At 39.1% G+C, this 115,343-nt stretch carries 101 protein-coding genes, 1 other RNA gene, 2 pseudogenes and 4 other annotated features (2 of these 108 cut by a window edge); of the genes and pseudogenes, 84 read left to right on the top strand and 20 right to left on the bottom strand.

What is annotated here, in order from left to right; translation table 11 throughout:
• The 13 genes from clpX to hemL all read left to right on the top strand — a co-directional run.
• Positions 1-1,175, top strand: the 3' portion of a protein-coding gene (gene clpX, locus ADM90_RS18275; protein WP_053996345.1) for an ATP-dependent protease ATP-binding subunit ClpX. The gene continues 97 nt to the left of window position 1, outside the view; only the last 1,175 of its 1,272 coding nucleotides appear in the window; the start codon falls outside the window, past its left edge; its stop codon occupies positions 1,173-1,175.
• A 230-nt stretch (positions 1,176-1,405) separates the two neighbouring features.
• The gene (lon, locus tag ADM90_RS18270; protein ID WP_053996344.1) at positions 1,406-3,730 is read left to right on the top strand and encodes an endopeptidase La; all 2,325 of its coding nucleotides are present in this window, start codon (positions 1,406-1,408) and stop codon (positions 3,728-3,730) included.
• A gap of 4 nt (positions 3,731-3,734) precedes the next feature.
• Entirely contained in the window at positions 3,735-4,316 is a 582-nt protein-coding gene (yihA, locus tag ADM90_RS18265; protein WP_053996343.1) for a ribosome biogenesis GTP-binding protein YihA/YsxC, read from the top strand.
• Between the two features lie 140 nt (positions 4,317-4,456).
• Complete coding sequence (locus tag ADM90_RS24040) at positions 4,457-4,630, top strand: YjfB family protein (RefSeq protein WP_083448605.1); 174 nt, start codon at positions 4,457-4,459, stop codon at positions 4,628-4,630.
• A 240-nt stretch (positions 4,631-4,870) separates the two neighbouring features.
• Entirely contained in the window at positions 4,871-6,529 is a 1,659-nt protein-coding gene (locus tag ADM90_RS18260; RefSeq protein WP_053996342.1) for a hypothetical protein, read from the top strand.
• Between the two features lie 188 nt (positions 6,530-6,717).
• A complete protein-coding gene (locus ADM90_RS18255) occupies positions 6,718-8,172 on the top strand; it encodes an S-layer homology domain-containing protein (protein ID WP_053996341.1) in 1,455 nt (484 codons plus the stop codon).
• Positions 8,173-8,189: 17 nt separating this feature from the next.
• The gene (locus ADM90_RS18250; RefSeq protein WP_053996340.1) at positions 8,190-11,114 is read left to right on the top strand and encodes a VWA domain-containing protein; all 2,925 of its coding nucleotides are present in this window, start codon (positions 8,190-8,192) and stop codon (positions 11,112-11,114) included.
• A gap of 434 nt (positions 11,115-11,548) precedes the next feature.
• Complete coding sequence (gene hemA / locus ADM90_RS18245) at positions 11,549-12,916, top strand: glutamyl-tRNA reductase (protein WP_053996339.1); 1,368 nt, start codon at positions 11,549-11,551, stop codon at positions 12,914-12,916.
• Positions 12,917-13,084: 168 nt separating this feature from the next.
• Positions 13,085-13,912 carry a cytochrome c biogenesis protein CcsA gene (gene ccsA, locus ADM90_RS18240; protein WP_053996338.1) on the top strand — a complete coding sequence of 276 codons (828 nt, stop codon included), beginning with the start codon at positions 13,085-13,087 and terminating at the stop codon, positions 13,910-13,912.
• 18 nt (positions 13,913-13,930) lie between these two features.
• Entirely contained in the window at positions 13,931-14,863 is a 933-nt protein-coding gene (gene hemC, locus ADM90_RS18235; protein WP_053996337.1) for a hydroxymethylbilane synthase, read from the top strand.
• On the top strand, positions 14,853-15,614 hold the full coding sequence (locus ADM90_RS18230) for a uroporphyrinogen-III synthase (protein WP_053996336.1): 762 nt from the start codon (positions 14,853-14,855) through the stop codon (positions 15,612-15,614). Before hemC ends, ADM90_RS18230 begins: the two co-directional genes overlap by 11 nt.
• Positions 15,611-16,591: a porphobilinogen synthase gene (hemB, locus tag ADM90_RS18225; RefSeq protein ID WP_053996335.1), complete on the top strand. Its 981-nt coding sequence runs from the start codon at positions 15,611-15,613 to the stop codon at positions 16,589-16,591. The genes ADM90_RS18230 and hemB overlap by 4 nt, the downstream gene beginning before the upstream one ends.
• Positions 16,592-17,884 carry a glutamate-1-semialdehyde 2,1-aminomutase gene (hemL, locus tag ADM90_RS18220; RefSeq protein ID WP_053996334.1) on the top strand — a complete coding sequence of 431 codons (1,293 nt, stop codon included), beginning with the start codon at positions 16,592-16,594 and terminating at the stop codon, positions 17,882-17,884.
• 257 nt (positions 17,885-18,141) lie between these two features.
• Here the strand turns inward: hemL and ADM90_RS18215 are convergent, their stop codons facing one another.
• The 8 genes from ADM90_RS18215 to purB form a co-directional block, all read right to left on the bottom strand.
• Complete coding sequence (locus ADM90_RS18215) at positions 18,142-19,644, bottom strand: copper amine oxidase N-terminal domain-containing protein (RefSeq protein WP_053996333.1); 1,503 nt, start codon at positions 19,642-19,644, stop codon at positions 18,142-18,144.
• Between the two features lie 366 nt (positions 19,645-20,010).
• Positions 20,011-21,306 (bottom strand): MmgE/PrpD family protein, encoded by a 1,296-nt coding sequence (locus tag ADM90_RS18210; RefSeq protein ID WP_053996332.1) that lies wholly within the window; start codon positions 21,304-21,306, stop codon positions 20,011-20,013.
• Positions 21,297-22,448 carry an amidohydrolase gene (locus tag ADM90_RS18205; protein WP_053996331.1) on the bottom strand — a complete coding sequence of 384 codons (1,152 nt, stop codon included), beginning with the start codon at positions 22,446-22,448 and terminating at the stop codon, positions 21,297-21,299. The genes ADM90_RS18210 and ADM90_RS18205 overlap by 10 nt, the downstream gene beginning before the upstream one ends.
• On the bottom strand, positions 22,445-23,200 hold the full coding sequence (locus tag ADM90_RS18200; protein WP_053996330.1) for an amino acid ABC transporter ATP-binding protein: 756 nt from the start codon (positions 23,198-23,200) through the stop codon (positions 22,445-22,447). Before ADM90_RS18200 ends, ADM90_RS18205 begins: the two co-directional genes overlap by 4 nt.
• A 12-nt stretch (positions 23,201-23,212) precedes the next feature.
• Positions 23,213-23,884, bottom strand: coding sequence for an amino acid ABC transporter permease (locus tag ADM90_RS18195; RefSeq protein WP_053996727.1), 672 nt, complete (start codon positions 23,882-23,884; stop codon positions 23,213-23,215).
• 33 nt (positions 23,885-23,917) lie between these two features.
• A complete protein-coding gene (locus ADM90_RS18190; protein ID WP_053996329.1) occupies positions 23,918-24,727 on the bottom strand; it encodes an amino acid ABC transporter substrate-binding protein in 810 nt (269 codons plus the stop codon).
• Positions 24,728-24,730: 3 nt separating this feature from the next.
• A complete protein-coding gene (locus ADM90_RS18185) occupies positions 24,731-25,225 on the bottom strand; it encodes a GNAT family N-acetyltransferase (RefSeq protein WP_053996328.1) in 495 nt (164 codons plus the stop codon).
• Positions 25,225-26,589, bottom strand: a complete 1,365-nt coding sequence (gene purB / locus ADM90_RS18180; protein ID WP_053996327.1) for an adenylosuccinate lyase — start codon at positions 26,587-26,589, stop codon at positions 25,225-25,227. The genes ADM90_RS18185 and purB overlap by 1 nt, the downstream gene beginning before the upstream one ends.
• 550 nt (positions 26,590-27,139) lie before the next feature.
• Here purB and ADM90_RS18175 point away from each other — a divergent pair.
• The 6 genes from ADM90_RS18175 to ADM90_RS18150 all read left to right on the top strand — a co-directional run bounded on the left by ADM90_RS18175 (position 27,140) and on the right by ADM90_RS18150 (position 34,934).
• Positions 27,140-27,586: a CoxG family protein gene (locus tag ADM90_RS18175; protein ID WP_053996326.1), complete on the top strand. Its 447-nt coding sequence runs from the start codon at positions 27,140-27,142 to the stop codon at positions 27,584-27,586.
• A 161-nt stretch (positions 27,587-27,747) separates the two neighbouring features.
• Entirely contained in the window at positions 27,748-28,371 is a 624-nt protein-coding gene (locus ADM90_RS18170; protein WP_053996325.1) for a hypothetical protein, read from the top strand.
• A 261-nt stretch (positions 28,372-28,632) separates the two neighbouring features.
• Positions 28,633-28,877: a binding site (T-box leader), on the top strand.
• An 81-nt stretch (positions 28,878-28,958) separates the two neighbouring features.
• On the top strand, positions 28,959-31,604 hold the full coding sequence (locus ADM90_RS18165; RefSeq protein ID WP_053996324.1) for a valine--tRNA ligase: 2,646 nt from the start codon (positions 28,959-28,961) through the stop codon (positions 31,602-31,604).
• Between the two features lie 248 nt (positions 31,605-31,852).
• Positions 31,853-32,254: a hypothetical protein gene (locus ADM90_RS18160; RefSeq protein WP_053996323.1), complete on the top strand. Its 402-nt coding sequence runs from the start codon at positions 31,853-31,855 to the stop codon at positions 32,252-32,254.
• Between the two features lie 131 nt (positions 32,255-32,385).
• Complete coding sequence (locus ADM90_RS18155) at positions 32,386-33,678, top strand: bifunctional folylpolyglutamate synthase/dihydrofolate synthase (protein WP_053996322.1); 1,293 nt, start codon at positions 32,386-32,388, stop codon at positions 33,676-33,678.
• The gene (locus ADM90_RS18150) at positions 33,675-34,934 is read left to right on the top strand and encodes a bifunctional folylpolyglutamate synthase/dihydrofolate synthase (protein WP_053996321.1); all 1,260 of its coding nucleotides are present in this window, start codon (positions 33,675-33,677) and stop codon (positions 34,932-34,934) included. The genes ADM90_RS18155 and ADM90_RS18150 overlap by 4 nt, the downstream gene beginning before the upstream one ends.
• 645 nt (positions 34,935-35,579) lie before the next feature.
• Here the strand turns inward: ADM90_RS18150 and ADM90_RS18140 are convergent.
• A complete protein-coding gene (locus ADM90_RS18140) occupies positions 35,580-36,437 on the bottom strand; it encodes a hypothetical protein (RefSeq protein WP_053996319.1) in 858 nt (285 codons plus the stop codon).
• 427 nt (positions 36,438-36,864) lie between these two features.
• Between ADM90_RS18140 and ADM90_RS18135 the strand changes: the two genes are divergently transcribed.
• From ADM90_RS18135 to ADM90_RS18070, 14 genes are all read left to right on the top strand, one after another.
• Positions 36,865-37,509: a hypothetical protein gene (locus ADM90_RS18135; protein ID WP_053996318.1), complete on the top strand. Its 645-nt coding sequence runs from the start codon at positions 36,865-36,867 to the stop codon at positions 37,507-37,509.
• An 87-nt stretch (positions 37,510-37,596) separates the two neighbouring features.
• Positions 37,597-38,190 (top strand): Maf family protein, encoded by a 594-nt coding sequence (locus tag ADM90_RS18130; RefSeq protein ID WP_053996317.1) that lies wholly within the window; start codon positions 37,597-37,599, stop codon positions 38,188-38,190.
• Positions 38,191-38,223: 33 nt separating this feature from the next.
• Positions 38,224-38,895, top strand: a complete 672-nt coding sequence (gene radC, locus ADM90_RS18125) for a RadC family protein (protein ID WP_053996726.1) — start codon at positions 38,224-38,226, stop codon at positions 38,893-38,895.
• Between the two features lie 488 nt (positions 38,896-39,383).
• A complete protein-coding gene (locus ADM90_RS18120) occupies positions 39,384-40,403 on the top strand; it encodes a rod shape-determining protein (RefSeq protein ID WP_053996316.1) in 1,020 nt (339 codons plus the stop codon).
• A gap of 13 nt (positions 40,404-40,416) precedes the next feature.
• Positions 40,417-41,334 (top strand): rod shape-determining protein MreC, encoded by a 918-nt coding sequence (gene mreC, locus ADM90_RS18115; protein ID WP_053996315.1) that lies wholly within the window; start codon positions 40,417-40,419, stop codon positions 41,332-41,334.
• Positions 41,334-41,858, top strand: a complete 525-nt coding sequence (mreD, locus tag ADM90_RS18110; RefSeq protein ID WP_053996314.1) for a rod shape-determining protein MreD — start codon at positions 41,334-41,336, stop codon at positions 41,856-41,858. Before mreC ends, mreD begins: the two co-directional genes overlap by 1 nt.
• Before the next feature lie 27 nt (positions 41,859-41,885).
• Positions 41,886-42,554, top strand: a complete 669-nt coding sequence (minC, locus tag ADM90_RS18105) for a septum site-determining protein MinC (protein WP_053996313.1) — start codon at positions 41,886-41,888, stop codon at positions 42,552-42,554.
• Between the two features lies 1 nt (position 42,555).
• A complete protein-coding gene (minD, locus tag ADM90_RS18100) occupies positions 42,556-43,353 on the top strand; it encodes a septum site-determining protein MinD (RefSeq protein ID WP_053996312.1) in 798 nt (265 codons plus the stop codon).
• A gap of 123 nt (positions 43,354-43,476) precedes the next feature.
• On the top strand, positions 43,477-44,031 hold the full coding sequence (locus tag ADM90_RS18095; protein ID WP_053996311.1) for a peptidoglycan DD-metalloendopeptidase family protein: 555 nt from the start codon (positions 43,477-43,479) through the stop codon (positions 44,029-44,031).
• Positions 44,021-44,632: a zinc metalloprotease gene (locus ADM90_RS18090; RefSeq protein WP_053996310.1), complete on the top strand. Its 612-nt coding sequence runs from the start codon at positions 44,021-44,023 to the stop codon at positions 44,630-44,632. The genes ADM90_RS18095 and ADM90_RS18090 overlap by 11 nt, the downstream gene beginning before the upstream one ends.
• A 45-nt stretch (positions 44,633-44,677) precedes the next feature.
• Positions 44,678-44,755: a sequence feature (ribosomal protein L21 leader region), on the top strand.
• Positions 44,756-44,769: 14 nt separating this feature from the next.
• Complete coding sequence (gene rplU / locus ADM90_RS18085; RefSeq protein WP_053996309.1) at positions 44,770-45,078, top strand: 50S ribosomal protein L21; 309 nt, start codon at positions 44,770-44,772, stop codon at positions 45,076-45,078.
• A gap of 16 nt (positions 45,079-45,094) precedes the next feature.
• Entirely contained in the window at positions 45,095-45,433 is a 339-nt protein-coding gene (locus tag ADM90_RS18080; protein WP_053996308.1) for a ribosomal-processing cysteine protease Prp, read from the top strand.
• A gap of 13 nt (positions 45,434-45,446) precedes the next feature.
• On the top strand, positions 45,447-45,746 hold the full coding sequence (rpmA, locus tag ADM90_RS18075; protein ID WP_053996307.1) for a 50S ribosomal protein L27: 300 nt from the start codon (positions 45,447-45,449) through the stop codon (positions 45,744-45,746).
• A gap of 93 nt (positions 45,747-45,839) precedes the next feature.
• Positions 45,840-46,160 (top strand): DUF4303 domain-containing protein, encoded by a 321-nt coding sequence (locus ADM90_RS18070; RefSeq protein WP_161804088.1) that lies wholly within the window; start codon positions 45,840-45,842, stop codon positions 46,158-46,160.
• Between the two features lie 239 nt (positions 46,161-46,399).
• Here the strand turns inward: ADM90_RS18070 and ADM90_RS18065 are convergent, their stop codons facing one another.
• Positions 46,400-47,701: an MATE family efflux transporter gene (locus tag ADM90_RS18065; protein ID WP_053996305.1), complete on the bottom strand. Its 1,302-nt coding sequence runs from the start codon at positions 47,699-47,701 to the stop codon at positions 46,400-46,402.
• 450 nt (positions 47,702-48,151) lie between these two features.
• Between ADM90_RS18065 and ADM90_RS18060 the strand changes: the two genes are divergently transcribed.
• From ADM90_RS18060 to ADM90_RS18040, 5 genes are all read left to right on the top strand, one after another.
• Positions 48,152-48,679 (top strand): Spo0B domain-containing protein, encoded by a 528-nt coding sequence (locus ADM90_RS18060; RefSeq protein ID WP_053996304.1) that lies wholly within the window; start codon positions 48,152-48,154, stop codon positions 48,677-48,679.
• 5 nt (positions 48,680-48,684) lie between these two features.
• A complete protein-coding gene (gene obgE / locus ADM90_RS18055) occupies positions 48,685-49,974 on the top strand; it encodes a GTPase ObgE (RefSeq protein WP_053996303.1) in 1,290 nt (429 codons plus the stop codon).
• Positions 49,975-49,998: 24 nt separating this feature from the next.
• Entirely contained in the window at positions 49,999-50,454 is a 456-nt protein-coding gene (locus ADM90_RS18050) for an ACT domain-containing protein (RefSeq protein WP_053996302.1), read from the top strand.
• Positions 50,455-50,638: 184 nt separating this feature from the next.
• Positions 50,639-51,517 carry a prephenate dehydratase gene (gene pheA, locus ADM90_RS18045; protein ID WP_053996301.1) on the top strand — a complete coding sequence of 293 codons (879 nt, stop codon included), beginning with the start codon at positions 50,639-50,641 and terminating at the stop codon, positions 51,515-51,517.
• Positions 51,518-51,538: 21 nt separating this feature from the next.
• Complete coding sequence (locus ADM90_RS18040) at positions 51,539-51,931, top strand: thiol-disulfide oxidoreductase DCC family protein (RefSeq protein WP_053996300.1); 393 nt, start codon at positions 51,539-51,541, stop codon at positions 51,929-51,931.
• Between the two features lie 98 nt (positions 51,932-52,029).
• On the opposite strand, the gene ADM90_RS18035 is transcribed toward ADM90_RS18040, so the two are convergent.
• Positions 52,030-52,569 carry a transcription repressor NadR gene (locus ADM90_RS18035; RefSeq protein WP_053996299.1) on the bottom strand — a complete coding sequence of 180 codons (540 nt, stop codon included), beginning with the start codon at positions 52,567-52,569 and terminating at the stop codon, positions 52,030-52,032.
• A 141-nt stretch (positions 52,570-52,710) separates the two neighbouring features.
• Between ADM90_RS18035 and ADM90_RS18030 the strand changes: the two genes are divergently transcribed.
• The 8 genes from ADM90_RS18030 (at position 52,711) to ADM90_RS17995 (ending at position 60,140) form a co-directional block, all read left to right on the top strand.
• Positions 52,711-53,793 (top strand): LysM peptidoglycan-binding domain-containing protein, encoded by a 1,083-nt coding sequence (locus tag ADM90_RS18030; RefSeq protein WP_053996298.1) that lies wholly within the window; start codon positions 52,711-52,713, stop codon positions 53,791-53,793.
• The gene (locus tag ADM90_RS18025) at positions 53,783-54,661 is read left to right on the top strand and encodes a phosphotransferase (RefSeq protein ID WP_327037044.1); all 879 of its coding nucleotides are present in this window, start codon (positions 53,783-53,785) and stop codon (positions 54,659-54,661) included. Before ADM90_RS18030 ends, ADM90_RS18025 begins: the two co-directional genes overlap by 11 nt.
• Positions 54,662-54,768: 107 nt before the next feature.
• Positions 54,769-55,389, top strand: a complete 621-nt coding sequence (ruvA, locus tag ADM90_RS18020; RefSeq protein ID WP_053996296.1) for a Holliday junction branch migration protein RuvA — start codon at positions 54,769-54,771, stop codon at positions 55,387-55,389.
• Positions 55,390-55,407: 18 nt separating this feature from the next.
• Positions 55,408-56,412 (top strand): Holliday junction branch migration DNA helicase RuvB, encoded by a 1,005-nt coding sequence (gene ruvB, locus ADM90_RS18015; RefSeq protein WP_053996295.1) that lies wholly within the window; start codon positions 55,408-55,410, stop codon positions 56,410-56,412.
• Positions 56,413-56,429: 17 nt separating this feature from the next.
• On the top strand, positions 56,430-57,470 hold the full coding sequence (queA, locus tag ADM90_RS18010) for a tRNA preQ1(34) S-adenosylmethionine ribosyltransferase-isomerase QueA (RefSeq protein WP_053996294.1): 1,041 nt from the start codon (positions 56,430-56,432) through the stop codon (positions 57,468-57,470).
• Positions 57,471-57,596: 126 nt separating this feature from the next.
• Positions 57,597-58,742 (top strand): tRNA guanosine(34) transglycosylase Tgt, encoded by a 1,146-nt coding sequence (gene tgt, locus ADM90_RS18005; protein ID WP_053996293.1) that lies wholly within the window; start codon positions 57,597-57,599, stop codon positions 58,740-58,742.
• Positions 58,743-59,055: 313 nt separating this feature from the next.
• Complete coding sequence (gene yajC / locus ADM90_RS18000) at positions 59,056-59,328, top strand: preprotein translocase subunit YajC (RefSeq protein WP_053996292.1); 273 nt, start codon at positions 59,056-59,058, stop codon at positions 59,326-59,328.
• A gap of 176 nt (positions 59,329-59,504) precedes the next feature.
• Complete coding sequence (locus ADM90_RS17995; RefSeq protein WP_053996291.1) at positions 59,505-60,140, top strand: DUF421 domain-containing protein; 636 nt, start codon at positions 59,505-59,507, stop codon at positions 60,138-60,140.
• On the opposite strand, the gene ADM90_RS17990 is transcribed toward ADM90_RS17995, so the two are convergent.
• Positions 60,137-61,654 (bottom strand): putative polysaccharide biosynthesis protein, encoded by a 1,518-nt coding sequence (locus ADM90_RS17990; RefSeq protein WP_053996290.1) that lies wholly within the window; start codon positions 61,652-61,654, stop codon positions 60,137-60,139. The genes ADM90_RS17995 and ADM90_RS17990 overlap by 4 nt on opposite strands.
• A 93-nt stretch (positions 61,655-61,747) precedes the next feature.
• Here ADM90_RS17990 and ADM90_RS17985 point away from each other — a divergent pair, with 93 nt between their 5' ends.
• The 3 genes from ADM90_RS17985 (at position 61,748) to ADM90_RS17975 (ending at position 65,456) form a co-directional block, all read left to right on the top strand.
• Positions 61,748-62,059: a post-transcriptional regulator gene (locus ADM90_RS17985; protein WP_053996289.1), complete on the top strand. Its 312-nt coding sequence runs from the start codon at positions 61,748-61,750 to the stop codon at positions 62,057-62,059.
• Positions 62,060-62,541: 482 nt separating this feature from the next.
• Positions 62,542-64,809: a protein translocase subunit SecDF gene (secDF, locus tag ADM90_RS17980; RefSeq protein ID WP_053996288.1), complete on the top strand. Its 2,268-nt coding sequence runs from the start codon at positions 62,542-62,544 to the stop codon at positions 64,807-64,809.
• 257 nt (positions 64,810-65,066) lie between these two features.
• Positions 65,067-65,456 (top strand): DMT family transporter, encoded by a 390-nt coding sequence (locus ADM90_RS17975; RefSeq protein WP_053996287.1) that lies wholly within the window; start codon positions 65,067-65,069, stop codon positions 65,454-65,456.
• 35 nt (positions 65,457-65,491) lie between these two features.
• Here ADM90_RS17975 and ADM90_RS24030 read toward each other — a convergent pair.
• Positions 65,492-66,822 (bottom strand): IS3 family transposase gene (locus ADM90_RS24030; RefSeq protein WP_235473289.1). Its coding sequence is split into 2 segments (ribosomal slippage): positions 65,492-66,438 and positions 66,438-66,822, totalling 1,332 coding nucleotides; the frame shifts between segments, so codons are not numbered across the junction.
• Positions 66,823-66,945: 123 nt separating this feature from the next.
• Here ADM90_RS24030 and ADM90_RS17960 point away from each other — a divergent pair.
• Positions 66,946-67,452, top strand: coding sequence for a DMT family transporter (locus tag ADM90_RS17960; RefSeq protein WP_053996286.1), 507 nt, complete (start codon positions 66,946-66,948; stop codon positions 67,450-67,452).
• Between the two features lie 57 nt (positions 67,453-67,509).
• On the opposite strand, the gene ADM90_RS17955 is transcribed toward ADM90_RS17960, so the two are convergent.
• Entirely contained in the window at positions 67,510-69,198 is a 1,689-nt protein-coding gene (locus ADM90_RS17955) for a methyl-accepting chemotaxis protein (protein ID WP_053996285.1), read from the bottom strand.
• A 351-nt stretch (positions 69,199-69,549) separates the two neighbouring features.
• Positions 69,550-69,790, top strand: a binding site (T-box leader).
• A 265-nt stretch (positions 69,791-70,055) separates the two neighbouring features.
• Between ADM90_RS17955 and ADM90_RS17950 the strand changes: the two genes are divergently transcribed.
• From ADM90_RS17950 to ADM90_RS17910, 9 genes are all read left to right on the top strand, one after another.
• Positions 70,056-71,426, top strand: a complete 1,371-nt coding sequence (locus ADM90_RS17950) for a chorismate-binding protein (protein WP_053996284.1) — start codon at positions 70,056-70,058, stop codon at positions 71,424-71,426.
• Complete coding sequence (trpD, locus tag ADM90_RS17945) at positions 71,423-72,454, top strand: anthranilate phosphoribosyltransferase (RefSeq protein WP_053996283.1); 1,032 nt, start codon at positions 71,423-71,425, stop codon at positions 72,452-72,454. The genes ADM90_RS17950 and trpD overlap by 4 nt, the downstream gene beginning before the upstream one ends.
• Entirely contained in the window at positions 72,451-73,242 is a 792-nt protein-coding gene (gene trpC / locus ADM90_RS17940) for an indole-3-glycerol phosphate synthase TrpC (RefSeq protein WP_053996282.1), read from the top strand. Before trpD ends, trpC begins: the two co-directional genes overlap by 4 nt.
• Entirely contained in the window at positions 73,239-73,868 is a 630-nt protein-coding gene (locus ADM90_RS17935; RefSeq protein ID WP_053996281.1) for a phosphoribosylanthranilate isomerase, read from the top strand. The genes trpC and ADM90_RS17935 overlap by 4 nt, the downstream gene beginning before the upstream one ends.
• Entirely contained in the window at positions 73,852-75,057 is a 1,206-nt protein-coding gene (gene trpB, locus ADM90_RS17930) for a tryptophan synthase subunit beta (protein ID WP_053996280.1), read from the top strand. The genes ADM90_RS17935 and trpB overlap by 17 nt, the downstream gene beginning before the upstream one ends.
• Entirely contained in the window at positions 75,054-75,845 is a 792-nt protein-coding gene (gene trpA, locus ADM90_RS17925) for a tryptophan synthase subunit alpha (protein ID WP_053996279.1), read from the top strand. Before trpB ends, trpA begins: the two co-directional genes overlap by 4 nt.
• Before the next feature lie 216 nt (positions 75,846-76,061).
• On the top strand, positions 76,062-76,352 hold the full coding sequence (locus ADM90_RS17920; protein WP_053996278.1) for a DHH family phosphoesterase: 291 nt from the start codon (positions 76,062-76,064) through the stop codon (positions 76,350-76,352).
• Between the two features lie 756 nt (positions 76,353-77,108).
• Positions 77,109-79,184, top strand: a complete 2,076-nt coding sequence (gene recJ, locus ADM90_RS17915) for a single-stranded-DNA-specific exonuclease RecJ (RefSeq protein ID WP_053996277.1) — start codon at positions 77,109-77,111, stop codon at positions 79,182-79,184.
• Positions 79,185-79,215: 31 nt separating this feature from the next.
• On the top strand, positions 79,216-79,728 hold the full coding sequence (locus ADM90_RS17910; RefSeq protein WP_053996276.1) for an adenine phosphoribosyltransferase: 513 nt from the start codon (positions 79,216-79,218) through the stop codon (positions 79,726-79,728).
• Positions 79,729-79,786: 58 nt separating this feature from the next.
• Here the strand turns inward: ADM90_RS17910 and ADM90_RS17905 are convergent, their stop codons facing one another.
• Positions 79,787-80,242: a MarR family winged helix-turn-helix transcriptional regulator gene (locus ADM90_RS17905; RefSeq protein WP_053996275.1), complete on the bottom strand. Its 456-nt coding sequence runs from the start codon at positions 80,240-80,242 to the stop codon at positions 79,787-79,789.
• A gap of 146 nt (positions 80,243-80,388) precedes the next feature.
• Between ADM90_RS17905 and ADM90_RS17900 the strand changes: the two genes are divergently transcribed.
• The 7 genes and pseudogenes from ADM90_RS17900 (at position 80,389) to ADM90_RS17870 (ending at position 88,547) form a co-directional block, all read left to right on the top strand.
• Positions 80,389-81,636 carry an MFS transporter gene (locus ADM90_RS17900; RefSeq protein ID WP_053996274.1) on the top strand — a complete coding sequence of 416 codons (1,248 nt, stop codon included), beginning with the start codon at positions 80,389-80,391 and terminating at the stop codon, positions 81,634-81,636.
• 98 nt (positions 81,637-81,734) lie between these two features.
• Positions 81,735-82,826 carry a carbohydrate kinase gene (locus ADM90_RS17895; RefSeq protein ID WP_053996273.1) on the top strand — a complete coding sequence of 364 codons (1,092 nt, stop codon included), beginning with the start codon at positions 81,735-81,737 and terminating at the stop codon, positions 82,824-82,826.
• Between the two features lie 4 nt (positions 82,827-82,830).
• On the top strand, positions 82,831-83,745 hold the full coding sequence (locus ADM90_RS17890) for a pseudouridine-5'-phosphate glycosidase (RefSeq protein WP_053996272.1): 915 nt from the start codon (positions 82,831-82,833) through the stop codon (positions 83,743-83,745).
• A 205-nt stretch (positions 83,746-83,950) separates the two neighbouring features.
• A complete protein-coding gene (locus ADM90_RS17885) occupies positions 83,951-86,146 on the top strand; it encodes a RelA/SpoT family protein (RefSeq protein WP_053996271.1) in 2,196 nt (731 codons plus the stop codon).
• 36 nt (positions 86,147-86,182) lie between these two features.
• Positions 86,183-86,623 (top strand): D-aminoacyl-tRNA deacylase, encoded by a 441-nt coding sequence (gene dtd / locus ADM90_RS17880; RefSeq protein ID WP_053996270.1) that lies wholly within the window; start codon positions 86,183-86,185, stop codon positions 86,621-86,623.
• A gap of 71 nt (positions 86,624-86,694) precedes the next feature.
• The gene (locus ADM90_RS17875) at positions 86,695-86,910 is read left to right on the top strand and encodes a DUF2642 domain-containing protein (RefSeq protein ID WP_053996269.1); all 216 of its coding nucleotides are present in this window, start codon (positions 86,695-86,697) and stop codon (positions 86,908-86,910) included.
• A gap of 231 nt (positions 86,911-87,141) precedes the next feature.
• A pseudogene (locus ADM90_RS17870) lies at positions 87,142-88,547 on the top strand (YfcC family protein).
• Positions 88,548-89,073: 526 nt separating this feature from the next.
• On the opposite strand, the gene ADM90_RS17865 reads toward ADM90_RS17870, so the two are convergent.
• Entirely contained in the window at positions 89,074-90,651 is a 1,578-nt protein-coding gene (locus tag ADM90_RS17865; protein ID WP_053996268.1) for an SH3 domain-containing protein, read from the bottom strand.
• A 164-nt stretch (positions 90,652-90,815) separates the two neighbouring features.
• Positions 90,816-91,057 (top strand) — a binding site (T-box leader).
• 215 nt (positions 91,058-91,272) lie between these two features.
• On the opposite strand from ADM90_RS17865, the gene hisS reads away from it, so the two are divergent.
• The 10 genes and pseudogenes from hisS to ADM90_RS17815 all read left to right on the top strand — a co-directional run bounded on the left by hisS (position 91,273) and on the right by ADM90_RS17815 (position 99,810).
• Positions 91,273-92,541 carry a histidine--tRNA ligase gene (gene hisS, locus ADM90_RS17855; protein ID WP_053996266.1) on the top strand — a complete coding sequence of 423 codons (1,269 nt, stop codon included), beginning with the start codon at positions 91,273-91,275 and terminating at the stop codon, positions 92,539-92,541.
• Positions 92,542-92,577: 36 nt separating this feature from the next.
• Entirely contained in the window at positions 92,578-94,347 is a 1,770-nt protein-coding gene (gene aspS, locus ADM90_RS17850) for an aspartate--tRNA ligase (protein WP_053996265.1), read from the top strand.
• Between the two features lie 138 nt (positions 94,348-94,485).
• A non-coding RNA gene (ssrS, locus tag ADM90_RS24025) (6S RNA) lies at positions 94,486-94,684 on the top strand.
• Between the two features lie 286 nt (positions 94,685-94,970).
• A complete protein-coding gene (locus ADM90_RS17845) occupies positions 94,971-95,693 on the top strand; it encodes a GntR family transcriptional regulator (RefSeq protein WP_053996264.1) in 723 nt (240 codons plus the stop codon).
• A gap of 4 nt (positions 95,694-95,697) precedes the next feature.
• Positions 95,698-96,417 carry a sugar isomerase domain-containing protein gene (locus tag ADM90_RS17840; RefSeq protein ID WP_053996263.1) on the top strand — a complete coding sequence of 240 codons (720 nt, stop codon included), beginning with the start codon at positions 95,698-95,700 and terminating at the stop codon, positions 96,415-96,417.
• 17 nt (positions 96,418-96,434) lie between these two features.
• Positions 96,435-96,704, top strand: a pseudogene (locus ADM90_RS17835) (HPr family phosphocarrier protein).
• 188 nt (positions 96,705-96,892) lie between these two features.
• Positions 96,893-97,654: a tRNA threonylcarbamoyladenosine dehydratase gene (locus ADM90_RS17830; RefSeq protein ID WP_053996262.1), complete on the top strand. Its 762-nt coding sequence runs from the start codon at positions 96,893-96,895 to the stop codon at positions 97,652-97,654.
• Between the two features lie 91 nt (positions 97,655-97,745).
• Positions 97,746-98,132 carry a hypothetical protein gene (locus ADM90_RS17825; protein WP_053996261.1) on the top strand — a complete coding sequence of 129 codons (387 nt, stop codon included), beginning with the start codon at positions 97,746-97,748 and terminating at the stop codon, positions 98,130-98,132.
• 210 nt (positions 98,133-98,342) lie between these two features.
• Entirely contained in the window at positions 98,343-98,864 is a 522-nt protein-coding gene (locus ADM90_RS17820; RefSeq protein ID WP_053996260.1) for a hypothetical protein, read from the top strand.
• Positions 98,865-99,093: 229 nt separating this feature from the next.
• Positions 99,094-99,810 carry a hypothetical protein gene (locus ADM90_RS17815; protein ID WP_053996259.1) on the top strand — a complete coding sequence of 239 codons (717 nt, stop codon included), beginning with the start codon at positions 99,094-99,096 and terminating at the stop codon, positions 99,808-99,810.
• A gap of 44 nt (positions 99,811-99,854) precedes the next feature.
• Here the strand turns inward: ADM90_RS17815 and ADM90_RS17810 are convergent, their stop codons facing one another.
• The gene (locus tag ADM90_RS17810) at positions 99,855-101,144 is read right to left on the bottom strand and encodes a replication-associated recombination protein A (RefSeq protein ID WP_053996258.1); all 1,290 of its coding nucleotides are present in this window, start codon (positions 101,142-101,144) and stop codon (positions 99,855-99,857) included.
• Positions 101,145-101,326: 182 nt separating this feature from the next.
• On the opposite strand from ADM90_RS17810, the gene cymR reads away from it, so the two are divergent.
• The 5 genes from cymR to ADM90_RS17785 all read left to right on the top strand — a co-directional run bounded on the left by cymR (position 101,327) and on the right by ADM90_RS17785 (position 106,523).
• On the top strand, positions 101,327-101,746 hold the full coding sequence (gene cymR, locus ADM90_RS17805; protein WP_053996725.1) for a cysteine metabolism transcriptional regulator CymR: 420 nt from the start codon (positions 101,327-101,329) through the stop codon (positions 101,744-101,746).
• Between the two features lie 94 nt (positions 101,747-101,840).
• Positions 101,841-102,989 (top strand): cysteine desulfurase family protein, encoded by a 1,149-nt coding sequence (locus ADM90_RS17800; protein WP_053996257.1) that lies wholly within the window; start codon positions 101,841-101,843, stop codon positions 102,987-102,989.
• Between the two features lie 44 nt (positions 102,990-103,033).
• Positions 103,034-104,158: a tRNA 2-thiouridine(34) synthase MnmA gene (gene mnmA / locus ADM90_RS17795; RefSeq protein ID WP_053996256.1), complete on the top strand. Its 1,125-nt coding sequence runs from the start codon at positions 103,034-103,036 to the stop codon at positions 104,156-104,158.
• A gap of 73 nt (positions 104,159-104,231) precedes the next feature.
• Positions 104,232-104,891 (top strand): tetratricopeptide repeat protein, encoded by a 660-nt coding sequence (locus tag ADM90_RS17790; RefSeq protein ID WP_053996255.1) that lies wholly within the window; start codon positions 104,232-104,234, stop codon positions 104,889-104,891.
• Positions 104,892-105,080: 189 nt separating this feature from the next.
• A complete protein-coding gene (locus tag ADM90_RS17785; protein WP_053996254.1) occupies positions 105,081-106,523 on the top strand; it encodes a DHA2 family efflux MFS transporter permease subunit in 1,443 nt (480 codons plus the stop codon).
• 94 nt (positions 106,524-106,617) lie between these two features.
• Here the strand turns inward: ADM90_RS17785 and ADM90_RS17780 are convergent, their stop codons facing one another.
• From ADM90_RS17780 to hisA, 3 genes are all read right to left on the bottom strand, one after another.
• Complete coding sequence (locus tag ADM90_RS17780) at positions 106,618-107,337, bottom strand: GTP pyrophosphokinase (RefSeq protein ID WP_053996253.1); 720 nt, start codon at positions 107,335-107,337, stop codon at positions 106,618-106,620.
• Between the two features lie 192 nt (positions 107,338-107,529).
• The gene (locus ADM90_RS17775; RefSeq protein ID WP_053996252.1) at positions 107,530-107,817 is read right to left on the bottom strand and encodes a hypothetical protein; all 288 of its coding nucleotides are present in this window, start codon (positions 107,815-107,817) and stop codon (positions 107,530-107,532) included.
• Positions 107,814-108,581 carry a phosphoribosylformimino-5-aminoimidazole carboxamide ribotide isomerase gene (hisA, locus tag ADM90_RS17770; protein WP_053996251.1) on the bottom strand — a complete coding sequence of 256 codons (768 nt, stop codon included), beginning with the start codon at positions 108,579-108,581 and terminating at the stop codon, positions 107,814-107,816. The genes ADM90_RS17775 and hisA overlap by 4 nt, the downstream gene beginning before the upstream one ends.
• 268 nt (positions 108,582-108,849) lie before the next feature.
• Between hisA and recD2 the strand changes: the two genes are divergently transcribed.
• The 3 genes from recD2 to alaS form a co-directional block, all read left to right on the top strand.
• Positions 108,850-111,282: an SF1B family DNA helicase RecD2 gene (gene recD2 / locus ADM90_RS17765; RefSeq protein WP_053996250.1), complete on the top strand. Its 2,433-nt coding sequence runs from the start codon at positions 108,850-108,852 to the stop codon at positions 111,280-111,282.
• A 130-nt stretch (positions 111,283-111,412) separates the two neighbouring features.
• Positions 111,413-112,846, top strand: a complete 1,434-nt coding sequence (hpaB, locus tag ADM90_RS17760; protein ID WP_053996249.1) for a 4-hydroxyphenylacetate 3-monooxygenase, oxygenase component — start codon at positions 111,413-111,415, stop codon at positions 112,844-112,846.
• A 364-nt stretch (positions 112,847-113,210) separates the two neighbouring features.
• Positions 113,211-115,343, top strand: partial view of an alanine--tRNA ligase gene (gene alaS, locus ADM90_RS17755; RefSeq protein ID WP_053996248.1) — the 5' portion only. Its footprint extends 528 nt past the window's final position; only the first 2,133 of its 2,661 coding nucleotides appear in the window; the start codon lies at positions 113,211-113,213; its stop codon lies beyond the right edge, outside the window.

Below are 115,343 nucleotides of genomic sequence, written 5' to 3'. Positions count from 1 at the left end.
ATATTTGTGATGAATGTATCGAGCTTTGTTCAGAAATCGTTGTAGAGGAACTAGGTGTGGAGGAGGAAATTGAATTCCAAGATATTCCAAAACCGAAAGAGATTCTAACGATTTTAGATGAATATGTTATTGGACAGGAGCGCGCTAAAAAGGCATTAGCTGTAGCGGTGTACAATCACTACAAGCGCATCAATACAAATAGTAAAATTGATGATGTAGAACTGGCAAAATCGAACATTGTGTTAATCGGCCCAACTGGTAGCGGTAAAACTTTATTAGCTCAAACATTAGCACGTATATTAAATGTTCCATTTGCCATTGCAGATGCTACTTCTCTAACTGAAGCTGGTTATGTTGGTGAGGACGTTGAAAATATTTTATTAAAATTAATTCAATCAGCCGATTATGATATCGAGCGTGCTGAAAAGGGCATTATCTATATTGATGAAATCGATAAGGTTGCTCGTAAATCAGAAAATCCATCAATTACACGGGATGTTTCTGGTGAAGGTGTGCAACAAGCCCTTCTTAAAATTCTTGAAGGAACAGTAGCAAGTGTTCCACCACAGGGAGGACGTAAACATCCTCATCAAGAGTTTTTACAAATCGATACAACCAATATTCTATTTATTGTTGGTGGAGCGTTTGATGGTATTGAATCGATTATTAAACGTCGCCAAGGTGAAAAAGTAATTGGTTTCGGTTCAGATCCAAGTAAAGCAAATGTTGAAGAAGGTTCTATCATGGCCAAGCTGATTCCTGAGGATTTATTGAAATTTGGTTTAATTCCAGAGTTCATTGGTCGCTTACCTGTACTTGCCAGCCTTGAACAATTAAATGAAGCGGCACTTGTACAAATTTTAACAGAGCCAAAAAATGCGTTGGCTAAGCAATATCAAAAAATGCTTGAACTAGATGGTGTTGAGCTTGAGTTTGATGAAGATGCGCTTGTTGCTATTGCGAAGGAAGCAATTGAACGTAAAACAGGTGCACGTGGTCTTCGTTCAATTATTGAGTCAACAATGCTTGATGTAATGTATGAATTGCCTTCTCGTGAAGACGTAAAAAGATGTATCATTACAGCAAAAACAATTACGGATAAAGAAAAACCGAAATTGCTTCTTGAAGATGGCACTGTGCTCGATGAAGATAGCGACACAAAAACTTCAGCATAACGAACAGACGTAACTGTCTATGGTTATAAGATAGAGAGTAATTAGCTGACTTCGGTTGTGCAATGTTCGCACATATCGACGGTCAGCTTTTTATTCATTCTTACATAATGCCAACTGTAAAGAGAAGAAATTTTTGGCTCGTTTGATTAACTAGTGTGAATCAGTTTTTTAAACACATACTAGTAGCGCGGGATGTGAACATAAAAATTTTGACGGAGGTGAATGCCCGCATGGTAACTATACAAAAAACAACAAATGTACCATTATTGCCTTTACGTGGGCTTTTAGTATACCCATCGATGGTGTTACATATTGATGTGGGTAGAAATCGGTCTGTAGCAGCGCTAGAGCAGGCAATGTTAGAGGACCAGATGATTTTATTGGTGACACAAAAAGAAATGCATGATGAACAGCCAGAAGAGCAGGATTTATATTCAATTGGAACAATGGCCTATGTAAAGCAAATGCTAAAATTACCAAATGGTACGTTACGAATTTTAGTAGAGGGACTTGCTCGTGCAGCATGGACAAATTATCGTGTACTCGAGAAGTATACAGTGGTTGATGTTGATATTAAAGAAGAGTCAACGAGTAAAGACGTTGAAACGCAAGCCTTAATGCGTACATTGTTAACATATTTTGAAAAGTATGCAAAGTCCTCCAATAAAATTACAAATGAAACAATTAGTACGGTAGTGGATATTGAGGAGCCAGGGCGTTTAGCAGATATTATTGCCTCTCATTTACCATTTAAGATTGCGGATAAGCAAGAGGTACTGGAAATGCTTAGCGTAAAAAAGCGACTTGATCATTTAATTATTCGTTTACATGATGAACAAGAAGTATTGGATCTGGAAAAAAAGATTAGTTCCAAAGTCAAGCAATCGATGGAGCGTACACAGAAGGAATATTATTTACGCGAACAAATGAAAGCCATTCAAACAGAGCTTGGGGACCGTGAGGGGAAAACAGGTGAGGTAGCGGAATTACGCCAGCGCATCGATGAAGTTGGTATGCCTGATTCCATAAAAGAAGTGGCCCTTAAAGAATTGGATAGATATGAAAAAATACCAGCAGCTAGTGCCGAGAGCGGGGTTATTCGAAATTATATTGATTGGCTGATTTCCCTACCATGGACAAAGGCAACAGAGGATCGCATGAATATCGCTTATGCGGAGAAGATTTTGGACCGTGATCATGATGGTTTAGAGAAAGTAAAAGAGCGTGTTCTTGAATATTTAGCGGTGCGTCAGCTTAAAAATTCCCTAAGAGGCCCTATACTCTGCTTAGCAGGACCGCCTGGAGTAGGTAAAACATCGTTAGCTCGCTCAATTGCAGAGAGCTTAGATCGGAATTTTGTCCGCATTTCATTAGGTGGGGTACGTGATGAATCAGAAATTCGCGGCCATCGTCGTACGTATGTAGGGGCAATGCCAGGGCGTATTATTCAAGGGATGAAAAAAGCAGGCACGATTAATCCTGTATTTTTATTAGATGAAATTGATAAAATGTCTAATGACTTTAGAGGGGACCCTGCAGCAGCCATGCTAGAAGTTTTAGACCCTGCGCAAAACAATACATTTAGCGATCATTATATTGAGGAGTCCTATGATTTATCCAATGTCTTGTTTATCGCAACAGCGAATGATTTAAGCACAATCCCAGGCCCTTTATTAGACCGTATGGAAGTGATTTCAATTGCAGGCTATACCGAAATTGAAAAAGCGCAAATTACAAATAATCATTTAATACCGAAGCAGTTGAAAGAGCATGGCTTGAAAAAAACACAAGTGATCATTAAGGACGAAGCAGTAATTGATATTATACGTTATTATACACGTGAGGCTGGGGTTCGAAGTTTAGAACGTCAAATTGCTACACTTTGCCGTAAAATTGCTAAAATTATTGTCTCTGGTGAGAAAAAGCGCGTAACCGTCAACTCCAAATCATTACAGCAGCTACTTGGCAAGCATCGCTTCCGTTATGGACAGGCAGAGAAGGAAAATCAAGTAGGAGTTGCTACTGGGCTGGCTTACACAACAGTTGGTGGAGACACATTACAAATTGAAGTATCCTTAACCCCTGGAAAAGGAAAATTGCAGCTTACTGGTAAGCTTGGTGAAGTGATGAAGGAATCTGCTCAAACGGCCTTATCCTATGTGCGTACAAAAATGAACAAGCTAAATGTCGATGCAGAATATTTTGAAACACATGATATCCATATTCACGTGCCAGAAGGGGCTGTGCCAAAAGATGGACCTTCTGCTGGTATTACAATGGCAACAGCAATTGCTTCTGCTATTTTACACCGTCCAATTCGTCGTGAGGTTGGAATGACAGGTGAAATTACGCTACGTGGCCGTGTACTACCAATTGGAGGCTTGAAAGAAAAAACATTGAGTGCTCATCGTGCAGGCTTAACGACAATTATTTGTCCAAAGGATAATGAACGGGATTTAGAAGATATTCCGGATAGCGTACGTGAGCAGCTTACATTTAAACTAGTGTCATCGGCTGATGAAGTATTAGCCTATGCACTGGATGGAGGTTTTTAGAAAAATGAAAGTCCATAATGTCGAAATGGTCATCAGCGCAGTAAGACCAGACCAATACCCAGAAGATGGACTGCCAGAATTTGCATTAGCAGGTCGTTCAAACGTAGGAAAATCCTCCTTTATTAATCGAATGATCGGACGTAAAGCGTTAGCACGTATTTCTTCTAAGCCTGGCAAAACACAAACGCTAAATTTTTATAAAATCGAAGAGCAATTGTTTTTTGTAGATGTTCCGGGCTATGGTTATGCCAAGGTTTCAAAGTCTGAGCGTGAGGCATGGGGGAAAATGATTGAGCGTTATTTAACAGGGCGCCATGAATTAAAGGCTGTTGTACAAATTATTGATTTACGTCATCCCCCTACAGCAGATGACCGCATGATGTATGATTTTTTAAAGCATTACAATATTCCTTGCATTATTATTGCAACAAAGGCAGATAAAATTCCAAAAGGGAAATGGGATAAACATAAAAAAATCGTCAAGGAAACATTAGATATGGAAAAAGGTGATCCACTTATCGTGTTTTCCTCAGAAACAGGCCTTGGCTTTGAGGAAGCTTGGCGAATCATCGAAAGTAAAATGTAACAAAAAAACATCTATTGCGTCTAAATAATTAGGACAGTAGATGTTTTTTCCGTTTTCCCATGAATCTACGTAGAAAATCAGGAAAAGTGCTTGATGAATAAAGGATTTGTCCGATAAATTACATAGGAGGTGGACTATAGATGGATATCGCAGCTTTATCAATGGCAATGAATCAAGCCACACTTATGCAAAATGTTTCGTTAGCTGTTACAAAACAGGTGATGGAAACGCAGCAGCAAACGACAGAACAGCTTGTTGAAATGCTAGATGCTCCACATCCAACAGCTGGACATACAATTGATATTCAAGTATAAAGCTATCTCTAACTTTATAGAACGGTATATAGGCTATTGGCGATCTATAGAGGGGGATAAAGTTTTAGGGTTGACTAGCGCGTTGTCAGTGTGATTTTTTATTCACAGAAGCACACTGGCAGAGCGAAAGTCAATCTCTTCTGAATGATAACACCATACTATTCAAAAATTAGATCTTTTCCAATAAGAAAAAATATCAATGATACGATCTACTAATAATTTGTAAGGAGGCACGATTCTTTGAAAAAATATTCATACATAATCATGGTAATGTTATTGTTAATGCTCGGCTTTTCCTTTAGCCAACCTGCAAAGGCTGCCCAATTAGTGATGGGAACCTTTGTAGATGTAACCTATTCAGAGCAGACCAATCCAGATGGCACCGTAGAACAAATACTGAGTAAGGTAACCTTACAAAATGCAAGCGGGCGAACAGTGACATTTAATATTAATAAAAATACTCGTTTATTTATTAATAATACATCCACAACGATTGAGGGCTTTAAAATGGGTATGGAGATTGAGGCAGATGTGTCTTTAAGAACAGTGGTTGAACTGCGTGGTACGTCTAATGCCACAACTGAACCACGTATTCCCTCAGTTGAGAGCAATGCTAAAAAAATGATGGGTGTCGTAACAAGTATTGATCCAAATGGCTTATTTCTTATGGTCAAGCCCGATATTGGGGATGAAACAAGCTATTATCTAAACAAAGATACAAACTTTCAAAAGGGCTCTTCAGCAACAGATATTAGTGCACTTTATGTTGGCGATCGAGTGAAATTAAACTTTAAAAATAGCAATACGTCTGTTGTGACAAAGGTAGAGATTAGTGAGACAGGGACACTCGTAGAAAACTTATATAAAGGTGAAATCCAATCGGTTAATCCTAATACCAATAAATTAACAGTGAAAAATCAACATGCCTTTGTGAACTGGCAATTTGGCTCACAGGTAACCTCTGATCTTTCGACAATGACCTTTGCATCAAAAGCCCCAATATATGTCGGCAATACAAAGGTCGATAAAGGGAATCTCAAAAATTATGTTGGTAGCGAAGTTTATTATGCGACGGTTAAACAATTTGGAAAAGAAGTAATTGAAAAAATCGTTGTCTTAAAAAATAGTGAACGCTCTTACTATGAGCCGATGCTAGCTGTAGATACAGAGTATCAACTATTGAAGCTAAAATCCGCAGGTACAATGTACTTCCATGAGGGCACAATTTTAATTCGTAATGGACGTTTAATTGAGCCTACAGGGTTGATGGCTTATGGTACGGCTTTTGTCATTACAGATGGTGTTGCTCGCGATCATTATGCTCAGGTGGTACAAGTAACAAGTGACAGCTTTATGTCACCTAATCTTGCTGGTCATGACTTATACTATGGACGCCTCTCACAGGCTGATGGCTACTTAATTGAAATTGATGATGCCATGAAAATTGAATCAAATGTTTTCAAGAAAACAGACAATACTGTCCTATCAGTAAGCAATACGACAAAGGCAAAGGTTGATGATGGCAATAAAACATATACCGTTATGCCGGATATTGAGCTTTATTTATCAGAGGGAGACTACGGTTACTTTTATGTGAAGGATGGTCATGTACAGGCGCTTCATATTTTAGATAATGCGAAGCCTGTTGCACCATTAATGCTAGCAGGTAAGCTGCAATCTGTGAAATCTACTTATCCTGCCGTGATTAATGTTAAGAGTGTGAGTCAATGGCAAGATGGACGCTGGTATGAAGCCGGTGAAATGATTGATATGAATATTGACCAGGCAACACTCATAAAGGCAGGGAAAGTTATTCAGCCATCTGACTTACAACCATCTGATCGATTAGTTGTATTATCAGATCGCTTTGTAAAAGGTCATTTTATTTTAGTTGACTAAAGGAAAGAAGAAATAAAAAATCTGCGAGTCCAGTGCGAATAGTATAGATAAAGAAGCGATGTATTTATGAATCAAGCAAATATGAGCGTAAATAACTACATGGCTGGCGATTACTTTCGGGGGACGAGCAGATTTTTTTTGACCAAACTTTGTGATGCAATCATGCATAGCGAAAGAAGGAGAAGAGAATGCAAAGAAAATTATCTAAAATACTGCTAGTAGCGCTTGCACTTTTTGTTATGGGCGCCACTGATCCATTTCATGTATCTGCCGCTTCATTAGAGACAACAGGTGCTGTAAAAAATGAATATACATATGAGGAAGCTGTTTTCCTATCAGGGAAGCCTGTCATTTTTAAAGGTACTAGTAAGGAACTTAAAATTTCTGAAAAGGAATCAAAGGGGAAATTAACGGAAACTTACAATATGAAGTTAACAGGTAGTAATGGGGCGACATTAACTCGAAATATTGCTTACGAGTCCGATGTTGTGGATTATGCAGTGCTTGGTCAAAAAACATCGAATGGCGAAGTAAAAAAATATACAGAAAAAATTACGATTGATGGTGTTACGTATACATTAGTGGATTATCAATTCTCTCAAGGAACGGTAACAGATAATCGCGCAGCCTCTGATTATTACTCAGGAAATGTTATTTCGAGAAAGACCTATACCTATGAAACAGGAAGAGGAAGAGATGCTGCACAACATACGGTGACGATCGAAACAGATAGTCGTCATGCAGGCTACGAAAATTTTTGGGGTGCTACAGAAACACAAATTACAGAATCTGTTTACTCCTATAGTGATGGTAAGACAAGCCATGTTAAAAATCGCTTATCCACAAGTAAATCTCGTGTCTTAAATTACGAGGAAAATCTCGGTAGTTTAGGGAGCTTTGAAGGTGGATATGCAGTTATCAGTGACAAGGATGTTATTTCCGAATACACATATGATTTGGCTTCAGGGCAAAAAGGAACGCTTGATTTAGATACAGAATATCTGCCAAAGATTGAACGTCTTATTATCCCGAAATTCCGTGATTTAAATAATCATTATGCAAAGGACGCCATTGAAAAGCTTTATTCATTAGGTATTTACGAGGACGCTAGTAACTTCTTCTCACCGAATACACCAATGAAACGTGTTGATTTTACAGTGGCAATTGGGAAAGCGGTTGATTTACGTGTGGTCATAGAAGAGACAAAGAAATCTAAAAAAGCACCAGCTACAAGTGTCTTTAAAGATTTAAAGCGTTCGATGAAAGATTATGGCTATATTGAATCAGCTTTGAACAAAGGTGTAATTAAAGGTGTATCAGCTGATTACTTTATGCCTGATGCTGCCATTACAAGAGCACAGGCTGCTACGATTTTTGTACGTGCTTTAGGGCTTGAAAATCGAGCGCCAGAGCCAGGCTATTTAACGAAGTTTGTAGATGATGCTCAAATTCCAAACTATGCGAGAGACGGTATTTATATCGCAAATGAGCTTGGTTTAATGATTGGTGATGCTACTGGTCGCTTTAATCCAAGTAAACCGCTAACGCGTGCTGAGGCGTCAGCTGTTCTCGAGCGATTCTTAAAATATTTAGAAGATGATTTAAAACAAAACTATCGTGATGACATATTATTCTTTAACTAAGGAAAGGGCTGAACTGAATGGTATATGTGAAAAAAGCATTGCTCTCTTTATTGTGCTTGCTGCTCATTTTAACAGTTGCAACACCTACTGTTACGCAAGCAGCGACAACGATTAGAGATGTGCCGACAAGCAGTACGAATTATAAGGCAATTTCATGGGCAGTTGATAATGATTTAATGTCCTTAAATAGTGCTAATAACTTTTTACCAGATGAACAAGTAACAGATCGTGAGCTTGTTCTTATATTTGCAAAGCTAGATCGAAATTATGCATTGTCTTATCTCGATAGCGTTGCTTATAATTTTTATAGTGATTTTTATTTACCATTTAACGGTATATATGTAAATGCTAATCGTACAAAAGCTGTAACACGTGGTCAATTTGCCCGCATTTATGCTGCCTTTAAAGGATTAGATTTAGACGAACCACAGGCAGTCCAATATTTATATACGAATGATTTATCGATAAATCCTACAAAGACATTTGCTAGTTTTAACCCATCTACAGCATTAACACGCAGTGATGTGGCAATGTTTTTATATCGAGCTGTGCAAAATGGCTCCTTTGCTTTACAAGGGCTAAAGCAAAGTGTTGCTGGTCGTGATAATGCTAGCATTACATTGCCACCTGGTTTTATGGGTTCAAGCAGTACTGATTTTGAAGAGCCAAAGAATAATAACAATGATTTTACAGGACCAGAATATGTTAATAATGCCTTACAAAGTATTGTTGTTGAAAAACCTGATTTAATTGCGAACGATGTTGATTCAACACTGATTACGGTTTCTTTAAAAGCTTGTAATGGTGATCCAATTGCAGATGATAAATCCTATACATTCCGTGTTACATCATCTTATGGGGCAAAAATTGTGGATACTTCAGGGGAAGCTGTTCGAAATGTACAATCGGATGGTTCAACAGTTTCAGCTATTGTCATTGCACCAGCTTTAACAAAATCTGTGCGTGATACAATTTCTTTTGAGCTAGTAAATAATACAGAGCCTGCGTTGAAATGTCTTGTTGGCGAGAAACTAAATGCAGAAGTTCGTTATTCACCACAACCAGAATTACGTATTGATTATCAAGTATATGATCCTGCTAATACGGACGATGATAATGGCAGTGTGACACCTCCGTATACGCCGTACGAAGATTTACCAGAGTTCTTTACGGAAAATGTAATTGATGTCTATGGGCCTGTGCCATTAGATCCTGATGAGGATGAAAAGCGATTTAGCATTGGACAGCAAACAAATGTGACAGATGCTTTAGGGAATGTTCAAAATATGTATTTACGTTATGGTGGATCAGATCCGAAATATCCAGCATTAGGGTATGAGAATGCCATTTTGCAATTTGAAAACTATGATATTTCTGTGTATTTATTTGAAAAAATCTTGAATCATCGGATAGAAGAATCTGTTACAACACCTGCAAAAACAGAAATCATGTATATGATTTCTGAGGATGGTCGTCCAATTTATCGTATTCAAGGAATCGATGATGCGATTGCGTCACAGGTTGAAAATATTAACCCTGTTGGTTCCATTATTCAGCTAATGAGTCCAAATTATATGCCCGAGGAAAAGGATTTAACATTAGAGCACTATGATAGTGTAATGAAAATTTACGCTATCCTAACAAATTTAAGTAATTATGATCGTACAGTGTTATTAAAATATCAAGGAGGGAAATTACTTGGTCAAGTAGAAGCCTATAAAAAGCGGGTAGATGCGCTGAAGGAAAGTGCGGAGGCTGCATCGAGACCGTCTGGTAAAGATCGTTATACAAAAGTCATGGTGACATTAGTGCGTCCAGGTGGAGAGCCTGTTACGGATTATCAGGGGACAGTTAAAATTAAATATGATGGTGTGGAGAAAACAGCATCGTTTATCACGAATACATCTGACCCATTAAATCATACAGGTAATCCAGGTACGGCTGTAGCATATTTTGACTCTGTGATTTATGGAAAATCTAAGGTAGAGGCTGTACTTGTCAATCCAATAGACCCTCGCTATACAACGATATTGAAGGATTTAAAGGATAAAAAAGTAACGGAGGAAATATTTACAAATCCATACTTTAGTAAAAATTCTTGTTCATTAACAACAGAAGTGGCTTATGTAGTGGATTACTCTTCCTCTATGAAAGCGGCTGATCCAGCGAACTATCGTGGAAAGAAAATGATTGAATTTATTAATCAGTTAAAGGCTAAACATAATATTGTAGTCGAAACCAATACAACAGCTACTTTGCTTGGAGAAGGTACAACAGAAGATGTATTGAAAAAAGATCTTTATCAAGCATCTAAAGAAAAAGGTGCGACTGATATTTTGTCAGGTATCGACATAGCGCTGACGAAATTCTCTAATGACACGAGAACGTCCAAGGCTATTGTTGTTGTTTCTGATGGGAAGACAAGTAAATCAAAAATGACAAAGGTTATCAATGAAGCGAAAAAGCAAAATGTGAAAATTTACACAGTAAGTATGGGGAAAAAATCGCAAGTCAATGAGGCTACATTAATGCAATTAGCAACAGCAACAGAGGGCGCTTACTTCCATGCGCTTGATAACTTACAATTGCACCAAGTGTTCCAAAAGTTAGTGGACGCGATTTTATGTAAAACACCATCATCAAGTTGTATTAACCCTGAAGATTTATTTGAAGAAGCTGTCGTGTCATTGCGTAAAGGCTATATTACAATGAGTGCGCGCGTTGATGAAAATTGCGCAAATGTTGATAAAATGAATGTACGCTTTAAATCAGTTAGTGGGGATGTACAATTTGATCTGCAAAAACGTAGTGATCGTGTTTATATGTTAACGAAAACTGTTCAAACGATGCAGGACTTTAAAGTCAATAATGAAATAGAGTTTGTAGCATATGATAAAGATGGCAATATAATTGCTCTAAAAACAGTAACAATTACAAATTAATTGAGAAAAACTGCCTCCTTGAATGGAAGGCACTGAAAAAGTCGATTTGCCACAAAAAATGTGATGCAAATCGACTTTTTTTAAGTTTTCAAATCTAATAAAAGGCAGATTACTAATATAAAAGAATGAATTTTTTAGTTTTTCAGTGCCCTCCTTGAATGGGGCAGTAAAAAGAGTGTGTGAGTAGCAAAGAGTGGGAGGATTTTCATAAAGGTGACAATAAACAAAGGCATCGTTGGCTTGGGATACGTCGAAATTTTTGAAAAAATTTTTCATTTGAAACAAGATGTATAATTTGCTACACTTAGTTTATAATAATTCTAATGTAGATAATAAAGAATAGTTCTTCATGACATGTTCACAAATTGTAGATGAACTCTTGTCGAACTGTGTTATAATGAGATTTATGAATTAGAACGTGTGAGGTGTTATTCATGCATACCATTGTAGTAGGCTTGAATTATAAAACAGCGCCTGTTGAAATACGTGAGAAGTTATCATTCATTGAGAGTGAACTGCCACAAGCAATGGAAGCGCTGCAAAAGCAAAAAAGTATATTAGAGAACGTAATTGTTTCGACATGTAATCGTACAGAAATATATGCTGTTGTGGATCAATTGCATACTGGACGTCATTTTGTGAAACAATTTTTGGCCAACTGGTTTGATTTACCTGTGGAGACATTTTCTTCGTATTTAACAATTCGTGAAGAAGATGAGGCAATTGAACATTTATTTAAAGTGACAGCTGGAATCGATTCAATGGTTCTAGGGGAAACACAAATTTTAGGGCAAGTAAAAAAAAGTTTTTTAAATGGACAAGAGATTGGCACAACAGGGACGGTATACAATCAGCTATTTAAACAAGCTGTAACATTTGCAAAGCGTGCACATAATGAAACAGCTATTGGCGAGAATGCGGTATCCGTTTCCTATGCAGCAGTAGAATTAGCAAAGAAAATTTTTGGCTCATTGCAACGCAAGCATGTAGCGATTTTAGGTGCAGGGAAAATGGGGGAACTTGCGATTGAGAACCTTTATGGTAGTGGTGTAGGGAAAGTTACTGTCATTAACCGTACATTTGAAAAAGCAGAAAGCTTAGCGGCTAAATTCCATGGTGAAGCTAAATCTATGAAGGAATTGCAATGCTCTTTGTTAGAAGCAGATATTTTAATTACCTCTACAGGTGCTACAGATTATGTCATTGATTATGAGCTGATGCAATTTGTAGAACGCTTACGTAAAGGCAGACCATTATTTATGGTGGATATTGCTGTTCCGCGTGATATTGATCCACGTGTAGGCGACCTAGCAAATGTTTTCTTATATGATATCGATGATTTGCAAGGAATTGTTGAAGCAAATTTAGCGGAGCGTGAACGTGCTGCTGCTGATATTACAGAGATGATTGGCAAAGAAGTGATACAATTTAAAGATTGGATAGCTACTCTTGGTGTTGTGCCAGTGATCTCAGCTTTACGTAAAAAAGCAAGTCGTATTCAAGAAGAGACGATGATGAGTATTGAAAATAAAATGCCAGATTTAACGGAACGTGAACGTAAAATTTTAAGTAAACACACAAAATCAATTATTAACCAATTGTTAAAAGAGCCAATCCTCCAAGCGAAGGAAATGGCCAATGCACCAAAAGCAAATGAACAGTTACGTTTATTCCAGCAAATTTTTGGTATAGAAGCTGCTGTGGAAGCTGAAGTTCAAGAGATGACAAAGCAAGAGCTTGAGCGTAAAGAACGACGCTCGCAAGCAACTCAAGCCTCTGCTGAACCAAAGTATTCTTTCTAATATGTGTAAATAGAGGTTGCTTTACGTGGATATTTTGCGCGATTAAATTCTCTACTGATATTACATGAGGCGTTTTCGTATCTGTATGGTAAACTAAAGATACGAAAACGTTTTTTACTGTCTAAACTATTGTAGCTTCACAATTTCACAATAAAGAAGGGATGTCTATTGGCTGATTTGACCATGACGAGGCTTTATGAAGTGATGATCGTCCTGTATGCGATCAGTCTAGTTTTTTACTTTACTGATTACTTTTATAAACAAGTGCGAGCAAGGCGTATCGCTTTTTGGCTTGTTTCATTCGTATGGATGATTCAAAGCGCCATTATTATTTTAACGTCTGTGGAAACAAAGCGTTTTCCGATTTTATCTTTATCCGAGGGAATTCTCTTTTATTCCTGGCTACTTGTAACGTTATCCATTATCCTGCATTGTATTGCAAGAGTGGATTTACCAGTGTTTATTATTAATATACTAGGCTTTTTATTTGCTAGTATTTTTACATTTATGCCTAAGCGTCCTACAGGAGCTGTCGGAGAGACACTTATTTCGGAACTGCTTTTTATTCATATATCATTTGCGATCCTATCGTATGCAGCATTTACATTAACATTTGTTTTTGCTATTTTGTATCTTATTTTGTATCGTTTGCTGAAAAAGAAAAAGTGGTCACATTTATGGACAAGACTGCCGTCCTTACAGCAGACGAGTAGCTGGATGAATATTTCGTTTTTCATTGGGATTCCGATGTTATTTATAAGTTTAATATTAGGGTTTGAATGGGCACTATTAACATTAGAGAGTCTTTCGATTTTCGATGCGAAGATCATAGGGTCTTTCATTATCTTAATGTTGTATTGCTTTATCTTATATGTGAATCGTAAAAACAAGCTAACAGGCACGACGTATGCGTGGGTACATATTTACGCTTATTTATTAGTCGTTACGAATTTCTTCCTTGGAAGCAGTTTATCGCGATTCCATTTATGGTATTAAAAGAAAGGTTGGAGACTGTTGAGAAAAATTATTGTAGGTTCTAGGAGAAGTAAGTTAGCATTAACACAAACAAATTGGTTTATTAATGAATTAAAGGCAGCGGGTGCCCCATTTGAATTTGAAGTGAAAGAAATTGTCACAAAAGGCGATCAAATTTTAGATGTACAGCTATCGAAAGTAGGCGGAAAAGGGCTGTTTGTGAAAGAAATTGAACAAGCACTTTATAATAAAGAAATTGATTTTGCTGTTCACTCTATGAAAGATATGCCTGCTGTCTTGCCAGATGGGTTAGTGATTGGCTGTATTCCTCCACGTGAAGATCCACGTGATGCATTTATTTCGAATGGTCATGTGAAATTTGCTGATTTACCTGCTGGTGCGGTTGTAGGAACAAGCTCATTACGTCGTAGTGCACAGCTATTAACGGTGCGTCCTGACCTTGAAGTTAAATGGATTCGCGGAAATGTTGATACACGTTTAGCGAAGCTTAAAACAGAAGAATATGATGCGATTATTTTAGCTGCAGCAGGGTTAAAACGACTTGGCTGGAGTGAGGATGTCGTGACTGAGTTTTTACCTGTAGAAGATTGTTTACCAGCAGTAGCACAAGGCTCTCTTGGCATTGAGTGCCGTGCCGATGATGTGGAACTATTAGCTGAATTAGAAAAATTAACAGATGCAGCAACATGGCAAGAGGCACAGGCAGAACGTGCATTTTTAGCAGCGATGGATGGTGGCTGTCAAGTGCCAATCGCTGGTTATGCTACTACAAATAATGATGAAATTACACTTACTGGTCTTGTGGCTGCTCCAGATGCCTCTGTTATGTACAAGGAAACAGTGATGGGGACAGATGCGCAAAAGGTCGGAGAGGAGCTTGCTGCTATTTTAACTGAGCAAGGTGCTTTCGACTTAATTCAACGTGTAAAGGCAGAGCAAAATGCACAGTAATTTACCGTTAAAGGGTAAAACCATACTTTTAACAGGTACAGCGAAGACCGCAACAATTGTAGAGGATATAGCAGTGTTAGGCGGTTATGCAGTGATTGCTCCATTGATTGAAACTTGCGAGCGCATAAATAGCAATGATGCTGATTATATCAGGCTTGCGCGACAAATGGATTGGTTGATTTTTACGAGTCAAAATGCTGTGGATGCCTTTGCTAGTAAGATGCAGCAACATCAAGTAAGTGTGCAAGATTTTCAAGGGAACATTGCTTCTATTGGAACGAAAACAACCACAGCATTAGAACAGCTAGGGTTTCAAGTAAGCTTTATGCCCTCCATATTTAGTGCTGATATTTTCGTCAAAGAATTTCCAAGTATAGCAGGTCATCAGCCAAGATGTTTGTTTATTCGAGGGGAAAAGGCGAAAAGTACGCTGAAGGATGGTCTGCCCTTTGAATTAAAGGAGTGGACAGTTTATGAAACGGTGGAACGACATGATCAAACATCGATCATTGTCCATTGCATTCAGCAACATCAGGATGTCACTGTGATTTTTGCTAGTCCTTCAGCTGTTGATGTATACGCCGTGGATGTAGTGCCACATGTTGGCTGGCAAGCAACTCGTATTGCAGCTATCGGTCATATTACGGAGGCAGCTCTTCAACAATACGGGGCAACTGTGGATATTATGCCAAGCGTATATACAATGCAAGCAGTCATCGAAGAAATTATGAAAGTAGGGGACAATTCATGACAAAACTACAATTTCAAAGACATCGTCGTTTGCGTGCCAATGCAACGATGCGAGCAATGGTAAAGGAAACATATTTACATAAAGAGGACTTGATTTATCCAATTTTTGTGATTGAAGGCGACGATATTAAAAATGAAGTACAGTCAATGCCTGGCGTTTTTCAATTTTCATTGGATAAACTAGAAGCAGAGATTGATGAGGTTGTAGCTTTAGGTATTCCAGCGGTTATTTTATTTGGCTTACCTGCTGAAAAAGATGCGGTGGGAACTGGTGCATTTCATGATCATGGCATTGTTCAAGAAGCCACTCGTCTTATCAAGGCACGTCATCCTGAGTTATTAGTCATTGCGGATACATGTCTATGTGAATTTACAGATCATGGACATTGCGGCTTAATTGAGGGCGATCAAATTTTAAATGATCCTTCATTGGATGTTTTAGCCCGTACAGCGATATCACAAGCAAAGGCTGGCGCAGATATTATTGCCCCATCTAATATGATGGATGGCTTTGTGACAGCAATCCGTGCTGGCCTAGATGAAGCGGGCTTTGAACATATTCCTATTATGTCTTATGCAGTCAAATATGCTTCTAGTTACTATGGTCCATTCCGAGATGCTGCGGATGGCGCACCGCAATTCGGTGATCGTAAATCCTATCAAATGGACCCATCGAACCGTTTAGAAGCATTTCGTGAGGCAGAGTCAGATATTGAAGAGGGTGCAGATTTCTTAATTGTCAAGCCTGCCCTTAGCTATTTAGATATTATTCGGGATATGAAAAATAACTACCCATTACCGCTTGTTGCGTATAATGTTTCAGGTGAATATGCAATGATTAAAGCGGCTGCTATAAATGGTTGGATTGAAGAGAAAAAAGTTGTGCTTGAAACATTATTAGGCATGAAACGCGCAGGCTCTGATTTAATCATTACGTATCATGCAAAAGATGTTGCACGTTGGTTGGAGGAGAAATAAATGACGCGATCTTACGAAAAATCAAAACAAGCCTATGCTGAAGCTGTGCAGTTAATGCCAGGTGGTGTTAACAGTCCAGTACGTGCATTCAAATCAGTCAATATGGACCCGATTTTTATGGAATCTGGTCATGGTGCGATTATTAAAGATATTGATGGCAATGAATATATTGATTATGTATTGTCTTGGGGTCCACTGATTTTAGGACATACACATCCAGAGGTAGTGAAAGCCATTGCTGACACAGCTGCGAAGGGTTCTTCCTTCGGTGCTCCAAGCTATACAGAAAATCGTTTAGCTCAATTAGTATTAGAGCGTTTACCAGGTATGGAAATGATTCGTTTTGTTTCTTCAGGAACAGAGGCTACGATGTCTGCATTACGTGTAGCTCGTGGGGTTACAGGGCGTGATAAGATTTTAAAGTTCGAAGGGTCTTATCATGGTCATGGTGACTCATTATTAATTAAAGCAGGTTCTGGTGTTGCCACATTAGGTCTACCTGATAGTCCTGGTGTACCTGCAGATATTGCTCGCAATACGTTGACAGTTGCCTACAATGATTTAGAAGGGGCAAAAGTGATTTTCGAAAAATTTGGCGCAGAGCTAGCAGCAGTCATTGTGGAGCCAGTTGCAGGAAATATGGGTGTTGTACCACCGCAGCCAGGTTTCCTAGAAGGCTTACGTGCCCTTACATCTGAGCATGCTGCATTATTAATCTTTGACGAAGTCATGACAGGCTTCCGCGTAGATTATGGCTGTGCACAACAGTATTTTGGCGTAACACCTGATATAACAACGTTAGGAAAAGTAATTGGTGGCGGTCTTCCTGTAGGGGCGTTTGCCGGAACAAAAGAAATTATGGAGCAGGTCGCACCAGCAGGCCCTATTTATCAAGCTGGCACATTATCAGGTAATCCATTAGCAATGACAGCAGGCTATGAAACGTTATCACGCTTAGATCATAGCACATATGACTACTTTAAAAAGCTAGGCGACCAGCTAGAAACAGGTTTCCGTGAAGCGGCAACGAAATATAATATCCCACATACGGTTAATCGTGCAGGCTCAATGATTGGCTTCTTCTTTACAAATGAGGATGTTGTTGATTTTGCATCAGCTAAAACAGCAGATTTACAATTATTCGCGGAATACTTCCGTTTGATGGCAGAGGAAGGTATATTCCTACCTCCATCTCAATTTGAAGGTTTATTTATTTCAACAGCCCATACAGAGGAGCATATTGCGAAAACAGTAGAGGCTTTCCATAAGGTATTTGCACAATTAGCGAGATAAAAGGATAGGAAAGTATGTTCTTTTAGTGAAGTAATATATTTCACAATGAACATGTAAACTAATTATCACTTCCTATCAGTCGGTCAAAAGAAAAATGGAGGATTGTGCAAAAAGGTTTTTACTTTTTGTACAACCTTCTTTCTAACAATAAGAATAATAAACTTGTCCCTGCTATGACCACAATAAACAGTCACCCATCCTTTAATAATAAAAAAAGCCACCTAAGATGAGGTGACTTAATTAAGCTATATTATTTCCTATTCTTCAAGAAAGTAAAATCCCATAGTATATTCAAAAGTATGCCCATTCCAATCAGCAAATTTATAATTCTGCCATTCATAATTTGAACGTGTAACTAGGTCCATTCTGAGATTGGGATATCTGTACCAACTATCGTGAAAGCTACCCTGTATTTTTTTATTCGGGTATACATATTCCATTACAGCGTATATTTCCTTTTGAAAATTCTTTAATATGGATATTGTCTCCATTAATTTATTCTCATCTATATAGAGATCTTTCGTGTCACCACGTTGATATCTGTCAATCGTGTATAAGAAACTTCGTACATAATCTCCATATTTAGTATAGACTGTATACATATCCAATGAACCATCAAAATACATTAAATGATAGGAAAGATTTAAGCTTCCCATAGGAGTAGTGATACTACTATAGTATTGTGTTAAAAAGTTTTCAACTTCAGCTAAACTAGCACCTTGCTGTAGAGGGTAAGTTTTATCTCCAATACTATCCGAAAATTGTGTACTATCTGGTTTATACTCAATGTTGTTCTCAAATTGCGTATTATTATGTTCAATGTTATTGTCAACTTTTTCATTTTCTAATAATGTATGATCGTTTTTCCCTTCTCCTTGCCACTTCGCTTTAAATTGCTTCAAAAAGCCATTTTCCATCATATAAAATTCTATTTCTTCAATTTTTACATCTTTATCAAAAAGCCACTGGTAATAGCCATCTCTTGTTTCACCTGGATAAATATAGCCGTTTGATTCAAAATGATGGCTATATCCAGACATATTTACTTCATCCTCATACAGAGCATTATTCAATTTAAACTGTAAACCACCAGGTTGTTGTAATGGCTTTGTAGATTTATTTGTGACAGAAAGATAAACTTTAAATCCCTTATTTATGCGGTGTACATATTCTATATCCTTAACTGTCACCTCGATTTGTTCATCTGCAAACGTTTCCCCTAGACTTAAAATAGGCTGTTCTTTTTTCTCTGTTTTTGGTGATTTAGGCTTTTGGGTTTCCTTATTACTTGACTGTTCTGTCATTATATATGAATCTTCTGTAACTATGTTTAAGTCTTCTGTAATTGTTATCCTTTGACTTATTGGATCCCATTGAACATTTGCCCCTAATGATTCACTAATAAATCTTAAAGGTACAAGTGTTTGTCCGCTATGGGCTTGGGCTGGAACTGATAATGTTACTGTATTGCCATTGATCTTTGCATTTGTCGACCCTATTTTTAGTGCTATACTTACATTCCCTTTTGAAGCATAAACAGTTTTATTTTCTCGATTCCATGTGACTTCTGCGCCAAGTTCCTCAAAAATTCCCCTTAACGGTACAAGTGTAACACCATGTTCAATGAGTGCTTGATGACTAAACCATTGTTTCTCATCGTTTATGTAAATTGATATACCTGAGGATGCATTAACACTGTTATTTCCTGATCCGATTAATAAACAAAACAACAATAGAATGATAATTCTTAATTTTCCCAATTGATTCCCTCCTAGTAAAATAGTAATATGTTATTATTTTACTAGAAATATATTGCTTTGTAATTAAAATATGCCTGAAAAAAATGAAAAAAGCGTATTATTTTTTAAATAATGGAATGCTGCCTTTTATATGTTGTGAAACAATGAACTTTGCGTTCGGTTTTAGAATAAATAAGAAAGGATTGGATTTATATGAAGGAGGAAGTGGCTTGAAAAGAGATATGGTAAAAGTGATAGCCATTTTTGGCGTAGGCACACTTGCAATTTTATCGGTTTCTTTTTTCTTTCATTATTTTCTATAAATAAACAAGAAAGAGCTGGGCAAAAATTTTTTCTGCCTAGCCCTTATTCTAGCCTGTTAAATGATTAAATAAGTTGTAAGAGTGAAGAAACCTTTGAGCTATTTAATGCCCGGATAGTGGCAATAATAGTATCAGCTTGCTCTGTGGCTGAAGTGAGCTTGTTCTCTAATTCTACTGTTGTTAATGGATTAGAAGGGGCTCCCTTTGGATTGATTCCTCTTGCAGATAATTGTGTGCCATTTTTTAAGCGAATATCTATTTGTGTATACTTCGATACGGCTTCAAGGTCATTTGAGCGTCTTACTTTTTTCATATATTGTTGCACTGTGTCATCAATCGGCTCTGGTAGGAAAGAAGCTAGATGTAAAGGTCTGTTTGCTAAAATTAATGACACGATATATTCAATGCTAAAACGACCTTCTTCCCCCGTTTTGGGTTCGCGAATAACAAGTGCTGCATCGCTATAATGAGAGAAGGTAATATGAATGTCTTCAATTTCCTCGACAGCAAGTGGGCCAATCTGTTGTGCTGCATCAATGCCAAAATAAGACCCCGAGCAGCAAGGATAAAGCTTAAACCATAATCCTGGTGACGAAATGCGCCAAGTTGCAGATGTTACATCCAGCAATAATGCCTCTGCTTTTTTCGGCGTATTTTCACCATAGAGCGATAAAAAGCCAATGTATCCCTCTAGGCTATTGTCATTGACATGCATGCCGACTTGTGCAAAACGAATTGCTTCAATCGCATGCTTGGCAGCAATACCTGCATGTAAAGGTTTTGTTTCTGTACCAAAATGAATTCGCATTCCGCTCGCCATAGTTGTGGCAAAGCCGATTGTACGACATGTGTCATGCACTGTTAAGCCGATTAAATAAGCGCCTGCAATAGCTGCACCAACAATGCCAATCGTTGAGGTATTATGCCAGCCTTTTTCATAGTGAACATTGGAGAGGGAAAGGGCAAGCTTGGCCATCGCCTCTACACCAATGGCATAGGCTTGGATAAAGCGTATACCTGTTGTATCTTCATCACATAAAGCAAATAATGTCGGTAGTAAAACAGCACTTGGATGCCCTCGTAATTCATGATGTACATCATCAAAGTCTAGTGCATGTGCCATAAAGCCGTTAATTAAAGCAGCCTGCTCTGGTGTTGTATAAATCGGGTGTCCAATGACCTTGCTTGTCCCTCCACAGGCGAGCTGTAATAATTTATGTACGCCTGCATCCTCTTTGCCACAGTTTGTAACAGCGACAAAATCAATGAGTCCACGCTTCGCATCTTCAATTGCCGCAATATCTAAAGGCTTTAAAAATAGTTGATGAACAAAGCGCCTTGTAATATGGTTTACTGCCATTGATCTAACACGCTCACCGCAAGATTTGCAAAATAAGTGGCAGCCACAGGTATCGCATCTTCATTTAAACGATATTGTGGATGATGCCAGCCGAACGGTCCATCTACACCTACCCATACAAAATAGCCGGGAATACGCTCTTGATAAAAGGCGAAATCTTCACCAGCAGGCACCATATCAGCTTCAACTGCTTGATGACCACTGATGCGAGCAGCCTCCTGTAATACTTCTGTAAAACGTGCATCGTTATAGACAGTTGGTAAATAAGGGAACCATCTGAAATCAGCTTTTGCGCCATAGCTTGCAGCGATGCCTTCTGCCAATGCTTTCATACGCTGTGGAATAGTAGCGCGTGACGTGGCTTGGAATGTACGTACAGTACCCTCTAGCTCCGCTTTTTCTGGAATCACATTCCATGTATTGCCTGCTTGTAATTTTGTTACAGATAAAACGGAATTATCGAAGGAAGAGATATTACGGCTAACAATGGATTGGAATGCGGTAACAATTTGACTGCTGATGACGATAGGGTCTACCGTGCTTTCAGGAATACCTGCATGTCCGCCAGTACCGATAATGTCTAATTCAAAACGGTCAACACTTGCCATTAATGGGCCTGCTTTAATACCAATTGTACCAACTGGTAAATCAGGCTTATTATGCATGCCAAAAATGGCTTCTACATCTTCTAATACGCCCGCCTTTGCTACATACTCTGCGCCTTGTGCAGTTTCCTCAGAAGGCTGGAAAATAAAGCGCACAGTGCCTTTTAATAAATGGCGCTGCTGTTGTAATAAAATGGCTGTTCCTAAAATAGAGGACGTATGAAAATCATGACCACAGGCATGCATTACTCCTGCATTTTTTGAACGAAATGGCTCATCTGTTTGTTCTTCAATTGGCAGTGCGTCAATATCTGCACGAATCGCAATCGTTGGCCCTTGCTGCTCGCCACGCACTTCTGCAATTACGCCAACGCTAAGCGGATACGTTAAAATCGTGATATCGTGTTGCTGTAACCAATTACTAATGCGTTTTGTTGTTTCAAATTCTTGCATGGAGAGTTCAGGGTACGCATGTAATTCGCGTCGATAGGCAATTAACTGTTGCTGTAAAGCATCTGTTATCGTAATAGATGTCATAAAATGGTATCCTCACTTTCTGAAGTAATTTGTCGAATAAACTTTTTCGTGCGCTCCTGCTGTGCATTTGCAAAAAATTCCTTGGCAGGTCCTTGCTCCACGATATGACCATCCGCCATAAAAATAATATGGTCGGCGACTTCTCGTGCAAAATCCATCTCATGTGTCACAATAATCATTGTTATCTTTTGCTCTGCTAATTTTTTGATGACATGTAATACTTCTTGCACTAGCTCTGGGTCAAGGGAAGAAGTGGGCTCATCAAATAAAATAACATGCGGCTTTTGTGCAAGCGCACGTGCAATACTCACACGCTGCTGTTGTCCACCAGACATTGTGACAGGGTAATTATCACGCTTTGCCTCTAAGCCGACCTCGCTTAAAAGCTGCATACCCATTTTATTGGCTTCCGCTTTCGGGGTCTTTTTCACCACAATTAATGATTCTGTGACATTTTCTAATGCTGTTTTATTTTTATATAAATTATAGTTTTGGAACACCATGGCTGTTTTGGAGCGTAGATGTTGAATATCTTTTTTCGTTGGTTTTGCGGCATCTAAACGTGCATTATCAATTTCGATGATGCCTTGTTGGGGCTGCTCTAAATAATTTAAGCAGCGGATCAGTGTCGATTTTCCAGAGCCAGAAGGACCGATAATTGCCAACACTTCGCCTTGCTTAATTTCAAAGCTAATGCCTTTTAAGACATCTAATGCACCAAAGCTTTTTACTAGATTTGTTACTTTTAACATCAATCGTCACCTCTAGGTTTTATATGGGCGATCCAAATATTTCTCGATCAGCTTTTGCACATAGGTATAGACAACGATAATTGCCCAATACACTAATGCTACGGTTAAATAGGCTTCAAAATAGCGGAAGGAGTTAGAGGCTTGCATTTTTGCCTCTGCGAAAATTTCGACTACACCAAGTGTAAAAGCAAGGGATGTTTCTTTAATTAAGCTAATAAACGTATTACCCGTACCTGGCAGTGCGTTGCGCAAAGCTTGGGGCAAAATAATACGACGATATGCTTGGAATTTTGACATACCTCCTGCAAGACAAGCTTCTAACTGTCCTTTTTCAACAGAAGCGAAGGCGGCACGGAAAATTTCAGCTAAAAAGGCAGCCTGCTTAAAGCCTAAACCGATAATAGCGGCCGTGACAGCATCTAGCTTTGTAAAAACAGGGAACAGTTGCGGTAAACCATAGTAAATTAAAAATAGTTGGACGAGCATGGGAATTGCTCGGAAGAAAGAAATATAGACATTCGCTGCGTAAATTAAAATTTTGAAGTTTGTTTTATATACCAGTGCTAAAGCTAAACCAATAGCTACGGCAATAATCATTGCGATTATTGCCATAAATAATGTGATTGGAATGTACTTTAAAATGGCAGGGAGAACTTCAATCATATAAGAAAAATCTAAGTTCATATCCATCTGACGCCTTTCTGTACAAAATAATGATTATTCTACTTTAACAGTGATATCTTCGCCACCGTAATATTTTTCAGATAGCTTTTTTAATGTACCATCTTCACGTAATTTTTGAATTTCTGCATTAATGGCTGCAATCAATTCCTCATTATCAGCTGTTTTGCGGAATGGGAAGGCAACATCCTCATAGACAAATGGTTCGCCAACGAATTTTAATGGTAAATCACTTTTTTGAATTTCTGCCAATAAAGAAGCTTTAGCATTGACATAGCCATCTACACGTTTATTAATTGCTTCTAATTGTGCACCATCGCGATTTTCATATGTGCGAATCGTAATTTCTCCATTTTTATCGAAATTCTCTAAGTTTTTCACATTGTTTGAGCCAAGTACACCTGATACTGTTTTACCTTTTAAATCATCCAGTGTATTAATATCTGCATTATCTTTATGTGTAACAATCGTCACCCCTGCATAAGAATAAGCGTCAGAGAAAGCATATTTTTCTTTACGTTCATCTGTTACAGCAACAGCATTGGCAATTGTATCAATTTTATCAGCCTCTAATTGTCCCATAAGGCCACTAAAATCCGAGTTCACCCATTCTACAGAGTAGTCTAAGTTTTTGGCAATTGCTTCAATTACTTCAACATCAAAGCCCACTAATTTATCCCCATCTTTATAGCCGTTTGGATAAGATTGACCAGTTGAACCAACACGTAATACATTTTTTTCATCAGAAGAGCCTTTGTCTGCTCCTTCTTCCTTTGTGCCACCACATGCTGTTAATACAAGTGCGAATACAGCAATCAATGCTGTCAGTAAAATTTTCTTTTTCATCTGTTATGCCTCCAAAATGTTCTTTTTGTAATAGTTTGTAAGATGTCCCTTACCTAAATCTTTTTGACCAAATTTCACATAGCCCTTTTTTTCATACATACTACCAAGCCATGGATGAGAGTCGGCTGTGCCTAGTGTTACATAGGGTACTTTCAACTGCTCTTCCAATATGGTTGTTTCCAGCCATTGCAACAAGGCAGAGCCAATGCCTTGTTTTCCGCTATTTGGGAGGCTAGCAAACCAGCCAATATGTGGAACAGGGCAGGGACCGGGATTTGGTCCCCATGGCATACGAAGCGATACAGTGGATAGCACCGCCCCGTCGTCCTCTAAAAAATAGCAAAGATTATAGCTTAAATGTGATTGTACTTGCTGTAATGTGACGGTTGTTGCATCAAAATGTACACCATATTGTAAATTTTCCGCGTAAGAAGCATGGAGTAAATCGCGCAATATTTCTGCATCATCCAGTGTGGCTGCACGATAAGTATAGGTCATTAGCGATCCTCCTTTTTTATTTGTTCATAATGCGCTAAAACTTCCTCTACTTTCGCTGGTGCAAGCCCAGTATAAGAGGCATAATCAAAAATGCTTGCTAATTGCTCCACTGAGAAAGTGCCCGTAATTCGCTTATCCTTCGCTAATAGCTCTTTAAATGGCACATCGTTTTCGAGTGCTTCCATTGAAATTTCGTAGATGATATGGTGAGCGGTTTGCTTACCAAATTGGCTAGAAAGCTCAAACATTATCTTTTCAGATAAGAGTAAACCACCTAATTTATCTAGGTTTTTCAACATATTTTGCGGCTTGACCACTAAGCCTCGTAATGCAGCAATCGTGGAAGCTAATTGAGATGATAAATAAATTGTAATTTCAGGCAAGGCAATCCATTCTGCACGCCAGGACATTGCATCACGCTCATGTTCAACAATTAAGGAATGCTGCATAAGCGATACATTTTGCAAAATAGGGCGGGTTAAGCTCGCAATCCCCTCAAACATGGCAGGATTGCGTTTATGCGGCATTGTGGATGAACCGACATTTCCTTTAGAGAAAGGCTCCTCTACTTCATCAATTTCTGTGCGCATTAAGTTGTAAAATTCATTGGCTAATTTACCAAGCGAACCGCTAATGAGACCAAGTACACTTGCATATTCTGCCAAGCGATCGCGTGAGGAATGCCAACAAATTTCAGGTGCTTGAAGTGCCAATATTTCCATAGCACGTTGCTCAATAGCGATGCCTTGCTCTCCAAATGATGCGTATGTACCAACACCTCCACTAATATTGCCAACAAAAACGCGTTCTGTAATTTGTTGTAGTCGCTCAATATGGCGCAATATTTCGCTTAATACAACAGCCATTTTAAAGCCGAATGTTGTGGGTAAGCCCTGCATACCATGCGAACGACCTGCTATTAATGTAAGCTTATGTTCTTTGGCAAGTACGGCTAGGGCATCTGCTACTTGTAGTAGATCGCGCTGAATAATTTGGTGTGCTTCTTTAAGCTGTAAAATAGTACCTGTATCAACGATATCTTGTGTTGTAGCACCGTAGTGCACAAATTCACCATGTTCACCACTAATTTCTTGGATGGCATTAATGGTTGGCATCAGTGAGTGCTTGAGCTTGGCCATATTTGCAGCAAGCTGTTCGATATCGAAGTGTGCTTGGCTGGCCTGTTTCACAATTTCCTCCGCTGCTTCCACAGGGATCACACCAAGCTCACCTTCTGCCTGTGTCAAAGCAATTTCTACTTCTATATGCTTTTGCAGTCTATTTTCATCAGACCACACATTGCGCATTTCTTCTGTACCAAAATTATTTTTCAACATTATCATATCAATTACATGTGACGGCATGGTATTGTCTCCTTTTTAAAACCAACTATTTCACTAAACTTTATTATGAAACAAAGTATACTGGTTTACTTTGTTTTTTTCAAGCGGAAATTTATAATTTTAAAAGTTTTCTTTTAATTTTAAATAAATGATTTGTATAATTTTGAATAATGATAAATAATAGGAAAAGAATCTATTTGTGACAGAGTAAGTGAAAATAAAAACACTATTTATAGCGACGAAGAATGGCAGTTGAGTGGGTAGTAGCACACCTTTTTCACCGATAAAAAGGAAAAAATCTGTGTTTCTACTATTCTTTCAGTATGAGACATTATTTGTTTCTCGAGCATATTGCCAAAACGATGGCTACTTTCTATAAAGTGTTTGTACAATTAAGGCGATAAATGATGTAAGCCATACTGGAATTTCTCTGGCATGTTTTTTTAGTTTTCTTACCAGATTGATGGGGAACGGACTGTTTTTTGTCAAAATTATATCTTTCAGCATAGTCAAAATGTGGGCGAAATCGTTTATAATAAAGCTATTCATATATAGAAAGTAGTGGTTTGATATGGCAACTGGCACACATACAGTCGATGTACCTGTAGGAATTGAACATGTATGGGATTTCGTAAGCGATATGGAGAAATGGGCGAAGCTTGTCCCAGGCTATAACGCACATAAAATGATTGACGACAAACATTCTACATGGACTTTTAAAGGGAATGTGGGTGTTTTGAAAAAAACAGTAGAAGTAGAGATTACAATTTTAGAATGGGCGGCACCTTCGAAAGTAACATTTGAGCTCAAAGGACTTTCTGATAATTTCTCAGGGAATGGCTATTTTCTTGCGGAAAGCATTGATGCTGAAAACACGAAAATGACAGGCTTTTTAGAAGTAACAGCTGGCGGATTAGCAGGCCCAGTTTTAAATCCAATTTTCAAGCCTATCGTACCAAAGGCCACACAAATGCTAACAGATCGTGTAGCCAATAAGATTAAATTAGTAAATGTTTAATGAATGTAACTAACAATAAAAATGGCATGCTAGAAGATCACCTCTAGTATGCCGTTTTTTCGTAGTAACTTGTATATCAGTGTAAGTGTTCTAGCATACTAGCCTCCGAGTGGTCATATGATGCAAGGGGAGGGATTATTATCGAACACAAAACTTGGAAGATGTGTGAAACATTTTGTTTTCCTGGCTATGGCTGCCCAACAGAAATAGCGGCTGTGCAAATTAAACCACAGTGGCAGACAAAGCAATTAGAGGACTCACTGCGACTCATGGGTATTTACCATATTACTGCACATGTACGTTTTGATTTTCAGGATATGCAGACTCATATGGGGCAAGAGGATATTATCGCCATTGCTGCACTTGATATTCAAGGAGACACAGGCTATTTTGAGTATGCAGTACCTTTACATGTGGATTTACCAAAAGAGTCGGATGTAAAAGATTTAATGATCAAGGATATTCGTCCTAGTCTCGCAAATCAAATGTGTCAGTTAGAATGGACAGTCACAAGTGTCTTTAATGAACTTGAACCTGTTATGGAAAAAGCGCAGATGAATGCTACGAACGAAGAACAACTAACGGTTATGGAAGAAAGTGTGCCAGTAAAGCAGTCTACTAGCGTAGCAGCAGCTTCACACCAAGAGGCAGTTACAGTAACTGATAGTCATATTGTTGTACGTGAATCAAGCTCTTGGCATGAAGTACCTTCAATGATTTGGGATTTAACGGAAGAATATACACCGCTAAAAGTCCGTGTTTCAAATGATGTCTTTCAAAAGTAAGTAGCAGAGAAGCAACAAGACCAATAAGAAAATAAGGTCGCCCGATGTTGGCACAATAATGACACGTATAAATTGAAAAGCACAAAGAGGCACGATAATTGTTCGACAATAGAAACGAATTTGTCGTAGCCATGGCGGTAAAAGCCATGGATTATATTTACGTCGACGCATTGATGATTCACTTCCTTTTCACAGTTCCTAAAAACAATGAAATCACTTGAAAGATAACACGATTTTGCGGTACAATAAGGAAAATTCAATATAGATGCGATGATAGGGAAGAGTAAATTTTGTGTACATTTTATAGAGAGGAAATGGTAGCTGGAAAGTTTCTATTTGTACGAAATTGAAGGTAGCCCTTGAGCAGCTTTAGTGAACTAATAGTAGTTAAAGCCGGTTAAACACCGTTACCGAATTAAGAGCCAGTAGGGTAGGCTAAGAAAAAATTCTTAACCACTGCTGGAATTAAAGGTGGTACCGCGAACTAAAACTCCTTCGTCCTTTTAGACGACAGGAGTTTTTTTATTGGGTAAAAAAATAAATAGCATTTCTTTACCAACAGTTTTCAAACAATAGGAGGAGTTAATATGACAGAAAACATTTCAATGCCAACGAAGTATGATCCACAGTCCATTGAGGCTGGTCGCTATGAATGGTGGTTACAAGGAAAGTTTTTCGAAGCACAACCTGAAAGCGGGAAAAAGCCCTACTCCATCGTTATTCCACCACCGAACGTAACAGGTAAGCTCCATCTTGGACATGCGTGGGATACAACATTACAAGATATACTTATCCGCATGAAGCGTATGCAAGGATATGATGCATTATGGTTACCAGGAATGGACCATGCAGGTATCGCAACACAAGCAAAAGTAGAAGCAAAGCTACGTGAAGATAATAGTACACGTTATGATTTAGGACGTGAAAAATTCCTTGAAAAAACATGGGAATGGAAAGAGGAATATGCTGGACATATTCGCGACCAATGGGCAAAGCTTGGCCTTGGCTTAGACTATACACGTGAACGTTTTACACTAGATAAAGGATTATCAGATGCTGTTAAAACTGTTTTTGTACAATTATATGAAAAAGGTTTAATTTACCGTGGTGAACGCATTATCAACTGGGACCCAGCAGCGAAAACAGCATTATCGGATATAGAAGTAATTTATCAGGATGTGCAAGGTGCTTTCTATCACATGAAATATCCATTAGCTGATGGTTCAGGTCATGTGGAAGTTGCGACAACACGTCCCGAAACAATGCTCGGTGACTCAGGTGTGGCTGTGCATCCAGATGATGAGCGCTACCAACATTTAATTGGCAAAACTGTTATTTTACCAATTGTAGGACGCGAAATTCCAATTGTAGCGGATGACTACGTAGATAAAGATTTTGGTACAGGTGTTGTAAAAATGACACCAGCGCATGACCCGAATGACTTTGAAGTAGGGAATCGTCATAATTTAGAGCGCATTCTTGTGATGAATGAAGATGGCACAATGAATGAGCTAGCTGGCAAATATCAAGGTATGGATCGTTTTGAATGTCGTCAGCAAATTGTAGCCGATTTACAAGAGGCTGGCGTGTTATTTAAAATTGAAGAGCATATGCACTCTGTTGGTCATTCAGAGCGTTCAGGTGCTGTTGTAGAGCCTTATTTATCTGCACAATGGTTTGTGAAAATGCAGCCGCTTGCAGATGCTTCCCTAGAGCTACAAAAGGATGAAACAGGGAAAGTACACTTTGTGCCAGCTCGTTTTGAAAACACATATTCACGCTGGATGGAAAATATTCGCGATTGGTGTATCTCTCGCCAATTATGGTGGGGCCATCAAATTCCAGCATGGTATCATAACGAAACAGGCGAAGTTTACGTAGGAAAAGAAGCACCAGCGGATAGTGAAAATTGGACGCAAGATGAAGATGTCCTGGATACATGGTTTTCCTCTGCACTATGGCCGTTTTCTACAATGGGCTGGCCAGACGAGGCAAATGCAGAATATAAACGTTACTATCCAACAAATACGCTAGTAACTGGCTATGATATTATTTTCTTCTGGGTGTCTCGCATGATTTTCCAAGGCATTGAATTTACAGGGCAACGTCCATTTAAAGATGTATTAATTCACGGCTTAGTACGTGATGGTGAGGGACGTAAAATGAGTAAATCACTTGGCAATGGTGTTGATCCAATGGACGTCATTGAACAATACGGTGCAGATTCATTACGCTATTTCTTAGCTACTGGTTCATCACCTGGTCAAGATTTACGCTATACAACGGAAAAAGTAGAAGCAGTATGGAACTTTGCCAATAAGATTTGGAATGCATCACGTTTTGCACTTATGAATATGGATGGTATGACATATGATGAGATCGATTTAACTGGTGAAAAATCAGTAGCTGACAAATGGATTTTAACGCGCTTAAATGAAACGATTGAACGTGTAACCTCTCTTGCAGAGCGTTATGAATTTGGTGAAGTTGGTCGCGAATTATACAATTTCATTTGGGATGATTTCTGTTCCTGGTATATTGAAATGGCGAAATTACCACTTTATGGTGAGAATGAAGCAGCGAAAAAGACAACGCGTTCTATTTTAGCTTACGTGCTTGATCAAACAATGCGTCTATTACATCCATTTATGCCGTTTATTACAGAAGAAATTTGGCAGCACTTACCACACAATGGTGACTCCATTACTGTGGCTGCATGGCCAACCGTGCGTGCGGACCTTCATTTTGCTGAAGAAGCAGACAATATGAAGCTCCTAATGGATATTATACGTTCAGTACGTAATATTCGTGCAGAAGTGAATACCCCAATGAGCAAAAAAGTGCCATTGTTTATTTCAGCGAAAGATGCTGCAACAGTAACCGTGCTTGAAGCAAATAAAGCCTATTTAGAAAAATTCTGTAACCCTGAAACATTAACAATAGGTGAAGGCTTAGAGGCTCCTGGTCAGTCAATGACAGCCGTTGTTACAGGTGCGCAAGTTTTCTTACCGCTTGTAGGGCTGATTAACCTAGAGGAAGAAATTGCTCGTCTCGAAAAAGAGCTAGAGAAATGGGCAAAAGAAGTGAAGCTTGTAACAGGTAAGCTATCTAATGGGAAATTTGTAGCAAAAGCACCAGAAGCATTAGTCAATGCAGAGCGTGAAAAATTAGCAGATTATGAAAGCAAGCATGCGATTGTCTTGAAACGTTTAGAAGAATTGAAAAGTATGTAAAAAAGTAGTGGATGGCAATAAAGTCATCCACCTTTTTTTATTTTATATATCAAAAGATATATATTGTGTTAGGTAAAAGTGTATAGTAAAATCAAAAATAATTAGTCGAATAGGTGAATTTCGCTTCTGTATAATATAGGAAACAAAGCCTAACATGTTGCAATCGTGGCAAAGAAGGACAAGGGAATTTATAGCTGTTCGATATAAATATTTTAGAGCATACATTTTGCTGAATGGAGGTGTTAGAGGTGACAGGAAATATTGCTACAATCATTTCAAAAATTAATAGGGCCTGTGATGATCTTGATTTTGTAAGTGCAAGGGTATTAATCCAAACAAATCTTTTAAAATTATCAGAAGCAAAATATTACCGTTTATTAAATACTAGTAGTCGTGTATTGATTAAACATATACTAGCCAGCAATAACGAACAAAAAGAAGAGGCGAAATTATCGCGTGCCGATTTATTAACCATCAATAAAATTAATGAGTATTGTTCGAACTTTGATATTTCTATGTTAAAAAGAACATTAAAAAATTCTTTTGAATTAGTGCAACGTCCAGATGTAATGCCGCTTTTAAATAATGATGCCAAAATTATTTTAGATAATATGGGTGCTTTATTAGGCACTCGTCAGATAATGAATTAAATAAGCCGCTCAAACACGCAGAATGGTCAGCCCCCTCTGTGTGTTTTTTTATACTGCTTATAAAGAAACCGCTGTTATTCAACGCCACTTGTACTAAAATAGAGATATTGCATGAAAAGGAAGTGTTGTTGTTGTTTAACACAATGAAGGAATGTACAGAATTTATTTTTACATTAAAAGCAGTTGACCATAAACGTGCGCCACTTGTCTTTATGCGAGAGGTGCTAGCATTTTTAGATAACCCTCACAACAAACTCCGCGTTATCCATATCGCTGGCTCTAATGGGAAGGGCTCAACCGTCAATGCATTAAGAGAAATGCTACAACAGGCTGATTATAGAGTGGGCGCTTTTACCTCTCCTCATTTAGAGCGAGTGCATGAACGTATAACGATTAATGGTGTCCCAATTTCTGATAAGCAATTTTTAGTTTATTTCAACAAGCTAGCACAGATAGTAGAGGAGCACTATAATGGAGATTTTCCAAGCTTTTTTGAGGTGGTTACACTTATTATGTTCCAATACTTTGCAGATCAAGAAATTGATATAGCACTGATTGAAGCAGGGCTTGGTGGGCGTCTCGATGCCACAAATGTTGTTACACCATTATTAGCCATTATCACAACGATCTCTTTGGAGCATACAGCGTTTTTAGGAGATACCTTTGCAAAGGTGGCTACTGAAAAAGCGGGAATTATTAAAGAGGGTGTTCCTGTGGTTGTGGGTGTTCACAATAAGGAAGCACTAACTGTTATAACAGAAGTAGCAGCTAGGCGACATGCTCCATGCTTTGTTTTGGGCCAAGACTTTACAGCGACCAATTATTTACAAGCCACAGATTATCAGCAATTTACCTATAACATGGGCACTGTTTTAATGACTGATATTGCCTTAAAAATGGCTGGCTCCCATCAAATCAATAATGCAAGTCTTGCGATTACGGCAATGGTAGTGTTACATGACAAGGGCGCTCTTGCAATTACTGACCAATCCATTCGCCGAGCTTTACAAGATGCACAATGGGCAGGACGCTTTGAACAATGGTCAAATCATATTGTACTGGATGGTGCCCATAATTCAGAGGGAACGGCTGCACTTATTCAAACACTTAAAGTGGTATATCCAAATCGTCGGTATCACTTTGTATATGCAGCCTTAGCAGATAAGGATCATGGCAACAGCCTTGCATTTATGGATGCTGTTGCGTCCTCCATGACATTTACACAAATTGCGCTACCAAATGCTATGCCTGCCAAAAGCTTAGTACAGCTATCAACGAATGCAAAAAAAGCCGATTATAACAAATGGCAGGATGCGATTCAAGCCGTGCTTTCTGGAAGAAATGCTGAGGATATTGTCGTTGTTACAGGTTCTTTATACTTTATCGCAGAAGTTCGCAAGTGGCTACAGGAGGCAAAACGATGATCCCTAAATTAAATCACTATAAAGAAAAATGGCATGTTCACAGCGATGATATGATTAAGCCTGGGTTGACGGCAATTGAGGAGGCATTGGCTCTCGTCGGCAATCCAGAGCGTAGGCTACCAACTGTCCATATAGCGGGTACAAATGGCAAAGGGTCAACGGTTACATTTCTTGAAGCGATAGCAAAAGAACATGGCTTGCGCGTAGGGAAATTTATGTCCCCATGTATTGTTGATGTGCATGACCAAATCCAGGTGGATGGCAAAGCGATTTCAGCACCTGCAATGGATGCCGTGTTTCAGCATATGCAAGCAGCAGGGCTAAGCGGAAAGCTAACAGATTTTGAGCTGTTGACAGTTGCTGCATTTTTACACTTTGCCAATTGCCAGGTTGATCTTGCGTTAATTGAGGCAGGAATGGGTGGCTTATTGGATAGCACAAATGTGGTGATGCCGTTGGTTTCAATTATTCCAAGTATAGCGCTAGAGCACACACAATTTTTAGGGGATACGCTAACAAGTATAGCGCATCATAAGGCAGGCATTATTAAAGAGCAGCGACCAGTGATTATTGGTGATTTACCAGAGGAAGCAAAGCAAGTTGTATTGCAGGAGGCTGCACAAAAAAATGCTGCAATCTTGGAGCTAGAGCATCATTTTTCTGTTGCATCAACAAGTGATGGAGAATGTTACATTAATAAGAAGCATGCATGTCAAATAACAGGTTTGCTACGCACGATGAAGGGGACACATCAGGCGCATAATATGGCATCAGCACTGACGGCATTTTTAGAAATAGCGAGCATTTTAGACGTGGAGCCAAGCACAGTAGCAATTCGCCAGGCCATCAAAAATGCCACGATTTTAGGGCGCTTTGAAGAAATTATGCCTTTTGTCTTTTTAGATGGTGCACATAATCCAGCAAGTGTAGCGCAATTAGTAGAAACAATTCAGCAGGAGTTTCCAAATAAAGCGATAACCTTTGTTGTTGGCATCCTTGCCGACAAAGATGTTCAACAAATTTTGAGATTGTTAGAGCAGGTGAGTGATCATTTTTATTTCGTCGATTTCGACAATCCTCGTGCAATGGCTGCTGAACAACTGATGGCGCTTTCCAATGCGACAAAGAAAGCTGTTTTGCTAGACTATGTCTCCTTTTTACAGCAACAATCCGCAAAGAAAGAGCGCACAGTTGTAGCAGGCTCCTTATATTTATTAACAGCGGTACGTAATCGTTTATTGAACGAGGATGCTTAAGAGTAGTTTACAAGCAAAAACACAGCGTCTATTGTGAGTAGAGGCTGTGTTTTTTTTGCGAAAATTTGGGGTTGAATATTGTCAATAATGGTTTTAAAGCCTAGTTCGATGCCTATTGATCCAATGCATCTAAATCTGTATATGTCTTTGGCTATGCCGCTTCTTTTGGCTGTGCATAATCTGAAGTGTTGCTATTATGGCTTGAAGATGTTTATAATGAGTACCCTATTAGTAATACTTCTGTTAAGAGTACGGTTGATAGTATGAGTACTAAATATTTTATTCTTATAGATTAATACCTATCATCTTGTTTAAAAAATTTTTTTGAGATGAAGATACTAATAAATGCAGAAAAAACTATAACGGGAGCCATAAATAGTAGTTTATATTGATTCCAAGGTGTTGTGATAGCGATAATGATAGATATTATAAGAACAATAAAAGTAGCCAATAATTGCTGTTTTACATTTAATTTTAGCAATACACATAATCCTCCCAATCCTATAGCTATGTTGGTTAAAGAAATTCGATAAAGAGAATATCTAACCCTTTCTTAAGCAGTAAAAGATTAATATAAAGTACCATTTGGATATATAGAGAAAAAGTAGCGACTCGATTTGAGAGCTACTTTTTTGTTTTATTCTTTTAATATGAAACTATACCTATATCTAATACCGCATCCTCTGATATCCAACTTGCACTTTGTGAAGTTCTTGTACTCTGTTTACCATTTGTTGTGTTATAGTAATAGACAACATACTTCTCTTGGTTGTGTTTAAAAGTTTCCTTTTGTTTAACCACAACATAATAAGAATATTGTGTACGTGTAGAATCATAATACCCATTTAAAGAAGTTGTTAGTAGTGCATTGACAACCCCCACACCTAAAGAAGCCAATAATACACCTACTGCAACAATAGGCGCCCCCCATACCATAGTAATTGCAGCGGCAACTACAGAAATAGCAGCATCTTTTTTAAAGTCAAACATAAACTTTTTAATTTGATCTACTTTACTTTTTCCATATAAAGTACCACATTGATTTAATGTCCAATTACACTTTGATGCAATAAATGCATAAGGTCTAGGGAGAGTAGTATTATAAAGTGAAATTTCCCCTGATTCTACGGTAATAAAATCATTAACGTTATATGTTTCTTCAACATCGCTTTCAATATATACAATTTCTTCAGATTCAGATTTTTTAACATCGAATAATTGATTGTAAATAATCTCATCAGAATATTCCCCGTTTTTCTCCATCTCCCTGCTGGAATAATCAATAAGTTTTCCATTTATATGAGTATTAACTCTAAATTCCTTTTCATTGATAAGATATTCTAATTTAGTTGTATGTCCAGACTCATCTATAAAAGTTTCAATATACCCATCACTTATAGTTTCAGAAGCTGGTATCTCTTCGGCCTGAGATTGTATAGGTTGCAATAATACTGATACTAATAAAAAGCTGGTTAAAAAAATAGTGAAAATTTTATGACTCATAAAAAACTATATTTCCTATTTTCCCCGTTTTATATCCAATTTAACGATTTTACAAATATTTAAATTTTTTGGGTGATTTTTTTATTTAACTAAAATTATGGTCCTTCACCAAAACCTATGGTTGATTTTCTATTCATTTTGATAGGTTGCATTTTTTTGGATGTTAGTTTTCATTTATTTGCGTATAGTATTCCCTAAAAAAACGAATGATGTAAAAATAATTAAGTAAGGGTAGAATTATTGCCATAAGTTACAGAAATGAGTCTGTTTCTCAACTAGTAAAATTTGTCCCTATATTGAAAAGCTATCCAGTAGCAGGGTAGTATCGTTTTCAATAACAAGCATGTACACTTCTTATTTTACATATACTGATACCATATGAAGGCCATAATGGTATAGCTATGTGGAAGGATGAGGTGATAGATGAATGAAAATGGTCAGTCGTGTGGTGAAAAAACAAATATTTCGAGCAATGATTATTGGCGGATTTGTCGGTCTATTAGGTGTAGCTATTTTTTTAGGTATGTTACAAGCAAGTACACAGCTACCTTTACCAAAAAATGGTGGTGAAGTGGCAAATAATCAATCACAGGCAGATACGATCCCAACAAGTAGTGGAACAACCAATCCAGCAAATGCACCAATGTTTTTTGCCAGTCAAGCAGGCGTCTTTTCAAATTATGAAAGTGCTAGTGCATTTATTGCTGAATATCCTTCTTTAAAAGAGAGCGCTATTATTCAAGCTGATGGTAAATATTATGTATGGACAAGCCTTGTTACAGAAGAGAGTCAGCTTGAATTTTTACAGGATCCTGCAACCTTTAAAAAAACATTTAGTGTCAGTGGTGAAAGCTGTAAGGAACCAACGCTTGTAGAAATACCTGCTGTCCTCGCTGATAAAAATGCTAAAAAATTAAATTTTGGGGAAAATGCTAAGGATACAACATTGCCAGAGGATTGGCAAACGGTTGGCAAGGCAGCCTCTACAATTTCCAATGATATTAACATTATTCGCTTACATGTTTTTGCCCACTATCAATCGAAAAATACTTGTCTTCAAGTGATATTTTAAGTAGAAATCAACATTATCTCGATCTTTTGAAAATTTTCAAATAACACATTCTTCAGTATGATAGAAACAAGGAGGAATGGTCAGATAATGTTACAAACTAATCATAAGCTTGTGCTTGCTTCTGCATCACCAAGACGTAAAGAATTGTTGGACATGCTAGCACTGCCCTTTACAGTAATAACAAGTGATGTGGAAGAAACAAGCATACAAGCGACAACTATGCAGACGTATGTAAAAGAGGTAGCTCTGTTAAAAACACGAGATGTTGCTAAAAAAGCAGCCACTGCCACAGTTATTGGTGCTGATACAATCGTGGTTGACAACCATGAGCTGCTACATAAACCGAAGTCCCGAGAGGAAGCGATTGCGCACTTATTACGCTTATCAGGCAACAAGCATGTCGTTATGACAGCAGTTGCGATTATTCAACCTGATGGCAAGGAAACTGTTTTTGTGGAGGAGACGATCGTTGTCTTTCATCAACTATCACAAAAACTTATTGAAGCCTATGTAGATTCAGGAGATCCATTTGATAAAGCAGGCGGTTATGGCATCCAAACAATAGGCACACTGTTAGTAAAACGAATTGAAGGAGACTATAACAATGTTGTAGGTTTACCATTGGCAGCATTGTTTTCCCAATTGGTAGAACTTGAAATTATCCAATTTGCGAAGGAGTGAGCATTTTTGCAAAATAATGTTTTTCCATCATTGATGATACGTGATGTCAATATGGAAGACCGCCCCCGTGAGCGGCTGCTACGACAAGGAGCGGAAAGCTTATCAAATCAAGAGCTGCTTGCTATTTTATTACGGACAGGGACGAAGGAAGAATCGGTACTGGTGCTTGCTAATAGAGTATTAAATGTTTTTGAACGACTCCATCATTTAAAGCATGCCACCATCGAAGAAATGATAGCTATTAAAGGGATTGGCGAGGTAAAAGCGATTCAATTATTAGCGGCTATTGAGCTTGGAAGGCGACTCGCTCAGAAAAACAATGATGAAAAATTCACCATACGTTCCCCAGAAGATGCCGCTACTTATTTAATGCCTGATATGAGCTCGTTGAATCAGGAGCATTTTGTTGCCCTTTTTTTAAATATTAAAAATCAGGTGATTCATAAGCAGACTATTTTTATTGGCTCACTTAATGCCTCGATCGTACATCCAAGGGAGATATTTCGAGAAGCTGTCAAAAGGTCTGCAGCTTCTATTCTTTGTGCACACAATCATCCTAGTGGTGTGCCAACACCAAGTACAGAGGATATTGAGGTCACAAAGCGAATAATCGAAGCAGGCTATATTATAGGCATTGAAGTGATCGATCATCTTATCATCGGTGATCATCAATTTGTAAGCTTAAAGGAAAAAGGGTATTTTTAAGCTCTGCATACGATGTGCAGAGCTTTTTTCTGTAATATTGGCGAACCTTTTTGTTTATAAAGCGTTAATGTATTCAGGAAAACTCTATTATCTTCACAAAAATTGGTAGCCTTATATACATTGTCTTATAAGAAGAAAAATTATATGCTAATCTATACGTACTATGTTTAGTTTAAGAGGGAATTAAAATAGTATCTTTTCTCCAAGATCATGCATGTGATACTACAAATTTTTACGCTTTTCCGTTATAATGAAGGGTATGAATTTTATCTTTATTCAGGAAAGATGCCCATCACAATTGTGGTGAGGTAAATGCGTATGTAGTTTTTTATGATATGGGACACCGACTGATGAAGATAAATACTTTGGCGAATGCTATGAAGATTGAGAGGAGTCAATTGTGTTAGGCACAATTCAATTTTCTAACACGATCGCTAAAGTCATGAATGTTAATGAAAGTATGGCTTAAATAGAAAGGGAGTACAAAATTGTTTGGATTTGGAAGCAAAGATGTCGGGATTGACCTCGGCACAGCGAATACATTAGTGTTTATTAAAGGAAAGGGCATCGTGTTACGCGAACCCTCAGTAGTAGCAAAAAATACAAAAACAGGGGATATTGTTGCAGTTGGGAATGATGCAAAAAATATGATTGGTCGTACACCAGGGTCAATCGTAGCCATTCGTCCAATGAAGGATGGCGTAATCGCTGATTTTGATATTACAACAGCTATGATTGAGTATTATTTAAAAGAAGCTTCTAAAAATTCAGGAAGTAACTGGAAAAAACCGAATGTCATGATTTGTGTGCCTTTTGGTATTACTTCTGTTGAACAACGTGCAGTCATCGATGCTGCACGACAAGCCGGTGCAAAAGAGGCATTTACAATCGAGGAGCCATTTGCAGCAGCAATCGGGTCCAATCTTCCAGTATGGGATCCAACAGGGTCTATGGTTGTTGATATTGGTGGAGGGACAACAGAGGTTGCAGTTATTTCATTAGGTGGTATTGTTACAAGTGAATCCGTACGTGTTGGTGGGGATGCAATGGATCAGTCCATCATTTCATATATTCGTAAAACGTATAATTTAACGATTGGTGAGCGTACAGCAGAGGCTGTTAAAATGGAAATTGGTACAGCATTAGCTGAAGGACCAGAGGAAACAATGGAGATTCGAGGTCGTGACTTGCTAACAGGTTTACCAAAAACAATCGAGATTTCTTCAAAGGAAATTTCCGAATCTTTACGTGAAGCCGTTGCTTCTATTATCGACGGTGTTCGTAAAACATTAGAACAAACACCTCCTGAATTATCTGCAGATGTCATGGAACGCGGTATTGTGTTAACTGGTGGTGGTGCACTATTAACAAACTTGGATAAAGTTATTAGCCAAGAAACAAATATGCCCGTATTTATCGCAGAAGACCCTTTAGACTGTGTAGCAATTGGTACAGGTAAGGCATTAGATAATATCGACTTAATTCGTCAACAACAAGTGAAAGGGTAAGGAGGTTTAGGCAATGCCACACTTTTTTTTCAATAAGAAAGTAATTTTGCTGCTCGTAGGCATGGTTTTTCTTGTGGCATTGATTAGCTTCTCATTACGTGATCGGACGAATGCAACTTTACCAGAGCAAATTATTAAAGATACTGTCGGCGTCGCACAATCACTTGTTGCGAAGCCGGCGAATTATATCAATGGTGTCTTTAATAATATTGACTCCCTCTTAAACACGTACGAAGAAAATAAACGTTTAAAAGCACGCTTAGAAGATTTTGCGGTTGTACAAGCTGAGGCTACGGATTTAAAATCAGAGAATACAAAGCTTCGAGAGCTTCTGAATAAAACAGAAAGCTTAAAGGCATTTGATCCTATTCATGCAACAGTGATTGCTAGAAATCCTGACCAATGGGAAGAGAAAATTATTTTAGATAAGGGTTCTTCTCATGGTGTCCAAAAAAATATGGCAGTTATGACGGCGAAAGGTTTAGTTGGCAAAGTTATCCTGGTGACACCTTTCACATCTGAAGTAGAGCTTTTATATACAAATAATCCAAACTATCGTGTTTCTGCGATGGTGTTAGGAGAAAAAGAAGCATACGGTTTAGTCGAGGGCTTTGATGAAGAACGTAATGAACTCATTATGAAGCGAATCGATTCTAGCTTGACGGTTAAGGAAGGCGAGCAGGTAGTTTCCTCAGGTCTTGGTGGTATCTTCCCAAAAGGTGTACCGATTGGAGAAATTACGGAAGTAAGTACAGATGATTTCGGTTTAACAAAAATGGCTTATGTTAAACCAGCTGCTGATTTTTCAATTTTAGAGCATGTTGTGATTGCCAAACGTACATCAACGGTTATTGATGGCTCAGATGGCAGTGCAACAAACGAAGATTTATCGAATCCGCAAAAAAAGGAAAGTGAAGAGGAGGCGGAGTGATGGTTCGATTTCTCATCCCCTCTGTGGCGGTTCTACTATTTTTACTTGAACCAGAATTTGCGATGCTTTCCCCGATTGAAATCAAAGGGGATATCTACTATCTAGTGCCACGTTTTTTAATCTTATATTTAATTTTTATCTCCATCTATTATAGCCGTCAACGAGCGGTAATGTATGGTCTTTTTTTTGGTGTCTTGTATGATGTGTTTTACATTGATATTATTGGATTATATTCAGTACTTTATCCACTTATTTGTTTTTTAGCAGGATCTATCGTGAAAGTGATCCATCAACACTTAGTTGTAACAACGACAATTTCAGTTATTTTAGTAGCGATTTTAGAATTTATACTCTACCAATTCTTCTACCTAATTGATTTTACAGCAATTCCGTTAGCAGATTTCTTACGTTCACGACTATTACCAACAATCATTGCGAATGCCTTATTTTTAATGATTCTTGGCTGGGCCTTCAAGTATCTAATTAATGCGCGTGTCTTACAGAGAGCACGTGAGGTTTCTTAACAAAGAACAACGTGAGGTGAGGCATTCATGAAAAAACAGCTAGTTCATATGAAGGGGACGAAAGACGGCTTTGTATTACGACTAGATGACCAATGTGCATATGGCGATTTGGTGGAAGAATTAAAGAAAAAGGTGTTAGAGGGCGGTATCGAAGGCAAAGTAGATGTACAATTATATTTAGGCTATCGCTACTGTACGGAAAAACAAATGAATGAGCTGATTAATATTGTGCAAGAAACCGAGCAGCTTATTGTATCTAAGGTGCAAAGTGAAGTACTGACTGTCCATGAAAGCAACCAGAAAATGATTGAAAGCCAACAAGATACATATGTAGGTGTGGTCAGATCAGGACAAATTCTGCGCTCGTCAGGAGATATTATTATTATTGGTAATGTCAATCCCAATGGTCGTGTAGAGGCTGGAGGTAATGTCTATGTTCTTGGTAGGCTAAAAGGCATTGCACATGCAGGTGTGCTAGGCAATAAAGAGGCAATTATTGCTGCATCACGTTTTGAGGCTACACATATTATGATTGCCGATCAGGTTCAGGCAATGTCAGACGAGCATGTAAAAGCAATTAATCAAGCAGAAATGACTTGTGCCTTTATTGGCTATGATGGACGCATTACGTACGATCAAATTCATGCCTTAAAAAATATTCGACCATTGTTAAATGTGTCTAAGGGAGGAAGCTAGTGTGGGAGAAGCGATCGTCATAACTTCAGGTAAAGGCGGTGTCGGAAAAACAACGACAGCGGCTAACCTTGGGACTGCATTGGCTCTACAGGGTAAAAAAGTATGTTTAGTTGATACAGATATTGGCCTACGTAATTTAGATGTAATTTTAGGCTTAGAAAACCGTATTATTTATGACCTCGTTGATGTTGTAGAGGGGCGTTGTAAAATTCATCAAGCGTTGATTAAAGATAAGCGTGTAGATGAGAAACTATTTTTATTACCTGCTGCTCAAACAACAGATAAAAACGCTGTTACCCCTGAGCAAATGAAGAGCTTAATAGAGGAATTAAAAAGGGACTATGATTATGTCTTAATTGATTGTCCTGCTGGCATTGAGCAAGGCTATCGCAATGCTGTTGCTGGTGCAGATCATGCCATTGTTGTGACAACACCTGAAATATCTGCTGTCCGTGATGCTGACCGTATTATTGGCTTGCTTGAGCAGGAAGACATTACAGCACCTAAATTAATTATTAATCGTATACGTCAGCATATGATGAAAAACGGCGATACATTGGATGTCAATGAAATTACAACACATTTGGCGATCGATCTATTAGGCATTATTATCGATAACGAAGATGTCATTGTATCCTCCAATAAAGGTGAGCCTGTAGTGATGGACCCTTCCAATAAAGCATCATTAGGCTATCGCAATATTGCACGTCGTATTCTTGGTGAGTCTGTGCCATTAATGGCTATTCAAGACGAGCAAAGAGGAGTGTTTTCAAAACTGAAAGCGCTGTTTTCAAAATAAAGTCAGTGATAGATAGGTTGTTCCTACAGGATGAAGTAAAACCTTTTCGTGCATATGTGCGAGAAGGTTTTTTTGCATGTTTGGACATGCAATCTCATATAGTGTGGAAAAAAGGATGAGGGCTTGTTTAAAAAATGGAAATGGTTTATCACAATACTGCTAGTGGCGGCAGTAATGCTTGTAATTCGTTTAGAAGATCAAGGAGTTGTAGATACGCCTGTGCGCAAGCTAGTGACCACTTCAGCAGATTTAACGTATTTAAGTGAGCTTGGGCAAAGCTGGCTCAATCAAGAAAAAGAGACGATTATGGTCTCAAGTGATGTAGGGCAAACAGAGCTTTTAACCTTTGCGAATGCAAAAGCTTTTAAAGAAGGGTTTTTATTGCAGTATGATGTAGGCTTACCAGTATATGCTGGGCAGAACGGTTTAGTTGTTTTTACAGGCCATACGAAATATACAGGTAAAACAATGACAATTAACTATGAGGATGGTACAACGGTCTCGTATGGTATGCTGGATAGTTTAGCACAGCTACCCTATACACCCATTCAGACCAATGATTTAATCGGCATGAAAGAAGCGGGGCAACTTTATTTAGCGATTAAAAAGGGAGATACGCATTATGATTTAGAGCAGATGGTACAATGGCTTGAGATGACGGAGACAAATGAAAATTAAATTACATCTTCTCTGTATTCCTCTTGTACTTGTGATGATTTTTAGTGGGCAATTCGCTTATTATGCTATTATCTTATTATCGCTCTTGTGGCATGAAGCCGGTCATCTAATAGCAGCGTTGCTTTGCAAGGTCAAGGTGAAATCATGTGTGATTACACCCTATGGGGGAGAAATTCAATTTGAAAATCCAGCGGTTGTGCAAGCTTCGTCACTCCTATGGATTGCATTAGGAGGACCAATCGCGACAATTATTGGGATTGGCCTCGCTTTTTTTATGCCTGAGTTGCTTGCTGCTAAGCTGATGGGTGTGCAGCTTGTCTTATTAGCTATCAATATAATGCCCATTATCCCGTTAGATGGTGGGAGAATATTTTTAGCGTGGTTATTTTTAAATTATCCAAGTACCCTTGTGGTAGAAAACTATTACTGGTTGTCTTTTATAGTGGCAACCCTATTATTCTTAGTTACTTTATGTTTTCTCCCACAGGCCATTTTTTTAGCAATTATTATGTTATTTATTTGGCTTCAAGCATTGAAGGAATGGCATTATCGAAAATATCGTTTAGCCTTTGAAAAATATGTGACGAAGCGATTGACTTGAAAGTTTTTGTATGGTAATATTTTAATGTTATTGTTTGTAGCACCTGTGCTACTACAACCGCACTGGAAAGGTTTAAGTATCTTTAGGGATCACCTTTATAAACAGGCGAGTCTGAGTCTATGAGGAGGTGCAGTAAAATGTACGCAATTATTGAAACTGGTGGTAAACAAGTCAAAGTAGAAGCTGGTCAAGAAATCTATGTTGAAAAACTAGGTAAAGAAGCTGACGAAGTTGTTACTTTTGATAAAGTATTATTCGTAGGTGGCGAAAACGTAAAAGTTGGCGCTCCATTCGTAGAAGGCGCTACTGTAACAGCGAAAGTTGTGAAAGAAGGCCGTGCGAAAAAAATCGTTGTTTTCAAATTGAAAGCTAAAAAGAACTACCGTCGCAAACAAGGTCACCGTCAACCTTACACAAAATTAGTTGTTGAAGCGATCAACGCTTAATTGTGAGGTGAACAATATGATTACTGTTACAATTCATAGTGATGAAAACAGAAAGTCATACGGCTTTGAAATTTCAGGTCATGCTTACTCAGATGAATATGGTCGTGATTTAGTATGTGCAGGTGCATCTGCTATCGCTTTTGGTACGGTAAATGCAATTGGTCATATTTTACAATTACAGCCAATAATTGAGCAGGACGAGCAAGGTGGCTTTTTATCCTGTATCGTTTCAAAAGATATAGACCCTGAAATAGACGCAAAATTACAAGTTATTCTTCAAACAATGGTGACACAGTATTATACGATGGTCGCAAGTTATGGAGAATTTATCGAACTAAAGTATAAAATGCTGTAGGAGGTGGAACACGATGAAATTATTATTAGCATTAGACCTTCAATTTTTCGCATCGAAAAAAGGGGTAGGTTCTACTAAAAACGGACGTGACTCTGAGTCTAAACGACTTGGTGCTAAACGTGCTGATGGCCAATTTGTAACTGGTGGTTCAATTCTTTACCGTCAACGCGGTACAAAAATTTACCCAGGTACAAACGTAGGTCGTGGCGGTGACGATACACTATTTGCTAAAGTTGATGGCGTTGTTAAATTTGAACGTTTAGGTCGCGATCGCAAACAAGTATCTGTATACCCAGAAACACAAGAAGCTTAATATGAAAGGGCTGCTATTGAGGCAGTCCTTTTTTGTTTATAGAGGTATGATAATTAGGTAGAAAGGTGAGCGCATATGCAGGAGGCACAGGCTTTGTTTGATTATGAAAAACTGGAAGCTGCTATTGTACTTGCGATGGAACAAGCATTGAAAACATATAGAGCTATGTATGCAGATTTGTACATTGTATCATTGGATTGTAGCAGCGATCTGTGGTCAATTGGCTTAGTGGCAAATACAAAGGCTTATTTGGCAGAGCAAGCTGATAGGAATGCAGAAGATTATTGGTACTATAAATATTGTGAAGAAGAATGGTGCATTTTTGAAACGTTTGACAAGCTGTCAGCAGAGATGTATCAGTATATGAAAAAGCTCCATGATACTACCGATGATCCAGAGCGCTTTGAGCCCTAATCGCTACCTGTAAAAAAGTGCTTTGTCAGCTTGTTACATCACCTTTTTATCAGGCATATACAGATATTTTATTAGCCTTCAATGTAAGGGAATATTTAGAGCAAGAAGAGCGAATCGCTGTATTTGAGCAATTAAACGGAGCCGTAAAAGCACAAGAATATGCGGAACATATTAAGGGATGTATATAAAATAAAGCAGCCTTCAGTATGTTATAGCTATAACATACTGAAGGCTTTGTGTTAGATAAAAAGTTTTTTTAGCCGAGGCTGATAGATGGCTAAAAAGAGACTTCTTCCGAATGTAAATAGGATAAATGCAAACCATAGTCCATCATTACCCCACAGAGGCAGACAAATTACCAGTGCTAACAGATAGCTTATCAATGACCAAATATGCGAATTACGAATAGGGGCAATCATCGTTGCGCCTGAGAAAATCCCACTTAGCATTAATGCCCAGAAGCCTACAAGTGGGAATAGCACAAGCCACATTTGATATTGCAATGTTAGCTGGTAGATGGCCTCAATATTTGTAAAGCTTGCTAAAATAACAGGCCCTAAGAAATAAAATAGGGCGGATAGAACAATGGCAAGTCCAAATGACCACCAGAATGAAATACGAATCGTTTGTTCGTAGAGCTTTTTATTATTACTGCCCACTGCATTGCCAATATAGATACTGGATGCATTGGCAAGCCCATCAAAAAAGTAAGCAAAAACAAAATGAAGCTGAAATAGAATTGTATTTGCTGCTAAAATATCCACACTCATTGAGGAGCCGATGGATGTAAAAAGAGTGAAGGCTGTGAGTAAACAAGCTGTACGAATAAAAAAGTCACTATTGAGACGCAACATCGTTTGCACAACCTGTCTATCAAATACCTCTGCTCGCAGCTTTTGCCAGCCTGTAAGAAGCTGCTGTGACTTTAAAAGGTAAAGCCCGATCAATGGCGCTGTTATTTCCGCGACAACTGTAGCCAAAGCTACGCCACGTATTTCCATATGGCATATGATAACAAATACAATACAGAGAATAATATTTAAAATATTCATATATAATTGAAGCAATAGTGTTGCCCTTACCTGCTTTGCACCGATCAGCCAACCAATAATTACATACATCGCTAAGGCAAATGGCGCTACCCATATACGAATTGAAAAATATTGCTTAGCATATAGCCAAACCGTGGCGTCTGCCTTCATGATTATGGTTGCTACCATCAATATTACTTGCTGTAAAATAATAAAAATAAAGCCCATCACAACGGCGAGTAACAATGGTCGCCAAAAGGCTAGCTTTTGATCATGTGAATTGTCTCGGCCAAATGCTTGGGCTACCATTCCCGTTGTACTAACGCGTAAAAAGCCAAATAACCAATACAATGTATTAAAAATTGTTACACTAATGGCTACACCGCCAATAAAAGCAGGATTTAATAAATGGCCAATAACCATCGTATCAACAACACCCAATATAGGTGTTGTAATGGTTGATAATATTAACGGAATGGCGATTAAAATATAGGTTTTCCAAGTAATCATGATTGTCAAAATGTCCTTTATTATTATAAATGTTTATACAGAAAAAGGTATAATAGGTTGTAAAAGTTTTTGAGCATATACTAAGTCTTTGCACGTTATTTGCTTTACGTTTTGCTCTTTATATAAAAATAATCGATCATATAGATAAGGAATAGTTTGTAAATCCTGAGCAATAAATAGGTCATATACGATTCTTCTTTGATAACTTCCTGAGTGAATCAGTGACTTTATATTGTGGTAGAGTCTCTCTTTACCTTCTATAAATGAATATCAAATTTGGTAACATACTATCATAAGGGGAAAAGAGCTGTCGATATATGAATGGGAAAGATTTAGAAAATTTTGTGAAACTTTTTGAGAAAACATTCGTAAAAATCAAAGAAGAATTAAGGGGAAAAATACAATAAAACTTGTTATACTAGTAAGGATAACTTTATTGGAGTGAATGGGATGGACAATCAATCACTAACCATTAGTGAAGTATTACGTTTTGCAAATCATGACTATGTGAATCAACTACAACTGATTCGCATGAATTTAGATTTAGGTAAAATTGATGAATCAAAGAAGCTTATCCAGCGCTATTCGGAGCAATTACGCATGCTCTCTATCCTGAATCGACTACAAATGCCACAAACAATTGAATGGTTACAAACAGCAGGATGGCGTTATCCTTCATTAGCCTGGCAGCTAAATGGGGAGATCAATAAGCCAGTAACCAATGATATTGATCAGGCTGTAGTAGATTATTTAAACAAAACAGTTATGCATATTTATGATACATTAGATCCATTTACAGAGCAGGTCTTAACGCTTGATGTACGTGTTGACGATCATACATTTGCCGTGACATTCACGCTAAATGGGTTATGGAGTGCTGATGCCTTCACCGAAAAAGGTTTGACACAATTCGATATTCAAACAGTTGAACAGACAAATAGACGCTGGCAATATGTCTTGAGTGCAAATAGGGAGTGAAATAAATGTTTGTCGATCACGTAAAGATTTATGTAAAAGGTGGCGACGGCGGAGATGGTATGGTAGCCTTTCGCCGTGAAAAATATGTACCAAATGGTGGTCCAGCTGGTGGCGATGGTGGACACGGTGGGAATGTCGTATTTGAGGTAGATGAGGGTTTACGTACATTAATGGACTTCCGCTACAAGCGTCATTTCAAGGCACCACGTGGTGAGCATGGTATGAGTAAAGGGATGCATGGTAAAAATGCGGATGATTTAATTATAAAAGTGCCACCTGGAACAGTTGTGATTAATGAAGAAACAGAAGCCGTTATTGCTGACTTAGTCGAGCATGGGCAAAGAGCTGTCATTGCAAAAGCAGGACGCGGTGGACGGGGAAATTCAAGATTTGCAACACCTGCCAATCCAGCGCCAGAACTTTCTGAAAAAGGTGAGCCAGGACAAGAATTAAATGTTATATTAGAGTTAAAAGTTTTAGCAGATGTAGGGTTAGTTGGTTTCCCAAGTGTTGGTAAATCAACGCTTTTATCTGTTGTTTCTGCTGCTAAGCCAAAAATTGGTGCTTATCATTTTACGACAATTGTACCGAACTTAGGCATGATTGAAACGGATGATCATCGAAGCTTTGCGATGGCAGATTTACCTGGGCTTATTGAGGGAGCACATGAAGGGGTTGGATTAGGTCATCAATTTTTACGACATATTGAACGTACACGTGTTATTGTCCATGTTATTGATATGTCAGGAATGGAAGGCCGCGATCCATATGAAGACTATTTAACGATCAATGCAGAGCTTAAACAATATAATCTTCGTTTAACAGAGCGTCCACAAATCATTGTAGCCAATAAAATGGATATGCCAGATGCAGAGGAAAATTTAGTAACATTCCGCCAAAAGGTTGGAGAGGATGTTCAAATTTTCCCGATCTCTGCTATTTCACGCCAAGGGTTAAAAGAGCTATTGTTTGCGATTGCAGATTTACTTGAGGTAACGCCTGAATTCCCACTATATGATGATATAGAGGAGCAATCAGACGCAACCGTAATGTACAAGCATGAGGCAAAAGGTGAAGCATTCGAAATCACGCGTGATGATGATGGGGCATTTATTATTAGTGGTTATGCTATTGAACGTCTATTTAAAATGACAGACTTTAGCCGTGAGGATGGTGTTCGCCGCTTTGCTCGTCAATTGCGTGCAATGGGCGTGGACGAGGCTCTGCGTGAACGTGGCGCTCAGGATGGCGATACTGTACGTTTACAAGAGTTTGAATTTGAATTTGTCGATTAAGACAGTAGTTTTAGGGGGAAGCGTATGAAGAATGTTGCGAATCAGCGATATTATTTAGTTCGTGAAGATGTTTTAACGGATGCAATGCAAAAAACATTGGAGGCGAAGCACTTATTATCAAGTGGTTCAGTATCCTCCATTTGGGATGCGGTAAAGCAGGTGGATTTATCGCGAAGTGCGTTTTACAAATATCGTGATGCTGTATTTCCGTTTCATTCAATTGTCCAGGAACGCATTTTAACAGTCTTTTTACAGCTTCAAGACAGAAAAGGAACACTTGCCAAGCTTTTAGAAACGGTGACTATGACACATTGTAATGTATTAACCATCCACCAAACAATCCCTATTCAAGGACGTGCCAATGTGACATTGTCACTGGATGTTACAAGCATGACATGTGAGCTGGATGACTTGATTCAACAGTTAAAGCGCTTAGATTTTGTCGAATCAGCGGAAGTCATTAGCTCTGGTGCATTATAATAATTAAAGCATAGTGTTCAGTTCTGTAATGTTTGACAAAAATGACAATGATCGTGTTTATTAATCCAAATGCCTAGGGTGCATTGGAGCAACAATACGATACTAAAGCTCACATAAGGAGCTGTCCCGTAGTGATCACTCATAAGGGACTGCTCCTTATTGTGCCATAAAGGAGGTATTTGCAATGACAAAGCAACAATGGGAAAATCGAATCGCCTATTTAGGACCAGAGGCATCATTTACATACTTAGCAACAAAGGCTACTTTTCCAAATGAATGGCTTGTACCATGTGCAACAATTCCAGAATGTATTGAGGCGGTAGCAGAGGGCAAGGTAGATTTGGCAGTTGTGCCGTTAGAAAATGCTTTAGAAGGCTCTGTACCGCTTACACTAGATTATTTATTCCACGAGGCGACACTGTATGTAACAGGCGAGCTCCTGCTAAAAATCCAGCAGCATTTAATGGTCAATAAAGCACAAAAGGATCATTGGCAGTCCATAAAAGGCGTTTATTCGCATCCACATGCCTTGGCACAATGTCATAAATATTTATTTTACCGTTTTAGCCATGTGCCCTTACACCAAACGACCTCAACAGCAGCCGCAGCAAAATTTGTATCAGAAAATCCACAAGAGTGTATAGCGGCAGTGGGCAATGCAGCAGCAGCCGAAAAATATGGTCTTGAAATCGTAGAGTCTAATATCCATGATTTTCATTTTAACCATACACGTTTCTTTGTACTATCCAAGCAAAATAAGCGATTGCCCCAAGAATTATCGGATGGACAAGCGAAAACAACATGTATGATTACCTTGCCGACGGATCGCTCAGGAGCTTTACATCAGGTATTATCAGTTTTTGCATGGCGTCAGCTGAATTTAAGTAAAATTGAATCACGTCCGTTGAAAACAGGGCTAGGTGACTATTTCTTTATGGTTGATGTATTAGCAGATGAAAAAGAGCCAATGATGCGCGGTGCCATGGAGGAGTTAGCGGCACTAGGCTGTAAGGTCAAGTCGCTCGGTACATATTTTACGTATGTCACTTCAGATAAGGTATAATAACGATAAGGAGGGTTTAGAATGGGCGGGATTATTTTATTTGATGGCGTTTGTAATTTTTGTGATAGCACTGTTCAATTTATTATGAAGCATGATCAAGCTGGCTATTTTCAGTTTGCAGCGTTACAAAGTGATGTCGGCCAAGCACTTCTTACACAGTTCAATATATCCAAAAATATAGATAGCGTTGTACTCATTGAGCATGGCAAAGTGTATATGGAATCTACAGCAGCCTTAAAAATATGTAAAAAATTAGATAAAGTATGGCCGTTCTATTATCTTTTTACTCCTATACCGAGCCGAATGCGTAATGCATTATATAAACTATTCGCTAAACACCGTTATCGTTTATTTGGAAGAAAGCAAGCATGTCTGCTGCCTACACCTGCACAGCGACAACGATTTCTCTCCTAAATATCCATCCGCGTATGAGAAAGTACGATCTGCGGAGAAAGATAAAATACTCACGCTTAAGAACATAAGATTAGCAAAAACACAGTATGACGATATACTCATACTGTGTTTTCTGTTATTAAATACCCTTTTTTTTGTAAAGTTTGCTCAATTAATGTTAACACTTCCACAGAAGGGGCAGCAATTACATGCAGATGAATGCCACCTGTGAGAGCGGACAAGTAATTCGCCTGTGTTGCATTAATGCGCTCGATAAATTGTTTTACCTCATGCCGATTAGAGACCATAATGGAAGCTGTTAGTTCGCCATAGATGGGATGTTCAACAATAACATTTTTAACCGTTCCTCCACAATCAACAATCGTTAGTAATTCATCCTCTGCTTGTTCGGAAGTATGTGAACATGCAAGTGTACGCTCAACTGTATGCTGAAGCTGTTCCTGCTGCATATAAAGATAGCCTTGACTTGTAGCAATAATGGGCTCATTTCTAGCTTTTAATAAAGTCATATCATTGACGATAACTTGTCTCGAAACATTTGCGAATTTAGCCAAATCAGTTCCTGTAATCGGTGTTTTACTTTTTTTTAATTGCGCTAGTAGTTGCAGTCGGCGTTCTTCGCCTAACATTTTTTTCACAAGAGGTCACCTCTGCTCGTAATATAGGAAACTGTATTCCTTAAGCAATAGTGTACCATGAAGCATTTCGAACTTGCTGAAATTTTTGTATCCAAATGCAACATTGAACATATGATACGTAGAGAGGAAGGGAGGAAAAAATTGCGTATTCATATTGTTCAAAAGGGAGACACACTGTGGAAGATTGCGAAAGAGTACGGCATTTCGTTTGAAGATTTGAAGCGGCTCAATGTCCATCTTGCCAACCCAGATTATATTGTCCCAGGTATGGAAATTATTTTGCCTGAAAAAATAAATAAAGAGCAGCCGCATCGAGATGCCCATAAAGAAATGCCAAGAAAGGAAACACATGTGCCGAAGGAGACACCTATTACGAAGGAAGCTCCTAAAAAAGAGGTGCAGAAACCGATGCCACCACCGCCACCAATTGTACCACCGCCACCAGCACCGATGCCGATGCCAGAGCCACATATGATACCGATACCCATACCAATGCCAATGCCGATGCCTCAACAGCCGATGTGGGTACCGCAGCCTGTTGAAATGAATTGGCATCAACAGGTAGTGATGCCGCAAATGGAGCAAAATGTCATGCCGCCTCCTGTGCAAATACAGCCAGCACCGAAGCCAACACCGCCACCACCTGTACCTAAACCACAGCCTACACCACCGCCACCACCAAAGCCACAGCCAGCACCGCCGCCACCGCCTGTGCAGATGATGCCACAAATGCCAGCTGTTCCACATTGTCCGAGCTGCCATCAGCCTGTATATCATCAAATGTGGTGGCCGATGCCGATGCAACCACATGTTGAGCCTTATATGATGCAACAACAGCCAATGCCCTGTGATATGCCAAAGCATAAGATAGGGGGGATGGATGATTTCTTAGAATCTACACCATTTTTCCCGAAACATGAGCCACAAATGCAACCACAATTTGATATGAACATGGGTCAATCCTGTAGCTGCGGTCCACAGTCACCACCAATGATGATGCCTGATATGAATATGGGTCAATCTTGTGGCTGCGGTCCACAGTCACCACCAATGATGATGCCTGATATGAATATGGGTCAATCTTGTGGCTGTGGTTCACAACCAGCAATGATGCCTACTTGGTATATGGATCCTAGTCACTGTCCGCCGCCTCCATGCCCGTCAGGTGGCCCTTGGATGCCACCGCATTATTTCCCAGGCGGGATGACGCCTTATCGATGGTAAAAAAGCGTATATTGTTGAAGAGGTAAAGCCGAATATTTGGAAATATAAATATCAATCAAAGACTTATTTTGTTAAACGGGCAAAGCAAGTAGAAATTGCGGAGAAGGTCAGGTCTATTCATCGCCAGCTAGGATGTATGGAGCCTTCTCTTATTTTACCAATCGTGCAAAGCGATGATGAGCAATTAATTGTGCAAGCATGGCAAGAGGGAAGTCATGGTGCAAACTTTGCTTATGCAAAAGATCGTAAGGAATCTTTAAAGCTCTTAATAGCTTTACATGATACACATAAAAAAATTGCCTGGCAACGTGTGCCTGGCTTGCATACCTACTCGCAGCTTTTAAAATGGCAAATGCGTTATATGCGTTTTAAAAGTAGGAGAAATGACTTTCGTGCTTTTTTAACAGGAGAAGAAATCGATCAAATTTTACATTATAGTGATCAGTCGCTACAGCTAATATCGATGGAGGATACACCTGAAAAAGACATTACGCTTTTACATGGAGATGTTGTTCATCATAATTTTCTATGGTGCTCTGATGGACAATTACGCTTAATTGATTTTGATTTAGCACATCTTGGAGAAGCGGATGATGAGTATATTTTATGGCTACATCGTGTATTGCCAGCTGTTGACTATGACCTTGGCAAGATATTTGCAGAGTTGCCTGAGCTGAAGCGCTTAGATAAAAGAAAGCTTCATCGCTTGAAATATCCAAATGAGCTTTTGCGTGAGTGGTTGTTTGCGGTGGACTTACCACTGGAGCAGCAGCTAGTATTTTTAGATTATTTAGTGCCATTTACAAAACGAGCCCTCACCTATTGGCCAAAACTGTGGTACGATATTGATAGATTCGTGAAAAAATGACCGTCATTTGGCGGTCATTTTTGTCTGTGCACAGCACTTTTTACTTTTTGTCGAGCATTCGTTCGCTATATGCTATAATCGAAGACGATGATTGTGAGGGATTGTAGATGTATGATTATTTAAAAGGACAAATTACTCGTGTTACACCTGAATATATTGTACTTGAACAACAGGGCATTGGTTGGCAGCTTAATACACCCAATCCATTTGCTTTTCGACTATCGGCACTTGAACAACAAATTTATGTCCATTTGCATGTACGTGAGGATGCACAAGTATTATATGGTTTTCCAAATTTAGATCAGCGTGAGCTCTTCCGTAAGCTTATTTTAGTATCAGGTATAGGGCCGAAGGGGGCGCTAGCTATTTTAGCTACGGGCAATCCGCAGCAGGTGATTAGTGCGATTGAACGTGAGGATGAAACGTTTTTAGTGAAATTCCCAGGCGTCGGGAAAAAAACAGCGCGCCAAATGATCCTCGACTTAAAAGGCAAGCTAGGCGCTTTATTAGAAACACTTGAGTTGCCAAGTACAGAAGAGGAGCTGCCATTGTTTGGGGTTCATCCGAATAAGCATGAGCTAGAAGAAGCAATACTGGCATTAATGGCACTTGGGTATTCTGAAAAAGAGCTTGAAAAAATTCGTTCGCAGCTTGAGGATAATGATAAGCTTGAGACAACAGATGCTTATATGAAGCAAGCATTACAGCTACTCTTAAAATTAAAGTAAGGAAAGGAGAGGAAAGGCATGTCTGAACGGATAATGGCTAGTGAGGCAGGAAGCTATGATGAGCAGTTTGAATTATCATTACGCCCGCAAAGGCTATCACAATATATTGGGCAGCATAAAGTAAAGGAAAATTTACAAATATTTATTGAAGCCGCAAAGCTTCGTCAGGAAAGTTTAGACCATGTGTTGTTATATGGACCTCCAGGGCTTGGTAAAACAACATTAGCGGCTGTTATCGCAAATGAGATGAATGTCAATGTGCGGATGACGAGTGGCCCTGCTATTGAGCGTCCTGGGGATTTAGCAGCTATTTTAAGCTCACTGGAGCCTGGCGATGTGCTATTTATTGATGAAATTCATCGGCTGCCGCGCGCAATTGAAGAGGTGCTTTACCCAGCAATGGAGGACTTTTGCCTCGATATTGTCGTGGGCAAAGGGCCGGAAGCACGTTCTGTTCGCCTTGATTTACCTCCCTTTACCCTTGTAGGGGCTACAACCAGAGCTGGTGCCTTATCAGCTCCTTTACGAGATCGTTTCGGTGTATTGCTACGCCTCGAATATTATGATGATCGTTCACTGGGTGAAATTGTTGTACGCAGTGCGCACTTATTTGATGTGGAAATTGAATCAGTCGCAGCAATGGAAATGGCTAGACGCTCACGTGGCACACCACGCATTGCCAATCGTTTATTAAAGCGAGTGCGAGATTATGCACAAGTGCTTGGAGATGGTATGATAACGGAGGGTCTTGCGAAGCAGGCCTTAGAGCTATTACAAGTCGATCCTCGAGGACTTGATCATATTGACCATAAACTTGTAACCAATATGATTGAGCGCTTTCGAGGAGGTCCTGTGGGCTTAGATACGCTTGCCGCATCAATTGGTGAGGAACGGGTGACGATAGAGGATGTATACGAGCCTTATTTGATGCAAATAGGCCTTATCCAGCGTACGCCAAGAGGAAGAGTTGCAACACAGTTAGCCTACGAACATTTTGGATACGAATATCCCCAACAAACATAAAAAAGGAAGTTTTTTTCATGCGTGTAGAAGATTTTGATTTTGCATTACCAGAGGAGCTTATTGCCCAAACGCCATTAGTGGATCGTACAGCGAGTCGATTAATGGTCGTAACACCTGGCTCCCATAAAGTAGAGCATCACCATTTTGCTCATATTGTAGATGAGCTACAAGCTGGTGATTGCCTTGTATTAAACGATACAAAAGTATTACCGGCGCGTCTAATGGGTGTGAAAGAGGGGACAGGGGCACATATAGAAGTATTGTTACTCAAGCAACTAGCTGGCACAGATGAGTGGGAAACACTTGTCAAACCAGCAAAGCGTGTAAAGGTAGGAACAGTCATCACATTTGGTGACGGTTTATTAACAGCCACTTGTACAGGTGAGCTTGAGCATGGCGGACGTACATTTGAATTTCAGTATGAGGGTATCTTTTATGAAATATTAGAGCAGCTTGGTGAAATGCCGCTGCCTCCATATATTCGTGAGAAACTAGAGGACAAGGATCGCTACCAAACCGTTTATGCCAAAGAGCGTGGTTCCGCCGCAGCCCCAACAGCAGGCTTACATTTTACAGAGCAATTGCTAGCGCAGGTAAAGGCAAAAGGAGTAGAAGTTGCCTTTATTACATTACATGTGGGATTAGGCACTTTCCGTCCTGTTAGTGTTGATTCGATTGAAAATCATGAAATGCATGCCGAATTTTATAGTGTAACGGAGGAAGCTGCAGCTACGATTAATCAAGTAAAACGGAATGGTGGCAAGGTAATTGCTGTTGGGACAACCTCCACACGGACATTAGAAACAATTGGCTCTAAATATAGTGGTGAGGTACGAGCAGAGCAGGGCTGGACATCTATTTTTATTTATCCAGGCTACAACTTTACGGTGGTAGATGGTCTAATTACAAACTTCCATTTACCAAAATCAACACTTGTGATGCTTGTTAGTACACTAGCTACAAGAGAAACTATTTTAAGCGCCTATCAGCAAGCAGTAGAGGAAAAATATCGTTTCTTTAGCTTTGGAGATGCGATGTTTATTCGTCCAAAGCGTTAATGTAGGTCATTTTCCAGGCTATCTTCAACCATCTTGGCTTCATCTTATGGGGGTCTTACAGCCTGTGATTACGGGATAAAATCGGAGTACTGTTTTTACTTTAGATAAGAGAGGATTTTTTAGTTTATGACACAACCAGCAATTCGATATGAGCTACTTCATACTTGTAAACAAACAGGAGCGCGCCTTGGCATTGTGCATACTCCACACGGCTCCTTTGAAACACCTGCATTTATGCCAGTAGGTACGCAAGCAACGGTGAAAACAATGTCACCTGAGGAATTAAAGGAAATGAATGCGGGCATTATTTTATCCAACACCTATCATTTATGGCTTCGTCCGGGTAATGATATTGTCAAGGAAGCAGGGGGACTGCATAAATTTATGAATTGGGATCGTCCAATTTTAACCGATTCAGGTGGTTTCCAAGTGTTCTCACTTAGCCAATTCCGAAAAATTGAAGAGGAAGGCGTTCACTTCCGCAACCATCTAAACGGCGATAAATTATTTTTAAGCCCAGAGAAGGCAATGGAAATTCAAAATGATCTAGGCTCTGATATTATGATGGCCTTTGATGAATGCCCGCCATATCCTGCGACATATGACTATATGCTACAATCCGTAGATCGTACAACACGCTGGGCAAAACGCTGTAAGGAAGCACATCAGCGACCAGAGGAGCAAGGTTTATTTGGGATTATTCAAGGCGGCGAGTATGAGGACTTACGTCGACGTTCTGCCGAAGCATTAGTAGAGTTAGATTTCCCAGGATATGCCATTGGTGGGCTATCAGTTGGTGAGCCTAAAGATGTGATGAACCGTGTGTTAGAATTTACAACACCAATGATGCCTGTCAATAAACCACGCTATTTAATGGGTGTAGGTTCACCGGATTCATTAATTGATGGGGCTATTCGTGGAATTGATATGTTTGACTGTGTTCTACCAACACGTATTGCGCGCAATGGCACACTCATGACATCGGAAGGGCGCCTTGTAGTGAAAAATGCTAAATATGCACGCGATTTTGGACCACTTGATCCAAACTGTGATTGCTATACATGTAAAAATTATTCACGTGCCTATATTCGTCATTTGATTCGCACGGAAGAAACATTTGGTATTCGTTTAACAACGTATCACAATCTCCATTTCCTATTAAAGCTAATGGAGCAAGTGCGTGAAGCAATACGCCAAGATCGTCTTGGTGATTTCCGAGAAGAATTTTTCGAGAAATATGGCTTTAATGGGTCAAATGCGAAAAACTTTTAATGAAGAAAATAATGATTACTCTATTTTATATAAGAAGTAAAAATTTGTAGCAGTAATATAAGACGTTGATAAGGAATCTACTAGAGCCTAGCTCTGTTAATGGAATGGAAATAATTGTTTAGGGTTCAGGTCCTGTGAGATTTTATGCATAAGTATACAAAACTTTGTAAAAAGTGAATATTTCTAGCAAAATATTGTCAATCATAGAAAAAATATTAGTAATAGAGAAAATTTTTGGGCTTGTCCATCGCTTTTTGTCAGTGGAATAGTCTATACTAAAAAAGTGATATTTGGAAAGGGGGCAAGAAGTATTATGGATCAACTATTAGGGCTAGCACCAATACTATTAATGTTCGTTGCTATGTGGTTTATCTTAATTCGTCCAGCTAAAAAAAGACAGCAGGAAACGCAAAATATGCAAAGCAGTTTGCAGCGTGGAGATAAAGTCATTACAATCGGTGGTCTACATGGTGTGATTGATGCAATCGAGGACACGGCAGTGACGTTAAAAATCGCTGAAAATGTGCGTGTAAAGTTTGATCGTCAAGCAATTGGACGTGTGGTAAACGATGATAGCGTGAAGTAAATAAAGAAAAAAGACTTACAGTGAGCAAACGCTTGATTGTAAGTCTTTTTTTACGCGTTCATACCTTGAAAGTAGTAAACATAACTAGTGCATGTGAACAGTGCTTATATTTTCGTGCAACCGTTTTGTATAAAAAACAAATAGGAGGGTCACCTTGATAATATGGGGGTGTTTAAATGGAAGAATATTTCCATATTATTTTTAGAACATGTTTTTTATATGTTTTTATTATCATTGTTTTTCGATTAATGGGTAAACGAGAAGTAGGTGAATTATCTGTTATTGATTTGGTTGTCTTTGTATTAATTGCAGAAGTAGCTGCATTTGCACTGGATGATTATAAAAACCCTTTATTGAATGCCATATTACCCATTATTATTTTGTTAGTGATTCAAATAATAAGCGCCTATTTATCCTTAAAGTTCAAGAAAATCCGTGATTTAGTGGATGGTGATCCAGCATTATTAGTGAAAGACGGTGTGATTTTAGAGAGTGAAATGCGTAAGCATCGCTATAATTTAGACGATTTATGTCAGCAACTACGGGAAAATGGCATTGCATCTGTCACAGATGTTGCATTTGCTTATTTAGAGCCTTCTGGTAATCTTTCTGTTTACAAAAATGATGAAAAGTCCTTTATCTACCCATTAATTATTGATGGTGATATTCAAGAAAGGCATTTAGCTACGATGCATAAAGATGTGGAATGGCTAATGGCTGAGTTGGCGAAAAATAATATTACAGACAGCAGTGTGGTATTTTTTTGTATTTGGGAAGACAGTCGACTGCATATTCAATTAAAAGAAACTTAAACCTTTTTCGCTAATTTACGGATATAGCGGAAATCGGTCATACGCAACTGATTTGTAAATAATAAAAATGTAAACAGTAAAAATAATGTTACACAGCTACTTAATATAAAGGGGAGTGATAGCATCGGTAATAAAAAATACTGTGCTACACAAACGGCAATAAAGCAGCTATAAGGGACAACAAACATACGAAAGCCTGCTCGCAAGTTTTTTCGCTGTCTTACAGTGGCAATATGCAAGAAAGATGTGAGCAAGACACCAAAGCCAATGGCTACAACAGCCCCTTTTTCCTGTATACCAGGCTGCGAGGCTAGTACAAACATCACAAATAATTTGCCTAGTCCGCCATAGATAGAATTCATCATGGCTGCTCGTGCCTCACCTATCGCTTGTAAGATGGAGTGCAACGGGCTTTGAATATAATAAAAATAAAAAATAGGTGCTAAAATTTTGACATAGCCGCGATTTTCTTCTAAATGGAAAAGCTTCATGGCTAATTCATCACCATGTACAAAAAAATATGTAGCAGCGAAGCAGCCCACTAAAGAAGATAAGCGTAGGGAGACAGAAATGCGCTCCTGTAACAATGGGATGTGCTGGCGAGCAACCGCATCACTAACAGCTGGAATAAGCACAATAGACAGAGCTGTCGATACAAACGCAGGAAATAATAGCAATGGCACTAAAACACCTGAAATAACACCATATAAGATGGTAGCAGCAGATGCTGTTAAGCCAGCCATTGTTAAGGCTTTTAAAAAGATAATTGGCTCTAAAAACCAAGTGAACGATCCAAATAGTTTACTACCTGCTGATGGCAGGGCAATACGTAGCATAGGTGATGCTGGATAACCTTCAACTTTCGTCTTACGTGCTAGTAATTTCTTTTTTGAGACGATATAATGCAACCCTAAATAGAAGAATGCGACGACTTCTGCAAGAAGCGTAATACCCATTGCAGCCGCAGCAGTTACAGCTGCATTATTATAGTTCGCCACATACGGAAGCATCAGTGTAATAAAGCTAATACGCACCACTTGCTCAATCATTTGTGCCCAAGCTGTTGGTGTAATTTTCGCTACACCTTGTAAATAAGCACGTAATAAACCTGAGCCCACAGACACAGGTACAGCAAAAAGGGCGATCCATAGTGTAAATGTGGTATGTTCATTATGTAAAAGTGTTGTTGAAATATATGGTATTGTTAGTGCTACAAGGGGCATAAAAATGATCATGCCAATTAATGACCAAACAATGGCTGTACGCATAACCCCAAAGATGTTATCCCGTTTATTTTTTGCTAGTAACTCAGCGACAATTTTTGCCACAGCAATTGGTAGTCCTAGTTGAATAAGGGAGATAAAGAAAATAAATGCTGGATAGACCGTCATATAAATGCCGACAGCTTCCTCACCAGCGATCCGCATAAACTGCATTCTATAAAAGAAGCCAAAAAGTTTCGATAAAAAAATCACAAACATTAAAAATAACGTACCTCGTACAAAAGAACTCATGCCATCCGTCCCTTCTCAAGCCGCAAAAATTCATTTACACTATTTGTATGCAAGCATGTCTTACGTTACGACTTTGATTGGAGATGATTCAAAATGAGTGTGCAGCATCAGCAACTATTTGAAAAAATTCGTCCGGCAATTGATAGTAAGATAGCAGAGTTCAAGTATTATCAATATGATGCGATTACGGCTGAAGAACTTTGGCGCTATTGTGTGGAGAAAAAATGGCGTAAAAAAAATGTAGAGCAGTTGCGTCTACATGAGGTCATCGCTACCGTTTTTGCGGTCTCACCCTCGGATATTGTATCATTTAATCAAGTAGAGTTTTTACAAGGTGATAATTGGTTTGAAGAAGGCAATACAGAAGAATTAAAAATACTGCTTGGTCCAGTCAAGACATCATAAGGAAAGTGTTAAATTTTTCAAGAAATTAAAGAATCCTAACGGTGTTGAATTGACACCAAGCGCAACCTGTTTCATAATAAGTGTGTTGCGCTTTTTTTATCCCGTATTACCAAGCTGTAGGATCCCACTTCAAAAGGTTTAAGTAGGGGACGGGCAGTCTGTAAAAAAACTGATTGGTGAAACTATTAATCAGTGGGGATGAAGAAAACCCCCACTGATTGAAGGTTCACTTTATTTTGCATAAGTTTTTACTTACATAAATCTTCTATATCCTGAATGATTTGAATATAGAAGGTGAGTACCTAATAATACAAAGATAAACTTGCGCGTTATGAACGATTGAAATAAGTAGGGCAGCCTTTTTGAAGCACAGGTAACATGATTCTAAAGGAAAAGGAGGATAAGGTGTTTCGAAAGGTATTGTTAGTTACTTGTTTGGCGTGTAAGGATCGCCCTTACACCAATTCGAGGAGGATTTATTGATGAAACTAAAAAGTCGTATAGGGGCATTCGTACTGATCTTGGTGCTTTTGGCAGCAGGAATTAGCACGACTGTAAACGGCGTCTTAAAGGACATCAAGCTTGGTCTTGACTTACAAGGCGGGTTTGAAGTGCTTTATGAGGTAAAAGAATTAAAAGAAGGGCAAAAAATCACACCGGAGATTGTAACGGCGACTTCCACGGCACTTGGTGAACGTGTCAATGCGATTGGGGTAAGTGAACCAAGCATTCAGGTGGAGGACAAAAACCGTATCCGTGTGCAATTAGCAGGTGTTGACGATCAGGAATCAGCACGTAAATTATTGTCTACTTCGGCAAATTTAACATTCCGTGATGTTGATGATAATTTATTATTAGATGGAGATGATTTAAAAGCAAATGGAGCTAAGGATTCCTTTGACCAACAAAATCGTCCAATCGTTTCTTTAACATTAAAAGATGCGGAAAAATTTGCTGATATCACAAGTAAAATTGCTGCAAAGCCTGTAGGGGAAAATTTACTTGTTGTATGGTTAGACTTTGAAGAAGGTGTAGATTCTTATAAAGCGGAATCACAAAAGGCGAAACCTCGCTATGCATCGGCAGCCACTGTTGACAAAACATTAAATACAACAGATGTTATGATTAGCGGTAACTTTACTGTTGAAGAAACTAAAAATTTAGCAGATATTTTAAATGCAGGCGCATTGCCTGTCAAACTGGATGAAATTTATTCAACTTCTGTCGGTGCACAGTTTGGCGCAGATGCCTTAAATGATACAATCTTTGCAGGTATTGTCGGCGTAGTAATCATTTTCTTATTTATGTTATTCTACTACCGTTTACCTGGCTTTGTTTCAATTATTACACTTGTTGTTTTCACATTCCTAGTGTTGGTTATTTTCGATTGGATTAATGCGGTATTAACGCTTCCTGGTATCGCAGCTATTGTACTTGGTATTGGAATGGCAGTTGACGCAAATATTTTAGCGGCAGAGCGTATTCGAGAGGAGTTGCGTGTAGGGCATCCTGTTAAAAAAGCATTCCAGCTTGGCTCTAAGCAATCCCTATCAGCGATTGTCGATGCACAATTAACAACGTTATTAGCAGCAGCAGTGCTATTTTACTTTGGGACAAGCTCTGTACAAGGTTTTGCGACAACCTTAATCATTAGTATTTTACTAAGCTTCCTAACAGCGGTATGGGGTTCACGTGTACTATTAGGCTTGCTTGTAAATAGTGGTTATTTCAATAATCCAGCATGGTTTGGTATTGCCAAATCGAAGCAACATAGCCTGGATGAAAATATGGGGGCATTAGATTTATCAACGAAATTTGATCGTTTTGATTTTGTGCATAATCGTAAGAAATTCTATACGTTCTCATTAGCTATTTTAGTGGCTGGTTTAGTTGTTTTGGGTATTTTCCGTCTAAACCTAGGTATCGATTTCTCTAGTGGTACACGTGTGCAAATTGAAGCTGATCAAACGTTAACAAAGGAAGAAGTGGAACAATATGTTGATAGCATCGGTTTCCCTTCTGATGATATTGTGCTGTCAGGAGAAAAGAGCAGTTCAGCAGTTGTACGCTATAAAACCGATTTATCACAAGCTGATATTTTGAAATTCCAAAAAGAAACAACGGAGAAATATGGTCATAACCCTACTGTAAGTACCGTATCACCTACAGTTGGTAAGGAACTTGTGAAAAATGCTATTAAAGCATTGTCACTTGCAGCAATAGGGATCATCATTTATGTGGCGATTCGTTTTGAATGGCGCATGGGAATCGGGGCAATTGTTTCGCTTCTACACGATGTATTTTTAATTATCGCAGTCTTTAGTTTTATGCGTTTAGAGGTCGATATAACGTTTATTGCGGCTGTGTTAACGATTGTTGGTTACTCCATTAATGATACCATCGTTACATTTGACCGTATGCGTGAAAACCTAGAGCGATATGATACAATTAATGACCGAGAAGTATTGGCAAATATCGTGAATAAATCGCTACGTCAAACAATGGGACGTTCTGTTAATACAGTATTAACTGTTATTATTGTAGTTGTAGCGTTATTAATGTTTGGTGCACCGTCTATTCAAAACTTCTCCATTGCTTTATTGATTGGTTTAATTACAGGTATGTATTCTTCCGTCTGTATTGCAGCTCAAATTTGGTATTCATTAAAAATACGTGAAATGAAAAAATCAAATGGACAGCTACAGAAAAAAGAGAAAAAACAATGGGGTACAGACGAGCCTGTTGTGTAAACAATGTTAAAAGGGTTTATCCAAAACGTTGCTTCTATGATCATTATAGAAGCAAGCTTGTCTCGTATATTCTCACTAATAGATAGAAGAAGGCTGTGCAAAAAGTGAAAATCTTTTTGCACAGCCCTTTTTCATTTTTAGTGGGTGAGTGTAATAATTGTATTTCCTATTTCAATGAGTAAAAGCAGGAATATTGTATTTCATAAATTCTTTACTTAAAATAAAAATCATTACGTTTTGTAGAAAGAAGGGTTTTTTTGTACATATTAATTGTTCTAGGGATAATCGCAGGCATGATGATTCCGATGCAGACAGCCGTGAACAATCGTTTAAATTTGTTTACGAGGTCGGTATTTACGACGTCATTTTATTCTTTTTTAACGGGAGCTATTTTACTATTGATAGCTAATCTTATAATAGATCCTAGTAAGTTTACATTAACTTTCTTTGCAGCTCAATCCTTCTCGTATGTGTGGGTGACGGGTGGTGCACTAGGGGTTATTTTTCTTACGGGGAATATTATTTTATTGCCAAAAATCGGTGCAGCACTAACGGTAATTATTACCGTTACTGGACAAATGGTGATTGGCATAATGATCGATACATTTGGGTGGTTTGGTGTAGAAGAAAAACCATTACATGTTTAAAGTGTACCCTTTGTAAAGGACATTTTGAAAAAGAGCTAGGCAACTTGTTGAAGTTGCTGTCTGTATTTTGCAGGCGGCAGCTTCTTTAAGTTCCATTGCCCACGATAATGATTGTAGTACGTCATATAATTTTTAATTTCTCGTTTTACTTCTTCTAGCGTTTCACACGCTTTGATGTTTGTTTCATCTTTAAAATGCCCAAAGAAAGATTCTTGTGGCGCGTTATCCCAACAATTTCCTCGACGTGACATGGACTGTCCTAAGCCCATTTTCTTCACCAATGCTTGGTAAATCGGGCTTGTATAATGAAATCCTTGATCGGAATGGATAAAGGCATCTTCTGCTAAATGTGCATGTTTTTTTAATTGCTTCAATGTGGTCAGAGCGATGTCCAGGTGTAAAGAAGGCGACACCTCATATGCTAGAATTTCGTTCGTCTCAGCGTCTTTAATCGTTGATAAATAAGCACGCTTGCCGTTTTTATATGTTAAATACGTGATATCTGTTAATAACACTTTCCCTGCTACACCTTGTTTAAAGTTGCGTTGTAGTTCGTTCGCGCAAGTGCGATGTTCTTTCGTCGCTTTCGCCATACGTCGGGCTGGATTGGCCTTGCGAATCGGACAAATGATGTCGAACTTCTTCATAATGCGGCGAATTCGCTTTAAGTTATAGGTAATCCCATATTGATTTTGGAGCGTCATTTTAATTTGGCGTGCCCCTTTTTTACGTCCACGGAAGTGATACGCCTTTAAAATAATGGCTTTCACTACTTCATCTGCTTCATCTTGGTTTGCACGATTTTGCGCTGATTTTTCGTTAAAATAATTGTAGAACCCTGAACGAGATACGCCCATTACTTCACATAAATAGCTCACCATGCGCTTTAATTTATACTTTTGAAGTGTCTGTTCAATTAATTCGAATTTTAGTTTCGCTTCGATTGTGATTTCTTCTTCAACATCTGCCTTTCGAGTAGATCGAGCTTTTTTAGACATTCATTTTCTGCACGTAATAGCTGGTTTTTGGCTTCTAAGCGGGCAATCTTTTCCTCCAAACTTCCCTCTTTTTGTGAGGGACGTCCCGAATTTGTCTTTCGTGTATCTTGTAAGCCTTCCACACCGGTTTGTCGATAAGCTGCACGCCAACGTTTTCCGGCAGAGCTAATTCGTTGTAAACCAATTAATTCTACATTTAGACCTGCCTCTTCGAAAATTTCTCTTGGTAATTTTCCTTTGTCATTTTCAGCGATGAAATGACGTTTGAATTCATCTGTATACGTAATCGCTTTCTCGCTAACTGCTTGTACATTTGGATTACGTTTTAGCTGTTTCTGTTCTTCTTTTGTAAATAATTGTTTGGTCATCTCTCATCCGCTCCAACATCTTTTTTCTCATTATAAAGAAAAATACCCTATACGATAGTCTTTTTTCAAAGTGTCTATCGTATAGGGTACATTTTAGTTTTACATATCGTGGGGGTTCTTCTTTTGATAAGCGGGATCATTTATATGAATGCGAAGAAAAGTCCAAGCGTTTCTCAAAGTTCTTCTCGATTATGGCTATTATTCGGGTTATGTACAGGAATGATGCCTCCATTGCAAACAGCGATTAACAGTGCGCTTCGATATAAGGTAGATTCTTTTTTATATGCTGCCTTTATTTCATTTACAGTCGGTACGATTATTTTATTGATTCTAGCAATGATCATTAATAGGGGAATCAAGCTGCTATTTTATATCGATAACTTCCGATTAAAGCCTTGGCATTTTATAGGTGGTTTATTAGGCGCTATTTATATTGCAACAAATATTATTTTAATGCCCCATTTAGGTGTGACACTGACGTTAATGACTGTTATGCTAGGGCAAATTTTAATGGGGCTTTTCATTGATCACTTTGGCATGATGGGGCTGCCAAAATATTCAATTGATCAAAGAAGAGTGATTGCTGTCATTTTGATAATTTGCGGAATTGCGCTATTAAAATTCTTTTAGCCATTTCCATTTCGTAAAAAAATCTGCTAGCTTTTAAAAGCTAGCAGATTTTTTTATCTATAACTTAAATTGCTGTAGTAAAGCTTGTAACTGTTGGGCATTTTTGCTTAATTCCTCAGCAACCGCATTCACTTGCTGCATTGTGACAACCTGCTCGTCCACAGCATCCCCAATGATTTGTGAGTTACTGGCCGATTGATTGGAGACATTGGCAATTTCTGTGACAGAGGCTGCGACTTGTTCAGCGCTTGCAGAGATTTCCTCAGATGTGGCAGAGATTTCTTCAATTTGCTCGGTAAATGCTGTGACTGCCGATGTAATTGCATAGAAAGCATCGCCTGCCTCATGAATCTTGGCAACGCCATCCTGTACAGAAGCTAAGCCATTATCCACAGCGGTGGCTACATTTTCTGTATCTACAAGAATTTCCTTTGTAATCGCAACTATTTGACTAGCTGATTGATTGGATTCCTCAGCAAGTTTACGTACTTCATCAGCCACCACCGCAAAGCCTTTACCATGCTCTCCCGCTCTTGCTGCTTCAATTGCTGCATTAAGCGCGAGTAAGTTTGTTTGTGCTGAAATGGCTGTGATCACGGCTGTAATTTGTTCAATTTCTTTTGATTGCTTCGTTAACTTATGGGTTAATGTAGCAACTTCAGAGGTAGCCGTTGAGATCGTATCCATTTGTTGTTGTGCTGTTAAAATAGTTGTGCCACCTGTCTGGGCAAGCTGTGTCATACTCGTAGCGTTATGGTGTAAGCTTTGTGTAGCTTCAGCTATACGTTGGACACCAGTGGCTGTTTCATCCATTGCGATAGCACTTTGTTGTGAGCTACTAGCAGATGAAGTAATATAGGTAACATTCTCTTGAATTCGCTGTGCAATATCATCGGAAGCCGTTGTTACCTCTTCTGTACTGGCAGAAAGTTCCTCTGAAACCGCTGATAGATGTGAGGCACTATCTTGAATATTGGTGATTAATCCTGCTAAATTTTGTTTTAATGTATTGATGGCACCTGCTAGTGTACCAATTTCATCCTTTGAGTGATGATCAAGCTGGGCAATGGATAAATCCCCTTGCGCTAAAGTATCCGCTGCACCTATCACCTGGCGTAATGGCTGAACAATGGATTTTCTCACAAATCGTATAAAATACAGCCCAATAACAATGCTGGCAATCAGTAAACTAATAGAAATTATAAGAGCGCGTGAAACGGTTTGATTTACTTTCTGATCTGTTTTTTGAAGTGCCTCCTGCTGATAATTTAATAAATCAGCTGTTAACGCAAAAATTTCTTTATTATAATGTGTTACATCTTCATTAATGTGGGTGAGGGCTAAATCTGTCTGACCATTCTCAAATGCTTGGCGTGCTTTTGTTGAATGAGTGAGCAGCTCGTTTTGCAGCTCTGTTATTTGCTGCATAATATTTTTTGTATAATCAGAGCGTACAATCGCAGAAAGCTCCTCAACTGTTTCGGGTAACTGCTTTTCATAACGCTCTAAATTTTCTTTAGCGGTTGCATCCTTTCTATTTAAAATGTAGGATCGTAAAAATAGACCTTGAGAGGCAAGCTGCTGTCGTATTTTCTCTGTTAATTCGATTTGAACGATGCGATGATTAAGTACTTCCTCTAAATCATTTTGTGTAGCTTTGAATTGAAGAAAGGACACAATACTGGCAATAAACAAGAGACCTATTAAGAAAATAAAACCTAGATTTAGTTTTTTACGAATGGACATATTGACTCCCACTTTCTTTCTTTGATTGTATGGAAAAATGGATGATGTTTGCCAGAGGTTTTATTTTTGTACAACAGACATATATACCTACTAAATAGAGTATTTTGCCATCAACCAACATACATATTTTGAGGTTACTATAACTTGATACTTTTACCTGGTCAATACTGTAGAAAAAAGGAATTTATTTTCTTTTTAGAGATATAGATTTTAACTTTTTCTTCAGAATTTATTGACAATTATAAGGGTTTGACATAGAATTAAGGCTAACTTTTTGTTCGGTCAAGGGAGAAGGCCTCGGGAGCGAGGTCAGCCTTAGAACAGATGAGCTGAGTTTAGATGAGAATAGCTAAAAAATTGTTGAATAAGAATAGTAACGTAAGTGTGCAATTTAGAGAGTCAGTGGTTGGTGTGAACTGATTTGTAGCTTATGTGAATGGACTTATGAGAGTCGCTCCTAAAAAGCGAACGGGATTTCCCACGTTATAGGGAAGCTTGCTTTAGACGGCTAAAAGCCATTATAGAGCAGGCATAAAGGTGAGAGCATTATGCTCTAATATGAGGTGGCAACGCGGTCATAATCGTCCTCTGCAATTAGGAACAGTCCTTTTTGCAGGGGCTTTTTTTATCTTGTTTTAGCAATTGTTTTCGTCTCGAAAGCGAAGCGGCAGCAAGTGCAGAAGGCTCCCACCTCGGCAGAGCGATACTATTCAGCGGGTGTCCAAGCGCCTGCTAAAGCAATAGAAAGCCTCAACAGGTGTCACAGATTGCCCTCGTGAACTCGAAAAATCTGGCTGTAAGGAAGCTAAGGCATAATTGATGTAGCGAAAGGAATTTTGAAAAGGAGTTTGATAGTTATGCAAACAACGAGTCCAAGAACAAAAATAAAAAGGCTAAATGGTGATTCATTAACACCTATTTTAATTTTTAGACGTTTACAGGGGAAACATAAATTTTTGCTTGAGAGCTCAGCGCAGCACGAAGAAGCAGGAAGATTTTCGTTTATTGGGGTGAATCCAAGAAAAACATATAAAGGGATTGGTCAGCAAATTCAGGAATATGCCCATAAAACAGGAAAAATGTATACACATAGCGGCGATCTCTTTGTTCTCCTTAAGCGACTAATGCCACGTATATCTAATACAACACAATTTCCATTCTCCGGAGGGGCTGTTGGGTATATTGGACATGGCAGTACGACCATGTTAGCGGATGATACAGTAGCGCTTCCTGATGCGTATTTTCATGTCTATGAAACGATTATTGTTTTTGATCATGTAACAGATGAAGTGACATTGATTTATACAAATATTGATGCAGAAAAACAAGAGCCTGATTTAGAAGAATTAGCACAGCAATTAGTAAATGGAGATGTCTGTGATGAAGCAGATTGCCACTATCAATTACTTGACACGCCAGTCCATCAGCAGTTTACAACAGCTTTTCAAACGATCCAAGCTTCCTTAAATGAAGAAATAACGAGAATCGTGTTACCAAAGCATTATGTAGCAAATCTTCAGGGAGATGCTTTTTCTTTATATAGACAGCTACGCAAGAAAAAACCTGCTGCCTATATGTATTATGTTGAATTTGATGATCATGTAGTGTTAGGAACTTCTCCTGAAAGTTTTATACAGGTAAAAGGTGAGCAAGTGATTGCTACCCCTACAGAGGGCATATATCCAAGAGGCGCTACCAAGGGGGAAGATTTGGCAAATGAACGAAAATTATCTGAGCATACAGAGGTTAGAAAATCGCATGCTGTGCTTGTTAGTGCTATGCAGCAAGAGTTGCAGTCTGTTTGTTTCCGAGATTCTGTGCAGGTGATGGATGCGATGCGCATTGTACGGTCCAAGCATGCATTACATATGACAACAAGGATAGAAGGACAGCTTTTACCAATGCTTCATGCTCTCGATGTACTAGCGGTAACAATGCCACCATTTTCTGTTACAGGAATACCGAAGGAGCAGGTGGCACAGTATTTAGAAAAATGGCCTTATACTGCTGGCATTTTTGGCGGTGCACTTGGCTTTATTGGTTTTAATGGGCATTTGGATTTCGCTTTAACAGGGCAGTCCATTGTTGTTAAAAATGAAACGATGCATATGCAGTCAATGATCACAGTAACAAAATATACAGATGTATTCACTGCTTTACAACAAGTGCAAGAGGAAGAACAGACATTTTTGCAGTTACTTGCTCGTAATGGAGGTCAAAGCGAATGAAACATTACCAACAAAAAGTTTTACAAGGTGAACACTTAATGTATGAGGAAATGTTAGAGGCCGCGCAATGGATATTTCAGGATGATACACCGAAAGATGAAATTGCCAGCTTTTTAACAGCTTTATCGAGTAAGGGAGAGACTGCCCATGAAGTAGCCGCATTAGCGACAACTATGCGCTCATTTGCACGAAAGGTACCTGTTCAAGAAAATGGCTATATGGATAATTGTGGTACAGGGGGAGATGGACTTCATACATTTAATATCAGCACAGCCTCTGCTTTTGTCTTAGCGGGCGCAGGTGTCAAAATAGCCAAGCATGGCAATCGAAAAATTTCCTCCTCGTCTGGCAGTTCTGATGTTTTAGAGGCGTTAGGGATTCATACAGATATTACAATAACGCAGACAGTGGAGTTATTGGAAAAGGAAGGAATTGCATTTTTATATGCACCCAATGTTCATCCAAAATTAAAGCGCATTGGTGAGGTGCGCCGTGCACTTGGCAAACCAACTATTTTTAATCTTGTGGGGCCCCTAACAAATCCAGTGCCGTTATCCACACAATTTACAGGCATTAACCGACCAAATTTTGTGATGGAATATGCGTCTGTGCTCCAAATGCTTGGACGGGAGCGGGCGATTGTTGTGTCAGGCGCACAAGGACTGGATGAGGCCTCCTTAGCAGGGCAAAATACATTCGTTTTAGTTGATAAAGGCGATTTAATTCCTTTTTCATTAACAGCAGAGGATGTTGGCCTTCCTGTTACGCCATTAGAGGCGATTCGAGGAGGCAATGCAGAGGAAAATGCCGTGATTATGAAAAAATTATTGGCTGGTGAGCAAAGTCCCTATTTAGATACAGTGTTATTAAATGCTGGTATTGGGTTGTTTGGCTATGGTCAAGCAGAAACAGTAAAAGAGGGTGTTGAGATGGCGAAGGACAGTATTTTTAGTGGGCGAGCACTGCAAAAACTAGAAGCGGTTGTTACCTATAGCCAGCAGATAAAAGAAGTGGAGGTAGGACCATGAATATCTTAAATAAAATTCTTCAGCAAAAAAAGGTGGAGGTAGGTGCTTTATTGGAGCAACCTGATCCGTTAGCCGATTTTATAGCAAAACCACGTCCATCCTTATTTGAATCATTGTACAAGGCAAGTAAGCTACAGGTTATTGCAGAAATGAAGCGTGCCTCTCCTTCTAAAGGCTTAATTGCAGAGGGCGCGAATCCAGTTGCACAAGCACAGATCTATGCACAGGCAGGCGCTGCGGCGATCTCTGTTTTAACAGATAAAGAATTTTTTAAAGGCTCGTTTCAGGATTTAACCGACGTTGCCAATGTGGTTGATACACCGCTACTGTGCAAGGATTTTATGGTGGATAGAGTGCAGATCCGATTTGCCAAGGCAGCAGGTGCCTCTATTATTCTATTAATTGTAGCTGCCTTAACAGATGAAGCATTACGTGACTTATATAGCTATGCAACAAGCTTAGGTTTGGAGGTACTGGTAGAGGTACATGATCAAGAAGAGCTTCAACGTGCGCTTGCAGTAGATGCCAAGTTAATTGGTATCAATAATCGCGATTTACGCACCTTTGAGGTTAGTCTAGCACATACACAAGAAATTGCAGAGGTCTTCCCATTTGGTGAGGAGCGTGTGTTAATTAGTGAAAGTGGTATTTGGTCACAGGAAGATGCCCAGCAGGTGGCAGCGATGGGTGCAAGTGGTGTGCTTGTCGGTGAGGCTTTAATGCGTAGTGGGGATGCAGGCGCAGCCTTACAGCAATTACAGGTGCTGAAAGAGGAGGCATCTGTATGACAAAGGTGAAAATTTGTGGCTTGCGTGAGCCAGAGCATGTTGTGACGGCTGTGCAGGCAGGTGCAGATGCCATCGGTTTTGTCTTTGCGCCAAGCAAGCGCCGTATATCCATTGAGCAGGCACAGCAGTTAGCGCAGCAAATACCAGAGGGCGTTTTAAAAATTGGTGTGTTTGTCAATCCAACGCCTGCTGAATTAAAGGAAGCAGTGGAACGTGTACCCTTAGATTATGTGCAATACCATGGTGAGGAAACGCCAGCATTTATTCAGGAGCAGGGCTATCCAGCCATTAAGGCATTATCGGTGCGTGGAAAAGAGGATGTGCAAGCTGCGGCTGCTTATCAGGTAGACTATTATTTATTTGATGCACCAGGCACTGATTTTAAAGGAGGCAGCGGTCACACCTTTGACTGGACACTGTTAGAGGAAGTAGGGATTCCACGAGAGAAATTAATAGTAGCGGGTGGGCTTCATGCTGCTAATAGTAACGAAGCCATCGCAAGCGTTACACCCTTTATGCTAGATGTGTCAAGTGGTGTGGAAACAGATGGGGTAAAGGACCCTACAAAAATACAAGCATTTTTACAAGCAGTAAAGGGGGAAACGCATCATGTCAATCGCAAATAGTGTACCAACAAAGGAAGGACGTTTCGGACAATTTGGTGGGCAGTTTGTACCAGAAACATTGATGACAGCCTTATTAGAGCTAGAAACAGCCTATGATGAAGCATTAAATGATCCAACATTTACAGAGGAGCTTTCCTATTATTTAAAGGACTACGTAGGACGTGAAACGCCTCTTTATTATGCAGCCAATCTGACAAAGGAGCTTGGCGGTGCAAAAATCTATTTAAAGCGTGAAGATTTAAACCATACAGGTGCACATAAAATTAACAATGCAATTGGGCAGGCACTGTTGGCAAAACGTATGGGCAAAAAGAAAATTGTTGCCGAAACAGGTGCAGGACAGCATGGCGTGGCAACAGCTACAGCCTGTGCATTATTAAACCTTGAGTGTGTAGTGTTTATGGGGGCGGAAGATATTAAGCGCCAGCAGTTAAATGTTTTTCGAATGGAGCTGCTTGGCACAAAGGTTGAATCTGTAGAGAGTGGTTCTAAAACATTAAAGGATGCTGTTAATGCGGCGCTACGCTATTGGGTGACGAATGTGGAGGATACCCATTATATTTTAGGCTCTGCATTAGGTCCACATCCATTCCCAAAAATTGTACGCGATTTTCAGCGTGTTATTGGTGTTGAAACAAGAAAGCAAATTTTAGAGAAGGAAGGACGTTTACCAAATGCAGTTGTTGCCTGTATAGGAGGCGGCAGTAATGCAATTGGTATGTTCCATCCATTTGTTGATGATGAGGAAGTAGCTTTATATGGCGTAGAGGCAGCAGGCGCAGGACTTGAAACAGGCAAACATGCAGCAGCGATTGCAGGTGGACAATTAGGCGTATTACACGGGGCCTATATGTATTTATTGCAGGACGACAATGGCTTTGTACAGGAGGCGCACTCTATTTCAGCTGGATTAGATTATCCAGGAAAAGGCCCAGAGCATTGTTATTTACACGATATCGGTCGTGCCCAATTTGATGCGATAACAGATGATGAAGCATTAGAGGGCTTGCAATTATTATGTCGAACAGAGGGCATTCTTCCAGCGCTTGAAAGTTCCCATGCTATTGCTTATACAGCAAAGCTTGCGAAAACAATGCAGCAAGATCAGGTCATTGTTGTATGTTTATCAGGCCGAGGCGATAAGGATGTCCATACGGTGCGAGCGGCATTAGGAGGGGATGACAAATGACAACTTTACAACAGGCAATTGAGCAGGCGCAAAGCGCGGGGCATAAAGCTTTTATACCCTATATTATGGCTGGCGATGGGGGGCTTGAAACCATTCAACCAACGATTTTAAACTTGCAGCAGCTAGGTGTTACGGCTATTGAAGTGGGGATTCCTTTTACAGACCCTGTAGCAGATGGACCAACGATTGAGCAGGCAGGGGAACGCGCTCTTGCAGCAGGTGTGACCTTGAGAAAGGTGCTGCAAACATTAGCTTCCTTTCGCGAAGATATCAAGGTTCCTCTAGTGGTGATGACCTATTTTAATCCTGTGTTAGCTTATGGCTTAGATAATTTTGCCCAAGCCTGTGTAGCAGCGGGCGTTAAAGGATTAATTGTACCTGATGTGCCTTTAGAGGAAAGTGAGATTTTGCGTGAAGCTTTAAATCCATACGCTATCGATATTGTACAATTGGTATCGTTAACAAGCCCACCAGAGCGTATCACTCGCATTGCAGCAGCTAGCCAAGGCTTTGTATATGCGGTAACGGTAAACGGCATTACGGGGGCACGTGCTAATTTTGCGGATAATTTAGAGCATCACTTTGCACGCTTGCGTCAAGCAAGTCCGATTCCTGTACTGGCAGGCTTTGGCATCTCCACACCTGAGCAAGTCAAAAAAATGGGCGCATTAGGGGATGGCGTCATCGTCGGCAGCGCCATTGTAACGGCTCTGCATAAAGGGGATATGACAACAGTTGAAGCGCTGATAGCTGCCTCAAAAGATATACGAACAAAGTCTACTCAATAGAAGAGTAGGCTTTTTTTGATAGAGAGAACGCTAAAAATAGTGAGTGGCTGGGGCAAAATGACAGATAGAAGGAGCAAAGTGATGGATGGCAGATATGAATTGCTGGATCGAGAGAGGCTGCGGCAAACTTTAGGAGGGGCATAGATCTATTCATCTAACGAGTAGTGCGAAGCGTATAGAATTTCGGTATAATAGCCTTCGTAAGGAAGTGAGAAGATGATTTTATCGAAAAAAAGATGGCAGGTGGAGCGTCCAGATGCCACACTTGTCCAGGCATTGCAAAATGACTTACAACTTTCTGCGATTGCAGCGAAAATTTTAGCGGCAAGAGGCTGTGAAACACCAGCAGATGCAGAGAGTCTATTAAATATGACTGAAGCAAGTATCCATGATCCATTTCTAATGCCCGGCATGACTGAAGCTGTCGCACGAATTGAGCAAGCATTAGAGAAGGGTGAGAAAATCTTGATTTACGGCGATTATGATGCGGGTGCGACACGTTTCTAAGTGAAAAGCTTAGATACTAGATTTTCTAGGAGAACTGATTTCTTGATAGGTGGAATGACGGAGTAACGCCCTGAAACGCCTACTCTGATACTCCGACATGCTTTGACTAAGGTTAAATAGCAAAGTATGAAGCTCGGTGAAGTCGGCAGAGAGATACCGTAAGTTTACGATAATTGTAAATCACGAAAGCTGTCTAGCGGTAGACGGTGTATCCTATATGCCGGGAGTCCAAAAAATATCTATGGTTAGAATGTGCTGCATAAGCACTGACAAATCTCTGAATGTACAGGTCTAGACGTAGACATTGTAGAAATGCAATGGGTGGCAGTGCCATCGTATGTGTGGGGGAGTAAGAATCTGGCGTTATGAAAGCCCATAGCTTGTTACAGGCAAGTTCCAGCATACAGGACTATAGGAGAAACCTACGGATATATGTAAGGATAAAGGAATCGGAACGTGGAAAGCGGAGGATGTGGAGGTATTAACCTACCTATGAAGCAGTTCAGTATATAAAAGGGCAACCTATTAAAACTGATTAACTTTCCGTGAGAGTGGAGTCACAGTACCGTTGAAACCGTGATAATAAGCGGTGGAGGGATAGGCTCTAGTCGGAACTTTCAAATACTTATAAATGCATAACAAATCATAGGTGAATTTTGTTAAGTTATGAGATTACAAAAGTTTTGAATGTTTTCGATGGAACGCCGTGTGAGGTGAAAATCTCACGCACGGTGTGAAGTGGGGGAAAAGCTGGAGATGACTTCAAAGGCTTACCTATCACTATATGGAATCACAAGCACAACCGTTATACTCAATGTTTTGCTGGACCTTGGAGCGGATGTAACGTTTAAGATCCCGAATCGTTTTATCCATGGTTATGGTCCGCACGAAGCACTATTTCGTGAGGCCTCTGAAGAGGGTGTACAGTTAATCATTACAGTGGATAATGGAATATCGGGCATTGAGCCTATTCGAGTGGCGAAGGAGCTTGGCATGGATGTCATTGTGACAGACCACCATGAGCCAGGTGACGAGCTACCGCCAGCAGATATTATTTTACATCCCCGTTTACCAGAGGGACATTATCCATTTGGTGAGCTGGCGGGCGTTGGGGTAGCCTTTAAGTTGGCACACGCTCTTTATGGGGAGCTGCCAATACATTTGCTGGAGTTTGTGGCGATTGGGACGGTAGCGGATTTAGTACCGTTAGTGGATGAAAATCGTTATCTTGTGAAGCGCGGTATACAGGAAATGCAGCGTTCACTTAGTCCTTGGGTACAGGCGCTGTGTGATGTAGCGAGCACAGAGCAGGCGAAAATTACTGAAGAAACGATTGGCTTTTATTTTGGTCCACGCTTAAATGCTGTAGGGCGACTTGGGGAAGCGGCTCCGGGCGTCGAGCTATTAATGGCTGAGGATAGTACAAAAGCAGCGGCCTTAGCCAAGCAGCTCAATGCCTGCAATATAGAGCGCAAAAATCTTGTCAAAAGCATTACAGATGAGGCCATTGCACTGATTGAAGCAGATAAAAAAATTGGCGATTCCTTAGTGCTTGTTGTGGCAGGTGAAGGCTGGAATGCAGGGGTTGTCGGTATTGTTGCCTCGCGTTTAGTGGAGCTATATTATCGCCCAACCATTGTGTTATCACTTGATGCGGACAAAGGGACAGCAAAGGGCTCTGCTCGTAGTATTGCGGGCTTTCATTTATATAATGAGCTTGCGAAAAATCGAGATATTTTACCGCATTTCGGTGGACATCCTATGGCAGCAGGTATGACCCTGCCAATGGAGCATGTGGACGAATTACGCACACGTTTGGATGCTCAAGCAAGGGCTTGTTTAACAGAGGAGCAATTAACACCTGTTGTCCATATTGATATTCCGCTACGTCTCGATGAAATTTCAGCAGAAGCCATTGAGGAAATCGCCACACTTGGGCCGTTTGGTACGGATTTTCCAAAGCCTGTTTATGTGCTAGAGAATGTAGAAATCGCATCCATGCGTAAAATTGGAGCGGCTGAAAATCATATAAAAATGGAATTAACCGATGGCTATGAAAAATTAGATAGTGTGGGCTTTAATAAAGGGCATTTACAGGATGAGCTAACATACGGTATTAAAGTGTCCTTTATAGGTGATTTACAAATTAATGAATGGCAGGGACGTAAAAAGGCTCAATTTATGATTGAGGATGTACAAACAACAGAATGGCAACTATTTGATATTCGAGGTATTCGTCAAACCGCTCGTTGGCTCCATACGATACCGAAGGACGAGGCACTGTTTATTGCCTTTCGCCCTGAAACGATGACCTATTATCAGTCATTAATTGGTGTTTCCATTATGGTAGTTGATTCGACCTTATCCAATATTGATCAATGTGATTATATTGTGCTGTTAGATTTACCACAAAACATTGAAAGACTAGAAGCAATTCTACAGCAAACAGCACCCTCACGTATTTATGCGCATTTTTATATGCCTGACTCACAATATTTTAATGGCTTGCCAACAAGAGAGCAATTTGCGTGGTATTATAAATTTTTGAAAAATCGACCAGCGTTTCCACTCGACATGCATATTGCAGATTTAGCCAAGCATACGGGATGGCCATTAGAAATATTAAAGTTTATGACAAAGGTGTTTTTTGAGCTTGGTTTTGTTAAAATGGAGAATGGACTGACGACTGTCAACGTAAATGCTCCAAAACAAGCACTAACAGAGGCACCGTCTTACAAACAACGTTCACAGCAGATTGAAATGGAGCAAAAATTAGTGTATGCCCCTTATATTGAATTAAAACAATGGTTTGATGAACGATTACAGAACTAGACGAAAAACGTTTCGTAGGAGGAACAATTACATGGATTTAAAGCAATATGTGACAACGGTTGAAAACTGGCCGAAAGAGGGCATTACCTTCAGAGATATCACGACAATTATGGATAACGGCCCTGCCTATAAATATGCAACAGACGAAATTGTTAAATATGCAAAGGAATTAGGTGCTGAAATTGTCGTAGGCCCTGAAGCTCGTGGCTTTATTATTGGCTGTCCCGTTGCCTATGCGTTGCAAATTGGCTTTGCCCCTGTTCGTAAGCCTGGTAAATTACCACGAGAAGTGATTAGTGTGGATTATGGTCTTGAATATGGTAAAGATACATTAACAATGCATAAAGATGCTATTAAACCGGGACAAAAAGTATTAATTTGTGATGATTTACTAGCAACTGGTGGTACAGTGGAGGCAACTGTTCGTTTAGTCGAGCAATTAGGTGGTCAAGTAGTGGGCTGTGCCTTCCTAATCGAGCTTGTAGAATTAAATGGTCGTGAGAAGCTTGGCGACTTAGCTATTAAAGCGCTTATTCAATATTAAAAGAGTTAAAGAAACCGCTTAACATCAAGTTTTTTCACTTGATGTTAGGCGGTTTTTCTTATGTGTTATCTTCGTCATCATAAGACTTGATAATTTTTTGCAGTGTTCGCAAGGTATTATAGAAATCTGCGTATTTCTCGATGCCAATATCATCAATTACTCTCTTTTGAAGAGTTTGCCAAATTGGCCTTGCTTCATCGAGTTTTGCTATGCCCTTATCAGTAAGAGTAATATTTTTGCTACGAGCATCTTGTGCGTCTTTCGTTAATTCCACATAACCTTGCTCTTTTAATAAACGAATATTGCGTGTGATTGTTGTTTGATCAAGCAGCAATATTTCACCTAAGCGGCTAATAGAGACAGCTTGCTGATGAGCGATATTGGCAAGCATAGAATATTGCGTAATTTTTAAACCTGTGGGCTGAAGCAGCTTATCATATAATTGCGTGACCACTCTCGTTTTTTTACGAAGGTTTGCACAAACACATATTTGTGTATAATCTATGTCTTTCATAGCTTTACACTCCTTTAAAAAAATCAACTTATGTCAAGTATACACCGAAGAGCTAGAAATCACTTCTTGACAACTATTATCGTTCCAATCATTATATATGTATATACATGCTTTTTACAATAGACAGAGAGAAAGTAGGTGGTTTTATGAAACGTATTCATTATAGCTGGTTTATTTTGGTGGTGACATTTTTTTCGATTATTGTAGCAGGGATTACCATTTCTTCATCTGGTGTTTTTATTGCTCCTCTCGAAAAAGAGTTTCAATGGGAACGTTCAACAATTGCCTTAGCATTTGCACTCAGCTTATTTTTATATGGTATATCAGGACCGTTTATGGCAGCACTACTTGAAATTATAGGCTTAAAGAAAATGATGTTAGGCGCAATGGCTACTTTAGCTGTAGGGATGACTTTTACATTTTTTATGAGCCAAGCATGGCAATTAATTATTATTTGGGGAGGCATTATTGGTCTTGGTGCAAGTCTCTTTTTAACAGTACTTAGCCCCTATGTAGCCAATCATTGGTTTGTAAAACGAAGAGGATTAGCGGTTGGTATTCTAACGGCTAGTACAGCAACAGGTCAATTAATTTTACTGCCAGTGCTAGCTATGATGATTGAACACTATTCTTGGAGAGGCGCTATCAGTTTAATTCTTATTCTTAGTGTCATGATGTTTATATTGATTGCTCTCGTCATTAAAAATAAACCTCAGGATATCGGTACCACGCCTTATGGGCAGGAAGATGTGGTAGAGAAGCAAGCAATTCAACTAAATAAAAATCCAATTACGATTGCCTTTAATGGTTTGTTAGTGGCAGTTAAAGTAAAAGCGTTTTGGCTATTAGCAGGTAGCTTTTTTATTTGCGGGCTATCGACAAGTGGATTAATTGGTACGCATTTTGTTTCCTATTGTATTAGCTTTGGTATTCCTTTAGTGACTGCTGCGTCATTGCTGTCATTTATGGGAGTCTTTAATTTACTTGGGACAACGATCTCAGGCTGGCTATCTGATCGTTTTGATAATCGTTGGCTATTGTTTTGGTATTATTTATTAAGAGGGGCTTCTTTATTATTACTGCCTTATGCGCTTGCCCAAGGGTCACTTGTGTTATTAACGATTTTTACAATTTTTTATGGGCTGGATTGGATTGCCACAGTGCCGCCAACCATTAGCATTACACGTCAAACATTTGGTATGCAGCAAAGTAGTGTTATCTACGGCTGGATATTTGCAGCACATCAAGTAGGAGCTGCCGTTGCTGCATATGGGGGAGGACTTATCTATAAGTTTTTCAATGCCTACACATGGGCTTTTTTTCTAGCAGGACTATTTTGTGCTATAGCGAGTTTATGTGTGATTATTATTAAAAAGCAACCAAAAGCGTATTAATAATGAAAAAGTTGAACACCAATAAATGGGTTCAACTTTTTTTGACTTATATCAAACAAAAGTTTATAATATAAACAAATATAATAAAAGGTGATGCTATGAATGAAAGAGAACAGGCGGTGCTTGCTTTAATTCGCCAGAATCCGTTTATGTCTCAGCAAGAAATGGCAGATACAATGAATCTGTCACGTCCCGTGCTTGCTAATTTAGTGTCTAGTTTAACGAAGCAAGGAAAAATTGTAGGTCGTGCTTATATTTTACCCGAGGAAAATGAAATTATTTGCATCGGTGGCGCTAATTTAGACCGCAAATTCCATGTAAAGGGCAATGTTCAATTTGGAACATCTAACCCTGCCAGTTCTTCCTTTAGTGTAGGTGGCGTTGGTCGAAATATTGCTGAAAACTTAGGCAGATTAAACCACCAAGTGACGTTGCTAACAACGGCAGGTAAAGATGCTGATTGGCAAGTGATTCAAGAAGCTTCGGAATCCTTTATGAATCTACGTTATGTAGAGCAGCTAGCAGAGGCTTCTACGGGTTCTTATACTGCCATTATGGATGAACAGGGTGAACTAGCACTAGCTGTAGCGAATATGGAGGTTTATGACCTTCTGTTACCTAGCTTGTTGAAGAAACATGAAACAATGCTTGTGAACGCAGGCTGCTTTATTTTGGATTTAAACTGTCCAAAAGAAACAGTGGCGTATATCCAGCAGGTAGCCATTGCACGTGCTACTCCACTTGTTATTGTGCCCGTATCCTCGCCAAAAATGAATCGACTACCTGAAACATTACAAGGCGTAACTTGGTTTATTTGTAACACAGATGAAGCGGAAACGATTGTTGGACATAAAATTGAAAACGCTACCCATTATGAAAAAGCTTTACAACAGCTTCTACAACTAGGTGCGGAGCATGTCATTATCACGGCTGGCAGCAAGGGCGTATATGCAGCATCTACAACGATTGCACCTGGTCATTTTGCTGCAAAAGTGATTGACAAAATTGAAGATGTGACAGGAGCAGGAGATGCCTTTGTCAGCGCTGTCATTCACAGCTGGCTGACTGGACAAGCTTTTGAGACATGTATTGATGCTGGATTAACCAATGCAAAAAATACATTGGCATCTCCTTATACAGTAAGACCTGAATTATCAGTGGATTTGTTGAAAAATGAAATGGAGGAATAACAACATGAAAGAATTCATCGTATTATCAGAAGAAGTAAAAGCAGGACAAGAAAAAGGTCTACCAATTGTTGCATTAGAATCAACAATTATTTCACACGGTATGCCATACCCTCAAAATGTGCAAACTGCGCGTGAAGTTGAACAAATTATTCGAGATCATGGTGCAGTCCCAGCAACCATTGCATTAATTGATGGCAAAATTAAAATTGGTTTATCAGATGAAGAGCTTGAAATGTTTGGAAATGCGGAGGATGTAGCAAAAGCTTCTCGTCGTGATTTAGGCTACTTACTAGCAACAAAAAAATTAGGTGCTACAACAGTTGCAGCGACAATGATCTGTGCAGAGCTTGCAGGTATTGAAATCTTTGTTACAGGTGGTATTGGTGGTGTACACCGTGGTGCGGAAACAACAATGGATGTCTCTGCTGATTTAGAAGAATTAGCACAAACAAATGTTGCCGTTATCTGTGCGGGTGCAAAATCTATTTTAGACATCGGTCTTACATTAGAATACCTTGAAACAAAAGGTGTACCAGTAGCTGGCTATGGTACGGCTGAATTACCAGCATTCTATACACGTCAAAGTGGCTTCAATGTCAACTTCCAGCTTGATACACCAGAGGAAGTGGCGGAAATGCTACGTTCGAAATGGCAATTAGGCTTAAAAGGTGGCGCTGTGATCGCAAACCCAATTCCAGAAGCGGATGCACTAGAACATGCCTTTATTACAAACATTATTGAAAAAGCTTTAACAGAAGCTGAAGAAAATGGTATTCAAGGTAAAAACGTTACACCATTTTTACTTGGCAAAGTGAAAGAATTAACAGAAGGTAAAAGTCTCGATGCGAATATTGCATTAGTGAAAAACAATGCAGTAGTGGGCGCGAAAATTGCTGTAGCTTACAATCAATTACATTAATCCATTTGTCGAAACAAGGACTCTTTGTGACGTGAAGTCGCAGAGGGTCTTTTTTATTAAAAAGAAGAATATTTTTTCTATTTTTCAAACTGTTCACGAGATTAACGCAACTAAATGATACAGTCTCTTTACAATCGACTATAATGTTTTATACAATTAACTTTATATCTAATCTGAAAAATTTGACGAGCAAGGTGGACATGTTATGGCGAAAGAGCAAATTTTGACTCCTGAGGACGTTTTTGAGTTAGTCAAATCCTACATGAATGATGAAAATGTCGCATTCGTGAAAAAAGCATATGAATTAGCAAGGGATGCCCATATTGAGCAATTCCGTAGCTCTGGTGAACCGTATATTATTCACCCAGTACAAGTAGCAGGTATTCTCGCTGAATTACAAATGGACCCAGCAACTGTGGCAGCAGGTTTTTTACATGATGTTGTCGAAGATACGGATGTTACGCGGGATGATTTGGTACGGGAATTTGGTGAAGAAGTAGCAGTACTTGTTGATGGTGTAACAAAATTAGGGAAAATTAAATATTTATCAAAAGAGGCCCAGCAGGCGGAAAATCATCGAAAAATGTTTGTAGCGATGGCACAGGATATCCGCGTTATTTTAATTAAGCTAGCAGACCGTCTCCATAATATGCGTACATTAAAGCATTTACCTGCTGAAAAACAACGACGTATTTCGAAAGAAACACTAGAAATCTTTGCACCACTTGCACATCGTCTTGGAATTTCAGCTGTCAAATGGGAGCTGGAAGATACAGCACTTCGCTATTTAAATCCACAGCAATATTACCGTATTGTTAGTTTGATGAAGAAAAAGCGGGAAGAACGTGAGGCTTATTTAGAAAATGTTATGGCTGAGATGAAGTCACAACTGGCAGAAGTAGAAATTGATGCAGATGTGTATGGTCGCCCCAAGCATATTTATAGTATTTATCGCAAAATGGTCCTGCAAAAAAAGCAGTTTAATGAGATTTATGATTTATTAGCCATTCGTGTTCTTGTCGATAGCATTAAAGATTGCTATGCCGTTTTAGGCATTGTTCATACGTTGTGGAAGCCAATGCCAGGTCGCTTTAAAGACTATATAGCGATGCCTAAGCAAAACCTGTATCAATCCTTGCATACAACCGTCATTGGACCTTATGGTGATCCATTAGAGGTACAAATTCGTACGAAGGAAATGCACAAAATTGCTGAGTATGGGATCGCGGCGCACTGGGCATATAAAGAGGGTAGAAAGGTTGATCACCAAAAACAAAATGTTGATCAAAAATTAACATGGTTCCGTGAAATTTTAGAATTCCAAAATGAATCATCCAATGCTGAAGAATTTATGGAATCTTTAAAATTTGATTTATTCTCTGATATGGTTTATGTCTTTACACCTGAAGGGGATGTCATTGAGCTACCAGCAGGCTCTGTCCCGATTGACTTTGCTTATCGTGTCCATTCAGAAGTTGGCAATCGTACAATTGGTGCGAAGGTCAACAGTAAAATGGTGCCGCTTGATACGCCATTAAAAACAGGCGATATTATTGAGATTTTAACATCTAAGCAATCCTTTGGACCAAGCCGTGATTGGTTGAAGATCGCTCAATCCTCACAGGCAAAAAATAAAATAAAACAATTCTTTAAACGTCATCTGCGCGAAGAAAATATTGTCAAAGGAAAAGACATGATTGAAAAAGAAATTCGCGCACAAGATTTTGATGTAAAAGAAACGATGTCAGCAGATAATTTAAAGCGTGTTTGTGATAAATTTAACTATACAAATGAAGAGGATTTGTATGCGGCAGTTGGTATGAATGGTATTACGGCACAGCAAGTCGTGAATCGTTTAGCAGAAAAACGTCGTAAAGAGCGTGAGCAGGAAGAAGCCCTAGAGAAAATCGAACAAAAAATGAAAAATCCGGTTCCACAAAAACGTACAGAATCAGGTGTGATTGTCAAAGGCATCGATAATATGCTGATTCGGCTTTCACGCTGCTGTACGCCTGTGCCTGGCGATGAGATTGTTGGCTTTATTACAAAGGGGAGAGGTGTCTCTGTGCACCGTGCCGACTGTCCAAATATTCAAGTCGAGGATGAGCAGGAACGTTTAATCGCAGTGGAATGGGAGCATGGCGTGACGCCTGAGAAAAAAGAATACCCTGTTGATATTGAAGTGTCGGCATTTGATCGACCAGGTATTTTAAACGAGGTCATGCAAATTGTCAGCGAAACGAAAACAAATATTTTAGCGGTAAGTGGGCGTGCCGACCATGATAAGATCGCTACAATTCATTTAACAATATCTATTTCAAATATTTCGCATTTGCATAAAGTTGTTGAACGGATTAAGCAAACACCCGATATTTATTCGGTCCAGCGAGTGATCAATTAATCGCAAGCAACATAGATGGGATTGGAGCTTGAATGCATGAAAATAGTATTACAGCGTAGTAAGGCTGCTTCTGTAACAGTGGATGGAGCTGTGACAGGAGCGATTGATCAAGGCTATGTACTTTTAGTGGGCATCACACAAGAGGATACACAGGAGGATATCGCCTATTTAGCCAGAAAAGTAGCAAATTTACGCCTTTGGGAAGATGCTGAAGGGAAAATGAATCATTCTATTTTAGAGCATGGGGGCGCTATTTTATCTGTTTCACAATTTACGTTATATGGGGATGTCAAAAAGGGGAATCGACCAAGCTTTACAGGTGCAGCAAGACCAGAAGTGGCAAAACCACTGTGGGAAGCCTTTAATCAAACATTACGTGAGTATGGTTTACAGGTGGAGACAGGTATTTTTGGTGCAATGATGGAGGTTGCACTCATCAATGATGGTCCAGTGACAATATTATTAGAATCAAAATAATGGTACATTTCCTATCATTCCTTCATATACTAAAGAGTATGGTTAGTTTTGTAGGAAGGAGTGTCTTAAATATGACGCAGATGGAAAGTATATCAAATCCGTATTTATACGAAACGCTTAAAATGATGATTGGTCAAGCGATTGTTGTGCAAACGGAGAAAAATATTCAGCAAGGTGTTTTAATATCTATATTACCTGACCATATTGTCTTAGCTAGAAGTCGAACTCCATTCTTTATTTCCATGGAGGAAATTGTCTGGGTGACATTGGACGCAAGCAAAAAATAAGTGGCTATGAACCTTTTAATCCTTAGTGATCAAAGGTTCTTTTTTTACGGATGCAACGAAGATGGCGAAGAAAATTTTCTAAAGCGGGATTTTCGAAATAATAGAAAATTAATACTTTGCAATAAATTTAAACTACTGTATATTTATTTTCTATTAACGACATAAGAAAAAGGAGGGACAATAATAAGTGGTTAGATGCTAATGTCTATATCAAGTAAAGTTGGTGAAAGAATGGAAGAAAAACAAGTGGTAAAGAAGAGAAGCTGGTTGAAGGTACCACATACCTATACGATTATTTTTGCTATTATTTTTCTAGCAGGTATTGCGAGCTATATTATTCCAGCAGGTGAGTTTGAGCGTGTAGAGGATGAAGAAGGGCGCATGCTCGTTGTCGATGGTAGCTACCATCAGATTGAAAGTGATCCTGTATCATTTTTCGAAATGTTTACAGCGATTCCAATGGGGCTTGAAAAAGGAGCTCAAATTATTTCTATATTTTCTTAGTAAGTGGTGTATTTGGGATTATTCGTTCCACAGGTGCCATTGAAGCGGGTGTCTATAAAGGTGTAAAAGCTTTAGAGGGTAGAGAAAAGTTATTAATCCCTTTATCAATGATTCTATTTTCTGTTGGTGGCTTTACGATGGGAATGGCTGAGGAAACGATTATTTTCGTACCAATTGGTGTCGCAATTGCTCGTGCTATGGGCTTTGATGCTGTTACAGGGACTGCCATGATCACACTTGGTGCTGCCAGTGGGTTCTTTGGCGGAATGTTAAATCCCTTTACAGTGGGTGTGGCACAATCATTAGCAGATGTACCGTTATTTTCAGGAATTGGCTTCCGCGCCGTTGTGTATATTTTTGTATTAGCCTTCGCTATTTTCTATGTATCTCGCTATGCTTTTAAGGTAAAAAAGAACCCACAGGCTAGTGTTATTTATGATATTGAGCAAAAGGCTAAATCAAATGTAACTGCGATTGAAATGCCTTTATTAACAGGAAAACATAAACTAGTATTTCTTGTAATGGCTTGTGGAATCGGCTTTAATATTTATGGTGTATTTAATTGGGGCTGGTTTTTAACACAATTAACAGCATCATTTTTAATAATGGGATTAATTGCTGGGCTGATTGGTGGTTTAAAGCCTGGAACTATTTTTGATTCCTTTATTGAGGGGGCAAAGGCTGTTACATTTGGCGCGTTAATTGTTGGATTTGCACGTGCTATTACGGTTGTATTAGAGCAAGGAAAAATTATTGATACAATTGTCTATGCGGCGTCAGAAACAATTGGTCATTTACCACATGCAATTAGCGCAATTGGTATGTTAGTTATTCAAGCAATCTTAAATTTATTTATTTCATCGGGTAGTGGACAAGCAGCGGCGACAATGCCGATTATGATTCCGATTACAGATCTATTAGGGTTAGAGCGACAAGTGGCTGTCTTAGCCTTTCAGTATGGAGATTCGTTAACAAATTCTATTATTCCTACTTCATCTGCATTGATGGCTTATTTAGCTGTCGCAGGTATCCCTTATGAAAAGTGGATAAAATTTGTTTGGAAAATGATTTTGGGCTGGGCCATTATCGCATGTATTGCGTTAGTTGTTGCAGTAGCATTAGGAATTTCATAGAAAAAAGGGGCGTTCAAAAGCTATTTGAACGCCCCTTTCCTGTGCGACAGCACGATAGCAACACTTCTTTTTTCTGTGCGAAAGCGAAGCGACAGCAACACTTCTTTTTTTCTGTGCGAAAGCGAAGCGACAGCAACACTTCTTTTTTTCTGTGCGAAAGCGAAGCGACAGCAACACTTCTTTTTTTCTGTGCGAAAGCGAAGCGACAGCAACACTTCTTTTTTTCTGTGCGAAAGCGAAGCGACAGCAACACTTCTTTTTTTCTGTGCGAAAGCGAAGCGACAGCAACACTTCTTTTTTTCTGTGCGAAAGCGAAGCGACAGCAACACTTCTTTTTTTCTGTGCGAAAGCGAAGCGACAGCAACACTTCTTTTTTTCTGTGCGAAAGCGAAGCGACAGCAACACTTCTTTTTTTCTGTGCGAAAGCGAAGCGACAGCAACAAAATAAGTGTTAAAATTCCCCTTTTTTCAGAGAATGCTATTATCTAAAATTTTGCTTTTTAAGTGATTGGGCATCCTCTGTTAATTATTCTTCATGATCAAAGTAATTTAGAATCCCCTGATAAATGCCAAGTGTCGCTTGCTCACGGAATTTAGCAGTTGTAATAACTCGTTCCTCGCTGGAATTGCTTAAAAAGCCTAATTCAACGAGTACAGCTTTTTGTCGATTTTCACGTAGCACTAAAAAATTCCCTTGCTGTGTGCCACGATCCCTTAAATCAAGCTTACTAGCAAGTCCTCCGTGAATCGCCTCTGCAAGCCCTTTTTGGTTGCTATTCATATAATAGGAGGTAAAACCATTAATAGAGCTATCGTCAGTTGCATCATAATGAAGACTAATAAAGGCATCTGCTTCATATTGATGGGCAATGGATACACGTTTCCGCAGTGCCACATATTCGTCAGATTCCCTCGTCATCACAACATTTGCACCAGCAGCACTTAACTTGGAAGCAAGAAGTGTAGCTGTTTTTAAGGTAATGTCCTTTTCCTCTGTGCCTCGTTGACTTGTTGTACCGTGGTCATTTCCACCATGACCAGCATCCACCACAATGGTTAAGCCATTAAGTGTGCCATTTTTACGAGGCTCCGCCTGTTCTTTTTGGGAGGCGGTTGCTTTATTGGCACTTGTTGTTACAACCCAATTGGCAACAAAGGCAGTGCCATTGTCTAATTGTATTTCGTAGAACTCATTTTTAACACCTACAATTGGATACGTTTTACCTGCTTCTACACGTTCCAACACATCAGCTGCTGTCGAGGCATCCGTTCGTAAGTTTGTCCCATTATAAATGATTGTGACTGACTCCAAATCCTTGGAGGAGGAGGTTTTAGATGTACTCTTGACCTTATTTGAAAATGTGCCATAAAAGCTATAGACCCATCCTGTTTTTTTGTTGTTGTACTGAATTTGTACCCAATTATGCTCATGTGCAAGTACTTTAAAGGCTTGACCTTTTGTCGCAGTGCCAACTTTTTTTGCATTTAAGTCTGGTTTTTTACGCACATTCAGCGTGTCCACTAAAATCGTAAAGGTGGTATCTTTGTTAACAGTTGGTGTTGATACTTCCACAGTATTTTCTTTTGAGTCTGGCTTTTGTTCTTTTTCAGGACTGTCGTTAATGGTTACATAATCTTTGGAAACCCAGCCAGTTAGCCCATTCCAATCAATTTTAGCCCATGCGTCATTTTCTTTTAGGAGATTTGCTTGATTACCTGTAGAAAGCTGACCAAGAACAGCTGAAGAGATATCTGGCTCTGTTCGAATATTTAAACGATCAACCTGTGAGATAACCGTTTTATCAATGCGTTGTGTAGCATCTGTAGAAGTTGTTAGCCAGGAGGCAACCCATCCTTCATAATTTCCAGCTTTTACTTGAATCCAATCACCCTCACGACCAATAGAGGTTAAGGGATCACCTTCTTCCAATGTCGTAATAATAGGGTAGGACAATCCAGGTCCCTCGCGTAAATGAAGAATCGTACCAGCTACTTTCAGATCGCTAGTATCAGCAAATGCACTTTGCATATAGCTCTTATTTGGAAACACAATCGTTACCATTAGTATGAAAATAATAATACTATGTAAAATTTTTTTCCTCATCAGATTCCTCCTATTCCTAGTGTTATTTTATCATGCTTGAGTAAAAGAATTCGTGGTAAAAAGGTAATGGAAATTGTTATTTTCGTAGCTGTTTTATGAAAAATACAAAAATGGTTGACATTGGCCAGCCTAGTGACTAACATAAAGGGTAATCGAAAAATGATTAATCGCTTATGACCAAGCAAGTAGCGTATACCTCTATTGGAAAAGAGAGGGAAAGACTTAGGCTGCAATCTTTCCTACAAAAATGTATAATGCGAACAACACTTGAGAGGCTTTTTTCTGAAAAGTACGGCTTAGTAGGAAAAAACGGAATCGGCCGTTATCCGATTACGAGGAGGACACATGCTATTATTTGTGTCAACTAGGGTGGAACCGCGGAAGCTTATTAGCTCTCGTCCCTTGCAATAGTGCAAGGGACGAGAGCTTTTTTGATTTGCTCAATTTGGAGGAGAGTACGCTCAAAGGCAATGGAAAACCGCTCAATTCAAGGGAGAATTTGCTCAAAAGCAGTGGAGAACCGCTCAATCCAAGAGGAAGCTCGCTCAAAAGTAGTAAAGAGTTGCTTAATTCCAAGGAACCCCTGCTGCATCATAAGCAATCTATATAGGAGGGAATTACATGAGTTTTAAAGTGCCACGAGGGACACAAGATATTTTGCCAGGTCAATCGGAGAAATGGCAAAAGGTTGAAGCGATTATTCGTGATATTTGTCGTGTTTATCGCTATAACGAAATCCGTACACCAATTTTTGAGCAAACGGAGTTATTTGCACGTGGTGTTGGTGAAACAACAGATGTTGTGCAAAAAGAAATGTATACATTCGAGGATCGTGGCGGCCGTTCATTAACATTACGACCTGAAAATACGGCTGGTGTTGTACGTGCTTATGTCGAACATAAAATGTTTGGTGCTCCAGACCAGCCTGTTAAACTTTCTTATTTAGGACCTATGTTCCGCTATGAGCGTCAACAAGCTGGACGTTATCGCCAATTTGTTCAATTTGGTGTAGAAGCTATTGGTTCAGCAGATCCTGCGATTGATGCAGAAGTCATCGCTCTTGCGATGGATATTTATGAATCAACGGGCTTAAAGGATTTAAAATTAGTGATCAATTCGCTTGGTGATAAAGTTACGCGTGATACACACCGCACAGCTCTATTACAACATTTTGAGCCACATATTCATGAGTTCTGCACAGATTGCCAAAATCGTTTGCAAAAAAATCCATTACGTATTTTAGATTGTAAGGTGGACCGTGAGCATCCATTAATGCAAACAGCTCCAGCATTAACCGATTTCCTTACTGAAGAATCAGCTACGTATTTTGCTCAAGTGAAAACGTATTTAGATACACTTGGCATTACATATGAGGTTGATCCAAATCTTGTAAGAGGCCTTGATTATTATAATCATACGACATTTGAAATTATGTCCACAGCGTCTGGCTTCGGTGCGATTACGACGCTTTGTGGTGGGGGACGCTATAATGGTTTAGTGCAAGAAATTGGTGGTCCAGATGTACCAGGGATTGGTTTTGCCTTAAGCATCGAACGTCTGCTATTAGCACTTGAAGCAGAGGGTGTTGAATTAGATACAGCATCAGGACTAGATGTTTATCTTATTGCAATGGGTGATGAGGCGAAGCAGAAGGCTGTAGAATTGACAAGCACATTCCGTGCAAAGGGTCTGGCAACAGAGATGGATTATTTAGATCGTAAAATGAAGGCACAAATGAAATCAGCGGATCGTCTGGGAGCAAAATATACAATTGTTCTTGGTGAAACAGAGCTTGAAGAGCAAGCAGCGGCAGTGAAGCATATGGAATCTGGAGAGCAGCACAAAGTGGCGTTTTCAGAATTAGTGAACTATTTATTGCAACAATCATAAAAAACAGAATGAAAGATATTTTGGAGGAATATAAACATGGCTACAAGAACACATGCTAGTAACGAGCTATCAGAAGCGTTACAAGGTGAAAAAGTCGTATTAAAAGGATGGGTACAGCGTCGTCGTGACCTTGGTGGTTTGATTTTTATTGATTTACGTGATCGTACGGGTATTACACAGGTCGTTTTTAGTCCTGATGTTGCAGAAGCCCATGCATTAGCAGATAAGGTGCGTAATGAATATGTGATTGAAGTCGAGGGAACAGTGCTCCTTCGTGCTGAGGACCAAATTAATCCAAATGTTCCAAACGGAAAAATTGAGGTTGAGGCAACAAAATTAGTTGTGATTAATACAGCAAAAACAACGCCATTCCAAATTGAGGATCGTACGGATGTATCAGAAGATCTACGTTTAAAATATCGTTATCTTGATCTGCGTCGTCCAGTGATGTTTGATACATTTAAAATGCGTTCGGATGTTACACGCACAATTCGAAACTTCCTGCAACATGAGGGCTTTTTAGAAGTAGAAACGCCAATTTTAACAAAATCAACACCAGAGGGTGCGCGTGACTATTTAGTGCCATCACGTGTCCATGAGGGTGAATTTTATGCATTACCACAATCCCCTCAATTATTTAAACAATTATTAATGGTTGCTGGCTTTGAAAAGTACTTCCAAATTGCGCGCTGCTTCCGTGATGAGGACTTACGTGCAGATCGTCAGCCAGAGTTTACACAGGTGGATATTGAAACAAGCTTCTTAACACAGGAAGAAGTATTAGAAATGAACGAGCGCTTAATCCAAGCGGTTATGAAAGAGGTAAAAGGCATCGATATCCCTGCACCATTTCAACGCATGAAGTACCAAGAAGCAATGGATCGTTATGGTTCAGATAAGCCAGACGTACGCTTTGGCTTAGAACTAGTGGCATTAAATGATATTTTTGAAGGCTGTAACTTCAAAGTATTTGCCGATACGGTTGCACAAGGGAAACAAGTAAAAAGTATCAATATTAAAGGTGCAGCTGACAACTATTCTCGTAAAGATATGGACGAGTTAACAAAATTTGTGGGTATTTACGGCGCAAAAGGTCTTGCTTGGTTAAAGGTGACAGAAGAAGGGTTAAATGGCCCGATCGCAAAATTCTTTGATGAAGCGCTAGCAGCAGCTTTGATCGAACGCATGGGAGCAGAAGTTGGCGATATTCTAGTGTTTGTAGCGGATAAAGCGTCCGTTGTAGCCGCTTCCTTAGGGGCACTACGTACGAAATTAGGACAAGATTTAAACCTAATCGATGAATCACAATTTGCCTTCCTTTGGATTACTGACTGGCCATTATTCGAATACTCTGAGGAAGATGGACGCTACTATGCAGCACACCATCCATTCACACGTCCGTTTGATGAAGATATAGCATTAATGGACACAGACCCTGCAGCAGTACGGGCACAAGCATATGATATCGTTTTAAACGGCTACGAACTTGGTGGTGGTTCATTACGTATTTACGAACGTGACCTACAAGAGAAAATGTTTGAATTACTTGGCTTCTCAGACGAAGAAGCACAAGCCCAATTTGGCTTTTTATTAGAAGCATTTGAATATGGCGTGCCGCCACATGCTGGTCTTGCCTTTGGTCTCGATCGCTTCGTTATGCTATTAGCAGGACGTACGAATTTACGCGATACGATTGCATTCCCGAAAACAGCTAGTGCTAGCTGCTTACTGACAGAAGCGCCAAGTGAAGTATCACCTGACCAATTAAGCGAATTAAGCTTAGCTATCAAATCATTTAAAAAATAAGCGTTATTACAAAATACCTGGATTTTCTAGCAAAAATTGTTGGGAATCTAGGTATTTTTTGTGTTTTTTAAAAAAAGAGAGCTTATTAGAGAAAATCGTTTGAATTATCAGAAAAGAGATGTTATGATAACTGTAATACGAATCCTGATGTGTTTGTCTAACTGCTAACACTACTTCACAGTTTTGACCGAACATTATTAAATTGGGAGCCTATATTTTATGGTGGCAAACATGCCCCAGTGCATGGGGACGTTTAAGACGATAAAGCGGGCACCCACCTGCAAATTGCGGGTTCAAAACAAATGTTTCTTGGCATTACGGCACAATCGGGATTCGTCCTATACATACAATGTAAAAGGAGCTATGTTCAAGCTCCTTTTTTATGCTTCTTTGAAAACCATTCGCTAACCTAGTAGAAAAATGTTAAGAATATATGGGGATTCCTTTTTATTTTTATGAAAGTAACCTATAATTGGAATAGAGAAAGAATACTTGTTTCATAGCGTTTTAGCGCGCTAATTATAAAGCGTTAAACAAAATTAAAAGAATAATGGATCGACATGTTCCGTGGAAATAACAGGGTATCAGATATGACATACAGGGCAATAAGGATGGTGCAAGTGTTGGTAGAGAAGAATTCTCCTATACCTATTTATATACAAATAGAAGAGATTATTAAACAACGAATTGATTTAGAAGAATACAGAATTGGTGAAACCATTCCTTCAGAACGAGAGCTATCCCTACAATTTAATGTAAGTAGAATGACTGTTCGCCAAGCGATTACGAACCTTGTGAATAGTGGTTTATTGTACCGAGAAAAAGGAAAAGGTACCTATGTAGCGAATCCTAAATTAGAGCAACCTTTACAAGGGCTAACAAGCTTTACAGAGGATATGCGTGCAAGAGGTCTGGAGCCAAGTAGCCAAGTATTGCGTTTTGAAAAAATAACCCCGCCAGTGGATATCGCAAGAGACTTAATGATATCACCTGAAGAAGAGGTATTTTTTGTCGTGCGAATTAGAAATGCGGATGCACAACCGATGGCTATTGAAAGAACGTATATTCCTGTCAAAATATATCCAGAGCTAGATGAGCAGCAATTAATGGGTTCACTTTATGCATTAATTGAAACAACATCTCATCAAAGGATTGGGAATGCCATTCAACAAATGGAGGCGGCGATTGTCTCTAAAGAGGATAGTAAGCTATTACAGATTCATCAAACAGCGCCTGTGTTAATTATTAAGCGTACAAGCTATTTATCGGATGGTAAGCCTTTTGAGCTTGTGCGTAGTACGTATCGAGCAGATCGCTATAAATTTACAAGTGAAATTAAAAGGTGATAAGATGCATGCATATTTTTCTGAAATTGAAAAGTTAATCCAGATTGTCAAGAAGCAGGAGGCAGCTTGTCTTCATGAAGCGGCTCAAATTATTGCACACCGTCTGCAAAAGGGAGGCATTCTTCAATTATTTGGCTGTGGGCATTCTTATCTGTTAGCACAGGAGGCATTTTATCGTGCAGGAGGTTTAGTGCCTGTACGTCCGATTTTTATTGAACCTTTAACATTGCAAGCGGGAGCATTAACCTCATCTAAAAATGAACAGGACCCAACCATTATTGAACGGTATAGGGAACAATTTGACTTTCATGAAAATGATGTGTGTTTAGTGATTTCAACCTCTGGCAGAAATGCAGCCCCTATCGATGCGGCATTGCTTGCAAAGGATGCAGGGGTATTTGTGCTATCTCTCCAGTCGCTGGCCTATAGAGAGCAGCCAACACGTCATCATAGCGGACAACGACTAGAAGAGGTAGTCGATCTTGTGATCAATACACATATCCCAATTGGTGATGGTATATTACATAGATATAATCTGCAATATGCGCCAGCCTCAACGGTGATTGGGTCACTCCTCTTAAATGCACTGTTTAGTGAAGTTATTGAGAAAATCGCGACAACTTCAACAACATTACCTATTTTTACTAGTAATAATGTGGACACAGATGGCTCGCATAATGAGACAATGATGGCAAGTTATCAGCATCGCATCAAATTCACATGACAATGGAGACATTATGAATGAAAAGAATGTACAAAATTACTACATCAGAGGGAGTTCATGCAAGACCTGCGGCATTGCTTGTGGCTGCTGTAACGCCGTTTGAAAGTAATGTTGATTGAACGCATAATAATAGGACAGTCAATCTAAAGTCCATTATGGGTGTGATGTCATTAGGGGTAACACCAGGTAGCATAGTAGAAATTGCTGTGGATGGAGCAGATGCTGAAACGTTATTGCAAACTGTGACAGAGCTAATGGTGTCTAAGAAAATAGGGGAAGAATGTTAAAAATCCTTTTAAAATAGAGGGAAAGCGTACAAGCTGAAAGGGGATAGATGGATGTAAACACGAATCCATTTATCTCCTTTTAAATTTTTACTTGATAAATAACGTGATAAAATGTAAGATAGGCTTGCTTTATCTTAGTGCCTAACTAGGTTTAATCATAACATTTCATAGATGGAGAGTGTGTCAGAATGTTACATCAGTTTTCACGTAACGAGCTCGCTATAGGAACAGAGGGTCTCGAGAAATTAAAAAATACTACAGTAGCCGTTCTTGGTATAGGGGGTGTGGGCTCATTTGCTGCAGAAGCATGCGCAAGAAGTGGCATTGGTCGCATTATTTTAGTGGATAAGGATAATGTAGATATTACGAATGTTAATAGACAATTAGTAGCGTATCTTTCTACAATCGGCCAATCTAAATCAGCGATTATGAAAGAACGTATTGCTGACATTAACCCAGCATGTGAAGTCATTGATATGCATATGTTTTATACAGAGGAAACATATGAGGAATTTTTTGCACAGGGCATTGATTATGTGATCGATGCTAGTGATACAGTGATGTATAAAATTCATATTATGAAAGAATGTTTAAAGCGTAATATTCCCATCATCTCTAGCATGGGTGCAGCAAATAAAATGGACCCTACACGCTTCCAAATTGCTGATATATCGAAAACGCATACAGACCCTTTAGCGAAAATTATTCGTACAAAGCTACGCAAAGAAGGGATTCATAAAGGTGTAACAGTTGTATTTTCAGATGAAAGTCCAATTGTTGTGCGTCCAGATGTTGTTGAGCATGTAGGGAAGCCTGATGCGGCGATTCGTAAAGCAAAGATGCCGCCCTCTTCCAACGCCTTTGTGCCATCAGTGGCAGGTTTAATCGCTGCTAGTTGGGTTGTGAACACGATTTTAAAAGAGATAAAAATTACACGTGTACAAGGTTAATCGTGTCGAAAAAATAGCTGCCTTTCCTATCTTTAGGCAGCTATTTTTTGTATGCTACAATAAAAGCATTGTAAAAAGGGGGCATTTGTAAATGGAGAAAATCTATCAAATGGAATATAAAGGCTTAAATCTTTTCGATGAAATTAGTACAGTAGAGCTGGCGATAGATGAAGCACAGCAAACGATACATATTTTCGATGTTGGACAGGTTGTCAGCCCTATTTTTAACTTTGATGTATCTGCCTATGAATTATCAGATGGCTTTTATCAAATGGCAGATATACTTCGACATAAACGAATATTAACAAATCAACAAACAGCTAGTGATATAACACTTAGTGAATGGCTCATCCAAAATTGTGCTTATTTTTATAGTCCAAAGCAACGTATAAAAAAATATGCACAGGGGAGCATTTTAGAAATAATTGATCGAACAAAGGATTTAGATCTTTTCGATGATTATGTACAAAGAATATAATTCTATCAAAATAGTTCGCCTCATGTATATAAAATGCTATTAATTCACGAAATTGTCTTATTTTTTTCATGTCTACCCTTATTTATTTAGTTTATTGCTATAATTTGAGTGATGCCGATGGATAATCGATCAATTTGTTTTGGATGCGCAAAGCTACTCAGTGAATAGCCATGACGTTAAATAACAAATATTCTATGGGAGAGTGGAAAAATGGAAATTCAAGTAATTCGTGACCATTTAGATATTGTGAAACTTCAAGAGAAAATGAATACCATTGTATTTGATTATTTGGATACCTCTAATAATTATCCAAAAGCGATGAGAGAATTAAATCCTTTATATAAACAAGCGACAACTTTTTATAAGGACTATGTTGAGAAGCAGGCAGGAGAGTTACCAAGTGCGAATACGTATTGGCATTTGTTTATCGACTGCTATGCAAAGCTATGCTATTTTTTAGCTATATCAATGTATTATTCATCCAATGCCTTGCAAAAAACGCCTGAACAAGTGGAGCAGTTATTAAAAGTAGCAGCCTATTCGCTCCCAAATATTGATCAGGAAGAGAATGACCAGTTAGTAACAACTATTTTTGCTCTTTTGAAGGAAGTAATGGAGGATGAAGAAAAAGTGGCAACAATACGCCATGAAGTTCTTGCCCAAAAGGGTGATACGAAGCAATGTCTTCTTCAGCTTAAAGTGTTTGTTGACCATGAATTAACATTTGCTTAACCAATAAAGGACGATTTATTTTTGCCTGTAGCCTATAAGAATCTATGTGACTTCTGAGATTAAATTTTATTTTTCTACACGTTTTGCTGTTGAAAAATTTGATTGCTGAAGCTTCATAGATTCTTTTTATGGTGTAAAAAGTAAAAAGCCAAAAGGTATTTATGATTTTTTGTCGAATTATAGTTAAAAACAGGTAATTTATCGGATTAAGTGTGAAGGAGGCTAGACAATGTTTGTAAACGGTATAGAAATAGATATAGCAAATTTAGAAAAACCACTATTACTTGTGAGTGAGGAAGATGAGCTTTTATTTCAACGACTACTACAACCGACGATTGAGCATCAGCTTATTCAATGTCAATTAGCACTCTCTACAAGAAAATCCATTTCATTGGTCAAGGATGTTTGGCTGGCTATGTACAGAGATCGAGAAAATTTATATATTAATAGCGGTCACGCCATGTTATATCCTATTCGCTTAATTTTATTTGAACTAGTGACGCAAGCCGAGTATTTCCAGCGTTTAGCGAAAAAATCGCGTGGTGATGAATGCCTTTCCTTTATGTATGCAGTTATTCTTTTACAATTTGTGTTGCAGTGGCTGAAGGAACGTTTTCGTGATAATCGAGAGGTCTATAGCACATTAAGATTACTATATCGAGTGAGCGATGATGAAGTACGTCAAGAGCCCTGTTTTGAGACAAGAGAGCAAAAGGTGGCACAGGCTGTAGCGGTTAAAGCTATTCGCTTTGAAGTGCGGGAACATACGCAAGAATTTACAAGTCTATTGTCTCAATCGTATAAATTAATTGCATTTTTGCATAGTAAGCTACGTGACGAAGGTGGAGAAGCAGCAATTTTGCCATCACTTCGCAATATAGCAGAGACATTAAATCGATTTTATAAAGACCGCTACACAACACATAACCCAAGCTTTACAGGATAAACGGTTTCTTTGATAAAAAGTAACATCACTTTCTTTAAGTGATGTTACTTTTTATGTTGATGAAAGGATTTAAGCTTTTCGTAGATGCCTGCCATACGTTTTTCCTCACCAGCAATAACAGGTTGATAGAATTCTGTTCCTACAAGTTCGTCTGGTAAGTATTGCTGGTCTACCCAACCACCAAACGTGCCAATCGGTGTGTGATGTGGATACTGATAGCCAACATGTCCTAAATCTTTTGCACCCCCATAATGCGCATCTCGCAAATGATGAGGAATATCACCTGTTTTGCCTTCGTGAATCGCTGCAATCGCTGCATCAATTGCTACAATCGCTGAATTCGATTTTGAGGCAAGGCACATTTCAATAACGGCATTGGCAAGCGGTATACGTGCCTCTGGTAATCCTAAGCGCTCTGCTGCTTGTACCGCAGCTAACACATGAGGACCAGTAGCAGGGTTGGCAAGACCAATATCCTCGTATGCCATCACAAGTAAACGTCTGCTAACAGCGACTAAGTCACCTATTTCTAATAAATGGGCTAAATAATATAGGGCAGCATTGGTATCACTGCCACGTACAGATTTTTGCAATGCAGATAGTAAGTTATAAAAATGCGAGCCTTTCTTATCACCATAAACCCCAATCCGACTACTAAGGTGTTCAATAATATGATCTGCTGCAATGGTTTGACCATCCACTTCGTCACTCGCATAATAAATGGATTCTAGTAAAGTCAATGCCTTTCGTGCATCTCCATTCGCAGCTCCAGCAATCAACTCGATTTGCTTCTCTGTTAAGGCAAAATGATATTTACCTAGCCCACGTTTGTCATCAGCAAGGGCCTTTTGAATAAGCGCTATAATATTTTCTATTGTTAACCGTTTAAGTTGATAGATTTCTCCACAGCGCGAACGGATAGCGGGGTTCACATCATGATAAGGATTTTCTGTTGTGGCGCCAATTAACACAATCGAACCATTTTCAACATGGGGTAGTAAAGTATCTTGCTGAAGTTTATTGAAGCGGTGAATTTCATCTAAAAAAAGAAGGACTTTCCCTGAGATTCTAGCTTCCTGTACAATATCTTCAACATCTTTTTTACCTGCTCGCGTTGCATTCAGAGCAAAGAAAGGGAGCTTTGAGCTACCTGCTATCGCATTGGCAATCGATGTTTTACCGATGCCAGGTTCCCCGTAAAGGAGCATAGAAGGTACATGTCCATTGTGAATCATTTTATAAAGCGCTGTAGTAGGTCCAATAAAATCCTGATGACCTACTACTTCATCAAGGGTTAAAGGACGCATACGAAAAGCAAGTGGTTCATTGTGCATAATCATTCCTCCTTTCAGCCGATTATAAAATGCTTCTGTGCGAAAATAAAACATTCGTGTTGATAGCTAAACGGCATTTATTAGTATATCATATCCTTCGAAGTGTATTTCCGAGTTATTCAAGAGGAGATTATGATATACTGTTGGTAGTATTTTTGACTAGACTAATTGAGGGTGATAAAATGAAGATTTCAACAAAGGGCCGTTATGGGCTAACAATTATGATTGAATTAGCAAAGCATTACGGGGAAGGTCCTATTCCTTTGCGTAAAATTGCGGCTGAAAAGGAGCTTTCTGAGGCATATTTAGAGCAATTGGTATCACCGCTTCGTAACTCGGGCTTAGTAAAAAGCGTACGTGGTGCTTATGGTGGTTATATGCTTGCGAATCCACCTAGTGAAATTTCTGCAGCACATGTGATTAGCGTATTAGAGGGACCAATTCAACCAGTAGAAGGTATTGAAAATGAGGAAGCACCACAACGAGAACTATGGCTACGCATTCGTGATGCTGTAAAAAATGTGTTAGATACAACAACGATTGAAGATTTAGCACAATACACAGAAGAGAATGTTGTTGACGGCTATATGTTCTATATTTAAAATGTTCAAGGCGCTGCTCATAGCTTTATTCTTTGCATTAAATTTACAATGAGCACGATAGCTTCAGCGCTTTTTATCAAAAGGAGTTTTCAATATGAATTCACATATTTATCTCGATCATGCAGCTACATCCCCAATGAATGACCAAGTAATAGCAGCGATGACGACAGCGATGCATCAAGTATTTGGCAATGCATCAAGTATTCATGGGGCTGGTCGAGAGGCACGGAAATATTTAGATGATGCTCGTGAAGTATTAGCTCAGTCTATTGGGGCCAAATCAGGAGAAATTATCTTGACAAGTGGTGGCACAGAGGCTGATAATACAGCGATTATAGGAACTGCCTATGCTCGGGCTAAAGAAGGCAAACATATCATTACAACACAAATCGAGCATCATGCAGTATTGCATACTTGTGAAAAGCTTGAGCGTGATGGCTTTGAGGTAACTTATTTACCAGTAGATCAAACGGGACGTGTAGCAGTGGAGGAAGTACAAAAAGCGCTGCGCGAAGATACGATTTTAGTGACAATTATGTATGGGAATAATGAGGTTGGCACCCTTCAGCCTATTGCTGAAATCGGGGAGCTATTGCGTGAGCATACAGCCACATTCCATACAGATGCAGTGCAGGCTTATGGTTTAGAGGCGATTGATGTAGCCACATTACAGGTAGATTTATTGAGTGTGACTGCTCATAAAATGAATGGTCCTAAAGGCATTGGCTTCCTTTATCAAAAGGCAGGAACACCTCTGGCAAGCTATGCATTAGGGGGCGCACAAGAGAAGAAACGTCGTGCAGGTACTGAAAATATTCCTGCCATTATTGGCTTTGCGACTGCTGTGCAAGTGGCAAATAAGTTGCGTGAAGAAAAGCGTTCACTATACAATCACTTTAAGCAGATGATGCTTAATATTTTTGCACAAGAAAAGTTAATGTTCCATCTAAATGGGGATAGGGAGCATGCATTGCCTCATATTTTAAATATTAGCTTTAAAGGGATGGAAGTGGAATCCTTTTTAGTGAATCTCGATATGGCTGGTATTTGTGCATCCAGTGGTTCAGCATGTACAGCAGGTTCCATTGATCCATCACATGTGCTTGTTGCGATGTTTGGTCAGGGGGCAGAGGAGCTACGCAATTCCATTCGCTTTAGCTTTGGACAGGATTTAACGGAAAAAGATATTCAAGATGCAGCTGAAAAAACAGCTAAAATTGTGCAAAGACTAGCTAAAAAATAATCGTAAAGCATTATAGCAATTAGATAAAAGAAAAGGTGACCACAATGAAAGAAACACGTGACCCCTCACAAATTCGTGTTGTCGTTGGCATGTCAGGTGGGGTAGATTCTTCGGTGGCTGCATATCTCTTAAAACAGCAAGGGTATGAAGTCATCGGGATTTTTATGAAAAATTGGGATGATACAGATGAAAATGGGGTTTGTACAGCAACAGAAGATTATGATGATGTGATAAAAGTGTGTAATCAAATCGGTATTCCATACTATGCGGTTAACTTTGAAAAGCAATATTGGGATAAAGTATTCTCATACTTTTTAGAAGAATATAAGGCAGGACGTACACCAAATCCTGATGTTATGTGCAATAAAGAAATTAAATTTAAAGCCTTTTTAGAGCATGCGATGAGCCTTGGCGCAGATTATTTAGCGACAGGTCACTATGCGCGTATTGATCGTAGTGGTGATGGTGAGGTAAAAATGTTGCGCAGTGTCGATGACAACAAAGATCAAACATACTTTTTAAACCAACTATCACAGGAGCAATTAGCACACGTGATGTTCCCAATTGGCGATATTGAGAAAAAAGAAGTACGTAAAATTGCTGAAGAAGCAGGTCTTGCAACAGCTAAGAAAAAGGATTCAACAGGTATTTGCTTTATCGGAGAACGAAATTTCAAGGAGTTCCTGAGCCAATATTTACCTGCACAGCCTGGTAAAATGGAGACAATGGATGGGGTTGAAATGGGTCAACACGATGGTTTAATGTACTATACACTTGGACAACGACATGGTCTTGGTATTGGTGGAGACGGCGAGCCATGGTTTGTGCTAGGGAAAGATTTAGCCCGTAATGTGCTACTTGTTGGCCAAGGTTTTGACAATCAGTATTCGTATTCTACCTCATTAACGGCTGTGAAAATGAACTATACTTCGACAAAAAAATTGCCTGGGAAATTTTCTTGCACAGCAAAATTCCGTTATCGTCAAACAGATACGCCAGTAGAAGTTGAAATTTTACCAGATGGTCGAGCACATATTACATTTGCAGAGCCTGTTCGTGCCATTACACCAGGACAAGCTGTTGTGCTCTATAATGGAGAAGAGTGTATGGGTGGCGGAACAATTGATGAAGTGTTTAAAAGTAATGAAAAACTAACATATGTTGGATAATTTGCGTTTAGACTGCTTTTACTGCCTTTTGGCTTTATAAGAGCAGTCTTTCGCTACATAGAGGTGAAGATTAATGAATTATAATGAACAGGGTATTCAAGCATTTCAAGACAAGCGCTATGAGGATGCTGCCCAACTATTTACAAAAGCGATAGAAGCAGAGCCTAATAATGCGATTGGCTATATTAATTTTGGAAATTTATTAGCTGTATTAGAGGATACTGAGCGTGCAGAGCGTTTCTTCCAAAAGGCGATTACAGTTGATGCAACAGCAGCTACTGCTTATTATGGCTTAGCTAATCTGTACTATAATGCGGAGCGCTATGCTGAGGCTGCAAAGCTTTATGAACAAGCATTAACACATCAAATTGAGGGTGCAGATGTCTATTACATGATGGGAAAATGCTTTGAGCGCATGGAAAATCCGAAATTAGCACTGCCCTATTTACAACGTGCAGTAGAGCTTGCTCCTGAGGATACACAAATTCGTTTAGCCTACGCCATTGTGCTATGTGCACTTGAAATGTTTCAGGAAGGGAAGAGGGAGCTGGATTTATTAATTGAGCAGGATTGGAATAATGCAGATGCACACTATAATTTAGGTGTTCTTTATGCAGTATCCACAGAGCAAACAGAGAACGCAATGTATCATTTAAAACAAGCCTTTACACTACAACCTGAATACGACCAAGCACGTTATATTTACGATATGATTGCCCAGCGTTTTAACTAATACATGCTTATAAAAGTAGCAAGTGTTATAAACTTGCTGCTTTTTGTTTATATATTAAAAAAGTAGAAGGCTAACTCTGATGATGGTGAAGGGCCACGATTTTTTATAAAATTTATTCTTTCCTCTTTTATTTTTGATTCAAACTTGTTAAGGTATGTCATGCAGGAAAGGAAAAGAAAAGGTGACAACATGAATAAAGTATTTATTGCACTATTACTTGTAACAGCATTAGCAGCAATTGAAGGAACGATTGTGAGTACCGCTATTCCAAGTATTACGGCTGACTTATTAGGCGTGGACTTAATAAGCTGGATTTATTCTGCTTATTTATTAGCTTCTGCGATTGCAGCGATTATTTTTGGTAAGCTAGCCGATTTATTTGGACGTAAGCGGATGATTATTATTGGTATTATTATTTTTTTAATTGGCTCTATGTTATGTGGTTTAGCCCAATCAATGGAGCAATTAATTGTCTTTCGTGCGATTCAAGGGATTGGGGCAGGCTCTATTTTACCGATTACATTAACGATGGTTGGTGAGCTATTTAAGACTGAAAAAGCACGAGCTAAAGGACAAAGCTATTTAAGTATGGTATGGGGTGTATCGGGCGTTGTCGGTCCATTATTTGGTGGCTTTATTGTTGACCAAGTGTCATGGCACTTTATCTTCTTTATTAATGTACCATTTGGCTTAGCTTCAATTTATTTAATTGTTAAGCATTACCAGGAACAGTTAGAGGCAGTGAAGCGTAAAATTGATTATTTAGGTGCGACATTATTCACTATTGGTATGGTGGCACTCTTATATGTCATTATTGATAACAGTAAAACACAGGCTTGGTTATCGAGCCAGTCACTACTCATGTTTGGCACGGCCGTTATCTTTTTAAGTATTTTTATTTGGGTGGAGCTACGAGCAGAGGAGCCCATTATTCCATTAACATTGTTTAAAAATGGTCGTCTTATGGTGATTAATGCATTAACCTTAAGTGCGATGTCTATTGTAATTGGCGTAACAGTGTATATTCCGATATTTGCGCAAAGTGTTCTTGGTAAAAACGCTACACAGGCAGGCTTATTATTAACACCCATGTCTGTTTTTTGGACGGTGAACTCCATTACAGCTGGTTATTTAATTGGACGTTTAACGAATAAACGCATTATTCAAATGGGCACGGTTTTATTAATAGTAGGAACGATTTTGCTGGCACGACTATCTGCAGGCTCTAGTGATTACAGCGTTTATATTGGCTCCTCATTAATAGGGCTTGGCATGGGCTTTATTATGCCGATGCTAATGATTTCTATTCAAAAAGTGGCTCATCCAAAGCAACTTGGTATATCCATTGGCTTAAATTCTTTTACCAACACATTTAGTCAGGCAGTTGGTGCAGCGTTATTTGGCATGATTTTCAACCTAGCAACGAGTGAAAAAATAGCTTCATTAGGAAAAGGTGAAATTCAATTAAATGGCGAATTCGCAAAAGGCGGTTTCCGCACTGAAGAAGTAAGCTTTTTAAAGGAAACCATTGCGAGTGGTGTAAGCTATGTTTATATCACAGCCTTCGCCTTTGCTATTTGTGCCCTGATTTTCTCCTTCTTTATCGCCACAAAATCTAAAGAAAGTAGATAAAGGCAAAATCCGTGTAGCTGCTGTAGGAAAAGCAAGAGCACGAGGCCTCGCTTTGGCTCGTGCTCTCCTTGCAGAAAGTAAAGCGGATTTTTAATTATTGATGAGGCGGAAGCTGTGTTAAATATTTAGCTAGATATGTTATGGGGCTATCTAGTAATGGAGGTTCAGTCTCATTTTCCTTTAAAATATTAATTTCTTTATTCAGTCGTTCCATCTTGCGGTCTAATTCAGCAGCCTGGAGAGCGGCTTCTTTTAATTCTATACGAATATGCTCAGGCACTTCCTTGTTATATTTATAATAAATTTTATGCTCCAGGCTTGCCCAAAAATCCATAGCAATTGTGCGAATTTGAATTTCTGTGTAAACCTTAGCCATACGATCAGACATAAAAATTGGTACTTTTATAATAAGATGAAGACTCTGATAACCATTTTCCTTGGGCTTGGCAATATAGTCTTTAATCTCTACAATCTCAATATCATGTTGTGCCTGTAGCATAGCACTAACTTTATAAATATCCTCTACAAAGGAACATGTAATACGAGCACCTGCTATATCACGAATATTTTCACGAATGGCTTCAAGTGATGGATGGATGCCTCTTTTCATGATTTTAGCTAAAATACTTTTGGGCGATTTCATACGTGTTGAAACATGCTCGATTGGATTATATTCATGAATCAGCTTAAATTCTTCTTGTAAAATATTAATTTTTGTTTCCACTTCCTGTAAAGCCGATTTATAGGCTAAAAAGAAGCGAGTTAGCTCTGTTTGAAATGATGCGAAAGATGCTATCTCATGTTCAGTTTTCATTTGTTATTCATCCTTTCTTCTAAGTGTATCCCTTGTTAATCTTATTGTATGTAGAGAAGTTATGAATCGCAATGAATTAGCTAATAATTGGATATTTTTGTATTCTTCAATAAGAAGAGACCTACTATATAACCGTTATAAAGGGAAAAAGGTTTCATTAAATAAAAAGAAAGCAAAGGGAACCCCTTTGCTTTAAGCAATAATTTTAGCATTTAAGTTATAACGTTTATTGAATTCATCGACAAATACTTGCAAATCAATAGATGTTTCAATATAAGGCTCTGTTTCTTGGTCACGCAGGAAGCCACACGTTGCCTTTAAGGATTTAGAAAACTCAAGCAGCATTTGCTCATTATCAAGCTGAATCTGTATAGCAAGAGAGTGATCTCTTTTATTGACCTTAAAATATTTGCCATCAATAATACGCTCTAAATTTGTTTCTTGAAAAGGAAAAACATATTCTTTGTAGATAAGATTCACAGTATCCCGCCTTCTTTACAATATTTTACTACATCTGTATACGGTAGATCTCCACCAAAAATAGAGAGGGCACTACCAATTGTGACATGAAGCCTTCCATTGGCTAAATCGTTAAACTTTGCTAAATCCTCCAATGAACGAACGCCGCCTGCATAGGTTGTGGGGATGGATGTCCAAGCAGCTAAATCACGTACTAAGCTTTCCTGCATCCCACCCTTTTTCCCTTCTACATCTACCGCATGAATCAGCAGCTCATCACAGAAGCTTTCGATATAAGCAATAGATTCAGCATTGACCTCAAAATTACTAAATTTTGTCCATTTATCGGTCATCACGAACCATTTACCATCTCGCATTTTACAGCTTAGATCAATCACAAGATGTTCCTTGCCAATGAGCTGTTGTAGTTGCTTTAAACGCGCTATATTTAGTTGACCATCATGAAAGATAAAGGAAGTAACAATTACATGTGAAGCACCTGCGTCAATATATTGTTGTGCATTGTCAGTCGTAATGCCACCACCAATTTGTAGGCCTTGAGGATAAGCGGCTAAAGCAGCTAAGGCAGCCTTCTCATTTCCTGGACCGAGCATAATAACATGTCCGCCCGTTAATTGATCATGCGCAAACATTTGGGCATAGTAACTGGCATCATGACTAGAAATAAAGTTTTCAACGACTGTTTGATCTGTATAACCTAGTGTACTTCCAACAATTTGCTTTACTTTGCCGTCGTGTAAATCAATGCAAGGTCTAAATTCCAATCATTTCACAATCCTTCCGTACAAATTCTTATTTATCTTGAGCCAGTAGAGATGTAAACCACTGCTGTATCGAGATAAAGCCTTGGTGGATGCCACACAAGATGTCATTGATTCTATCATAGCATGGAAAGAATCATAAAAGCAGAGAATTGTCATTTATCGAAATAATATAAGAATAAGAGAGCGAAAATATTTTTGATATCACTATTTTGCAAAGGCTATGGTAAAATAAAAGGATTGACAATGATACGAAAGGACGAACCCGAACATGACAGACCAATTCGATTTATTTGAGCTTAATAAGTTTTTTATACTCGGACGTCCAATTGTTTCCATCTTTCATAATGCACAAAATATGTATTCCATTGTGCGTGTGAAAATTCAAGAAACAAATTTGCAATATGAAGATAAAGAAATAATTGTTGTTGGTTATTTTCCACCACTACAAATGGATGAGCAATACCGTTTTACAGGTAACTTAAAGCAGCATCCAAAGTATGGTGTGCAATTTCAAATTGAAACATTTGCGAAGGAAGTACCAGCAACTGAACAAGGAATTATTCATTATTTATCGAGCGATTTATTTGTGGGGATTGGTAAAAAAACAGCCGAAACGATTGTTGAGAAGCTTGGTGCGAATGCATTGAGGCTGATTTTGGAGGACCCTAGTGCATTAGATATTGTACCGCGCCTATCAGCAGATAAAAAAGAGACTATTCGTAGCACCATCGAACAAAATCTCGGCTTAGAGCGTGTAATGATTCAGCTGAATGAGTGGGGGTTTGGCCCACAGCTTGGTATGAAAATTTATCAAACCTATCGTACAGAGGCAATAGAGCTACTAATGGAAAATCCATATCGCCTTATTGAGGATATTGAAGGGATTGGCTTCTTTCGAGCAGATGAGCTGGGCGCGAAATTAGGGATGACAGGCAATCATCCTGACCGTGTTAAGGCAGCTATTTTGCATATATTAAATACAGCGGCTTTATCGGATGGTCATGTTTATTTGGATGCAGAACATGTTTTACCACTTGTCAAGGATATGCTGGAGCAAAGTCAACAGCAGGAAATTCCGTTTGAGGCTATTTCACAGGCATGTATAGAGCTACGAGAAGAAAGCAAGATTTGTGGGGAGGAAACAAGGTTGTATTTGCCCTCTCTGTATTTTTCAGAGGTAGGGATTGCCTCCAAAATAGTGACCCTTATTGAACGGAATCGAAAGGCAGAGCATTTTAGTAAGGATGAAATTCGCAAAGCAATTGGTGAAACAGAGGAGCGACTGAATGTCACCTATGCAGAGACACAGGCGAATGCCATTGAGCAGGCTCTAAATTCAGCGGTAATGATTTTAACAGGTGGACCTGGTACTGGGAAAACAACGGTTGTACGTGGGATTGTTGAAGTCTATGCACAGCTTCATGGGTTATCATTAAATCCAAAGGAATATGCTCAAAAAGAACAGCCTTTTCCTATTATTCTTTGTGCCCCAACAGGACGTGCTGCTAAACGCTTGGCTGAATCAACAGAGCTTCCTGCAATGACCATCCATCGTTTACTCGGCTTTACAGGGCAAGAAAAAGAGGAAGAAACAGAGCGAGAGGTGACAGGGAAGCTCATTATTGTGGATGAGATGTCAATGGTTGATACCTGGCTTGCCCATCAACTATTAAAGGCTTTACATGAGGATGTACAGGTAGTTTTGGTTGGCGACCAAGATCAGCTTCCGCCAGTAGGTCCAGGACAGGTTCTTAAGGATTTATTGGCATCAAAACAGCTGCCAACGGTTGAATTAACAGATGTTTATAGACAAGCAGAAGGTTCAACGATTATCGAACTAGCCCATCAAATAAAAAAAGGAACGATTCCTAATAATTTAACGATGAAAACAACGGATCGTTCATTTATTAAAGCATCCGCCGATCAAGTAGCAAATGTCGTTACACAGGTGGTCAAAAGTGCTGTTGCAAAAGGGCAAGAAATTCGCAATATTCAAGTGCTTGCGCCTATGTATAAAGGACCAGCTGGTATTGACAATTTAAACAAAATGATTCAAGAGCTGATTAACCCTAATGATACAGGTACACGCAAAGAGCTCGTTTTTGGCGATACCACTTATCGCATCAAAGACAAAGTGCTACAGCTTGTCAATCAGCCTGAAAGCAATGTTTTTAATGGGGACATGGGGGAAGTTGTTAGTATTATTAAGGCGAAGGAAACAATCGAAAAGCAGGATTTACTAGTTGTATCCTTCGACGGCATTGAGGTAACGTACCAGCGTGGTGATCTCAATCAGCTAACCCTTGCCTATTGCTGCTCTATTCATAAGTCACAGGGCTCTGAATTCCAAACTGTGATTATGCCTGTTGTAAGAGGCTACTCGAAAATGCTACGCCGCAATCTGTTATATACAGGCATTACACGGGCAAAAAATTTCTTGATTTTATGTGGTGAGGCAGAGGTGCTGGCAGATGGCCTACAGCGTACAGATGATCTTCAACGTTTTACCTCCTTACGTGCACGATTAAATCCAATGGAGGTAGCTGAAGAACTAGTAGAAGTAGAGGCAGTTTCTATAGCAGATGGGGATCGTCAGGAGTCAATATCCAGTGACTATAAGCTTACCGTAGAAACCGCGCCTACTATTCATCCACTGATTGGGATGGAGCATGTATCACCTTATGATTTTTTAGAAGACTAAAGTATGTTAAATGTGAACCCGATTAGCCGTGGCTAATCGGGTTTTTGTCATAAGTCGTATGTCACCTACTATTTGAATACTTCATATACTACATGAGTACAAAAACATAGAGGTATTTAGGGGTGATAGCGTGCCAATTCGAACGGGACAGCAATATATTGATCGTATTGATGCTTTAAACACGTATATTTCGCTAGATGGGGAAATCGTGACAGGAAAGGTGTCAGAGCATCCTGCATTTAAAGGGGTTATGCAGAGTCAAGCGAAGCTCTTTGATTTACAGCATCAACAGGAGCTTCTTGAAACAATGACCTATGAATCCCCAACTAGTAAAGAGAGGGTGGGGATGTCCTTCCTTCAAGTGATAACGCCAGAGGACCTTGTGAAAAGGCGTTATGCTGCGCAAGAATGGGCTTTATCCTCTCATGGCTTTATGGGAAGAAGTCCTGATTATATGAACACAACATTAATGGCCTTAGCTTCAGCATCAGACTTTTTAAAAGATAAGCCAAACTGTTTTCCAGAGCATTTACTACAGTTTTATGATGATGCCCGTGAGCATGATTTAACAATGACACATACCTTTATAGAGCCTCAAGTAAATCGCAAGCGCTATTATATTGAGGATGAGGAAGTGACCATTGCTGCGAAAATTGTGGGAAAAACAAGTAAAGGGTTAGTAATAAAAGGGGCAAGATTGCTTGCCACACAAGGAGGTATCACAGACGAACTGCTTGTATTATCAACCAATGGCTATGATGAATGGAAGGCTTTTGGCTTTTCTATACCGAGTAATACAGCAGGTTTAAAGTTTTTATGTCGACAATCCTTTGTAGGAGGAGACTCGACCTTTGATCATCCATTAAGTGCTCGTTTTGAAGAAATGGATGCTATTGTTGTTTTTGATGATGTGATTGTCCCATGGGAACGCGTTTTTTATTATGAAAATGTAGATGTCGCAAATCATTTTATGAATGTTAGCGGCTTTCAGGCGTACACACTACACCAAGTGCTTTCTCGCCAAATTGCGAAAACAGAATTTGTGCTAGGGGTTGTACAGTCCATTATTGACACCATTCATATTGGTGATTACCAGCATGTACAACAAAAAGTAGTCGATATTATCGTGACATTAGAAACGATGAAGGCATTGCTCTTAAAATCAGAAATCGAGGCACAGCGAGATCAATTTGGCTTTGTGAGACCAGATCTTGCCACATTACAGGTCGCTATTCAAATTTTTCCGAAAGTCTATCCGACCTTTACCGAAATTATTCAATTGCTTGGCGCGAGTGGCTTAATGTCCATCCCAAGTGCACAAGCATTTGCTAAGGATGAGGGTGACCTTGCACACTACTTGCAATCATTTCAAGATGGTGGGGAGGAACGTGTTCAAAAATTCCGCTTAGCTTGGGATTTAACAATGAGTAGCTTTGGTACAAGGCAAACATTGTATGAACGCTTTTTCTTTGGTGATCCTATTCGTTTATCGAGCATCCTGTACAAAAGTTACGACAGAGGGCATTTAGTGAAGCGAGTAGAGGATTTTTTGAACCGCGATTAATTGCCTACGAATAGATAATTCATGATCATTATGCTGATTGACAGTAGAACTTATTTTTTTTATAATTTTCGATAGAGCTATAGTAAAAACGATGATGGAACAAGTACGTTTTTGTGCGTGTAGAAGAAAGGGATTTCTAGGCTGAAAAAATCCTCACAATCGCAACTACGGAAAGCTACTCCAGAGTGCAGCTAATCCCTGCCGTTCACTGACGTTACAAGTGCTAGAGAGGTAAGTATTTTTGCATGCTTACAACTAGGGTGGTACCGCGAGATTGTTACAAGTCCTCGTCCCTTTATTGGGATGAGGGCTTTTTTGCATGTCTATCGTATTTTTACAAAACATTTGAGGAGGAATTTTTTACATGAAAGCAGCAGATATTCGTCGTATGTATTTAGAGTTTTTTAAAGAAAAAGGCCATCATCATGAGCCATCAGCACCACTTGTGCCCATAAATGATCCATCATTACTGTGGATTAATTCAGGCGTTGCTACATTAAAGCCATATTTTGATGGACGTGTGATTCCTGATAATCCACGTATTACCAATGCCCAAAAATCGATTCGTACTAATGATATTGAAAACGTAGGGAAAACAGCGCGTCACCATACATTTTTTGAAATGCTAGGGAACTTTTCGATTGGTGATTACTTCAAAAAAGAAGCCATTCACTACGCTTGGGAGTTTTTAACGGATAAAAAATGGATGGGCTTTGATCCAGAGCTATTATCTATTACAATTCATCCTGAGGACCAGGAAGCCTATGATGTTTGGCATCAGGAAATTGGACTTCCAGAAGAGCGTTTAATTCGTTTGGAAGGGAATTTCTGGGATATAGGTGAGGGCCCATCTGGTCCAAACTCGGAGATTTTTTATGATCGTGGCGAAGAATATGGTTCGGATGAAAATGATCCAGAAATGTATCCTGGAGGAGAAAATGAACGTTATCTTGAAGTTTGGAACTTAGTGTTCTCGCAATTTAACCACAATCCTGATGGTACGTATACACCACTACCAAAGCAAAATATTGATACAGGTATGGGCTTAGAGCGTATCGTATCCGTTGTGCAAAATGTACCAACAAATTTTGATACTGATTTATTTATGCCGATTATTGAAAAAATCGAGGAATTTGCTAACCGCAAATATAAACGTCCTAGTGAGGTAGATTTACATGAAATCTTCGGCTCAGAGGAAGATATTAATACACCATTTAAAGTGATTGCAGACCATATTCGTACAGTAGCATTTGCAATTGGTGATGGCGCACTTCCATCAAATGAAGGTCGTGGCTATGTATTGCGCCGCTTACTACGCCGTGCTGTGCGTTATGCGAAACAAATTGGTATTGAGAAACCATTTATGTTTGAACTAGTACCAACTGTGGGTAAAATTATGGAAGACTTCTATCCAGAGGTAACAGAGAAATGCGAATTTATTCAACGTGTCATTAAAAATGAAGAAATTCGCTTCCATGAAACGTTAGACGGAGGTCTTGCTATCTTGAACGAGGTAGTTGAATCACAAAAAGCTGCTGGCCATGATTATATTCCGGGTGCAGATGCCTTCCGTTTATATGATACGTATGGCTTCCCGATTGAATTAACAGAGGAGTATGCAGAAGAAGTAGGCATGAAGGTTGATCATGAAGGCTTTGAGGTAGCAATGGAGGAACAACGTGAACGTGCGCGTGCTGCTCGTCAAGATGTCGATTCGATGCAAGTCCAAAATGAAGTATTAGCGAATTTAACGGTTGCTAGTGAATTTGTTGGCTTTGATACATTAACAGCAAATACGGAAATTGTAGCGCTAATTGTGGATGGTCAAGTAGCAAAAGTTGCTGCAGAAGGTCAAGAAGCACTTGTCATGTTAGCAAAAACACCATTTTACGCTGAAATGGGTGGGCAAATTGCTGATAGTGGGAGTATTTCCAATGATAGCTTTACAGCAGTTGTTAAAGATGTCCAAAAAGCACCAAATGGACAACCACTTCATACTGTAATCGTTGAATCTGGTGAAATGCATGTGGAAGATGCAGTCACAGCTGTTGTCAATCGTGATGACCGCAATTTAATTATTAAAAACCATACAGCGACACATATTATGCAGCGCGCATTAAAAGATGTGCTAGGTGATCACGTTAACCAAGCTGGTTCATATGTAGGACCTGATCGTTTACGTTTTGACTTCTCCCATTTTGGGCAGGTAACAAAAGAGGAATTACAGCAAATTGAACGTATTGTCAATGAAAAAGTGTGGGATGATATAGAGGTCGTAATTGAAGAAATGGGCATTGACGAAGCAAAAGCGAAGGGTGCAATGGCATTATTTGGTGAAAAATATGGCGATATTGTACGCGTTGTGTCCGTTGGAGAGTATTCAATCGAACTATGTGGTGGTATTCATGTCAAACGTTCTTCTGAAATTGGCTTCTTTAAAATTGTGTCAGAGGGTGGTATCGGTGCAGGTACGCGCCGTATCGAAGCGGTAACTGGG

The organism is Lysinibacillus macroides (genome assembly GCF_001281525.1).
In the GTDB taxonomy this organism is placed as follows: domain Bacteria; phylum Bacillota; class Bacilli; order Bacillales_A; family Planococcaceae; genus Lysinibacillus; species Lysinibacillus macroides.
Note: the sequence above shows the minus strand (reverse complement) of the source record. Positions and strands in the feature narration are given on the sequence as shown.

Excerpts from the sequence above, each read along its gene's own strand:
- lon (WP_053996344.1), top strand. The coding sequence starts at position 1,406 with ATGGTAACTATACAAAAAACAACAAATGTACCATTATTGCCTTTACGT.
- yihA (WP_053996343.1), top strand. The coding sequence starts at position 3,735 with ATGAAAGTCCATAATGTCGAAATGGTCATCAGCGCAGTAAGACCAGAC.
- ADM90_RS24040 (WP_083448605.1), top strand. The coding sequence starts at position 4,457 with ATGGATATCGCAGCTTTATCAATGGCAATGAATCAAGCCACACTTATG.
- ADM90_RS18255 (WP_053996341.1), top strand. The coding sequence starts at position 6,718 with ATGCAAAGAAAATTATCTAAAATACTGCTAGTAGCGCTTGCACTTTTT.
- ADM90_RS18250 (WP_053996340.1), top strand. The coding sequence starts at position 8,190 with ATGGTATATGTGAAAAAAGCATTGCTCTCTTTATTGTGCTTGCTGCTC.
- hemA (WP_053996339.1), top strand. The coding sequence starts at position 11,549 with ATGCATACCATTGTAGTAGGCTTGAATTATAAAACAGCGCCTGTTGAA.
- ADM90_RS18230 (WP_053996336.1), top strand. The coding sequence starts at position 14,853 with ATGCACAGTAATTTACCGTTAAAGGGTAAAACCATACTTTTAACAGGT.
- hemB (WP_053996335.1), top strand. The coding sequence starts at position 15,611 with ATGACAAAACTACAATTTCAAAGACATCGTCGTTTGCGTGCCAATGCA.
- hemL (WP_053996334.1), top strand. The coding sequence starts at position 16,592 with ATGACGCGATCTTACGAAAAATCAAAACAAGCCTATGCTGAAGCTGTG.
- ADM90_RS18210 (WP_053996332.1), bottom strand. The coding sequence starts at position 21,306 with ATGGCAGTAAACCATATTACAAGGCGCTTTGTTCATCAACTATTTTTA.
- ADM90_RS18205 (WP_053996331.1), bottom strand. The coding sequence starts at position 22,448 with ATGACATCTATTACGATAACAGATGCTTTACAGCAACAGTTAATTGCC.
- ADM90_RS18200 (WP_053996330.1), bottom strand. The coding sequence starts at position 23,200 with ATGTTAAAAGTAACAAATCTAGTAAAAAGCTTTGGTGCATTAGATGTC.
- ADM90_RS18195 (WP_053996727.1), bottom strand. The coding sequence starts at position 23,884 with ATGAACTTAGATTTTTCTTATATGATTGAAGTTCTCCCTGCCATTTTA.
- ADM90_RS18190 (WP_053996329.1), bottom strand. The coding sequence starts at position 24,727 with ATGAAAAAGAAAATTTTACTGACAGCATTGATTGCTGTATTCGCACTT.
- ADM90_RS18185 (WP_053996328.1), bottom strand. The coding sequence starts at position 25,225 with ATGACCTATACTTATCGTGCAGCCACACTGGATGATGCAGAAATATTG.
- purB (WP_053996327.1), bottom strand. The coding sequence starts at position 26,589 with ATGCCGTCACATGTAATTGATATGATAATGTTGAAAAATAATTTTGGT.
- ADM90_RS18175 (WP_053996326.1), top strand. The coding sequence starts at position 27,140 with ATGGCAACTGGCACACATACAGTCGATGTACCTGTAGGAATTGAACAT.
- ADM90_RS18170 (WP_053996325.1), top strand. The coding sequence starts at position 27,748 with ATGTGTGAAACATTTTGTTTTCCTGGCTATGGCTGCCCAACAGAAATA.
- ADM90_RS18165 (WP_053996324.1), top strand. The coding sequence starts at position 28,959 with ATGACAGAAAACATTTCAATGCCAACGAAGTATGATCCACAGTCCATT.
- ADM90_RS18150 (WP_053996321.1), top strand. The coding sequence starts at position 33,675 with ATGATCCCTAAATTAAATCACTATAAAGAAAAATGGCATGTTCACAGC.
- ADM90_RS18140 (WP_053996319.1), bottom strand. The coding sequence starts at position 36,437 with ATGAGTCATAAAATTTTCACTATTTTTTTAACCAGCTTTTTATTAGTA.
- ADM90_RS18135 (WP_053996318.1), top strand. The coding sequence starts at position 36,865 with ATGAAAATGGTCAGTCGTGTGGTGAAAAAACAAATATTTCGAGCAATG.
- ADM90_RS18130 (WP_053996317.1), top strand. The coding sequence starts at position 37,597 with ATGTTACAAACTAATCATAAGCTTGTGCTTGCTTCTGCATCACCAAGA.
- radC (WP_053996726.1), top strand. The coding sequence starts at position 38,224 with ATGATACGTGATGTCAATATGGAAGACCGCCCCCGTGAGCGGCTGCTA.
- mreC (WP_053996315.1), top strand. The coding sequence starts at position 40,417 with ATGCCACACTTTTTTTTCAATAAGAAAGTAATTTTGCTGCTCGTAGGC.
- mreD (WP_053996314.1), top strand. The coding sequence starts at position 41,334 with ATGGTTCGATTTCTCATCCCCTCTGTGGCGGTTCTACTATTTTTACTT.
- minC (WP_053996313.1), top strand. The coding sequence starts at position 41,886 with ATGAAAAAACAGCTAGTTCATATGAAGGGGACGAAAGACGGCTTTGTA.
- ADM90_RS18090 (WP_053996310.1), top strand. The coding sequence starts at position 44,021 with ATGAAAATTAAATTACATCTTCTCTGTATTCCTCTTGTACTTGTGATG.
- rplU (WP_053996309.1), top strand. The coding sequence starts at position 44,770 with ATGTACGCAATTATTGAAACTGGTGGTAAACAAGTCAAAGTAGAAGCT.
- ADM90_RS18080 (WP_053996308.1), top strand. The coding sequence starts at position 45,095 with ATGATTACTGTTACAATTCATAGTGATGAAAACAGAAAGTCATACGGC.
- rpmA (WP_053996307.1), top strand. The coding sequence starts at position 45,447 with ATGAAATTATTATTAGCATTAGACCTTCAATTTTTCGCATCGAAAAAA.
- ADM90_RS18065 (WP_053996305.1), bottom strand. The coding sequence starts at position 47,701 with ATGATTACTTGGAAAACCTATATTTTAATCGCCATTCCGTTAATATTA.
- ADM90_RS18060 (WP_053996304.1), top strand. The coding sequence starts at position 48,152 with ATGGACAATCAATCACTAACCATTAGTGAAGTATTACGTTTTGCAAAT.
- obgE (WP_053996303.1), top strand. The coding sequence starts at position 48,685 with ATGTTTGTCGATCACGTAAAGATTTATGTAAAAGGTGGCGACGGCGGA.
- ADM90_RS18050 (WP_053996302.1), top strand. The coding sequence starts at position 49,999 with ATGAAGAATGTTGCGAATCAGCGATATTATTTAGTTCGTGAAGATGTT.
- pheA (WP_053996301.1), top strand. The coding sequence starts at position 50,639 with ATGACAAAGCAACAATGGGAAAATCGAATCGCCTATTTAGGACCAGAG.
- ADM90_RS18040 (WP_053996300.1), top strand. The coding sequence starts at position 51,539 with ATGGGCGGGATTATTTTATTTGATGGCGTTTGTAATTTTTGTGATAGC.
- ruvA (WP_053996296.1), top strand. The coding sequence starts at position 54,769 with ATGTATGATTATTTAAAAGGACAAATTACTCGTGTTACACCTGAATAT.
- ruvB (WP_053996295.1), top strand. The coding sequence starts at position 55,408 with ATGTCTGAACGGATAATGGCTAGTGAGGCAGGAAGCTATGATGAGCAG.
- queA (WP_053996294.1), top strand. The coding sequence starts at position 56,430 with ATGCGTGTAGAAGATTTTGATTTTGCATTACCAGAGGAGCTTATTGCC.
- tgt (WP_053996293.1), top strand. The coding sequence starts at position 57,597 with ATGACACAACCAGCAATTCGATATGAGCTACTTCATACTTGTAAACAA.
- yajC (WP_053996292.1), top strand. The coding sequence starts at position 59,056 with ATGGATCAACTATTAGGGCTAGCACCAATACTATTAATGTTCGTTGCT.
- ADM90_RS17995 (WP_053996291.1), top strand. The coding sequence starts at position 59,505 with ATGGAAGAATATTTCCATATTATTTTTAGAACATGTTTTTTATATGTT.
- ADM90_RS17990 (WP_053996290.1), bottom strand. The coding sequence starts at position 61,654 with ATGAGTTCTTTTGTACGAGGTACGTTATTTTTAATGTTTGTGATTTTT.
- ADM90_RS17985 (WP_053996289.1), top strand. The coding sequence starts at position 61,748 with ATGAGTGTGCAGCATCAGCAACTATTTGAAAAAATTCGTCCGGCAATT.
- secDF (WP_053996288.1), top strand. The coding sequence starts at position 62,542 with ATGAAACTAAAAAGTCGTATAGGGGCATTCGTACTGATCTTGGTGCTT.
- ADM90_RS17955 (WP_053996285.1), bottom strand. The coding sequence starts at position 69,198 with ATGTCCATTCGTAAAAAACTAAATCTAGGTTTTATTTTCTTAATAGGT.
- ADM90_RS17950 (WP_053996284.1), top strand. The coding sequence starts at position 70,056 with ATGCAAACAACGAGTCCAAGAACAAAAATAAAAAGGCTAAATGGTGAT.
- trpD (WP_053996283.1), top strand. The coding sequence starts at position 71,423 with ATGAAACATTACCAACAAAAAGTTTTACAAGGTGAACACTTAATGTAT.
- trpC (WP_053996282.1), top strand. The coding sequence starts at position 72,451 with ATGAATATCTTAAATAAAATTCTTCAGCAAAAAAAGGTGGAGGTAGGT.
- ADM90_RS17935 (WP_053996281.1), top strand. The coding sequence starts at position 73,239 with ATGACAAAGGTGAAAATTTGTGGCTTGCGTGAGCCAGAGCATGTTGTG.
- trpB (WP_053996280.1), top strand. The coding sequence starts at position 73,852 with ATGTCAATCGCAAATAGTGTACCAACAAAGGAAGGACGTTTCGGACAA.
- trpA (WP_053996279.1), top strand. The coding sequence starts at position 75,054 with ATGACAACTTTACAACAGGCAATTGAGCAGGCGCAAAGCGCGGGGCAT.
- ADM90_RS17920 (WP_053996278.1), top strand. The coding sequence starts at position 76,062 with ATGATTTTATCGAAAAAAAGATGGCAGGTGGAGCGTCCAGATGCCACA.
- recJ (WP_053996277.1), top strand. The coding sequence starts at position 77,109 with ATGACTTCAAAGGCTTACCTATCACTATATGGAATCACAAGCACAACC.
- ADM90_RS17910 (WP_053996276.1), top strand. The coding sequence starts at position 79,216 with ATGGATTTAAAGCAATATGTGACAACGGTTGAAAACTGGCCGAAAGAG.
- ADM90_RS17905 (WP_053996275.1), bottom strand. The coding sequence starts at position 80,242 with ATGAAAGACATAGATTATACACAAATATGTGTTTGTGCAAACCTTCGT.
- ADM90_RS17900 (WP_053996274.1), top strand. The coding sequence starts at position 80,389 with ATGAAACGTATTCATTATAGCTGGTTTATTTTGGTGGTGACATTTTTT.
- ADM90_RS17895 (WP_053996273.1), top strand. The coding sequence starts at position 81,735 with ATGAATGAAAGAGAACAGGCGGTGCTTGCTTTAATTCGCCAGAATCCG.
- ADM90_RS17890 (WP_053996272.1), top strand. The coding sequence starts at position 82,831 with ATGAAAGAATTCATCGTATTATCAGAAGAAGTAAAAGCAGGACAAGAA.
- ADM90_RS17885 (WP_053996271.1), top strand. The coding sequence starts at position 83,951 with ATGGCGAAAGAGCAAATTTTGACTCCTGAGGACGTTTTTGAGTTAGTC.
- dtd (WP_053996270.1), top strand. The coding sequence starts at position 86,183 with ATGAAAATAGTATTACAGCGTAGTAAGGCTGCTTCTGTAACAGTGGAT.
- ADM90_RS17875 (WP_053996269.1), top strand. The coding sequence starts at position 86,695 with ATGACGCAGATGGAAAGTATATCAAATCCGTATTTATACGAAACGCTT.
- ADM90_RS17865 (WP_053996268.1), bottom strand. The coding sequence starts at position 90,651 with ATGAGGAAAAAAATTTTACATAGTATTATTATTTTCATACTAATGGTA.
- hisS (WP_053996266.1), top strand. The coding sequence starts at position 91,273 with ATGAGTTTTAAAGTGCCACGAGGGACACAAGATATTTTGCCAGGTCAA.
- aspS (WP_053996265.1), top strand. The coding sequence starts at position 92,578 with ATGGCTACAAGAACACATGCTAGTAACGAGCTATCAGAAGCGTTACAA.
- ADM90_RS17840 (WP_053996263.1), top strand. The coding sequence starts at position 95,698 with ATGCATGCATATTTTTCTGAAATTGAAAAGTTAATCCAGATTGTCAAG.
- ADM90_RS17830 (WP_053996262.1), top strand. The coding sequence starts at position 96,893 with ATGTTACATCAGTTTTCACGTAACGAGCTCGCTATAGGAACAGAGGGT.
- ADM90_RS17825 (WP_053996261.1), top strand. The coding sequence starts at position 97,746 with ATGGAGAAAATCTATCAAATGGAATATAAAGGCTTAAATCTTTTCGAT.
- ADM90_RS17820 (WP_053996260.1), top strand. The coding sequence starts at position 98,343 with ATGGAAATTCAAGTAATTCGTGACCATTTAGATATTGTGAAACTTCAA.
- ADM90_RS17815 (WP_053996259.1), top strand. The coding sequence starts at position 99,094 with ATGTTTGTAAACGGTATAGAAATAGATATAGCAAATTTAGAAAAACCA.
- ADM90_RS17810 (WP_053996258.1), bottom strand. The coding sequence starts at position 101,144 with ATGCACAATGAACCACTTGCTTTTCGTATGCGTCCTTTAACCCTTGAT.
- cymR (WP_053996725.1), top strand. The coding sequence starts at position 101,327 with ATGAAGATTTCAACAAAGGGCCGTTATGGGCTAACAATTATGATTGAA.
- ADM90_RS17800 (WP_053996257.1), top strand. The coding sequence starts at position 101,841 with ATGAATTCACATATTTATCTCGATCATGCAGCTACATCCCCAATGAAT.
- mnmA (WP_053996256.1), top strand. The coding sequence starts at position 103,034 with ATGAAAGAAACACGTGACCCCTCACAAATTCGTGTTGTCGTTGGCATG.
- ADM90_RS17790 (WP_053996255.1), top strand. The coding sequence starts at position 104,232 with ATGAATTATAATGAACAGGGTATTCAAGCATTTCAAGACAAGCGCTAT.
- ADM90_RS17785 (WP_053996254.1), top strand. The coding sequence starts at position 105,081 with ATGAATAAAGTATTTATTGCACTATTACTTGTAACAGCATTAGCAGCA.
- ADM90_RS17780 (WP_053996253.1), bottom strand. The coding sequence starts at position 107,337 with ATGAAAACTGAACATGAGATAGCATCTTTCGCATCATTTCAAACAGAG.
- recD2 (WP_053996250.1), top strand. The coding sequence starts at position 108,850 with ATGACAGACCAATTCGATTTATTTGAGCTTAATAAGTTTTTTATACTC.